General features: G+C 57.5%; 72 protein-coding genes and 1 pseudogene (1 of these 73 running past the window's edge). 45 read left to right on the forward strand and 28 right to left on the reverse strand.

All coding sequences use genetic code 11. The features are described 5' to 3' along the window. Together HDE80_RS20385 and apbC are read right to left on the reverse strand one after the other, a co-directional pair. Positions 1-198, reverse strand: partial view of an NADPH-dependent FMN reductase gene (locus HDE80_RS20385; protein WP_345776484.1) — the start only. 339 nt of this gene lie to the left of the window's left edge; the window shows 198 of its 537 coding nt (coding positions 1-198); its start codon is at positions 196-198; the stop codon falls past the left edge of the window. A gap of 2 nt (positions 199-200) precedes the next feature. After that, positions 201-1,289 (reverse strand): iron-sulfur cluster carrier protein ApbC, encoded by a 1,089-nt coding sequence (apbC, locus tag HDE80_RS20390; RefSeq protein WP_184673922.1) that lies wholly within the window; start codon positions 1,287-1,289, stop codon positions 201-203. A gap of 158 nt (positions 1,290-1,447) precedes the next feature. Here apbC and HDE80_RS20395 point away from each other — a divergent pair, with 158 nt between their 5' ends. Beyond that, entirely contained in the window at positions 1,448-1,915 is a 468-nt protein-coding gene (locus HDE80_RS20395) for a DUF2147 domain-containing protein (protein ID WP_184603304.1), read from the forward strand. A 106-nt stretch (positions 1,916-2,021) separates the two neighbouring features. Here HDE80_RS20395 and HDE80_RS20400 read toward each other — a convergent pair whose 3' ends face one another. The 3 genes from HDE80_RS20400 to HDE80_RS20410 are packed head-to-tail and all read right to left on the reverse strand — an operon-like array spanning position 2,022 to position 4,647. Further along, a complete protein-coding gene (locus HDE80_RS20400; protein WP_184673924.1) occupies positions 2,022-2,816 on the reverse strand; it encodes a DeoR/GlpR family DNA-binding transcription regulator in 795 nt (264 codons plus the stop codon). After that, positions 2,813-3,478, reverse strand: a complete 666-nt coding sequence (locus HDE80_RS20405) for an HAD family phosphatase (RefSeq protein WP_255484029.1) — start codon at positions 3,476-3,478, stop codon at positions 2,813-2,815. Before HDE80_RS20405 ends, HDE80_RS20400 begins: the two co-directional genes overlap by 4 nt. A gap of 29 nt (positions 3,479-3,507) precedes the next feature. Next, a complete protein-coding gene (locus HDE80_RS20410) occupies positions 3,508-4,647 on the reverse strand; it encodes an MFS transporter (protein WP_221437751.1) in 1,140 nt (379 codons plus the stop codon). Positions 4,648-4,848: 201 nt separating this feature from the next. On the opposite strand from HDE80_RS20410, the gene metG reads away from it, so the two are divergent. Next, positions 4,849-6,969 carry a methionine--tRNA ligase gene (gene metG / locus HDE80_RS20415; protein WP_184673926.1) on the forward strand — a complete coding sequence of 707 codons (2,121 nt, stop codon included), beginning with the start codon at positions 4,849-4,851 and terminating at the stop codon, positions 6,967-6,969. A 64-nt stretch (positions 6,970-7,033) separates the two neighbouring features. Here metG and HDE80_RS20420 read toward each other — a convergent pair whose 3' ends face one another. Then, positions 7,034-7,729, reverse strand: coding sequence for an NAD(P)-binding domain-containing protein (locus HDE80_RS20420; RefSeq protein ID WP_184673928.1), 696 nt, complete (start codon positions 7,727-7,729; stop codon positions 7,034-7,036). A 100-nt stretch (positions 7,730-7,829) separates the two neighbouring features. Between HDE80_RS20420 and HDE80_RS20425 the strand changes: the two genes are divergently transcribed. Together HDE80_RS20425 and nth are read left to right on the forward strand one after the other, a co-directional pair. Beyond that, positions 7,830-8,456: an RnfABCDGE type electron transport complex subunit B gene (locus tag HDE80_RS20425; protein ID WP_345776485.1), complete on the forward strand. Its 627-nt coding sequence runs from the start codon at positions 7,830-7,832 to the stop codon at positions 8,454-8,456. A gap of 10 nt (positions 8,457-8,466) precedes the next feature. Continuing rightward, a complete protein-coding gene (gene nth, locus HDE80_RS20430) occupies positions 8,467-9,102 on the forward strand; it encodes an endonuclease III (RefSeq protein WP_184673932.1) in 636 nt (211 codons plus the stop codon). A gap of 5 nt (positions 9,103-9,107) precedes the next feature. On the opposite strand, the gene HDE80_RS20435 is transcribed toward nth, so the two are convergent. Continuing rightward, positions 9,108-9,716, reverse strand: coding sequence for a class I SAM-dependent methyltransferase (locus HDE80_RS20435; protein WP_184673934.1), 609 nt, complete (start codon positions 9,714-9,716; stop codon positions 9,108-9,110). Between the two features lie 134 nt (positions 9,717-9,850). On the opposite strand from HDE80_RS20435, the gene HDE80_RS20440 reads away from it, so the two are divergent. The 4 genes from HDE80_RS20440 to HDE80_RS20455 all read left to right on the forward strand — a co-directional run bounded on the left by HDE80_RS20440 (position 9,851) and on the right by HDE80_RS20455 (position 14,836). Then, positions 9,851-10,138 (forward strand): hypothetical protein, encoded by a 288-nt coding sequence (locus tag HDE80_RS20440; protein WP_184673936.1) that lies wholly within the window; start codon positions 9,851-9,853, stop codon positions 10,136-10,138. 216 nt (positions 10,139-10,354) lie between these two features. Beyond that, positions 10,355-11,923, forward strand: a complete 1,569-nt coding sequence (locus tag HDE80_RS20445; protein ID WP_184673938.1) for a DUF1800 domain-containing protein — start codon at positions 10,355-10,357, stop codon at positions 11,921-11,923. 68 nt (positions 11,924-11,991) lie between these two features. After that, a complete protein-coding gene (locus tag HDE80_RS20450; protein WP_184673946.1) occupies positions 11,992-13,194 on the forward strand; it encodes a DUF1501 domain-containing protein in 1,203 nt (400 codons plus the stop codon). A 145-nt stretch (positions 13,195-13,339) separates the two neighbouring features. Further along, positions 13,340-14,836: a DUF1800 domain-containing protein gene (locus HDE80_RS20455; RefSeq protein WP_184674076.1), complete on the forward strand. Its 1,497-nt coding sequence runs from the start codon at positions 13,340-13,342 to the stop codon at positions 14,834-14,836. A 33-nt stretch (positions 14,837-14,869) separates the two neighbouring features. On the opposite strand, the gene HDE80_RS20460 is transcribed toward HDE80_RS20455, so the two are convergent. Beyond that, positions 14,870-15,811 carry a sensor domain-containing protein gene (locus HDE80_RS20460; protein ID WP_184673948.1) on the reverse strand — a complete coding sequence of 314 codons (942 nt, stop codon included), beginning with the start codon at positions 15,809-15,811 and terminating at the stop codon, positions 14,870-14,872. Then, positions 15,811-16,173, reverse strand: a complete 363-nt coding sequence (locus HDE80_RS20465; protein WP_184603332.1) for a PadR family transcriptional regulator — start codon at positions 16,171-16,173, stop codon at positions 15,811-15,813. The genes HDE80_RS20460 and HDE80_RS20465 overlap by 1 nt, the downstream gene beginning before the upstream one ends. A 661-nt stretch (positions 16,174-16,834) precedes the next feature. Between HDE80_RS20465 and HDE80_RS20470 the strand changes: the two genes are divergently transcribed. After that, the gene (locus HDE80_RS20470; RefSeq protein WP_184673951.1) at positions 16,835-18,745 is read left to right on the forward strand and encodes an AAA family ATPase; all 1,911 of its coding nucleotides are present in this window, start codon (positions 16,835-16,837) and stop codon (positions 18,743-18,745) included. Between the two features lie 226 nt (positions 18,746-18,971). Continuing rightward, the gene (locus HDE80_RS20475; protein ID WP_184673953.1) at positions 18,972-20,315 is read left to right on the forward strand and encodes an ATP-binding protein; all 1,344 of its coding nucleotides are present in this window, start codon (positions 18,972-18,974) and stop codon (positions 20,313-20,315) included. Between the two features lie 353 nt (positions 20,316-20,668). Here the strand turns inward: HDE80_RS20475 and HDE80_RS22300 are convergent, their stop codons facing one another. The 5 genes from HDE80_RS22300 to HDE80_RS20500 form a co-directional block, all read right to left on the reverse strand. Then, positions 20,669-21,136: a hypothetical protein gene (locus tag HDE80_RS22300; RefSeq protein WP_255484031.1), complete on the reverse strand. Its 468-nt coding sequence runs from the start codon at positions 21,134-21,136 to the stop codon at positions 20,669-20,671. A 927-nt stretch (positions 21,137-22,063) separates the two neighbouring features. Continuing rightward, the gene (locus tag HDE80_RS20485; RefSeq protein WP_184673957.1) at positions 22,064-23,056 is read right to left on the reverse strand and encodes a hypothetical protein; all 993 of its coding nucleotides are present in this window, start codon (positions 23,054-23,056) and stop codon (positions 22,064-22,066) included. Further along, positions 23,056-23,796, reverse strand: a complete 741-nt coding sequence (locus tag HDE80_RS20490) for a hypothetical protein (protein ID WP_184673959.1) — start codon at positions 23,794-23,796, stop codon at positions 23,056-23,058. Before HDE80_RS20490 ends, HDE80_RS20485 begins: the two co-directional genes overlap by 1 nt. After that, positions 23,793-25,451, reverse strand: a complete 1,659-nt coding sequence (locus HDE80_RS20495; protein ID WP_184673961.1) for a hypothetical protein — start codon at positions 25,449-25,451, stop codon at positions 23,793-23,795. Before HDE80_RS20495 ends, HDE80_RS20490 begins: the two co-directional genes overlap by 4 nt. A gap of 1,156 nt (positions 25,452-26,607) precedes the next feature. After that, entirely contained in the window at positions 26,608-27,162 is a 555-nt protein-coding gene (locus HDE80_RS20500; protein ID WP_184673963.1) for a hypothetical protein, read from the reverse strand. A 316-nt stretch (positions 27,163-27,478) separates the two neighbouring features. Between HDE80_RS20500 and HDE80_RS20505 the strand changes: the two genes are divergently transcribed. From HDE80_RS20505 to HDE80_RS20540, 7 genes are all read left to right on the forward strand, one after another. After that, positions 27,479-27,784: a hypothetical protein gene (locus tag HDE80_RS20505; protein ID WP_184673965.1), complete on the forward strand. Its 306-nt coding sequence runs from the start codon at positions 27,479-27,481 to the stop codon at positions 27,782-27,784. A 473-nt stretch (positions 27,785-28,257) separates the two neighbouring features. After that, on the forward strand, positions 28,258-29,451 hold the full coding sequence (locus HDE80_RS20515) for a hypothetical protein (RefSeq protein WP_184673969.1): 1,194 nt from the start codon (positions 28,258-28,260) through the stop codon (positions 29,449-29,451). 130 nt (positions 29,452-29,581) lie between these two features. Further along, positions 29,582-30,544: a DUF2971 domain-containing protein gene (locus HDE80_RS20520; protein ID WP_184673971.1), complete on the forward strand. Its 963-nt coding sequence runs from the start codon at positions 29,582-29,584 to the stop codon at positions 30,542-30,544. Positions 30,545-30,960: 416 nt separating this feature from the next. Beyond that, positions 30,961-31,722: a hypothetical protein gene (locus HDE80_RS20525; RefSeq protein ID WP_184673973.1), complete on the forward strand. Its 762-nt coding sequence runs from the start codon at positions 30,961-30,963 to the stop codon at positions 31,720-31,722. A 50-nt stretch (positions 31,723-31,772) separates the two neighbouring features. Further along, a complete protein-coding gene (locus tag HDE80_RS20530; protein WP_184673975.1) occupies positions 31,773-32,798 on the forward strand; it encodes a DUF4238 domain-containing protein in 1,026 nt (341 codons plus the stop codon). A gap of 55 nt (positions 32,799-32,853) precedes the next feature. Then, complete coding sequence (locus HDE80_RS20535; RefSeq protein WP_184673977.1) at positions 32,854-33,759, forward strand: DUF2971 domain-containing protein; 906 nt, start codon at positions 32,854-32,856, stop codon at positions 33,757-33,759. A 341-nt stretch (positions 33,760-34,100) separates the two neighbouring features. Next, the gene (locus HDE80_RS20540; RefSeq protein WP_184673979.1) at positions 34,101-35,345 is read left to right on the forward strand and encodes a hypothetical protein; all 1,245 of its coding nucleotides are present in this window, start codon (positions 34,101-34,103) and stop codon (positions 35,343-35,345) included. A 65-nt stretch (positions 35,346-35,410) separates the two neighbouring features. On the opposite strand, the gene HDE80_RS20545 is transcribed toward HDE80_RS20540, so the two are convergent. Continuing rightward, on the reverse strand, positions 35,411-38,275 hold the full coding sequence (locus HDE80_RS20545; RefSeq protein ID WP_184673981.1) for a hypothetical protein: 2,865 nt from the start codon (positions 38,273-38,275) through the stop codon (positions 35,411-35,413). Between the two features lie 661 nt (positions 38,276-38,936). Continuing rightward, positions 38,937-39,617 (reverse strand): TetR/AcrR family transcriptional regulator, encoded by a 681-nt coding sequence (locus HDE80_RS20550; RefSeq protein WP_184673983.1) that lies wholly within the window; start codon positions 39,615-39,617, stop codon positions 38,937-38,939. 105 nt (positions 39,618-39,722) lie between these two features. Here HDE80_RS20550 and HDE80_RS20555 point away from each other — a divergent pair, with 105 nt between their 5' ends. Then, positions 39,723-40,856, forward strand: coding sequence for an NAD(P)/FAD-dependent oxidoreductase (locus tag HDE80_RS20555; protein WP_184673991.1), 1,134 nt, complete (start codon positions 39,723-39,725; stop codon positions 40,854-40,856). A 604-nt stretch (positions 40,857-41,460) separates the two neighbouring features. Here HDE80_RS20555 and HDE80_RS20560 read toward each other — a convergent pair. Then, the gene (locus HDE80_RS20560; protein ID WP_184673993.1) at positions 41,461-42,459 is read right to left on the reverse strand and encodes an AraC family transcriptional regulator; all 999 of its coding nucleotides are present in this window, start codon (positions 42,457-42,459) and stop codon (positions 41,461-41,463) included. Between the two features lie 57 nt (positions 42,460-42,516). Between HDE80_RS20560 and HDE80_RS20565 the strand changes: the two genes are divergently transcribed. The 3 genes from HDE80_RS20565 to mgrA all read left to right on the forward strand — a co-directional run bounded on the left by HDE80_RS20565 (position 42,517) and on the right by mgrA (position 45,555). After that, positions 42,517-43,296 (forward strand): alpha/beta hydrolase, encoded by a 780-nt coding sequence (locus HDE80_RS20565; protein WP_184673994.1) that lies wholly within the window; start codon positions 42,517-42,519, stop codon positions 43,294-43,296. Between the two features lie 136 nt (positions 43,297-43,432). Beyond that, positions 43,433-43,957, forward strand: coding sequence for a DUF4142 domain-containing protein (locus tag HDE80_RS20570; RefSeq protein WP_184673996.1), 525 nt, complete (start codon positions 43,433-43,435; stop codon positions 43,955-43,957). 566 nt (positions 43,958-44,523) lie between these two features. After that, entirely contained in the window at positions 44,524-45,555 is a 1,032-nt protein-coding gene (gene mgrA / locus HDE80_RS20575) for an L-glyceraldehyde 3-phosphate reductase (RefSeq protein WP_184673998.1), read from the forward strand. Positions 45,556-45,617: 62 nt separating this feature from the next. On the opposite strand, the gene HDE80_RS20580 is transcribed toward mgrA, so the two are convergent. From HDE80_RS20580 to HDE80_RS20590, 3 genes are read right to left on the reverse strand one after another with little or no spacing between them, the layout of a single operon-like run. Beyond that, entirely contained in the window at positions 45,618-48,770 is a 3,153-nt protein-coding gene (locus tag HDE80_RS20580; protein ID WP_184674000.1) for a CusA/CzcA family heavy metal efflux RND transporter, read from the reverse strand. Continuing rightward, positions 48,767-50,056, reverse strand: coding sequence for an efflux RND transporter periplasmic adaptor subunit (locus HDE80_RS20585; protein WP_184674002.1), 1,290 nt, complete (start codon positions 50,054-50,056; stop codon positions 48,767-48,769). Before HDE80_RS20585 ends, HDE80_RS20580 begins: the two co-directional genes overlap by 4 nt. Next, complete coding sequence (locus tag HDE80_RS20590) at positions 50,053-51,285, reverse strand: TolC family protein (RefSeq protein ID WP_184674078.1); 1,233 nt, start codon at positions 51,283-51,285, stop codon at positions 50,053-50,055. The genes HDE80_RS20585 and HDE80_RS20590 overlap by 4 nt, the downstream gene beginning before the upstream one ends. A gap of 833 nt (positions 51,286-52,118) precedes the next feature. On the opposite strand from HDE80_RS20590, the gene HDE80_RS20595 reads away from it, so the two are divergent. From HDE80_RS20595 to HDE80_RS20610, 4 genes are all read left to right on the forward strand, one after another. Further along, on the forward strand, positions 52,119-53,069 hold the full coding sequence (locus HDE80_RS20595) for a peptidylprolyl isomerase (RefSeq protein ID WP_184674004.1): 951 nt from the start codon (positions 52,119-52,121) through the stop codon (positions 53,067-53,069). Positions 53,070-53,165: 96 nt separating this feature from the next. Further along, positions 53,166-53,759, forward strand: coding sequence for a phospholipid methyltransferase (locus HDE80_RS20600; protein WP_184674006.1), 594 nt, complete (start codon positions 53,166-53,168; stop codon positions 53,757-53,759). Between the two features lie 148 nt (positions 53,760-53,907). Further along, positions 53,908-56,076, forward strand: a complete 2,169-nt coding sequence (locus HDE80_RS20605) for an AsmA family protein (protein WP_184674008.1) — start codon at positions 53,908-53,910, stop codon at positions 56,074-56,076. 105 nt (positions 56,077-56,181) lie between these two features. Further along, positions 56,182-57,111 (forward strand): DMT family transporter, encoded by a 930-nt coding sequence (locus HDE80_RS20610; protein WP_184674010.1) that lies wholly within the window; start codon positions 56,182-56,184, stop codon positions 57,109-57,111. Between the two features lie 212 nt (positions 57,112-57,323). On the opposite strand, the pseudogene HDE80_RS20615 reads toward HDE80_RS20610, so the two are convergent. The 4 genes and pseudogenes from HDE80_RS20615 to HDE80_RS22305 form a co-directional block, all read right to left on the reverse strand. After that, positions 57,324-57,857, reverse strand: a pseudogene (locus tag HDE80_RS20615) (cytochrome c); the annotation flags it as partial. A 36-nt stretch (positions 57,858-57,893) separates the two neighbouring features. Continuing rightward, positions 57,894-59,093 carry a copper resistance protein B gene (locus tag HDE80_RS20620; protein WP_184674014.1) on the reverse strand — a complete coding sequence of 400 codons (1,200 nt, stop codon included), beginning with the start codon at positions 59,091-59,093 and terminating at the stop codon, positions 57,894-57,896. Then, positions 59,090-60,805 carry a copper resistance system multicopper oxidase gene (locus HDE80_RS20625; RefSeq protein ID WP_184674015.1) on the reverse strand — a complete coding sequence of 572 codons (1,716 nt, stop codon included), beginning with the start codon at positions 60,803-60,805 and terminating at the stop codon, positions 59,090-59,092. The genes HDE80_RS20620 and HDE80_RS20625 overlap by 4 nt, the downstream gene beginning before the upstream one ends. A 103-nt stretch (positions 60,806-60,908) precedes the next feature. Continuing rightward, positions 60,909-61,031 carry a hypothetical protein gene (locus HDE80_RS22305; protein WP_255484035.1) on the reverse strand — a complete coding sequence of 41 codons (123 nt, stop codon included), beginning with the start codon at positions 61,029-61,031 and terminating at the stop codon, positions 60,909-60,911. 408 nt (positions 61,032-61,439) lie between these two features. On the opposite strand from HDE80_RS22305, the gene rlmJ reads away from it, so the two are divergent. From rlmJ to HDE80_RS20665, 8 genes are all read left to right on the forward strand, one after another. Then, positions 61,440-62,387 carry a 23S rRNA (adenine(2030)-N(6))-methyltransferase RlmJ gene (gene rlmJ, locus HDE80_RS20630; RefSeq protein ID WP_184603665.1) on the forward strand — a complete coding sequence of 316 codons (948 nt, stop codon included), beginning with the start codon at positions 61,440-61,442 and terminating at the stop codon, positions 62,385-62,387. 130 nt (positions 62,388-62,517) lie between these two features. Continuing rightward, positions 62,518-63,030, forward strand: a complete 513-nt coding sequence (locus HDE80_RS20635) for a Slp family lipoprotein (protein WP_184674017.1) — start codon at positions 62,518-62,520, stop codon at positions 63,028-63,030. Positions 63,031-63,114: 84 nt separating this feature from the next. Beyond that, positions 63,115-64,023 carry a cation diffusion facilitator family transporter gene (locus HDE80_RS20640; RefSeq protein WP_184674019.1) on the forward strand — a complete coding sequence of 303 codons (909 nt, stop codon included), beginning with the start codon at positions 63,115-63,117 and terminating at the stop codon, positions 64,021-64,023. A 25-nt stretch (positions 64,024-64,048) separates the two neighbouring features. Then, a complete protein-coding gene (locus tag HDE80_RS20645) occupies positions 64,049-64,795 on the forward strand; it encodes an SGNH/GDSL hydrolase family protein (RefSeq protein WP_184674021.1) in 747 nt (248 codons plus the stop codon). Between the two features lie 153 nt (positions 64,796-64,948). Beyond that, positions 64,949-65,947: a sulfate ABC transporter substrate-binding protein gene (locus HDE80_RS20650; protein WP_184674023.1), complete on the forward strand. Its 999-nt coding sequence runs from the start codon at positions 64,949-64,951 to the stop codon at positions 65,945-65,947. 5 nt (positions 65,948-65,952) lie between these two features. Continuing rightward, positions 65,953-66,777 (forward strand): sulfate ABC transporter permease subunit CysT, encoded by an 825-nt coding sequence (gene cysT, locus HDE80_RS20655; RefSeq protein ID WP_184674025.1) that lies wholly within the window; start codon positions 65,953-65,955, stop codon positions 66,775-66,777. After that, complete coding sequence (gene cysW, locus HDE80_RS20660; protein WP_184674027.1) at positions 66,774-67,676, forward strand: sulfate ABC transporter permease subunit CysW; 903 nt, start codon at positions 66,774-66,776, stop codon at positions 67,674-67,676. The genes cysT and cysW overlap by 4 nt, the downstream gene beginning before the upstream one ends. A gap of 8 nt (positions 67,677-67,684) precedes the next feature. After that, entirely contained in the window at positions 67,685-68,806 is a 1,122-nt protein-coding gene (locus tag HDE80_RS20665; protein ID WP_184674029.1) for a TOBE-like domain-containing protein, read from the forward strand. Positions 68,807-68,831: 25 nt separating this feature from the next. Here the strand turns inward: HDE80_RS20665 and HDE80_RS20670 are convergent, their stop codons facing one another. Next, positions 68,832-69,224, reverse strand: coding sequence for a VOC family protein (locus tag HDE80_RS20670; protein WP_184674031.1), 393 nt, complete (start codon positions 69,222-69,224; stop codon positions 68,832-68,834). Beyond that, the gene (locus HDE80_RS20675) at positions 69,221-69,616 is read right to left on the reverse strand and encodes an MmcQ/YjbR family DNA-binding protein (RefSeq protein WP_255484038.1); all 396 of its coding nucleotides are present in this window, start codon (positions 69,614-69,616) and stop codon (positions 69,221-69,223) included. Before HDE80_RS20675 ends, HDE80_RS20670 begins: the two co-directional genes overlap by 4 nt. A 187-nt stretch (positions 69,617-69,803) precedes the next feature. On the opposite strand from HDE80_RS20675, the gene HDE80_RS20680 reads away from it, so the two are divergent. Then, the gene (locus tag HDE80_RS20680; protein ID WP_184674033.1) at positions 69,804-70,415 is read left to right on the forward strand and encodes a GNAT family N-acetyltransferase; all 612 of its coding nucleotides are present in this window, start codon (positions 69,804-69,806) and stop codon (positions 70,413-70,415) included. A 170-nt stretch (positions 70,416-70,585) separates the two neighbouring features. After that, the gene (gene mfd, locus HDE80_RS20685; protein WP_184674035.1) at positions 70,586-74,047 is read left to right on the forward strand and encodes a transcription-repair coupling factor; all 3,462 of its coding nucleotides are present in this window, start codon (positions 70,586-70,588) and stop codon (positions 74,045-74,047) included. Between the two features lie 3 nt (positions 74,048-74,050). Here mfd and HDE80_RS20690 read toward each other — a convergent pair whose 3' ends face one another. Further along, positions 74,051-75,022 (reverse strand): integron integrase, encoded by a 972-nt coding sequence (locus HDE80_RS20690; RefSeq protein WP_184674037.1) that lies wholly within the window; start codon positions 75,020-75,022, stop codon positions 74,051-74,053. A gap of 208 nt (positions 75,023-75,230) precedes the next feature. Between HDE80_RS20690 and HDE80_RS20695 the strand changes: the two genes are divergently transcribed. The 4 genes from HDE80_RS20695 (at position 75,231) to HDE80_RS20710 (ending at position 77,278) form a co-directional block, all read left to right on the forward strand. Next, on the forward strand, positions 75,231-75,617 hold the full coding sequence (locus HDE80_RS20695; protein ID WP_184674039.1) for a hypothetical protein: 387 nt from the start codon (positions 75,231-75,233) through the stop codon (positions 75,615-75,617). Positions 75,618-75,671: 54 nt separating this feature from the next. Beyond that, positions 75,672-76,013 carry a hypothetical protein gene (locus tag HDE80_RS20700; RefSeq protein WP_184674041.1) on the forward strand — a complete coding sequence of 114 codons (342 nt, stop codon included), beginning with the start codon at positions 75,672-75,674 and terminating at the stop codon, positions 76,011-76,013. A gap of 47 nt (positions 76,014-76,060) precedes the next feature. After that, a complete protein-coding gene (locus tag HDE80_RS20705; RefSeq protein WP_184674043.1) occupies positions 76,061-76,513 on the forward strand; it encodes a hypothetical protein in 453 nt (150 codons plus the stop codon). A gap of 441 nt (positions 76,514-76,954) precedes the next feature. Then, complete coding sequence (locus HDE80_RS20710; protein ID WP_184674045.1) at positions 76,955-77,278, forward strand: hypothetical protein; 324 nt, start codon at positions 76,955-76,957, stop codon at positions 77,276-77,278. Positions 77,279-77,817: 539 nt separating this feature from the next. Here the strand turns inward: HDE80_RS20710 and HDE80_RS20715 are convergent. Beyond that, positions 77,818-78,216 (reverse strand): hypothetical protein, encoded by a 399-nt coding sequence (locus HDE80_RS20715; protein ID WP_184674047.1) that lies wholly within the window; start codon positions 78,214-78,216, stop codon positions 77,818-77,820. Positions 78,217-78,347: 131 nt separating this feature from the next. Here HDE80_RS20715 and HDE80_RS20720 point away from each other — a divergent pair, with 131 nt between their 5' ends. The 6 genes from HDE80_RS20720 (at position 78,348) to HDE80_RS20745 (ending at position 82,403) form a co-directional block, all read left to right on the forward strand. After that, on the forward strand, positions 78,348-78,701 hold the full coding sequence (locus HDE80_RS20720; protein WP_184674049.1) for a transposase: 354 nt from the start codon (positions 78,348-78,350) through the stop codon (positions 78,699-78,701). Beyond that, complete coding sequence (locus HDE80_RS20725) at positions 78,674-79,507, forward strand: IS3 family transposase (protein WP_345776487.1); 834 nt, start codon at positions 78,674-78,676, stop codon at positions 79,505-79,507. Before HDE80_RS20720 ends, HDE80_RS20725 begins: the two co-directional genes overlap by 28 nt. A gap of 622 nt (positions 79,508-80,129) precedes the next feature. Beyond that, a complete protein-coding gene (locus tag HDE80_RS20730; protein WP_184674051.1) occupies positions 80,130-80,657 on the forward strand; it encodes a hypothetical protein in 528 nt (175 codons plus the stop codon). A 407-nt stretch (positions 80,658-81,064) separates the two neighbouring features. Continuing rightward, the gene (locus HDE80_RS20735) at positions 81,065-81,466 is read left to right on the forward strand and encodes a hypothetical protein (RefSeq protein ID WP_184674053.1); all 402 of its coding nucleotides are present in this window, start codon (positions 81,065-81,067) and stop codon (positions 81,464-81,466) included. 54 nt (positions 81,467-81,520) lie between these two features. Beyond that, positions 81,521-82,123: a hypothetical protein gene (locus HDE80_RS20740; protein ID WP_184674083.1), complete on the forward strand. Its 603-nt coding sequence runs from the start codon at positions 81,521-81,523 to the stop codon at positions 82,121-82,123. 10 nt (positions 82,124-82,133) lie between these two features. Beyond that, a complete protein-coding gene (locus HDE80_RS20745; RefSeq protein WP_345776486.1) occupies positions 82,134-82,403 on the forward strand; it encodes a transposase in 270 nt (89 codons plus the stop codon). The last annotated feature ends 2 nt before the right edge of the window (positions 82,404-82,405 follow it).

Here is an 82,405-nt window from a genome sequence, read left to right on the forward strand (position 1 = left end):
AGCGCGCAATGCCTGCACCGAGGCAGGCAAGGGATCGACTTCGTCATCGGGATTGAATAGCGGCAACTGAGCCAGGCCGTCATACATATCCAGCGCCAGTGTGTTGGGTGCAAGCTGCCGTGCTGCCAGCAGCAACGAGGTATTGCCGGATCTTCGCCGCAAACTGCCCGACAGGCACAGTACGCGCCACTCTGCCACGCTCAGGGAGCCCCCTGCACGACGATCTTGCCTAATCCCAACGACTTGTTGCGCGGTTGGCGCGACAGTCGGCCGGTCGCATTGCGGGCAATCTCGCGGTAGCGGGCGGTTAATTCGGAATCCGGTATCGCCACCACAGTCGGCGTGCCGCCATCGGACTGTTCGCGAATGCGGATATCCAGCGGCAGCGAGCCCAGATAAGGCACGGCATACTGCGCCGCCATACGTTCGCCACCGCCCTCGCCGAAGATGTGTTCCTCGTGGCCGCAATTCGAGCACACATGTGTCGCCATGTTCTCGACGATACCCAATACCGGCACGTCGACCTTCTCGAACATCTTCAGCGCCTTGCGCGCATCCAGCAGCGCGATGTCCTGTGGCGTAGTGACGATTACCGCGCCGGCCACCGGCACCTTCTGCGACAGCGTGAGCTGAATGTCACCCGTGCCAGGCGGCAGATCGACGATCAGGTAATCCAACTGCTCCCAGCGCGTGTCGGTGAGCAGCTGCATCATCGCCTGGGTCACCATCGGGCCACGCCAGATCATCGGTGTGTCCTCCTCGACCAGGAAGCCGATCGACATCACCGACAGGCCGTGTGCCTGCATCGGAATGATGGTCTTGCCATCCGGCGATTCCGGCTTGCCGCTGACACCGAGCATGCGAGGCTGGCTGGGGCCGTAAATATCGGCATCCAGCACGCCGACCTTCGCACCCTCGGCCTGCAGCGCCAGCGCCAGATTGGCCGAAACCGTGGACTTGCCCACGCCGCCCTTGCCCGATGCGACAACGATGATGTTTTTCACGTTCGGCAGCGGCGCCAGCGTGCCCTGCACCTTGTGTACATGGACGCGGTTGGTGACCGAGACAGTTGCCGACTCGATCGCCGAGTCGGCTTCCAGTGCCTGCCGTACTCGTACCGTCAGTTTCTCGATCGCTCCGGCAGCGGGATAACCCAACTGCAGGTCGACCGAAACGCGCCCGCCATCGACACCGATGGCCCTCACGGCGTCGACCAGCGGACCGCCAGTATGGGCATCAATCAGCTCAGCGAGAATGCGGCGAACTAGGGCTTCGCTGGGAAAATTCATTGAATATATGCAATTGGAAAGAGAGACAGCCAATTATGCCAGCCGGCGCTGCACAACCGTCACGGATGTGAACGATGGGTCTTTGCGCAGTGCAACTTGACCACCTCGTGGAGGCTGGTCAGTCTTGATCCATACGCTTTCGTACGGGAGGAAATACCATGAAGCAATTGTTCCGCATCGCATTCGCTACTGGCCTGTTACTAGCCGCCGGTGCGGCACTGGCCGCCAACGACTCACCAGTTGGCAAGTGGAAACAGATCGATGATGTTTCGGGCAAGCAAAAATCGGTCATCGAAATCACCGACAACGGCGGCGAACTGCAGGGCAAGGTCTTGCAGGTGATGAACCTGTCACCGGAAGAAATCAGCAAGGGCGGCGAACATCCGAAATGCGTGCTGTGCGAAGGCTCCCGCAAGGATCAGCCGGTCGAAGGCATGACCATCATGTATGGCGTCAAGAAAGATAGCGATGTATGGGACGGCGGCAAGATCATCGATCCGAAAACCGGCAAGGTCTACAAGGTCAAGCTCACGCTCGACAGCGGTGGCCAGAAGCTCGACGTGCGTGGCTATATCGGCTTCTCGCTGCTCGGCCGCTCGCAGACCTGGTTCCGTCTAGCGGAATGATCGTCTGGGCCTCCGGGTCCGTGTAAACAACCGGCTTCACGATAAACCCCATGCGAATTGTCGTATGGGGTTTTTATTGGTTCCTCTCGCGACATGCTATCGGTTCTTAGCTGCTGACAGCATCCGCCCTGTGCACCGCGACCCCGCGCGCGCTGAATACCAATCGGCTTGCGCGATCCACAGCATGTTCGATCACCAGATGTTGTATCTCCTCGATGTTGGCTATCTGGTGCGTTGCGGCCGAACCCAGTTTTTCCTGCGTGACTACCACTACCGTTTCGCCGCTGGCTTCGATCATTGCGCGCTTCAGCAACGCCTCTTCGCTGTCGAAGCTCCACAGCCCATGTAACGAATCGATGGCGCATGCACCGGGGAAACACAGGTCGGCGCGCACACGGCCAATTTCCTGAATCGCCTGTGCACCAACGGCAGCCCCGATGCTTGTATCGATGCGTCCACCAATCAGCAAGATCTCGAAGCCTTCGCGATCGATCAGTATCCGCGCGACATCGGGCGCATTAGTCACCACGGTCAGATCAAAACGCTCAGGCAAGGCAGCGGCAATCGCTGCATTCGTCGAGCCTGCATCAATCAACAACACCTGACCCTGTCGGACCAAGGTCACCGCCTTGCGCGCCAGTGCCAGTTTGCGGTTGCCGTGTTCGCTGCGGCGCTGCTTCAGTGGCGTCGATGCAGCCGATAGCGGCAACGCACCGCCGTAAACACGCTTGCACAGACCCTGCGCCGCCAGTTCACGCAGGTCGCGGCGGACTGAGTCCTCCGACACCTGAAACGTTTCTGCCAGTTCCACCGCGACCACGCGACCATGACTGCGCAGGCGATCCAGAATCCACTGCTGACGCTCCTGCGGCAGTGCTTCGTTCGGCATGGTTTTTATCATGACGTTTCCCCGGTCGTTATCGGTTCGAGCAAACCGAGCGACGAAAGCTCGCGGCGCAGCGTTGCAGCATCCCGGAACAGCAAAGCACGCATGCCGAGCGCTTTCGCCGCATCGACGTGGCGTGCAGTATCGTCGATGTAGACCGCGCGGGCCGGATCGATCCCGCCACGCGTCAACAACAGCTGAAAAATTGCCGGGTCGGGCTTGATCATGCCCTCGGCACCCGAAACCACGATGTCCTTGAACCAGTCCAGGAAGGCGTAACGCTGGCGGGCGATAGCAAAGGTATCGTGCGACCAGTTGGTCAGCGCGAATAGCCGTACACCACGTACACGGAGCGCATCGAGAACGGCCACGGTATCGTCCAATGGGCCGCCGAGCATTTCCTCCCAGCGCTCACGATAGGCGTGAATCAATGACGCCTGCGCGGGGAACTGCGCACATAACAGTGCGATCGCCTCATCCCATTCGCGGCCTGCGTCCTGCTGCTCGTTCCACTGCGGGCTGCAGATGTCAGTGAGGAACCGCTCCATCGCCGCCTCATCGGCGAACAACGGGCGGTAAAGATGGCGCGGATTCCAGTCGATCAACACGCCGCCGATATCGAAAATCACCGTATCCGGCATCGGCCGTTCTCGTCCGTTGGCAAATGAGTCATTCATGGCAATACCTCGAACAGGATAATTGGCGGTCAACGACGCACGACGGGGGCGGATGCCGCAACCAGCATCAGCAACGCCGCCACGGCGGCCAGCGCGACAGGGAGACTGGTGGCATGGGCGACAAATCCGATCAACGCAGGACCCAGCAGCAGACCGGCGTAACCCAAGGCGGTGACTACCGCAATCGACACCGCCGGCGCCACATCCGGCAAACGACCGGCCGCGCTGAACATCACCGGCACCACATTGGCCGCGCCCAAACCCACCAGCACAAAACCAAGCAAAGCGGTCGCGTGCCACGGCATCAACGCCGACATCAGGAACCCGGCAGCAGCGAGCATGGCGCCGGCACGTACCGTCCAAACCGGACCCAGCCACGCAATCAGGCGATCCCCGGTGAGCCGGCCCATCGCCATCGCCACTGAAAAACAGGCATAACCAATGCCGGCAGAGGCCGCGCTGTAGCCGCGAAAATCTCGCAGCAGCAACGCACTCCAATCCAGCATCGATCCCTCCGCAAGAAAGCTGACGAAGCAAAGCGCCCCCACCAGCAACAGCAATCCACGCGGCATCCGAAGGGCGAACGATTGCCTGACCGCACGGTTTGCCGTGCGCAACAGACTTGTCTGCTGGCTGATGACGATCAGCGCGAGCACGGCCGATACCGACAGCGCACAAGCAAATAAAGGCAAACCGCTGGCTAGCATCACGCTCATCCCCGCCGCACCTGCCAGACCACCCAGACTGAAAAGCCCGTGGAAGCCGGACATTACCGCGCGCCCCTCCAGCCGCTCCACCTCAACCGCATGCGCATTCATGGCAACGTCCACCGCACCGAGCATCGCGCCAAAATAAAACAGGCCGATGGCAAGCATCGCGATCGTCTGGACCAGAGCCAGTGCCGGCAGCGCCAGACACATCAAGGCACCAGCGATGCCAATCACCTTGTCATTGCCATAGCGACTGGCGAGCCAGCCAATCACTGGCATGGACAACATCGAGCCGCCGCCGAAGGCCAGCAGCACCAGGCCCAGACTCGCATCATCCAGACTCAGTCGTGCCTTCGCGTACGGCACCATCGGCGCCCAGCTGGCCATGGCCAATCCCGACATCAGAAAGATCATCCGCGTCGCCCGCGTCGCCTTTTGCAGGGTCGTACGGCCTTCCATCTTCAGCACTTTTATCTCCAATGTTTTCGCTTCAGTATGCGTAAACGTATATAAACACGCATAAACATGCATTGCAACTACTGTCCATTTATTCGGGCGCGCATCGCTCTTCACTCACACGCGCCGCCTGCAGCAGGAGTAGCACCTGCATGCCATAATTCAGGGCTATCCCGCTATCGAATCGCCATCATCAAAGCCGCCATGTCCCGTCGCCTGCTTGTTACCCATGCCCTGCCCTACGCCAACGGCCCGCTGCACCTGGGCCATATGCTGGGCTATATCCAGACCGACATCTGGGTGCGCGCGCAGCGCATGATGGGCAATGAAGTGCATTTCGTGGCGGCGGACGATGCACACGGCACGCCGATCATGCTGGCCGCCGAGAAAGCCGGCGTGTCGCCAGAGGTTTTCATCGCCGAGATTCGTGCGGGCCATGAAGCGGATTTTTCGGACTTCCATTTCAGCTTCGACCACTACCACACGACTCACTCGGAAGAGAATCGCGAGCTGGCTTCGCTGATCTACACCCGGCTGCGCGCGGGCGGCTTCATTGCCAATCGCACCATCCAGCAGCTGTTCGATCCGGAAAAGGACATGTTCCTGCCGGACCGTTACATCAAGGGCGTCTGCCCCAACTGCGGCACACCCGACCAGTACGGCGACAACTGCGAAAACTGTGGTGCCACCTACGCGCCCACCGATCTGATCAACCCGTATTCGGTGATGTCTGGTGCCACGCCGGTGCTGCGCGATTCGGAACATTACTTCTTCGAGCTGAGCAAGTTCGAGCCACTGCTGCGCGACTGGTTCGGCGGCAAGTTCACTGCCGGCAAGCCGGTAGCCAATAGCGGCGTGGTAGCCAAGTTGATGGAATGGCTGGACGGCGGCCTGAAGGACTGGGACATCTCACGCGACGCGCCCTATTTCGGCTTTCCGATACCCGATGCGCCGGGCAAGTTCTTTTACGTATGGCTGGACGCACCAGTCGGTTATCTCGCCAGTTTCAAGGCGCTGTGCCACCAGACCGGGCTGAAGTTCGACGATTTCCTCTCGCCCGACAGCACTGCCGAGATGCACCACTTCATCGGCAAGGACATCATCAATTTCCACGGCCTGTTCTGGCCAGCGATGCTGCACGGCGCGCAGTTGCGCACACCCACCGCGTTGCACGTCAACGGGTATCTCTCCATCAACGGCGCGAAAATGTCAAAGTCGCGCGGCACCTTCATCAAGGCGCGCACTTACCTCGATGCCGGCCTGCATCCGGAATTTCTGCGCTACTACTTCGCGACCATGCTCAGCGATGCGCCGGTCGATGTTGATCTCGACCTGAAAGCGTTCGAGGAGCGCGTCAATTCGCACCTGATCGGCAAATGGGTCAACATCGCCAGCCGTACTGCGGGCTTCGTACAAAAATATTTCGACGGCAGGCTGGCTGACCACTTTGACGCAGAGGAAGCCGAAATCTGGCGTTTCATAGAGTCACATTACGATGATGTCTCTAAGCTTTATGAAGACGGGGAGTTCGCTGAAGTCACTCGAAAGTTTGTTCTTATTGCTGACGTCATCAACGGTTACATCGCCGCCAAGGCACCGTGGCTGATGGCGAAGGACGATAGCCGCCGCGACGAACTGCAACAGGTCTGCACGCTGGCACTCAACGGCTTCCGTTTGCTTGCTGGCCTGCTCAAGCCGGTGCTGCCCGCCACGGTGGCTGCCGCTGAGCAGTTTCTCGCTGCGCCGATCAGCAACTTCGACGATGCGCGACGTACTCTTTTTGGCCAGACCATCCAGCCGTTCGAATCGCTGCTCAGCCGTATTGATCCCAAGCACGTCGAGGCGATGGTCGAGGCATCAAAGGAGTCGCTCGGCACATCCAGCGAACCTGTCGTCGCGCCAGTAAAGGCAGCGTCCGTCAAAAAGCCCAAGGAATCCAGCAAGCCCATGAGCGATAGCAAGCCAGCCATCAGCGATACCGCCGATGCGACGTCAACTATTTCCATCGATGACTTCGCCAAACTCGATCTGCGCATCGGCAAGGTCACCGCCTGCGAATTCGTGGACGGGTCAGACAAGCTGCTGCGCTTCGAACTGGACGCCGGCACGTTGGGGAAGCGGCAGATCTTCTCCGGCATTCGTGCCGCGTATGCCGAACCGGAAAAGCTGGTTGGCCGCAATGTGGTGTTCATCGCCAATCTTGCACCGCGCAAGATGCGCTTCGGCCTCTCGGAAGGGATGATTCTTTCGGCGGGTGATGGCGGCAGCGATCTGTTTTTGCTCGATGCCGACCAGGGCGCGGCGCCTGGTGCTGCCGTTCGCTGATCGCCTATTGACCTGAAAACCCGGCAGCTTCGGAAGCCGCCGGGTTTTTAGAGCCCGTACGAAATCAGGCTGGGGCAGCAAACGTACCCGGGCTTTTCTCGGTACCTGTCCACTGCGCCGTGCGCTGCCGACTGGCTTCCGCCAATGCCTTGTGGACACCATTGGCGTCGTAATCCTTGCAGTAGACGGGAGTGCCGGGCTGCTGGCGCCACGACTCGTCGAGCCCACCTGCATCGATGGCATCAAAACCCAATTGCTCAACCAGCTTCAGCGCGGTGGCCTTGCCAGCGGCTTGGTCACCAGCGACGGGCAGAGCGACTCGTCCAAGTGTGCCAGCCGGCGAACCTTTTTCAGCCAGACTCTTCGCATAAATATTGTTGAACGCCTTGATCACCGGGCGACCAAGCTGCTGCTCGACCCAGCGACTTTCCAGCAATCCACCCTCGATACCCTCGATGCGGCCATCGCGTTCCCGCGGATAGTAATTACCGGTATCTATCACCACGACATTGTCAGGTACACCTGCAAAAAGATCCTTCGGCAATTCCGGGATTCTGGCTTGCTGAATGGTCACCACTACAACGTCGCCCGCACGCGCTGCTTCGTGCGCAGTCACGGCGGTAGCGCCGGTCTTTGCTACCACGTCTGCCAGCGACTGGGGCCCGCGGGAGTTGGCAATAAATACCTGATGACCCAGCTCAGTAAAACGACGAGCCAGCGTTCCGCCGATTTGTCCCGCACCAATAATGCCTATTTTCATCATCATTCCTCGTATTGCGAAGGGTCTATGCAATACATGCGGCGATCGCTGTGCAATTCAACCGGCATCGAAGCAGAGCACACATCGCTACAATGCGACAGTGAACATCGATCCCTCTTCCAGTCCGCTCGCCGGCCGCATCGACGCGATCCTGCCGCAGACGCAATGCGAACAATGCGGGTATCACGGCTGCCGACCGTATGCCGAGGCGATAGCGCGTGGCGTGGCGCCAATCAATCAGTGCCCTCCCGGCGGGTCTGCCGGTATCGAAAAGCTTGCGGCGCTATTGAATCGACCGGTGTTACCGCTTAACCACGATCATGGTGTTGAAAAGCCGCGTACGCTGGCGCACATCGTCGAAGCCGACTGCATTGGCTGCACCAAGTGCATCCAGGTCTGCCCGGTCGATGCGATTGTGGGCGCGTCGAAACTGATGCATACCGTGATTGCCGACGACTGCACCGGCTGCGAGCTGTGCGTACCGGCCTGCCCTGTCGACTGCATCGTGCTGCTGCCGATGCCAGCTGCACAGATCGATACCCCCCATGCAGATGCGGCACGCGAACACTTCAACCGGCGTGAGGCTCGGTTGGAGCATCAGCGTCTGCAGCGTGATGCCGAACTTGCTGCGCATAAGGCTGCAGTGGCCGAGAATGCCGTGCAACGCAATCCCGTGCTGGAAGCGCTCGCCCGCGCCAAGGCCAAACAGCAGACACCCAAATCGTGAAATTCCCATCATGAAGCGTGCCGACGTCATCGAGCTGTTCACGCGCCTGCGCGAACTCAATCCACATCCAACCACCGAACTTGTATACACCACGCCATTCGAACTGCTGGTCGCCGTGGTGTTGTCGGCGCAAGCAACCGATGTGGGCGTCAACAAGGCCACGAAGAAACTCTACCCAGTGGCCAACACGCCGCAGGCGATTCTTGATTTAGGCGAAGACGGCCTCAAGCGATACATCAGCAGCATCGGCCTGTTCAATGCGAAAGCCAAAAACGTTATCGCGCTCTGCAGGCTGTTGATCGAACACCATGCTGGCGAAGTGCCACACAACCGTGAGGCGTTGGAAGCGCTGCCCGGCGTCGGCCGCAAGACGGCCAACGTCGTGCTCAACACGGCCTTCGGCGAACCGACCATGGCGGTCGATACGCATATCTTCCGCGTCTCCAACCGCACCGGATTGGCACCCGGCAAGGACGTGCGCGCAGTCGAGGACAAGCTGGTCAAGGTGATTCCTGACGAGTTCAAGATGGACGCTCACCACTGGCTGATCCTGCATGGCCGCTATGTGTGCAAGGCGCGCAAGCCGGACTGTCCGCAGTGCGCGATTCGGGATCTATGCCATTACAAGGACAAGACTACCGCTTGATGGCATCAGGCCGGCAGTTGCGCCCGTTCCAGCGCCGCAATATGGCGTTCCAGTCGCGGTCCCAGATAGCAATGCGAGCCGCACGCCAAGAGGCCAGCTTCGCCGAAATGACGCAGGTACCATGCCGGTGCGCGTGAGACGAAGCCATGATGATCGCCAGCCACATCGTCGCGATTGGTAAACACTTCCAGAAAAGCGATGCCTTCGAGCATCTCGCTGATGCCATGGAGGCCTGCCCGGATTTCCGCCGGCTTCAGATAATGCAACACGTCGGTGCAGACGATCAGATCGAAGCGTGTATCGAAGCGCAATTGTTCAAGCTGACCGAAGCGCGCGAGGCCGATATTGCGGCTACGGCCGTATCGCGCAACGGCATACTCGCTGGCATCGAGCCCGCGATATGCAATGCCGGGCCGCAATGCCCGTAGCGGCGCGCGCCAAGTCCCTTCGCCACAACCGACATCAAGCACGTTGCGCAGCGTTCGCCCAAGGTAGTACTCGGCATGTGCGACCACCATCGCGACCTTGCGCTTCAATTCGGCCGGTGAGCCCACTGCGTGTTTCGGATCGCGATACCACTTGTCGAAATAATCGCGGTCATAGGTCTTCGGCATAGCCAGCTCTTGAATAATGAAGGGCAAATAGCAGGGTTTGATTCAATCCCCATACTAGCGAATAGCGACGGCGTCACCTCGCGTATGCGCCTTGCTTGGGAGTATCGGCGTGAATAGTACTTGAGGAGTTTGTCATGCTCATGGTCCGTTTTCGTCTGATCGGCAACCGTGCCGACGCTGACTCGATCATTGCCGCACTGCACGGCATCAACAACGTCGAACACATTGAAGAAGTGGATGACTTGATGCCGATGATGCGCGACGACTCCAGCTCCAGCGAGTCGGTAAGCGACAGCGAAGGTCAGATCTATTGCATCGAAGTGGATACGCCAAATGACCAGGTCGCCGATACCGTACGCGGCAGCGCGGAAGCGGTTGCCTACGAATTGGAAGCCGGTATCGAGTTCGTCGACGAGTTCTGACACGCAGCCGACCCGCACGCAAGTTCTCACGAAAAGAGACCGCATCATTTCGCAGCTAGCTTCCAGGGATGAGCCGCGCCAAGGCGTTAGGTGAATCAAACCCAACGCGCCGCCCCCATGATTGATTCCCGCGTCAGCCTATCGCGACACCCATACGTTGATAACTGGACAAGTCGCCACCGGGCGGCTTCCCGAACGGCGCGTGGGAATCCAGCAATGCTCGCAAAAACTGTCATTCAACTGCAAAAATCGGCGCCCGCACTGATCATCGCTGTAACTTGCGCTTTGGCTGCAACGCCTGCGCTCGCAACCGATAAGCCACTTAGCCGTGACGATATCGCCTGGCTGCAGCGGGTAGGGTTTGGTATCGACTCCGTCGAATTGTCAGATTATCGAAAGCTTGGCCGCCTACGGTTTCTCGATGAGCAACTCGCTGACCATGCTGGCGACACGCTGCCGCCCGATATCGCCGCGATGATCAAGAGCTACGAGGCCATCAATATGCCGCTCACCGAGCTGGCCGCGCAGTTCCGCGACAGCCGGCAAAGCATTCAGGCGATGCCCGACGGTGACGCCAAGATCGCGGCAAAAAAAGCACTACGCGTGCATGGCCGTGAGTTGGCCATGGAGGCGCAGCAGACCGAATTGCTGCGTGCCATTTATGGAGCCGACCAGCTGAAGGAACAAATGGTATGGTTCTGGCTCAACCATTTCAGCGTGTATGCGGCCAAGGGTGGCGTGCACGTCGGCGCGGCGGATTACGAGGAAAATGTGATTCGCCCGCACGCGCTGGGCAAGTTCCGCGACCTTCTCCTGGCCACCCTGGAAAGCCCGGCCATGCTGCAGTTTCTCGACAACGCGAAAAACGTCAAAGGCAAGACCAACGAAAATTACGCACGCGAACTGATGGAACTGCACACACTGGGCGTCGGCTCGGGCTATTCGCAGCAGGACGTGCAGCAGCTGGCGCTGATCCTCACCGGTGCGGGATTGGCACTCGGCAAGGGGAATGGCATGGACGGAGGATTCTTTCACCACCAGCCGCCCGGCATGGTTCGCAACGGTCTGTTCGTCTTCAATCCCAACAAACACGATTTCAGCGACAAGGTTTTTCTTGGCCATAGCATCAAGGGCAGCGGCGCTGACGAAATCGCGCAGGCAGTCGACCTTATCGTGCAGCAACCCGCTTGCGCCACGTTCGTCTCGCAGCAGATCGCGCAGTACTTTGTCGCTGACAAGCCGCCCGCAGCCCTGGTGGATGCGATGGCAAAGACTTTCCGCCGCACCGATGGCGATATCGCCTCCGTGCTGCGCACGATGTTTCTATCCAACGAACTCACTGCCCGCGTCAGTTATTCGAACGAGCCGAAAAAGTTCAAGGACCCGACCCAGTTCCTGGTTTCCGCGATGCGATTTGCCTACGATGGTCAGCCGATTACCAATGCGCAGCCGCTAGTAAACTGGCTCAACCAGATGGGCGAGCCGGTATTCGGCCGCATCACACCCGATGGCTGGCCGCTGGACGGCAGTAGCTGGTCGAGCTCCGGCCAGATGGCCAAACGCTTTGATGTGGCGCGCATGATTGGTAGCGGCAAAAACAGGTTGTTTGCCAGCGGCGACGGGCCGCCGCTGCACGTCGATCCGCCGACGATGAACAATGCCATCTACCAGCAGACCATCGAACCTGACTTGTCATCGGCTGCTCGTACCGCGCTGAGCAAGGCAGCCTCACCGGCAGAATGGAATACGTTTTTGCTGTCGTCGCCGGACTTTAACTACCGATGACTCACATCCAATGAATCACATCAATAACTCTGCTTTCATCAGCAAAGACCAACTCAGTTGAGGTGTCTATGAACCGTCGCGAATTCCTGCTTGCCGCCGCCAGTGCTGCCGTGGCCGTCCCGACGCTGTCTTTTTCCGGCAAGCTGTTTGCCGCGCCAGCCAGCTCGCAGCGCTTTCTATTCGTTTTTCTGCGCGGCGGCTACGACTGCAACAATCTGCTGGTGCCTTACAGCAGCGATTTCTACTACGAGTCACGCCCGACCCTGGCAATCGCCCGCCCCGACGCCAACAACCCAAACAGCGCCATTGCGCTGGACTCGAACTGGGGCCTCAATCCCGTGTTGCGCGATTCGATCTACCCGCTGTGGCAACGCAAGCAGATTGCGTTCGTACCGTTTGCCGGCACCGATGATTTGTCGCGCAGCCATTTCGAGACACAGGACAACATCGAACGCGGTCAGGCCATGGGAGCGACCGGCAACTATCGTTCCGGCTTTCTCGCGCGTCTGTCCGGTCAGCTGCATAGCGTACCCACCATCGCCTTTACCAACGATCTACCGCTGAGCCTGCAGGGTTCGGACAAGGACGTGCCGAATATCTCGCTGCGGGGCAATACCAACTCGTCATTTGACGCGCGGCAGTCGGCGATTCTCACCGACATGTATCGCGGCACGCCGCTGGCATCTGCCACAGCCGATGGCCTGGAACTGCGCAAGACAGTATCAAAAGATCTGCAAGATGAAATGGCCAAGGCCAGCCGCGGCGCACCAAACGCGAGCAATTTCGCCAACGAGACACGGCGTATCGCCACCTTGATGCGTGATCAATACCGGCTTGGCTTCGTCGATGTTGGTGGCTGGGATACCCACGTCAATCAAGGCAGCGTCACCGGCGGACTGGCCAACAATCTGAAGAATCTTGGCGAGGGCCTGGCCGCTTACGCCGACGCCCTGGGCGACGAATGGAACAACACCACGGTGGTGGTCGTGTCTGAATTCGGCCGTACCTTCCGCGAGAACGGCGACAAGGGCACCGACCACGGCCACGGTACCGTGCACTGGGTGCTCGGCGGCAAGGTCAAAGGTGGCCGCATTGCCGGTGAACAAATCGCGGTGAACCAGCAGAACCTGCTGCAGAATCGCGACTACCAAGTGCTGAACAACTATCGTGACGTGCTGGCCGGCCTGCTGGGTCGCGTCTGGGGGCTGCAAGGCAATCGCATGCAAGCGGTATTTCCTCAGGCAAAGCCGCGCGATCTGCAGCTAGTCTGAGCGCATGATGGGGCAGCACATCGATATTGCCGGCTCGAGCTTAGTGGATTTCAAGGAAACGCCCTGCATGCGCCCTGTTCAATTTACTGTTTCGAAGAATCACCTACTGCGCGGCCTGCATCTCTTCGCTTGCGCCTCGCTGTTGATGACACCGCTATTGGTCAACGCACGAAGCAGCGCTCCGCTGAAACCCGATGACATCAACTGGCTGCGCCGCGATGGGTTCGGACTCGACACGGCTAGCGTGATGCGTTATCGCGAACTCGGTCGCGGCGGTCTGCTCGACGCACAACTCTCCGATCGCATCAACGATCCGCTACCGCCTGCCATCGCGTCGCTGATCAACGGTTATCAGGCGATCGCCACGCCGCCACAGCAGTTGCTGATGGAACTGGATGCGGCGCAGCAGCACATCAAGACGATACCGGATGGCCCCGATCAGGTTGCCGCGAAAAAAAGCCTGCAGGACCTGGTCAACCAGCTGCAACAGCAGGCCGAGCAAGCTGAAATGCTGCAAGCGGTGTACGGCCCGAATCAACTGAAAGAGCAGCTGGTGTGGTTCTGGCTGAATCACTTCAGCGTCTACGCGCCGAAGGGTCGTGTCCGCTGGGAGCTGGGCGACTATATGCAGAACGCGATTCGTCCACACGCGCTGGGCAAATTCCGTGATCTGGTGATGGCCACGCTGGAAAGTCCAGCCATGCTGGAATTTCTGGACAACAATCAAAATGCCAAAGGACACGTCAACGAGAACTATGCACGCGAGTTGATGGAGCTGCATACGCTAGGCGTGGGCTCGGGCTATTCGCAACAGGACGTGCAACAACTGGCGCTGATCCTCTCCGGCGTCGGCATTGCACCAACAAATGGCAAACCGGAAAAATTCAATCCGCAGTTCGCACCGCTGGTCGTGCGCAATGGCTTGTTCGAGTTCAATCCACAGCGCCACGATTTCAGCGACAAGGTTTTCCTCGGCCACACGATCAAGGGCAGCGGCTTTGACGAAGTCACTCAGGCAGTCGACATCATCGTGCAGCAGCCAGCCTGCGCCGAATTCATCTCACGCCAGCTGGCCGAATATTTCGTGGCCGACAACCCGCCACCGGCGCTGGTGAAGAAGATGGCGCATACCTTTCAGCGCAGCGGCGGTGATATCGCCAAGGTGATGCGCACGATGATCGAATCACGCGAATGGCTGGCCGGCAATCATCAGAAATTCGACAATCCGAAGTTCGATGACCCGATGCGTTTCGTCGTGTCATCAGTGCGGCTGGCCTTCGATGGCAAGCCTGTCGCCAACGCGTTGCCGCTGGTCAACTGGCTCAACCAGCTGGACGAACCACTATTCGGCCGCATCACGCCCGATGGCTGGCCACTCGATGGTGCCAGTTGGTCGAGCTCCGGCCAGATGGCCAAACGTTTCGACATCGCCCGTGCTATCGGCAACGGCAACAATCAGCTGTTCACCCCCATCGGCAGCACCACACGCAGCGGCGGCTTTCCGATGCTGACCACGCGCCTCTACTACGACACCATCGAGCCCTACCTGTCTCCAGCCACACACGACGCGCTCGCCAAGGCCACCTCGCAACAGGAGTGGAACAGCTTTCTTCTGGCATCGCCGGATTTGAACTACCGCTGATTCACCCTAGTCGCCTCGGACGAGGCGATCAGCTCAGTCGAAGGAACTCTGCACCAGCAGGTGTTTGGCGATCTGTCCGTGCAACTTGCCGAGCCCGCGCACCAGGTGCAGCGTGATGAATAGCAAGGCGATGCCGATCACGCATATGACGATCGCTTCGCTCCAGCCGGGTACGTGCTGGCCAAAGCCCCAGTCGACAGTCACTCGGTTGCCGATGAAAACGCTGTCCCCCCAGAGATACTGGAACGGCAGCGCCAACGGCACTAAGACGAAGGCGATCGACACGCTCAGCAGGGTCACCGAAAGGGTGAAATAAACAATACCCAGCGGCAACATCAAAAACATGTATAGCAGCGTAGTCCAGGTCCGCGCGTCAGTGAACATCGAGCCGATGCGCTTGAACAACGGCTGCCCCGGCTGCGCGGTATACGCCGGTCGCCGTGGCATGCGCACGCCCAGCATGGTTTCGACGATGCGCCCTTCCAGCAACGACAACCCACGCACGCTGCCGAAAAAAAGCACAACGAAGGGAATACCGATGATCAGTACCGAGAGACCGGCCGACATCGACACGCCGGTTACCGCCCAGGTGAAATAGAAGATGCCGGTGGCCAGCGACAGCAGCATGTAAAACAGTGCACCGTAGGTACGAGCATCAGCTGCGACACCGAAGAACCGGCCCATCAGCGAACGCCGCTGCGGCGCAGGTGGTGGCCGGATTGCACGCTGGATTTTTATTTCCTGATCGCGATAGATCTCGGCCACTTCATCCGGCGCGCCATAGCTGCCAACCACCTGTTCCAGCATGGCGGCCTCATCGCGACCGGGCTGATCCGCCAGCTCAGCGCGCAGATGCTCCTCGGCATCGTAGAGCGCATCCTGGATCAAGGCGGGGTCGGCACCGCGCAGCGCGGCACGAAGCTGATTGAGATATTCGACGATCGTGCGTGGCGTCGTTGGCGACGATGGTTTCATCACACCCCTCCTTGCAAAACGTTATCGACGGAATCGCGGGTGGCGTTCCACGCTGCTATCCATTCGCGCAGCGTGTCTCGCCCTGATTTGGTGATGCGGTAATAACGGCGTGGTGGCCCGCTAACCGACGGCTCGACCTCGCTCGACAGCAGGCTGGCCAATTCCAGATTGCGCAGCACCGGGTACAACGCGCTCTGTTTGCCGGCCAGCACGCCCTCACCGGTTTCCTCCAGTCGTTTGGCGATCTGGTAGCCGTACATCGGCTGGCGCGACTGGCTAAGCACAGCCAGCAGCACCAACGAGACAGTTCCGCTGGAAAGCTCCTTCTGGAATTTCTTCAACTGGCTGGCGGTGTCTTCCACAGGCTTACCTGCACGGCTACATAGTCGTGAGTAAACAGTAGTACTTACTTAGTAGTAGTACATGGGCCTGAAGTCATGCTCATCGCGAATCTTCTGGTGGGCATGACACCAATGTTTGTACAACGCGTACATACATTGGTGTCATGCGATATGTACGAACAATGGTGTCAGCCAGTTACGGGTAAAGCCCGAGCTAAGTGCGGGTAGTCGTAGTGACCGCACGCCGTTCCGGTCAAGCATGTACATGGCGCGAGTGCTGACCGCCTGCAGATTGCGTATTCCGGTCGAACCCGGCTATCCCAATGATCAAACTGGCCACCAGGAATGCTCCGAATCCGGCCGCCCCTAACGATCTGAAACCGCCCCCCGCCCCCCCGAGACCGCCTGAAAAACGCCGCCAAGATGAGGCACGCTTACCGATGACCACTTAACCAGGGAGAGCTGCGCACACCGAAACGCGTGCAACATGCGGCCGACCCGCGCTGACCAGGTCGTCGATCAGTATGATCAGCCACGGGCCGTTCGCAACCTGCGGAAACCCACCCAAAGCTGCCGACCAACTTGCTGAAGGACGATGACAAAAATGAAGCTTGATGTGGGACGATCCCGGTCGGGGATTGCATTCTGAAGCGGTCTTGGAAGGCGAACACAAGGAAGAAAAATGCCAAACATATCGAAGTTGGTGCGCATTGGTTTACGCAATATTGGCTGCATCGGAGCAGATGGTCTCACGATCGATTTGGACAACGTCGTTTGTCTTGTGGGCAAAAACAATTCTGGAAAATCGACGGTCCTGAGAGCCTATGCCTTAGCCCTTGGGGCTGAGACTTTTTCGTCAGAGCGCGATAGGTGTCAGCTTTCACCTGCTGAGGAAGCGTCGGAAGTTGAACTTGAAGTACACATCCCGGCAGGCATTGGAAATGTCGACGAGAAGTGGAAGCGTGCAGAAGGTGAGCTTCTCATTGTTAGGAGCAGATGGCAGTGGGCTGCACCAGATTTCAAGCCTGTGAGGTCAACTTGGGATCCGGAGGCTGGTGACTGGGCTGCCGATGGTAAGGCTGGCGGTGCAGACAATGTTTTTAAATCGCGGCTGCCGAAACCACTTAGGGTTGGTTCTCTCCAAGATGCTGAAGGGACGGAGAAGTCGCTGGTAACCCTCGCCCTGTCTCCGTTGATGACCGCCCTTGAGAACGAACGCCAGAAAACTGGATCTGCTTTAGCTGGCGCACTTGAAGAGGTCATCAAACAAGTGAATGCTCTTGGCACAGCTCACGAAAAGCATTTCAACCAGATAGCGGCCAAGGTCACCGAAGGTTTCAAGAGCGTTTTCCCGCGCCTCGATGTGCGTTTGAATGTCACGACTGGACCTTGGGCTCCAAAAATTGACAGTCTCGTCAGGGATGGGTCGGGATTGCGGGTAAAGGATGGCAAGTCAGACACTGCGCTCGTTCAGCAAGGTACCGGGGCAAGACGGGCGCTCTTCTGGGCCATGCTGCAGGTTCATAACGAACTGACCCGCGATAAAGATGCGCGAGAGAACTATCGAAAGTCAGTTGCGGCAGAGCTTAAAAAGGAACAGGCAGCGAAGAAAGCTGTGGACGCAGGCAAGGTAGATGAGCTCAAGACGCGTCTGGCTGCGATAGATGAAGGTGGGGCAATTCCTCTCGACGCGGACGACCCGGCTTTCCCAGGCTATCTCCTGCTGATTGATGAGCCTGAAAATGCCTTGCATCCAATGGCTGCGCGGGCCGCACAGCGTCACCTCTACAAGTTGGCAGAGAGTGCGGACTGGCAGGTGATGATGACCACGCATTCCCCATATTTCATCAACCCCCTCGAAGATCACACTACGATTGTTCGACTTGAACGAGGGGATGACGATGATGTCCCGATCTCTCCGAAGACCTATCGCTCGGACGACATCGTTTTTGAGGGAGACGACAAACTCAGGCTCCAGGCTCTTCAGCATGTGGATCCGAGCTTGGCAGAGATCTTTTTTGGTTCCTATCCAGTGTTGGTTGAAGGTGATACAGAGCACGCGGCTTTCATCGCATCGATCATTGAGAAGCAACATGATTTGATGGAAAAGGTAACTGTCGTCCGAGCTCGTGGAAAAGCAATACTTCCATCGCTCATTGCAATCATGGAACATTTCAAAATTGACTTCGGCATCGTTCATGATTGCGATCCGCCTTTTACCAAAGACGGCAACAACAATGGAATGTGGACGCAGAACAGCCGTATCCGGGATGCTGTATTGAAGGCGCGACAAGCTGGCATAACGGTCCGACACCGTGTCAGCATTCCTGATTTCGAGCGCTACCTTGGATATGATGATGAGTCGAAGGACAAGCCTTTGACTGCGTATCTGAGCATTACGAATGACGATGCACTGAGTGAAAAAGTACAAGGCCTCTTGACCGCACTTGTTTCGAGCGACCAGCATGAGCCTTTCCCCGATGTAGCGCTGAATGCTGGCCAAGATTACCTAAGCGTGTTGCGCGCGCCGCTAATGATTTGGGCGGCCGAAAAACAATTACAGGATAAGCCGCGTTTCAAGGGGAAAACTTGATACTGTCTTAGCTGCAAGCACTGGACGGATGTCACTCCTTTGGCAACGCGGTGATTTAGTGTTGGCCGAAACCGCATCCGTCCGAGCCGAACCGACATTGCGGTGCAAGGCAGCGTGATAGGCTTTCTCCAGGCCTGACAGTTTCCGATGGAGATGGGTAGATGTGCCCTGTTATCCAGTTCGACTTCGGTTCCGCGCACTCTCCCTCCACACTGAACTAGGTGCCATGGATCCAAGAAGTCTTGAAGAGCATGAGTTCGGTGCACGAATCCACCAAGTCCTCTTTCCTGCGACTCCTATTCAGTCGTCCGAGTTTTTGTTTGGTCGGGAAGCGCAACTCGACCGGATACGTCGTTCTCTTATGGCGCCAGGGCGACAAATCTTCATCTACGGCGAACGTGGTGTAGGAAAATCGTCTCTCGCGAACGCTGCCGCTGCGGAGTATCAGTCTAGCGACGCTCCACCTATCCATGTATCTTGCTCGAGCGATGGTACGTTCAACAGTGTTGTGTGGGCCCTCATTAAGGCAACGAACGCTGAGCCTAATGGGTCAGTCAGTGTTCGTACTGAAGGCCACGTTCAAGCGAAGTTTTTGGGGGCCTCACGTCAGCACGAGGAAACGACTCCGGTCTCCACTCAGCCGCTCAACATTGAGGAGGCCGCTGCTCGGTTGGATTCCGCCTTCGAGCGTTATTCGAAACAAAGCATCGCGGTGATTGACGAATTCGACCGCATCCCCGATTCCAAAGAGCGAAATCGCTTCGCAGAGCTACTCAAGGCGCTCGGTGATCGAAACTCAAGGGTCAAGCTCATCTTCACGGGCGTGGCCTCTGCGCTAAATGAACTTCTCGAGTCCCATGCGTCAGCCCATCGCCAACTCGATACGATTGAATTGGCGCGCCTGAATTTTCAGCCTCGAATCGATATCGTCAAGAAAGCACTGGCAGCCTTCGACACCGATGCCGATATGAGCGTAATTTATCGCATCGGCAATGTCAGTAATGGCTTTCCATATTATGTCCATTTGATGGCCGAGCAGTTGTTGTGGGTTTGGTACGAAGATCGAACAGCTGACACGATTGAGCTCAAGCACCTGCATAACGCATTCGCACGGGCAGCAGATGTCGTACATGCAGATTTACGTAGGCCTTACGATCAGGCGGCTCGGGGGCGTGATCATGCCGCCTACGTGTTATGGGCGGTGGCCGATGCCTACGACCTTGAGCGAGGCAACGATGCGATCTGGAGGTCCTATCAGCTGATCTGTGAAGCGCTTCCAACAGAGCCGCTTGAGCGAAGGAAGGTTACGGAACAACTTCGAAAACTACGAGATCAGTCACATGCTTCCATCTTGGCTGTAGATCCTGCCAGAAGACTCCATCGCTTCAATGAAGCGATGGTGCGTGGCTATGTCCGCATGGTCGCCGCGAGCCAGGGTATTGAGCTCGACGATCAAAATTTCGACGTACCGCCTCAGATCATGCATATCCCGCGCGCGTCCAACAGAAAACGTTGGTTCGATACGGACAAGTTTTTACCTCCGGTTGGAATGGGGAAAGCAAGGCGGTAGAAACAATGATCTCGGTTTGGCCGAAAGTAAGGCGCGAGCCACCATCCGGGGCTAGATAGAGGATTGGCCTGTGGATCGGAAGCAACGCGCGCCTAAAGGTTGCCAACGGCCGGAAATAGACGGCGAGTTCCAGCAGGCTTACGGGCTCCCGTTCAGCACCAGCGTCGTGTTCAGGTATGACCAAAATCGAGGGTCAGCCGAACCTGAATCCGCCGCTAAAAGCAAAGGTAGAGCGTAAGCAGTGGTAAAGCCGGCAACACACTGCATCTCACAGCGAAATGCATGCCGTGGACACGATGCCCCAATGAGTAACGTTTGCCACCCACCTGCCGGCTTAGCTCGATAGGTTAAACCTATTGATTTATCGACCACCGTGTCCAAATCCACTCGAGCACGAATCGATCGGGTAGACGAGCCTTATTTCCATGTTTAGGATTTGGCCGATGAAAGTGTCGAGCAAAAAAAGATGCGTCAAATACCTTACAGAGGTCGTTCAAACTGACATTGAAGTCATTGCCTATCTCCGCCAAGTCATCAGGCTCAAGCTCTCTAGCCCTCGCGCTATTTAGATCCATCGCCCATCGGTAAGCTTTCCCAAGTGAGTTAAGACGCTCTAAGGAATCCTGGGCGTAGTACAGAGATTGGTATTTGTCGTAAAGACCAGCACTTGCATCTCGCACTGCGATCTTAGCCACCAAGAACGGCTTCAACAAAAGCTCAACTGGATGCAGATGGCTGATATTTTCGCGAACAATAAATCGCTCAATTTGACAAACAGCCAGGTAGATTCGCTCTGCTTGTACGACCGGCGGAAGCGGCATGTACTCCGGACTCGACCACTCACTAAACAGAACTGGACTCGATGCCTGTCGCGGAGAATCTAAAAGCTCTCCGATTGAAATGCTTTGTATCGCACACAGGTTGAGCAACGTACGCAGCGACGGGCACCGAGATGTTTTCCGCGCCCTATAGTCGGCCTGGGCCAAAAGCATCCGCATCGGTCGTACCAGCGTTCCGCACCTCCCCGCGTTTCTCCTCAACTCAACTACAAAGCTAACGTAGTCGTCCCAGGAAAAGAAGTTCGCCCGGGGCGTACCACAGTACTCAGTCAGTTGACCGACTTGCTCATCTATCCAAGTGGTAATTTTTGGTCCTCCAACCCATCTTGGGTGAGCAGCTAGCGACATTCCACACCGGCCGCACATTCGGCGAATATTTAGATCGCTGACATTACGCTGATGACTGCCGCAACCGTGACACGCATGCTCCATGAGACAACTATGCTTCGGGCAATTGCGGAGGAGATCAATATTCCAAATGAGCGGCTCCCAGGATGAATCTTCATCCCATTCCTCATAGCATTTCGGACACCACCGTCTCTTGTAATCTCTATAGAGATTGAAATTGCGAGACACCACATCTGAAACGGCCCAAAGCGTCCCACATCGAAGATTTCCTTCACCAGTTAGACGCTGCAACACATCCAGGCGACGAATAGCCGCCTGATTCAAAATCGATGACTTTTCGAATGAATAGCAATACTTCTCTTTGACACCGGACTCCAATCCAACGTAGGCCCGAGTTTTCACCGCCGGAAGACCGGTGGTCCAAATCAGGCGACGAAAAAAATGCTGAACGGACTCAACGTCCGCCGTGCCAACGCCTCGCAGCCTGAGTGGGGGGAACTCGGTCCAACTCGAAGAGCGATCCCGCGCATGCGGTTCCACATTCAGTGTCATCGTGGTCAATCAACGAAGCATCTGACCAATAAATTTTGAGCTCGCCGGCTTTCTAAGCTCATCGAAGATCGCTGCCTCACGATGCAGGGTGTTTAAGACCTGCTCGGTGCTTACAGCCTTTTCCAAATGCGCTTTCGTAATAGCAAATTCGCCTTCGCTCGCTCGGATGTCATCGGCCCGTCTGTAGTACGCCAGCACTTCACCAAATACCCCTGCACTGCAGGCATATGCTAAGTCTAAAGCTCTCCCCACAAGCGCTTTATTCGCGAATCGATACTGACTAGCTGCGCTAACGGCTAAGCGCTCAAAATTTCTTCTGTCCTCTGAGATATCCAATCGATAACGATCCACCCACACAAACCGAGACCGTCTAAGAATCTCCGCGTTACCTTCCCACAGCGCAGCCATCTTCGGTACACCGAACAAAGCCAGCGATATCTTAATTTCTTCCGCCATGACCATATAGCTAACCATATGATCACAGGCGCTTTTACGTTCGAAGTTGTACGTTAGAGAGGCCGATTCTTCGACAAAAATCGAGCGAAGGTGTCTAGCGATAGCCGTTCGTTCGACAAAAGTCCGTATCTGGTGTTCGGGCTTTTTCATGTAAGCCGCCATCCAAAGCTGGCTTCTCAATCGCTCCTCGGCGAATGCATGCCCCCGATCAGGATCATCAACAGTGGATCTATCGCGGAGCCAATCGAGATTGGGCTCCGCCAACTCCAGATACATCCGTGAAATGAACTCTTTGGTATTGAAGTAGGAACGGTTCACGGGTGCGGCGCGTACGCTTATTACAGGAAGCTCGCCTGCCCCCCACATGGTTGGATCTCCCGCAAACGACCGCATATTCGCGTACCTGATTTCCGACTTGCCCGAGCCCGACAGACCGCAGATATAGATCAGCTGGCCATCGATCTGTGTTTGAAGTGCGCGCGCAAGGTCGTCGCGCGCGCGCACAAAAGCCGGATGAAGAACAATTTTTGATCTGTTAGCGGCCATCATTTTTCTTCCTCAGTCAGAAAGGGAGAAATACGTTCCTCTCGTGTGCTCCACCTAGCTACATTTTTTGATTTCTTAGGCTCGCTGCCTTTTTCGATCATATGGACGAGATGCTGAGTCGCCTTTGCCGCCAGGTTCGCTTCATCGGTCCTAAGCGCTCGTTCGATGCGTTTTTCACTCTTAATGCGGGCGTTTTCGGATCGAAACGTTGCGTCGGTCATCGACTCAAATAACTTGACGAAGTCTGATCGACCAGCCGACTTCAAGTTGTCTGCCGTTGTTGCCAAGACCCACTTACTCTTGAATCTCACATACATCCTGTACGGATCCACACAGTCCCTACGCTTATCAGTGGGCTTCTCCATTCGAATGCAGTGAAGAAGTTCAGCACTAACGTAGGTTCGTCCCAGATACCGCACGCCACGCCTTGGATCGATCTGAATGTCACGCTCGATAGGGACAGATGTCGCAATTAGAAAGTCATCCATATTCTGGATATTGACGACACCCGCGTTGCCGAAAAGTCCGGTAAGCCACTCCTCCTTTTCAGCGGCAGAGCTGCGCTGTAACCCGTGAGGAGTCGTAGGCATGTCTTCAAAGAGATATCGATCTAGGTGCTCGACGATGGTGGAGTAATGGTGGCAGGCCGTCGTATAACTCTTCTGCCGGCTGGTTACTGAGCGGCCCTGCTTATCAGGCTCGGTGCTCCCAAGGAAGCGATGGGCCAACTCCGAGTTCACGCGGCCCAACGCGTTTTCAGCATGTGAGTTCTTCCTAGGATTACGGGGGGCGGCTGTATTCGTGTGGCCCCTATCAAGGTACAAAAAGATTCAAACCACTCACCGGTATATTCAGAACCTCCGTCCACGATCCAGTAGCGTGGAAGCGATCCCTGACGATGTAGAACGTCCCGAATGAGTACTGCAAGCGAGTTACGACACGACGTACCGAAAAGGATGGCACGCCCCAGCGGCTTCCCGGTCGCCGAGTCAATTGCCAAATAGAGCGTTGGACAATCGAAGCCGAGCGTCGCCAAAAAATCCGGACTGCAACGTTCGTCGAATTTTGTCGAATCAACGTGAACCATGATGCCGGGCAAAAAGCATCGCAACGTTCGCGCGCCCGGGTCGGTGGCAAGCTCCACGGCATGAAATCCCCTGTGGCCACCTTCCGTATATGCGCGCTTCTCCAAAGAGAATTTTTTTAATCGTGCGTTGAAAGTTGCCCTACACGGTGTTCGTACACCTGCATTTCTGCAGAGAAGCGTGAGGTGGTCATGCGCCTGAACCTTTCCTCGTATCGTGGCATCCCGACGATATCGAAGGATACTTAGGTGCATTAATTCTTCTTGCGCTGAAGTCAATTGGGAAACGCGGCGCCCCGATTTATAGTATTCGGTGAGGCAGACTTCGAGCTCATTGCCGCCCCCGTCCCTGGCGTCGAGAACTTTCTTAACTAAATCTAGGTATCGGCGGGACCCAGAGTCTTCGCCAGCCAAAATGCGTTTTACCCTTTCTAACCGTTTTATTCCGTGCTCGTAATCAACCACGCTCGCAAGCAAGATAGGACTGCCGACTGTAGGCTGTAGCATTCCGCCTTGGAGCGCCGTGAAGGAAAGAGCATCGTTCGCCTCTGCTTGAGCTGAACTGGCGTACAGAGGGAAGCGGTCAACCTCGTCTAGCGGTATAGATTTTAACGGGCCAAATATTTGCTTCGAAGCGAGAGCCTTCAGGAGGTGGGTTCCGGAGAGGCTGGATATAGACGTCAACGCTTCAGCTACTACCAGAGGTTTTTCTTCTACCGTTTTTATCAATCGAGATATGCATGCCTCGATGGCCGGTGCGCCCCCGTCTACACATTGCTGGGCGTAGAGAATGAGCAAATTGGCTTGATAGATCCCATGTGGCTCGGGCGGGCACCAAATCATGTAGCGGAGCCCACGTTCGTTCGCCCACGCCTCCACTGGTGGCCTCGTCCATACGCCATCACGACAGACCCACTCGTCCGGCCTCTTTGCAGCCAAATGTTCGAGAGCAACCGTCGGCTTGCACTCCACCAGACATACACCCTCAGGCTCGAATACCATGAAGTCAGCGGTCGTCGAACTTACACGTCCGCTTCGGTCAATATTCTTCGGTCTCACCTGCACGTAGTACTCGTGACAGGGGCTAAATAACTCAAGCCACAAGCTATATAGGAACTCGACGGTATAACTCTCGAGCTTTCTTCGCTGACCGTTTTTCTGCGAATAGAAATCTACGAGGATATTCTTAAGGCCCTTTTGACTCAGCGGTCTAGCTGGACTCTCCGCTCGCATTTCTTCAATCTCGCGAATAACCACGGGATCCAAGCCAAGTCCCTGTAGATAAAAACTGCGCTGAACATCGTTAAACATTGTCCGCCTCCTTATTGGCGCGCACGGGGTCTTGGCGGGCACGTGGGCCACTGCCAGACATCGAACACAACGGGTCGTCTTCAATCGCGGAGCGATGAAAATGCTTGACGTAGCCGTGGAATAGGCGCTAAAACTGGAGACGAAGCACGTTCAATCGGAAAAAAGCTTCGCGTTTACATCAAACCCCACGTCTGAACACGTGGGGTTTGAACGTTATAGCGCCAATGAATGCGCTATCCGCTCATGGTTGATCCTCCTTTGACGATGTACTGATTACCGTGTCCCGAAACATAACTTTCTGAAGCCACGCGCGAACCGTCGGCGTCGCCGCGAACCATCCTCGCCGGCCGGGAACTTGAAACATCTCGATAGGGAGTCGCCCCGCCTGTCTAGCTTTCGCGAGCGCTCCAGTGGAGGGAAAGCCAAGTAGGCGCGCCGTATCTGCGGCTGATAGCAGGGGGACCCTGGGCAGGTAGCTGTCGATGTCAGCCTGAATGGTCAGTTTGCTTGTCATCGGATGCCTTTTGTCTACGAATTTCCCGCTTAATCGCGCTGTATCGTGCTCTGTCTTGCACAGCATTCCCTACGCCAAAATGCCGAGCGCAAAATAGAAAGAATGATGTGATTCGGGCATGTCATGGCCAGAACGTGCCACGATCAGAGCTTGGCTGCAAGTGCCATAAATTGACGTAAGTTACTGTTTGATATAAATATATCGCACTTAAAGCGACGCATTACATCTCGAAAGATGCTATGTTTTCTGATAAGGGATCGGCGCAAAAATGCTGATCCTCCGACCGATGACCGTCGAGGTGAGGCATGCACCCATACATAGAGTGGCTCAGCAAAGCCACGGTCAAGGAACTTGAAGAACCAGCAACGCGTGCGGTGCAGCGAGCGATTAGGGAAGCCCATGCTGCCGGCATTTCCACAGTTGGTAGCTCTAGTTCTGGGGAGCTGATCGAGACGCTTCCAGACGGCTCACAGCGGCCATTCGAGGCTGTGAGAAAGCAGCAATAACTAAGAAGATAAGTTCAAAGAGGAACCGCCCGAGGATTTTTCAAAGATTGGATCTGGTCGAATCTCAAACTTAATATCTTCGATATGACTTGATAGAACCAAGACGATTTATCGCTAGTCAATCGCTGCAAGAAAATTAACTTGCAACAGCCGCCTTGCGTTTCTCTGAAGCACGGCGTCCAAGAATAAATTGCACCATCCCCACAGACACAAATAGAACAATGCAACTTCCTAGGAAAGGTGCAATTTGCCACCAACATACAAAAACATCCGCAACAAAAATACCTAAACTTAGGTGTAAAGCCACTACCTTCGTTGCAACCGAAGCCTGCACGATGAGTGATCCAAAGCCACTTAGACTGAGTGCCGTGCGCGCGAGAGCATCCTGCGAATTTTCCATTTTTTCGGCCTCGTTTGGCACCTTCCCAAGCCGAAGCATGCTCCCCATTTTCCCCAGCGCCGCACCTAATTCAAGCAATAAGTAAACAGCAGCGGCGATGAGTAGCGAAGCGCTGCCGGTTCCAGCAGCAACTAAAAATAAGTGAGCTAAGTCTACGAACTGAAAATCCCCAGGATTCACTAAATATGAAACTACGACCGTTGGGCTGAACACGCTAACGGCGATCGACAGATACACAAGCCCTCGCGTTCCGTGCAGCGAGGGAAGCAAACTTATCAGCTTTTCGAACATGATCGTTTTCCATCCCTAGAAAATTGCAAACGCATTTACGACGCGATTCTACTTCTTTGGTCAATGGACTAGCCAAGACAGAAGTCAATCACCCCACGTCGACCAACAACGATATGGTCGACAAGGTGGTGCGACTTGCGGAAAAGATCAGACAGCCAATAGTTGAGTACAGCCACGTCTCCTAATTATGGGCGGAAGTGCTTACGCTCCGGAGGGCAATCCAGCATGCAACAGAGTACATGCGCCGAGAACGAACCGTCTCAGTGCATGAGACCTTATACGGGTATGGTGGTCTTGAGTGATTGAGGACCAGGCGATGTTGCATATAGATCGGAACGCGCTTCCCGGGCTGCCACGCCCCGTTTTTGAGATCAATGCGGAGAAGGTGGACAACGCGATCCGGCTGACCGTCATGGTATCGACTGGTCACGACATAACCTATATGGACATTGAGGCCATTGATGCAGATACGTTCGAGCGATCTGCAAAAAGTTGGCTCCTTGACCGACCATATTTCGACGGTGACGATCTGCCTTGGGCGATCGCGGTGGCCGACGCGACCAAACGTATTAGCATCTGGCTTAAAAAAACCTCTATGTATACTGCCACTACTCCCGCGTAGACCCCATGGACCCACTTATTGGCAAAGCGCTAGATGCTTTGAGTACCGTCTGTAACCTCACGACTGGGCTCGCTCATCCTCTCGATGAGTCCCGTGCCAAAGAATTATTTGTTGCACTGCATGCGCGCGGCATCCCCCTTCCACGCGATGACATCCAGGCTCATGCAGAGGCACGTGGTTGGACGAACCGTCATGCCAAGCAGCTTGCTGAGCTGGCCACACGTATCGGCGCAGGTCGTACGGTCCGTATCTGTCACTCCCGAGGATGGGGTCACTACAGATACCTCGCAGCCTGAAGGACCGCGTGCAGTTCATCGTGATCGAAAACTCGACGCCGGCTGTGGCGATCCGCGATCTTGCGAAGATTACGACGTCTACCCACACCGAGGGCAACGGGCGCTTCTACTTGCTCACGAGAAGCCCTGCATCCCAACTATCAACTTATTACTGGCGCCATCGGGAGGGTTAAAATTATGAAGGCTGTACTTCTTGGCGCTGGCGCATCTTACGAATGTGGCATGCCGCTTGTATGGGAATTCACAAACGTACTCAGAGCGAATGTGCTCAAGCGGTTAGATTCAAAATTGTTTGACTTCCGAGAAAGGCCGGAATTTCGGGTCCAATTCGAATCCATTTTGAAATGCTCCAATCTCCACTATGAACAAATGATTGGAGAGCTTGAATCAATATATTTGGCTCGCGGACCAAATTCAGCGGTGGCGTATAACGCAGCACTTCAGCTACTGGATTGTGTGCAAATTCTCTTGTTCGAGGATGAGCTAAGGACGGCTCCTATGCTGGCTGCCGCGATACCTGACTATAGGGGACTACAGAATCTGGTCGCAAGACATCCAGGCCTAGACATCTTTTCTTTAAATCATGACCAAATAATTGAAGAGGTCTGCGGGCACTTCGAAGTTCCATTCCGAGACGGATTCTATGAAGGCCAAGGAAGCAGATACGAACACATTACTAACTTCAAGACTCTAACTGAAGATCAAATCAATCATGCCAACTTCAATTTCTTTGGTCGCAAAGATTATGGCGTAAATCTAATTAAGCTCCATGGATCACTAGACTTGTTTGCGGTCGAGGACAAGCGACTGTATTTGAAATGTGCGCCGATCAGTGAAGAGGGCTTCGGTGGATGTTTACGCAGCCTTTTTCGAGTTGAATCTCATAGCGTAAGCGTATGCCATGAGCTTGGGACGAGATCCGTCCGCGAGTTGATTGTGCGCGACCGGGATGGGGAAATACAGTTCTTCAGGCGCTCTCTACTTTCGGGCGCACACAAATTCAAAGGCCATTTTGAGCAAGTTGCGCCGGTGGCGCTCTTCGAAGAATTCAAGAGAAGGTTGTCAGGAATAGTCGACCTTGACGTAATTGGTTATGGGTTTGGAGATGCCCACATAAATGACGTCTTGGCTAGTTGGCTCCAGAGACCTGAGTCGAGGATCAATATTTATGATCCGCATCGTGACCGCACCCCTGCGCCCTTGGAACCTTGGTCTGAACGTGTGGGAATTTTCAAATTCGGCCTAACGGGGTATCTAGAACCATATTCGGATCCATTGACGCGCGTGATCGACAGAGGTCGCAGGAAAGCTCTCAGGCACTCCAGGGACAAACTACGGGCAACTAGGCTGGCCCAATGGCCGACGACTTAGTGATTGGGTCGCACTGCTCGTTCACCACGCCTGCTTCAGCAAGTACGGCCTCACGAACCGCCAGAAAGACGTTGTGTAAAAAGTTACAGATCCAAATCGCAGAACGCTCTACACAGGACTCGAAAAACCAATGATCAAGCTAAATGAGGCAGAGAAGCTAGCTTTACATAAAAAATCCTTGGACGAAAAACTAGATATTATTTCGGGGCTTCCGGTTCTTCAAAGGCGAATAAAGTTGCGAACTGGCGCACAACCTTTGCCGCTCCATCTGTATAAGTACCGCAGCGTTCCACCGTTCATCGAGGCCTCGGCTATCAGCTGCAAAGCAGAAGAGGACCAATCGCGCGTAAGAGGCTTGTTTGAAAAGTTGATGCTGGGCAACGAGCTCTGGTTTGCAAATAGCAAGTCTTTTAATGATCCATTTGATTGCCGTATGCGCTTCGACACGAGTTCTTATTCTTCTGATCTAGCTGATAAATACATCCAATTTTTGGTTAAAAAGACAAATATCACCAAAATAGAAGCAACGATCCTTGTATCTAATGCCCAGAAAAAAGGCTCTTTTACGGCGCAGCATCTCGCGGATCTGCTTAATGAGCACAATCTAAATTTGCGGGACAAGTTTGGAATATTTTCCGCTAGCCTGGACCCTAGAAACCCTTTGATGTGGGCACATTATGCTCAAGAACATCATGGTGTTTGCCTACAGTTTGAGGCGGCTATGGATAAATTGTTTTGGCGCGGCATGCAAGTTAGCTACGAGGACAAATTTCCCATTCAAAGCGACCCCTTGGGGCATGACGATGAACTAGATAAAGAGTTCGCTTTGAGAATGATCTCACAAAAGTCTACAGATTGGCGTTATGAAAAGGAGCGGCGTTTGCTCCATTTTGGATCCTCTAATCTTCTCCTTCCCTATACCCCTAAGGCCCTCACGGGGGTGATTCTTGGATATCGCTGCGAAGATACAGTGCGTTCCGATGTGCTCAATTTGATTGAGAAGCGCGAGGAGAAATTTGGTTACAAGGTTCGCATATATCGAGCAACTATGTCAGATAGTCGTTACCATTTTTCCATCAGCCGAGAACGATAAGTTTCAGCACCTCCATTATTGGCCGATTACCGTTCGCGTGCGGGCATCCCTGCTTATGGCCAAGCTAACTGTCTGTGCCGATGGCTGGAAGGCTTTAAAGCCTCGTCGCACCAAAGCACTCAGAGAAGGAGGTTGCGGATGTTTCAGCTGCAGCGATCAGAAGCTGATTGAAGCAGTACGGGCCACGGATAGCGATGAAGTCGGTGTGGTTGGGCTGTACCTCGCCACCAAGTTCACACTGGAATCGTTCGAAACACCAGAACAACGCGCTTAACCCTTATTCTAGCCTTGCTGGGGCGGCGCACCTTTGCGGATCGTATCGAGCATCTGGTCAACTGACTTTTGGCCTGATCGGCCAACCAATCGCAGATGCTAGCTCGCCGTACCGGCGGTCATGTATTCACAAGGTGATAGTTTTGAAACTCGTCGACACTCAGCCGCTCGAAATGTACTTGGACACAGCTGATCGCCTACAAGCAGAGGTCAAGATTCGCCAGCCAGAATGGTTTGGCGTGCTCATAGAGCTCGATGCGATCTGGCGAACCGAACTTTTCGGTGAGGCGACGCACCTTGCTCCTGTACCGGCAAGCATCGTTGTTCAGAGCTTCTATTTTTGGCTTGCTGCCGTGCGAGTGGCGTTGTCCGGACATGCCACTGCGGTATATCCACTTCTCAGAACTGGGCTGGAGGCCGCTTGTTACGCCTACAAGCTGGTGAAAGATCCGACACTCACGTCGGTCTGGCTCGCGCGTGATAGAAATGCCGAGAGCCGCAAGAAGTGCAGGCAAGCATTCACCTCGGCCGTATCTGAAGTAGCTAAGTTGCCAGAAATTGATCCTCTTCTAGGTACCGCCATCCGCGAGATGTACGACGCGTGCATAGACTTTGGAGGGCATCCTAATCCACGCGCATTATTTGATCACCTCAACATGTCGGACAACACCGGCAGTGACGCGGTCATGATGAGTATCGTTGGCTTGAATGGTCCAACATCGGTGAATACTGTGCGTGCGCTGGCTGCTGCCGCTGAACACGGATTCTTCGCCATTATCATCTGCGCCAATGCAACTGGAGACCACCCTCGCGCGGACACCCTTCAGCAACGCCTGGATGCTGTGATAGTGAGGGTTCAAGCGCTGACCAAACCGTATCTCAACGAGACCCGCAAGACACCGTAGACGCTGCCAGGTCGGTTAGATTATTTGCTTAATTAAGTAGGGACACCTCGATGCAGCAGCTGCGCAAGGACAACCACTACGTACCGAGGCTTTACTTGAAGCAGTGGGCACGCAGCGGAAAGATACCGACTTACCGGCTACTCGTGCCCAGTGGCAACTGCCCTCTGTGGAAGGATCACTCCATCAAAGGCATCGCCTTTCACCAACACTTGTACACGTACGTTGCCGGCCAAGGAGAAACTGACGAGTTCGAACGCTGGCTAGACCGAGAATTCGAAAATCCAGCCGAGGAAGCAATCGACCGAGTTATCAATGATCAGCGACTTACCCCTCAACACTGGAGTCAACTGATCAGATTCCTCGCAGCCCAAGATGTGAGAACACCGGTGCGACTGAAGGAATTTCTTGCTCGTCAAAGCAAAACACTGCTACCTCTTATAAATGAAACTCTGACCAGTTCAGTCGCAGAGCTTGAAAAGGCTGCTCGAATTGGAGTCCATTTCTCCGCGCCCAAGAGAGATGTGAACGATCTATTTCCTTTTAAAGTCACCATCGCATCCGATGTTGACGGAGGAGGCATCATTCGAGCCGAAGCTGTTGCCGGCCGGCAACTCTGGCTCGCCTGTTCCCGACATATGCTGACAAGGACCATCTCGCATTTGATAGCACACCGATGGACCATCCTTCATGCCCCGGATGGCATCACTTGGCCAACTAGCGACAACCCAGTCATCCGCCTCAATTTCGCGGATGCTTACAACTACGATTTCTTGGGCGGCTGGGGGCGCCACAATGGCGAGATACTCCTTCCCCTGAGCTCCAAGCATCTCCTCTACACCAAAATCGGCAACAGCCGGCCTCTCCCTCGTGGCACTACCTTAAATGAGGATACGGCGAGCCTGGTGCGACGAATGATCATAGAGAACGCCGATCGCTTTGTTTTCGCCCAAGAGGAAGGTGACATTCACCGGATTCGCCCGCGCACAGTCTGTTCTGAGACCTTCAAGCGCGAAAAGCTCGCCTGGCAGAACTGGCATCAAGAGCAGAGCAAGGTAGAAGCCGACTTCTTACGTTGATTACCTCCCTGCCATTACCCCGCCACTGAGACAGCTACCTGAGGAGTCCGCGTCGATGGCTATCTCCGTTTCTAACTTGTGGAAACCAACGCCGCGAGACTTGCGTGAGATCGCCGAGAACATCAAGGCGGCATCAGCCATCTTGGCCATGCCACTTCTCAAGCGCCGAGCGCGCATGGTCGAGCTCGGCTATCGAAGGCATCTATATAAGTTCCGCGATATTCCGGACGACCGAGGGAAGCGCCAGCGACTAGAGCAGATGCTGTTGAATAACGAGCTGTTTGCCGCTACGTCGGATACTTTTAATGACCCGTTTGATGCCCAAGCGGATTACCGTATCGAGCAGCAACGGGATGCTCTGCGTGAGCTGGTTTATCGCTATTTGAGGTCCCAAGGTGCCCCCGACCACCTTGCTCGGAGCCTGGTAGCTGACGCATTGTTGGACGATTCCGCGGCACTCACTGCGTCCATAAAAGCGAGCCACCAACAACTCTTGCAGCAGCTAGGTGTGTGCTGCCTGTCGGAGACCGCTACCGATCCGCTGCTTTGGGCACACTACGCGCAAGATCATTGTGGCATTGCTGTTCAGTACCGACCGAGCCTAGACCCGATGAGCCTCCAGCCGCATCTGGTCCATTACAATGCTGTGTACCCCATCATCGAAAACTTCTTTGACCGGGAGAAGCGCGACATCTTCTCGCCTTTGCTTCGAAAATCTCCGTCTTGGGCGTATGAGCGAGAATGGCGCATCCTTCGCCCCAACGCGCCGAATCGCGCCTTTCAGGTACGTCCCGAAGCGCTGACCGCAGTGCTGCTTGGCATGCGTATTTCCGACGGCGACCGCGAATACATCCGAGGGTTAGTGGGCGAGCGGAACAAGCGCTACGAGCTTAAGACCCTAGTCTTCCAGGCAGAAGCTGCTGTGGGCGAATATCGAGTACGCATGCGGCGGCTCCGTTGAAGTCATGAGTCCGCCGGATTAGCGGCTTTCGGCCTGTTGATACACGCCTGAATTTGACAACGCTGCCAAAAAAGAGTCGCCAAGGTTGGCGCCATTCCACCGACTCCAAGCCGACGCGTCACTCAAAACCGGAGGTGCGTCGGGCAGTGAATACGTAAAGCGATTGCGTCAGCGCGAACGAGACGGAGCCAAGCAGATTCTTTGACATGGCCACCCGGCTTAATGAATTGGTCGAGCAAGCCGATATAGCTGTCAAGTATTGGTCGGCAGTCAGCTCAGACACATGAACCAGACCGACGAAAATTTACCTACATTCGCCGCCCCCTCGATCATTATCTTCCATGACTCAGCCACCCGTCGTTGACATCCTGTTTCGCGCCATCCTCAGCGGTGATCAAGCTGCACTCCGTGATCTTGAAACTTATCGAGCGGCGGAATGCGTCGGCCTTCGTTCCGTGATTAGCACCGATCATGCTGGTGCCGTAGCGTTAGATCTCGGACTCGGTGCGACCTCTAGCATCTATGTCACACCATTGTTTGAGGGGCCACGGGCATTTTTTATTTCACGTCATATTAGCGTGCAAGCGCGACTCACCAGCGGGAAAACAACGGTCCCGCTCGACTACTCCCTCAGCTTCGATTCCAACTTTGCGGAAAAAATGCGCGCCACGCTAAACGGGGAGAAAATTCAACAAGCCGACCACGATCGCGTGATCGAAGTCTTAATGCTCAAGGCAAAGAACTCTCGGGTGCAGTTCGATGTAGTGCCATTCCTCTACGAGAACGTTCGCTTGGTTCGGGACAATGAAAACAATATGAGGCCTTTGAATACCCTGATCGCCTTTCGCATGCTCGATCATCTGAACTGGGAGGCTTTCCGCAACGATCCAAGTAGGTTCGATTTCGGTGTTCCTGCAGACACTCTGAAAGCGTCACTTCGACCAGACGCGGAAGCCTTTCTTACAGACTTGTTTGCCAACCAGTCGATCGTACATCACGAAGCCAAGAGCCTCGGAATTCAAGCGTTACTGCTCCGATTTGCCACGCTGTGGCGAAATCAAAGCAAGCGCGACATCGGCCGTATCCTGCACGAACTACTCCAATTCTGCGTATCAGAACTTGGTTTCATTCCCACAACCGAATTGAGCCTGATCTGGAGTGGCATTCGCAACAAAGAAGTCGCCCCTTTTTTTGGACCGGTTATCAATCCTTCGGCCAAACTGTTCAAGGCAGCTCGCGGCATGGCTTGGGATATGACGCATCTCCGACTCATGGAACAAACCGCCCGCCTTACACAATTCGGTTCATTTTTCATTCCGCACTTCGTGTCTATTGACGAGCGCTGGCGAACGTTGCTGCGCTTGAACCCCGTGCGTTTCATGGTGGTGGACGATGCAAGGAACAGCATGCTACTGGCGCGAACCCACGAATTGACGTTTCAAGAGGCACTTCACGAGTGTGCTGGAGAAACCTTTCTTGGAGAGGTTAACGCTGAAAAAATCGAAGCCCGCCGCATGGCAGCACAAAGCATCGATGTAGCCACCATGCAGCAAAGGGTCGCCAAGGAGGAACAAGCCTGGCGCTAAGCGGTGGTTATGCAAAAGCGTCAATCGAGCAATCCGCTTCCAACAGTGCACAACATTGGCGGCAGCTAGCTCAGGCCAGAATGGGGGACCGGGTCCACGAATACCCGCTCAACACATGCCCAATAGGCGTGATGTAGCTTACTGCCAGAGTCAGTCTTGTCACGCAGATCCTTCAACGGCGGCGCCATCCGGATCAACGCTATGGCTTGCTCTAGCCACCCCCCTTTATCCGTCACTCCAGCGATTTGACTGATCGCGATATGCATGGCGACAAAAAGTCGGCCTGGCGGTGCGCCACGCTTCATAACGAATGCTCGCTCCATTCGCAGTCGCACGACCTCAAGCGCTGCAACGCGAAGCGCCTGAAACGATGGCTTTTGTCCAAATTCAGAAACAGCCCCAAGCAGCATGGAACCTATATCTCGGGTTTCAAGTTGCTCAAGCCAGTCCAGCAACTCCTTTGATGACAGTGAATTGATGTACGCATCGACAAGCTTGGCACTTGAAGCGTCGGCCATACAAACCATCACGAAGAACTCGTTCCCGGTCAGCGGCTCTTGGTTCTTGGCCATTTTTATTGCCGTAATCCTGTTTTTTATCAAACCCTGCGCCAGAGATTCGAATTCGCATCGCTTGATCTCCGGATCGGTCAGCAACAAATGAAGCACCGCGATACTCCGGCGACTAAGCCATTCAGCGCTCAAGAGAGGGGCACCTTCATCGGCAAGAAGCCGAAGCAACAGAGGCCGCCGCATCCAGGCTCGAATGTCAGATCGTTTGAAGGCATCCGCCATCGCAGTCCTGAAGGAGTCAAGTGCCGGTCCATTCCTGAGCAAGCGAATCAGCCGACCGTAAAGTTTGGGAACCAGCACATTGAGGTCGCGTAATACCTCCTCTGCCAGATCCGCCTTCAGTTTGCCAAACTTGTTCGCCATTGATGCAGCGATGCCCTCCGTGCTTATGGAATCAACAAGCCACGCCAGCTCCTTCGGACCCTGCTTGCTAGCCATCCGTATCAGATTGTGAAGCGTACCGACCGGCGCCAGGCGCGCAGCCATTTCCATACGCCCGGCTTTCGCAGCCTTCTGAAGCGCGACCCAAACTTGCGTCACTTCCTCTGTAAAGCCTTCTCGCTCAGCGAACGCCAGGAATGAAGGAAGCCCGATGAGAAAGCGCTCTTGGTTGGCGACGTAAGTAGAAATCTGCGAATTGAGCCTGACCCTGAAGTTCTTCTCCAGCCCGACCCTTCGAAAGAGACTGGCAATCGCGCCCGAGTAGCCTGGAGAAAAGCGATCCGAGAACGTCCATGCATCAACGCTCACGCGTTCCAACACGGAGCGTGCGCGGCTCAAGACCTCATCGGATACAACGCCCTCGCTGGAGTTGGGCAGCAACTGCTGAACGAGGTAGCAAGCTTGGAAGAAATCCTCTTTGATCGCACTCTCCCACGCGTCGTCCTCCTGCTTTTCTAAGGCTTTCAGGACGAGCGCGCCAATCATGGGATGGGCCAGCCCGTAGCGTAGCTCCTGGTTCTTAGCGCGTTGCTCGAAGACCCATCCAAGCTTCAGTGAAACTTTAGGAATACGGCCCTGGAGGCTCAATCTCGAAGCCGGAAACTCGAAGCGAGCGCAGTGAGCAATCACGGCGAGGACTTCACGCTCGTCCTGCGGTAGCTCATCAGTGTAGTGCGTGCGCAAATAGTCAATGGCATCGCGCTCACGCAGCTTGGGTACGACCCCCGACCGGAGGCTATCCTCTGCACCGGCCAGTGCGAGCGAAAAGCTCACCAGGTCTGCATACAGTCCAAGCCACGCCTTAAAATCGGCCGCTGAAGGCTCTGGCGCACCGTTAGGAAAATTGCGCCGCACCATCAACAGGTAGACAGCACGCAAGTCCTCAGCGCGCAGGCGGAGGAGCATCCGGGCCACGTTCAAATCCCAGCATAGGGTCGCGATGTCCGCATCATTCTGCTTCCGCGCCACTGCGAGAATGGCCGGGCGATTGTTTGCATCGACGTGTGCATTCAAGACTTGCTTGAGAAGCTCTGGCTTTATTCGATGGCAGTTGTCCAAGATGAACAGATGCTGGGCGTCTCCAAATATCTTGATCAGTTGGATCAGTTGAGGACAGATTGCCGCCGGATCTGGGTAGTCGCTCATGTCCATGTAGTAAGCGCCGCATCCAGGCTGCCTCTGCCACTGAAATCCGAATGCCGTTGCCAACGTCGTCTTGCCCAAACCGCTTCCACCTTCGATCAGCATCAACGGGCTAGACTTGAGGCATTCTTGTATTCGCTGAAGGAGATCCTCCGCAACGACAGTGCAGGAATTGAACTCCTCCTTGATAGGCCCTCTCGCATCGGAAAGAACGCGGAGATCTATGGAGTAAAAGGGAGTGATGTCGATGGGCAACCCGATATCGAACAGCACGCGAAGGTACGCAGGCTGTTGCAATTCCGCGACCAATTGGTCGAGGAAGATGAACCTAATTCTTGCCGACGGCACCCCAAGCGCCTCAATGTCTGACCTGTATTCTTCAATCGTCTTCTTCGGCTTGGCTACCCTCTTCCGATTCTGCCTGACCAGTATTTCCTTCTCAGTCATCGTGAAGAGTGTGAATTCTGCAACTCTATTTCCGTCTTTGATGATCTTATGGATGCCCAGAAGGTCCTCGGAGTCAAGATGAGTGCGCCAGTTACCAGTTGTCGTTTCGATCAAGTACAAGCCCTGCGCGTCGTCCTGCCCGTATGCGTCTGGATAGCCGATCGTGGTCTGGCTGCGAGTGTTGCGTCCCTGCGGCACGAGGTTTCTGTATGCGTCGCCACGCTGGATCCGCATGAAACTCTCGGCAAGCTCCTGGAACTTCCCAGGCGCTGGCTTGAGTCGCAAGATAGCTTCCTTGATGGCGGCCTCAGTCGGCATACCTGACATCGTCGGTCTCCAGTTTCTCGATAGATATTGTGTTAACAGGCATCGTAGCGTCGCGCGCGAGCGTCTTTCCTAGCGCTACGGCATTTCAGATTGCGAAGCCGCATTGCACTAGCACGTTACCCCTCACTTCGGCGCACCTCCCTGGATACTTTCAGCACATACTTTGGTTGTCAAAAGGCGCGCTGCGGCCTGCGCCACTGCAACCTAAGTGATTGTTTCAATTAGACGCACACCTACTTTGGTTGTCGTTGGACAGCAAAGTATGTGCACGGCAAACCCAAACTACACACACTTTGGTTTCCATAAGTGCTCACACATGGGTGTCATGCCCACTGGTTGGGCATGACAGCAATGTATGTGCCTAGTTGTACAAACAATTGGTACCCTATCTATCCGTTCCCGCTCATCGACCATTATCTCGTGCAAGGGCGATCCCGAGCTCGCGACAAGCTATGGACCGAGGTCGAGTCCCGTCAGGGAGCCCGCGACGATAGACTGGTTTGGCACATTCATGCTGCGCCCCGGTTTTCAAAAGCAGTACGGCGTACACAACAGCCAGTTATGCGTGATGCTGTCAGAAGGTCTTGGTCATTAATAAGAAGTGACCTCGAAGGGTCAGCTACTGATCTTCGCCCCGGCAACGGCCATACGACCCTTCAGATCAGCGGCCGCGTGGTGAGTCAATACCTCTGAGGATGAGATCGATCCCGGCGAGAAAATCCATGCGGTCGTCGTGAGCGCGCAACTGTCCGGCTACGCTGCGAGTGAACGGATACTCATTCGGATCGAGCTGAGACCACACGGTCGACACCTCGTCTAGAAAGTTGGATCTGTCGAGGCCTTGCTCCCGAGCGAAGTGCGTGTTCGCCGCGTTCTGTCCACCGACGCCAAGGATGTAGCTCAGCAACGCGGACACCGTCGCCCACTGTTCTTCGTCCGGCACGCCAAGAGCGCGCAACTGCTGGCCGATGCGTTCGAGGACGCGCACCAGCGGCAACTGCCCGGGAGCGCGTGTCAGCGCTGAACCAACCCATGGATGCGCGTCGATCGTGTCGAACATGGCCAGCGCGAGCGCGCGAATGGTTGCTTTCGGCGTCGCATCGGCCACAGGCGCGTTCATCGTGCAAGCGACGATGGCGTCACAGGCGGCGGTCAGCAATTCGCTCTTGTTGGCAATGTGCCAATAAATAGCACCAGGACCGGTGGCGAGCCGTTCGGACAAGGCGCGGAATGTCAGCCCGCTTTCTCCGCTGCTGTCCAGGAGCGCGATCGACGCCTCAATGATGCGATCCCGTGAGAGCGATTCTTCACGTCGTTGGCTGCTTCGTGCTTTTTTGACCATGCCTCATCTTGACATAGATGGAATGCCGTTCCAATATAATGGAATGATGTTCCATAGCTGCCTGCTGAGTTTGCGGCGGCGACCTCAAACAACGAAGGAATCAGGATGAATATTCCAATCGCGATCATCGGCGCCGGGCTCGGCGGCCTGACTCTTGCCCGAGTCCTCCACGTCCACGGCATTGCCGCGACGATCTACGAAGCGGAAGCCTCGGCGAACGCACGAGCGCAGGGGGGCATGCTCGATATCCACGAAAACAACGGGCAGCTCGCGCTTAAGGCAGCGGGACTCTTCGATCAATTCCTCGAGATCATCCACGCCGGCGGCCAGGCAACGCGAGTACTCGACAAGGACGGCAATGTCCTGTTTGAAGATTCCGACGACGGCATAGGCGGTCGACCTGAGGTACCCCGAGGAGAGCTTCGTCGGATTCTGCTTGAATCGCTTCCTGCCGACACGGTCCGCTGGGGACACAAGGTCACAGCGGTGTCTCCGCTCGGCAGCGGACGGCACATGTTGGCCTTTGCTGACGGCTCAACAGTGACTACCGGCCTTCTTGTGGGTGCCGATGGCGCTTGGTCGAGAGTTCGTCCCCTTCTTTCCGAGGCAATACCGGCTTACGTGGGCACGTCATTCATCGAGACGTACCTGTTTGACAGCGACGCCCGCCACAAGGCAAGCGCGGAAGCGGTTGGCGGTGGCGCACTGTTTGCGCTGACGCCGGGGAAAGGCATCGCCGCGCACCGTGAACCCAATGGCGTACTGCACACCTATGTGCAGTTGAGCAAGCCAAAGGACTGGATTGACGGCATCGACTTCTCCGACACGGAGGCTGCCTTGGCCAAGGTTGCCAAGGAGTTCGAGGGCTGGGCTCCGGAGCTGACAGCGCTCATCACCGACGGTGAGACTGATCCTGTGCCTCGCCCTATCTATGCGCTCCCGGTCGAGCACCGATGGGCCCGCGTGCCCGGGGTGACGTTGCTCGGTGATGCTGCGCACCTGATGATCCCGTCTGGCGAAGGGGCCAATCTCGCCATGTTCGACGGCGCTGAACTCGGGAAGGCCATCGCCACCAACCCCGGTGATGTTGAAGTCGCGCTCGTCACGTATGAAAAGGACCTCTTTCCCCGCAGCGCGTCCGAGGCGGCGGAGGCGGAAGTGATCCTCAAGCTGTGTCTCGGCTCCAACGCGCCTCATAGCCTGGTCGACATGTTCAGCAGCCACCAGCCCACAAAGTAATCGACTCATACACCAGCAGATCGTGCCTCTTGGCGAGCCGGAGGGCAACTCCCACACCGGCCATTTCGGAGGTAACATCCTATGACGTCAGAACCCCTTGGAGTTGGCATTATCGGCCTGCAGCCTGGCTGGAGCTGGGCAGCCGAAGCCCCTGCGCCTGGTGTTTGCCGGGGAAGGAAGTGAGACCGCTCGCGCGTGGCGATCTTTGTCGGCTTGAGCGCCCGGCCTGCATCCGTCGCCATCTAGATCTATCTGAACATCCAAAAGACATTCCCCCTCCTTCTTGGCTCCCAGACGATTGTCTTCGGCTGAGTCGATGGCGATTGGTAGGCGTTCGTTGGCGAAGTGCTGATGCAATAGCTGTTGAAGCTTCGCAGGAATTCTGTCGATACAGGGATCAGCCAGAACGATATTCGGTGCGGCAAAAAACGATATCGCATGGAGCAAAAATTTTATGCCTCACCCTTCTTGAGATGCCGACTTCGAAACAGTTCGCTGCGAGCTTTCATGTCTGCCGCCATCGATAGCAGTCATTGCCAGCTTGTCGAGCTGTCATCGCGTTCGCATGGACTCGAATCTACCGATCATGTGCTTTAGCTTCCGATCATTTAACGTTGTCATCCGCATCTGATTGGCGCCATTGCATGGGTGACATGCCGTGCTGGCTCTTGAACGCGCGACTGAACGCAGCTTGCGATGTATAGCCGACGCGGGCTCCAATGTCCGAGATCGACGCTCGACCATAGCGCATCAATTCGGCCGCGCGAGCCATCCGCCACCCGGTCAAATAGGCCAGCGGCGTCTGACCAACAACTCGTTGGAAACGCTCCGCGAAAGCCGAGCGGGACAGATGGGTAAGCTCGGCCAGCTCGGTGACACTCCAGGCATGGCCAGGCTCAGCATGCATGGCAACGATGGCGCCGCTTATACGCGAATCGATCGCGCCTGAAAGCCAGCCGTAACCCACCTCGCCACCGGCCGCCCACGTGCGTAGCAATTGCACGAAGATCACATCAAGCAGTCTGGAGATCATCGCTGCTGCGCCAGCGCGAGGATTGAGCGCTTCGTCAAGAATAAAGTGGCAACTTAGCTCCAGCCATTCAAACGGACGATCTCGCAGTCCCTTCAGAATAATCACCGGCGGAAGTATCGACAGTAGGCGCCGCGACAGCATGCCGTCGAAGCCAAAGTCACCGCATAGCCAGACCGTCTCCCCGCTGCCAAGCGCCAGCCGCGTTTCATCATAGTCCCGCTTCGCCAGATCATACAAACCGTCTGCCTCACGACCAGGCTGATCCGAGATCACGTGGCCGTGGCCATGCGTGAACAGGACCAAGTCACCTTGGGCCGCCCGATAGGTCTGTTCGATGCCCTCTGCAGCAATCGCGATACTTCCGCTACGCACGATGTGCAGTCGATGCTTTCCGGATGGATAACGGATGCCGAAAGGTGCCGAAGCTGCGCATGTAAACACCGTGTTGCCACGCACGCGCATCAATTCAAGTACGTCGGATAGGGCATCGCGTTTGAACGCAAACGGATCGTTTACCTGATCGTCCTGTCCAACCGGTGTTTGAGCATAAAATTCCGGCTTCTTCGTCATGCGTCAGCGTCCGTCCAACCCCTAGGATGAACATATCGTTTGCATGGAGGGGCTGCAATGTCAAAGACCATTATGCTGATCCACGGCGCGTGGGTGACCACCGCGAGCTGGACCCATTTTCGGTGTCTGTACGAAGAACAAGGTTATCGCGTGGTGGTGCCAGCATGGCCATACCTTGACCAATCGGTCGAATATCTTCGTCAACAACCGGATCCGCGCCTGGCCGATATCACCATTCGCGATCTGGTCGATTACTTCGAGCAGCAGATTCGTGCCCTGCCCGAACCGCCGATCCTGATGGGCCATTCGTTTGGTGGACTGATCGTGCAAATGCTGCTCGATCGAGGATTGGGTGCTGTGGGTGTGGCGATCGATGCCGGCCCGCCGCGTGGTGTGTTGCCTAGCTTCACGGCGATCAAGGCGGCGTTGCCTGTTTTGCTGGCGTGGTGCGGCTGGAGCCGCATCCTGACGATGTCATTCGACAGCTTCGCGAATACTTTCGCCAATACCTTGGCAACGGACGAGCAGCGTCGGACCTACGACAAGCAGATCGTCCCGGCGCCAGGGCGCATCTACTTTCAGGCAGCACTGGGTATCGGTAATGCCGTCCATTTCAATAACCCCAAGCGCCCCCCACTCCTGCTGATCGCAGCTGAGAAGGATCGCACCAGCACACCATCAATGGTGCGAGCCATGTATAGCAAGCACAGCCTTGCCCCCAGTCGCACGGACATCATGGAATTCCCGAATCGCAGCCATTGGTTGATCGCCGAGTCGGGTTGGGAAGAAGTTGCCAGCAAAACGCTCGCTTGGGCACAGACCAACGCGAAAAAGTAAATTCTCCATACTCCATCTAAAAACAGACTCTAGCGTGATTTGGCATATGCGCGCTTTGCCAAAGCGCGCATTACACAACGACACTACGTCGTCACGGTCTCACGCCCACGATCCTATCTCCCTTGAAGTTGGAGAGATGCTGGTGCAGATGACCAACAAGATATTTGGAACCCTTGCGACGGTCGGCGCTCTGGTGCTCAGCCCCTTGGCGATGGCGCAGACAGGTACAGATGCAGCCGCTCCGTCGAAGCAAGACACCATGTTTGTCGCCAAAGCATCGGCAGGCGGCATGACGGAAATCCAGGCAAGCAAATTGGCTGACTCCCATACGCAGTCCACCACAATCAAGAGCTTCGCCTCGACGATGGTGACCGATCACACAAAAGCTGGCGACATGCTGTCCTCCATCGCTCAGAAGGACGGATTCACGCCATCCGCTGCCCCGATGCCGATGCAACAAAAGGAGCTGTCGCAGCTCGGAAAGCTGAATGGCGCGGCGTTCGATAAAGCCTATACGGCGATGATGTTGAAGGATCATCGCGAGGCAATTGCGCTCTTCAAGAAAGAGTCCATGGCGGGTAAGAACCACGACCTGAAGTCATTTGCATCGCAGACATTGCCCGCACTCCAGCAGCATATGACAATGGCAAAAGAGCTCTGACTGCCCCAAGCCGTGATTGCGACAAGTGATTGGATCTGAGGGTAACAAGGCACCAAGCAGAAGTGCTTGGTGCTTTTCTATCGAGAAAATTCCTGTGGCGTTTCCCGTCTGTTACTGCATGGAGATAGCGCAATAGAGGAACCTCGGATGCTCTATTTGGCGGACGTCATCGTGCCCACGGCCGGCATCGCGCCAGTGACGTGTGCACGTCGCTTGCATGCCTGACAAGTAACCATCCGTCGACCTGGATAGGATCGCCAAAATGCTGCCAAAAATAGAGATCTACGAAGCGATCGAGATTCGATATGGTTACTCGATCCAGGATGACCTCTATCACGCTCACTTTGATCTTCCGGCTGATAGACACGTCCAGAAAAGTTTGCAGAGCGAAAGCCACTCCACGATGCCAGTGGCAAGTTCGATGCCTGGAAAATTTCATATACATGGGCCGGTCGAAGGTGAACTACTCGATCGCGCGCGAACACAGATCGATACTTTTCTTGGAAAATAGCCAGGCACGCATCAAACGCTAGATCGTCAGCGCCCCCACCTACTGGAGAATCTTTGTGACCTATCAAGCAGCACCGAATCGCTACGATGACCTTATGCCCTATCGCCGTTGCGGCAGGAGTGGCATCGACCTTCCGGCCATTTCGCTAGGACTGTGGCAGAACTTCGGCGGCGCGGACGTTTTCGAGACGGGTCGTGCCATCCTGCGACGCGCTTTCGATCGCGGCGTCACCCACTTTGATCTCGCGAACAACTACGGCCCGCCATACGGCTCGGCCGAGGAAAACTTCGGTCGCGTGATGGCCAGCGACTTCGCGGCGTATCGCGACGAGTTGATCATCTCCAGCAAGGCCGGCTGGGACATGTGGCCGGGTCCTTATGGTGGCATCGGCGGCAGCCGGAAGTACCTGATCGCGAGTCTCGACCAATCGCTCAAGCGCATGGGTCTTGACTACGTCGACATCTTCTATTCGCATCGCGTCGATCCGACCACGCCACTGGAAGAAACCATGGGCGCGCTCGCGCATCTGCATCGCCAGGGCAAAGCCCTTTACATCGGCATCTCCAGCTATTCACCCGAACTCACCCGCAAGGCGGCGGCGATCCTTGCCGAAGAACGCGTACCGCTCTTCATCCACCAGCCCAACTACTCCATGTTCAACCGCTGGATCGAAGACGGTCTGCTCGATACGCTCGAGGACCTTGGCACCGGCTGCATCGCATTTTCACCGCTCGCCCAGGGCCTGCTCACGTCGAAGTACCTCAAAGGGATCCCCGCTGATGCGCGCGCAACGCGCGAAGGCTCGTTAGGCAAGGACCAGCTGAGCGAGAAGAATCTTGAGCGTATCCGCGCACTCAACGCAATCGCCGAACGACGAGGCCAGACGCTGGCGCAGATGGCCATCGCGTGGGCGCTGCGTGATCCACGCGTAACTTCGGCACTTATAGGCGCGCGTACCATCGAGCAACTGGACAATTCACTGGACGCGGTCCATGCGCTCGACTTCACTGCTGAAGAACTGGCCGAAATTGAAAAGTACGCAACCGATGGCGGCACGGATCTTTGGAAAAAGTCGGCGGAACTTTGATATCCATGCCGCCCTTTGCCGCGCGCAGCAGCTCGGCAAAGGGCGGCCAGTCGGCCAGCAGATCAAAGAAAACGCATGTCGCTCGCCTTGCGCAATCGACGCAAGATCAGCAGATGGAAGGCTGCGGGGAGAACGAGCATGGATAGCAATGGCGCAGTGAGCATGCCGCCGATCATCGGGGCGGCAATGCGCTGCATCACTTCAGAGCCCGCGCCGTGGCCCAGAAGAATGGGAAAGAGGCCCGCGAGAATCACGGCGACGGTCATCGCCTTGGGCCGCACGCGCTGTACTGCGCCTTCGCGGATCGCTTCGTCGAGTGCAGCGGGTCCTGCCTGTGGATCGAGTGTCAGTTGTCGCTGCCATGCGTGGTCGAGATAGAGCAACATCACGACACCAAACTCGGCGGCAACACCGGCCAAGGCGATAAAGCCGATCATCGTGGCGACCGACACGGCGTGCCCTAGCAACCAGATCAACCACAATCCGCCCACGAGAGCGAGCGGCACACTCGCCATGATCAGGGCCGCTTCACTGGCACGGCGAAACACCGCATAGATCAGCCCAAAGATGATGACCAAGGCAATCGGCACGACAAGTTTGAGCCGCGCCATTGCACTGGCCAGATACTCGAATTGACCCGACCAAGCGACCGTGACACCGGGCGGCAACATCACCTGTTTTGCCACCGCTCGTTGCAGATCCGTCACAACAGTGCCGAGGTCACGTCCACTCGTGTCGATATAGACGTAAGTGGCTAACTGGCCGTTTTCGCTTTTCAGCATCGGAGGACCCATCGTCAACGTGACGTCGGCAATCTGGCCGAGAGTCAGTTGCGCACCGCTCGCCGCGAGGATCGGTAGCTGCCGTAACGCCGCGACCGAATCACGATCAACCCGTGGATAACGGACGACGATCGGATAGCGTTCTCTGCCCTCGACCGCTTGCCCGATCGGATCGCCACCCACAACCGTCGCGATCAGCTCCTGGACCTTCTGTTGCGTCAATCCATAGCGCGCTGCGTCTTCGCGACGAAGATGCACATCGACGTAGCGAGCGCCCTCGGCTCGCTCGGCAATGGCCGAACTCACTCCGGGTACGGTCTTGGCGACCGCTTCGACTTTGTCGGCCACTGTTTGCAACGTGGATGGATCGGGCCCAAGCACTTTGATGCCGATAGGACTCTTGATACCGGTTGCCAACATGTCGATGCGATTGCGAATCGGTGGCACGAAGAGGTTCGTCAGTCCGGGCACGTGCACCGCCTTGTCCAGTTCGACTTTGAGCTTCGCCATGGTCATACCGGGACGCCATTGGTCCTTTGGCTTGAAGGTGATGGTCGTTTCGAACATTTCCAACGGCGCCGGATCAGTGGCGCTTTCCGCACGTCCAGCCTTTCCGAAGACGTGATCGACCTCCGGCACCGTCTTGATCATGCGGTCAGTCAGCTGCAAGATCTGCGACGCTTTGCCAGCGGATAAACCCGGTAGCGCAGTCGGCATGTACAGCAACGTGCCCTCGTCCATGGGCGGCATAAACTCGCTGCCTAACTGGGTCAACGGAATGGCCGCACTGAGCAAAATAATCCCGGCCATGAGCAAGGTCATCTTGGGAAAGCGCAGCACGGCATTCAGAATCGGTCGATACAGAGCGATCAGGCCACGATTGAGCGGATTATGGTTTTCAGCGCGAATCCGTCCACGCACCAGATACCCCATCAGCACCGGCACCAGAGTGACCGCCAAACCAGCCGCGGCAGCCATGGCGTAGGTCTTGGTGAACGCGAGTGGCTTGAACAGCTTGCCTTCCTGGCCTTCGAGCGCGAATACGGGCACGAATGACAACGCGATGATCAGCAGGCTGACAAAGAGTGCTGGCCCGACCTCAGCCGCTGACTCGGCGATCATCGCCCAACGCGAGGCACCTTGGGGTTCTTTCCCATCGTTTGCATCGCGCCAATGTTCCAGATGCTTGTGCGTATTTTCGATCATCACCACGGCGGCATCGATCATGGCGCCTATGGCAATCGCGATACCGCCCAGAGACATCAGATTGGCCGACACACCTTGCAGATGCATCACCATGAAAGCGGTCAGCACACCCAACGGCAAGGTGATCACCGCGACCAGTGCCGAGCGCAAATGGCCAAGGAACAGCACGCACACCAACGCAACGACGAGAAATTCCTCCAGCAATTTGCCCCACAGGTTTTCAACGGCGGCATCAATCAGCTGTGAGCGATCGTAGGTGGGCACTATCTCAACGCCAGGGGGCAAGCTGCGTTTCAGCTCGTCGAGCTTGGCCTTCACGGCGGCGATCGCGGCTTTGGCGTTCTTGCCTGTGCGCAACACAATCACGCCACCGGCAACTTCGCCTTGGCCATCCAGTTCGGTGATGCCACGCCGAAAACTGGGGCCTCGCCTTACTGTCGCAACGTCGCGCAATAGCACCGGCACGCCGCTGGCGTTGATGGTGATTGGCACACGCTCAAAGTCCTCGCTGCTGCGAAGATAGCCTTCGCTGCGCACCATCAGTTCGGCTTCACCTTGTTCGATCACCGAGCCACCATTCGCACCGTTGGCCTCGCGGACTGCCTCGACCAATTGCGAAATGGTGACGTTGCGGGCGGCTAACTGATTCGGATCAGGCACGATCTGCCAGGCGCGTTCCATGCCGCCGAGACTTGCCACTTCGGCGACATCCGGAACGGTCTTGAGCTGAAAGCGCAAGAACCAATCCTGCAGTGCGCGAAGCTGGCCAATGTCATGTTTGCCCGTACGATCGACCAAGGCGTACTCGTAGATCCAACCCAGACCGGTTGCGTCCGGGCCCAGCGTCGGGGAGACGCCTGCCGGCAAACGATCGCGTACCTGACTGAGGTATTCGAGTACCCGTGAGCGGGCCCAATAGAGATCCGTGCTGTCATCGAACAGCACGTAGACATACGAATCCCCGAAGAATGAATATCCGCGTACCGTCTTGGCTCCCGGTACGGAGAGCATGGTGGTGACCAGCGGATAGGTAACCTGATCCTCGACTATCTGGGGTGATTGACCGGGCCAGTTCGTACGTACGATCACCTGGGTGTCGGACAGATCCGGCAGCGCATCAACCGGCGTGTGCAGGGCGGCGAACACGCCAGCAAGCGCCAACGCCAATGCGGCGAGCAGGACAAATACGCGATGCGCGATCGCTGCGCGAATAAGGGCGGCGATCATGGGTTTGTCCCCATCGTCATGCCCGGCATGGCAACGCTGGACGCGGGTGCCGGTGGGTCATCCAGGCGTTCCAATGCGCCGGACAAGCTGGCTTCCGAATCGATGAGGAATTGGCCGGACACCACTACCTTTTCGCCGCCAGCGAGCCCCTCGAGAATTTCGGTATAGCCCCCTGCCGCGCGTCCTGTGCGAACGGCAATGGCACGGAAATGGCCGCCGTCTTCGGCAACGATCACGCGCGTGTCGGCGCCCGACGCAATCAGTGCATCGTCGGGCACGACCGGCACAGCCTTGCCGGACGCCGGATCAAGCTGCACCGTCGCGAACATGCCCGGACTCAACACCCCGTCGGGATTGGCGAGGACGATGCGCATGTGCTGCGTTCGGGTTGTCATGTCGATGTCGGGTAGCAACGATTCGACGTGGCCATGAAATACCTGTCCTGGCAGCGCGTCGATACTCACGGTGACCGGTGTGTCGGCGCGCATCGTGCCGGCCACCGACTGCGGCAAAGCGGCGTCTACCCATACAGTGGAAATGCCGTTGATCGTCATCAACGTTTGACCCGCGTTGACACGTTGACCTTCACGCACGTCCAGTGTGCTGAGAACGCCGGCCTGCGGGGCTCGCAACGTAATCTGACCGTTGCTTCCCATCGAACGACTATCCGCCGGAGATAGACCGAGCACCCTCAGGCGTTGTTGCGCCGCGCCGCGCAAGGCCTTGGCCTCTGTTGATTGCACGTGCTGCAACGCTTGGGCTTCAGCCACGGCGCTGCTCCATTGAGGAGCCAACACGTCGGCGAGAGGCGCACCTGCCTTGACGCTCGCGTAAGGAGTGCGCACGTAGAGCTTGTTCACCACCGCGTCGACGCGAGCACTGACGACCACAGCCTGACTCAGGTCCCAACCGATTGTGCCGGGCACTTGTACCGTTGCCGACAGCATGCGGCGCTCAACCGGAGCGGTACGCACGCCGAGGTTTTGTACGGTCGCGGCATCAATGCTTACGGTGTTCGGGTCAGCGTCGGCGTTGGCGTATTTGGGCACCATCTGCATGCCCATCGACGATAGCCCCGGCTTGTCCGAATGCTGCGCGGGCACCATCGGGTCATACCAGTACAGCACTTTCGCGGTTGCGGTCTGCGCGGGCGATCCTGTGCCGACAGAATGATCGGCGGACGTTCCATCTTGAGCACCGTCGTGGTGGCGATCTATCAAATACGCGCCGACCGCAGTAACCAACAGCCCTGCGAGGATGGAAGAAATCAACAGTGCGCGTTTCATGGAGAATCCCCTTCAGGCAGTAAATAGGTCAGGGCTGCCCAGGCACGGCCGTAGTCGGTCAACATGCGGGCGTAGTCGGTGTGATGAGTAATTTCGGCACGACGCGCTTCGAGGAGAGGCTCGATGTCGCCGCCACCCCGATAGGTCGCCAAGGCCAGCGCGGCACGATCGTTGGCTTGCGGTAGAAGCTCGTTGACATGCCGACGCGTCTGTCGTCCCAGCGCATCCCATTGCGCCCAACCCGTCTGCACGGCTTCTGCTTGCTGACGCTTCGCGTCGTCGTGCTCTGCACGAACCGCATCCAGATCGGCCGAGCGGGCACTGATGCCGCGATCCTGTCGATTGCGCGTAAACAGCGGCAACGACACGCCCACCTGGAGCGACACCATGTCGGATAACCCTCGAACACGAGAGCCGTAAGTCAAACCAACGCTCCACTCCGGATGCTTCTCGGCCTCAGCCTCGGCCAGCGCAGCTTCGGCTTCCTGCTCGCGTGCAGGCCAGTCCAGGAGATTGCCTTGCCGATCAACACTGGTCAGCAACGAGGGCTCGTCATGGGGCAGCACAGAAAAATCGGGCGGATCAGCAAGCGGTTCGGTGACGGGATGGCCCAACCAGCGGCCTAAAGCTGCGCGAGCCTGGGTCTCGCGTGAGGTCACATCATCGATGCGATTCTCCAAGTCGAGGGCCTCCATCCGCATCGCGAGAACGTCAGCTGCTGATCCGGCACCCCCTCGCAATCTCGCTTGAGCGACCTCAACATCCACGGCCCACTCGCGTCGCATGGACTGCAGCATCTTCAATTCATGGTGGGCGCCCCAGGCATTTACCCAGGCATCCGCCACTTGTTGCTCGATCCCTAACCGAGTCATCACCGTGGTCGATGTGGCCTGCTCGACGTTGGCGTCGGCGAGGTCACGCTGGGCTTGGCGTTTAGCCCTTGATGGCAGCACCTGTGTAAGCCCCACCGTGCGCATCGTCATCGTGTCCCCACCGGCTGTAAATGCACCCGCTCCCTGGATAGCGAGATTGTCGATACCGACGGAAAGCTGCGGATCCGGCAAGGCGCCGGCACGCGCGGCCTCCTCATGGGCCGATTGCTGTTGGGCGTAGCGTGCCTCCAGCAATGGCGCTTGCGAGGCTGCTTGCCGTGTCGCGGTTTCCAGCGTTAGAGGTGACGCCGGATCGTCAGCCCAAGCAGGCGACACGAAGAAAATAGCGGCGGCCATCAATAGGCAACGCCGAACACGGACCGACAAGGTCCGCGTCAAGATTTGTTGGCAAAACATGGATAGCTCCGATGACAAGACCGTACGGGCCATGCACGCAGGCATGACCACCGAATGGCTAGCAATCGAGGGCTAAATCAGAAGGGTGCAGAACCGCAACATGGGCGGTGGATCAGAGCGATACTTCGAAATGCTTGGCAATGCTCTCAGCGCAGGCGCGCTGGCGCCCAGTAGAGCGGGCGACTGCGAAGGTAACAAGACAGGGGGCACCGTCAGGGCATGCGCGTCCTGAGAAGAAGTCACGTTGTTACTGCAGTGCTCAACGCACCGAAGATCCGACGTGACATGAACGTGAGCGAACGATACCTTCGAGCCTGTCCGCATCGCGGCACATTCACCCGTCAAGGCAGCATGCGCTGGTACCGTCGGGAGTGTGCAGACATAGCTAGCCATGGCCAGCTGCTGAAAAAACAGACAAAACAATACCGCCCATACCCAAAGGGCACGGCGACGGCGACTGAGGTAGTAAGGCCTGTTCATGCTCCCTAAAACGATAACACACGTTACAGCAGCGGCTAGCGCGCGCGGCTCCGCCTTCAGTAGTACCTGGCTTTAGAGGCTCGGCGGCATAATCGCCGGTTGTTTTGCATTGGCGGCGGTTGTCAGGCTGCCGGGGCTTTATATTCGCGTCGCCATGCTTCGACCGGGTGGCCTAGGGCCATGACGACTCTCGCACGTACTTTAGGCAGTCGAATCTATCTACGCTTTAGTGTCATGCCCACGCTGGCCTGCTAAGTTGTGCATTGTGCCGATTGTCAATTAAGGGGACTGCCATGATTCGCCGCTATCGCCTCGCCGCTGTGCTGGCATGTCTTGTGTTTGCGCTACCGGCGCTGGCTGAAAAGGAAAAGGCCAAGCCAACGCCAACCACGGCAGAGTTATTGGCGAAGTCCACACCGGCCGAGTGGCGCAGGCCCGACCCAGAGAATCTGCTGGTGATGCAACTGGCCAACGGTCGCGTGCTGATCGAGCTGGCGCCGGATTTCACACCACTGCATGCGGCCAACATCCGCACGCTGGTGCGCCAGCACTATTTCGACGGCCTGGCAATCGTGCGGGTGCAGGACAACTTCGTAGCCCAATGGGACGACCCCGCCGGCGATGACAACGGCGACAAATCCAGGATCCGATCGCTGGGCAAGGCCAAGGCTACCGTGCCGCCGGAATTCACTCGCCCGATCGACGCCAAGCTGCCGTGGACCAAACTGCCCGATGGCGATGTCTATGCACCGGAAGTCGGTTTCTCCGAAGGCTTTCCGGTAGCGCGAGATCCAGCCAGCGGACAGGAATGGCTTACACACTGCTATGGCATGGTCGGCGTAGGCCGCGACAACGGACCGGAAACCGGTAACGGTAGCGCCCTGTACGCGGTGATCGGTCAGTCGCCACGCCGGCTGGATCGCAACCTGGCAGTGATCGGCCGCGTGCTTGACGGCATGCCGCTGCTGTCCAGCCTGCCACGCGGTGCAGGGCCGATGGGCTTTTACGACAAGCCATCGCAGCAGATCAGCATCCAATCCGTGCAGTTGGCGGCCGATCTACCCGCCGCACAGCAGCCAGCGATTGAAGTGCTGCGTACCGACAGCAAAACCTTTTCGGCGTTGATCGACGCCAAGCGCAACCGCCGCGATGCGTTCTATACCGTACCAGCCGGAAAGGTCGATATCTGCAGTATCGATGTACCGATGCGCGAAGTCACTACCACGATAACCGGCAAGTATTGATCAGCGCCACAACATTATATTCAGCGTCATCAGCTAGTTTTGTGGACTTGCAGATTTGCGCGTATGCGTTACACCACGTACTGATCGGGAAACCGGATGTTGTTGAGCGATACCTTTAGCTTCTGGCGAGCATGGTTGCGGGCACCACGCAGCGTCGGTGCCGTGGTCCCGTCAGGGCCATCGCTGGCGCGACTGATGACGCGCCACGTGAATCATCGTCACGGTCCGGTGATCGAACTGGGACCGGGCACTGGCGTATTCACCCGCGCACTGTTGGCTGGCGGACTGCCAACCCATCGATTGGCGCTGGTGGAAGCCGATCCGGTCTTTGCCGATGCCTTGACCCAACGTTATCCCGAGGCACGCGTGCTACGCATGGATGCCGCACAGCTGGGAGAGACGCTTCCGCTGTTTGGTGACGAGCGTGCCAGTGCGGTGATCAGCGGGCTGCCGTTGCTGTCGATGCCGCCGGAACAGGTCGCCGCGATCATACGCGGTGTTTTCGAACAGCAGCTGCATGCCGATGGCGCGCTTTACCAGTTCACCTACGGAACGCGCTGCCCACTGCCGCGCCAGCTGCTCGATCAACTGGATCTCGAAGCCGTTCGCATCGGCAGTGTGCTGTTCAATCTGCCGCCAGCCACGGTCTATCGGATCGGTCGGCGCCAATGCAAACGCGTCGCGGCTTGAGCGTCAATCCATCGCACGATTGAGTCTGCACCAGGGATGAGCGGGCTCATTCATGGGCTTTCGCGTACTGCACACATAATCTTTCCATCTATTGCGCTATCAAACCCAACAAAGCCCGTGCTTGCAGAGCGGAAAAAGGGATCAGTGGATGAAACGCAGCCGCAAGGTGTTGAACTGGATCGCGGGACTATTCTTGGCGCTGATCATCGTATTGGTGATCGTGATTGCCACCTTCGACTGGAACCGCCTCAAGCCTTTCATCAACGATAACGTCAGCCAGGCCATTGGCCGTCCATTTGCCATCCAGGGTGACCTGAGTGTGGATTGGCGGCGCGAGCCGACCGAAAGCGGCTGGCGCGCATTGATGCCCTGGCCGGAATTCACCGCACGCGATATCCACATCGGCAATCCAGCATGGGCAGCGAAGCCGCAGTTCGCTCAACTGGAGGCGCTGCGCTTTCGGCTGTCGCCACTGCCGCTGATCGCTCACCAGATCGACGTGCCATCGCTGCAGCTGGTGCATCCCACTGTCGATCTGCAGCGCGACAAGCAAGGCCGCGCCACTTGGGATTTCACGCTACCGAAAGATAATGGCCCACCGTCGACATGGAATCTTCAGCTCGGTTCGATTGGCTTCGATCGCGGCGACGTATCGCTGGATGACGCGGCCAGCAAGATCAAGCTGCAGGTCGCCATCACGCCGCTGCAGCAGGCGATTCCGTACGACCAGCTGGTAGCACAGCAATCCGCTACAACCAACGCACAAACCGGCACCCATTCCAGAACCGAGAAAAAGGCTGCAGCAACCGACGCAGCAGATGGCCAGGCCGCAGCCGCGGCATCGAAAACCAGTTACCAGTTTGCCTGGCAAGTCGATGGCAGTTACCAGGGCGCGACCGTCAAAGGCAGCGGTAAAACCGGCGCCGTGCTGGCGCTGCAGGAGGCCAACCAGCCCTTCCCCGTGCAGGCCGATGTGCATATCGGCGATAACCATATCGCGCTGGTCGGCACGTTGACCGATCCCGTACATCTGGCGGCGCTGGATCTGAAATTATGGTTCTCCGGCTCCAGCATGGCCAAGCTGTATGCGATTACCGGCGTGACCTTGCCAAACACGCCGCCCTACGCCACCGAAGGTCGTTTGAAGGCCGAACTGCATCGCAACAACAGCCGCTTCAGCTACGAAAATTTCCATGGTCATATTGGTGGCACGGATACCGGCGGCAGCCTGCTCTATACCACCGGTGGCGAACGGCCAAAGCTGAGCGGCAACCTGTCTTCGCAGCTGCTGCAATTCGCCGACCTCGCGCCGCTGATCGGCGGCGGCTCCGATGCGGAAAAGAAACAGCGCGGTGATAAAACCGTGCAGCCGGCGGACAAGTTATTGCCGGTCGAGCCGTTCAGCACCGATCGCTGGAAAGCCATGGATGCCGACGTCACCTTCAACGCTGTACGCATCGTGCAGAACGACAAGCTGCCGATCAATTCGCTCAACACCCATCTGGTGATGGACAACGGCGTGCTGCAACTGGCACCCCTGAACTTCGGCCTTGCCGGCGGCACCATAGAAAGCACGATCCGGCTCGACGGCAGCAAGGCGCCGCTAGAGGGCACGATAAAAATCAGCGCACGACATCTCAAGCTCAAGCAACTGTTCCCAACCTTTACGCCAATGCAAACCGCGTTCGGCGAAATCAATGGCGACGTCAACCTCACCGCACATGGCAATTCTGTGGCGGCACTGCTGGGCAGCTCGAACGGTGAAATGAAGCTACTGATGAACGACGGTGCGATCAGCAAAACACTGCTGGAGACTGCTGGACTCAACGTCGGCAACATCATCATCGGCAAGTTGTTTGGCGATCGTACCGTGCAGATCAACTGCGCCGCCTCGGACATGACCGCCAAGGACGGCCTGTTCAACATGAACCTGTTCGTCTTCGATACTGACGATGCAGTGATCAAGGTCGATGGCGCGGTGAATTTTGCCAACGAGAAGCTGGATCTCAACATCCGCCCGCAGACCAAGGGATTTCGCATCTTCTCGCTGCGCACACCGCTGTATGCGCGCGGCACACTGAAGAATCCGGATGTCGGCGTGCAGAAAGTTCCGCTGATCATTCGTGGTGCCGGCGCCGTGACGCTAGGCGTGGTGGCAGCACCGGCAGCAGCGCTGCTTGCCCTGGTTTCGCCCAATCATGGTGACGACAGCAGCAACACCTGCCGCGACGTACTGCAGCAGCTGCGCAACTCCGGCAAGGCGATGCCGGCAACGGAAGCAGCAACGAAGAGCAAGCCTGCTAACAAGCCGAACTGACACGCTCACGTTGAACCGGGCTGGGCGCGTGCGCCTCATGCACCGCGCGCCCGGCTAGAATGTCAGCTCTCCGGCCGCCAGTTTCTTCACCAGGTTTAGTCCAGCATGCAAGCTGTCAGCAAGGCGCGCCTGCAGATCCACTTCTGCGTGGTGCTATGGGGATTCACTGCCATCCTCGGCAAACTGATCACCCTGCCCGCGCTGCCGCTGGTGTGGTGGCGGATGCTGCTGGTTTCCGGTGCGCTGCTGCTGATACCCAGGGTATGGCGTGGCCTGATCGCGATGCCGATACGACTGCGCTGGGCCTATGCCGGTATCGGTGTACTGGTATCGCTGCACTGGCTGAGTTTCTATGCGTCGATCAAACTTTCCAATGCGTCGGTCGGTGCTACCTGCATCGCGCTGGGACCAGTCTTCCTCGCCTTCATCGAGCCGTGGATTGCGCGACGCAAATTCGACCCGCGCGAATTGCTGATCGGCATTGCGGTGGTTCCCGGCGTTGCCATGGTAGTTGGCGGCGTGCCGCACGGCATGCGCCTGGGCATCTTGATCGGTGTGTTGTCCGCCTTGTTCGTGGCACTGTTCGGCTCGCTCAACAAGCGACTGGTGGAACACGGTGATCCGCTGACAGTGACCTGCATCGAACTAGGCACAGGCACACTTTTTCTCACCATGATGGCACCATTGTTCCCGCATACCGGCGCTGCTTTTGTATTGCCCAGCATGCACGACGCGTTGATGCTGGTGGCGCTTTCCTTCGGCTGCACGTTACTGCCCTTCGCGCTCGCACTGGTGGCCTTGCGCCACATCAGTGCCTTCGGCACGCAGATGATCACCAACCTCGAACCGGTCTACGCCATCGTGCTGGCTGTCGTGCTTCTGCACGAGCAACGCGAGCTGGACGGCTGGTTCTACACGGGCGTGGCGGTGATCCTCGCCGCCGTTTTCGTACACCCACTACTGAACCGCAAGCAGCTCGCAACAGAGCAGCCGGAGCTGCTGGGTACAGCTGAAAGCCACAGCATGGTGGAGTGACTCAAGCGAACCATTCGCGGTCTTCAGGTCGGGTGAGGGCCTCTATCGCACAGTGTCCTGGATGGCTATTCACCCAGGACCCATGTGGTCCCGAAAACTCAGCCGCCACGATGCTTCGGCTCATTCGCAGGTGGCGCGGCGCTCGTAGCCTTGGCCGGCATCGTCATACCAGGCATATCGTCAGCGTCCTTGGAATGATCGTCGCCGTTGTCCATGTCCATATCGTCATCCGGCGGTGCTTTGGCGACGATGTCCTTGTATTGCCTTGACGACAAGTCCGGCAGCTTTTGCAAAAAGGCGACCATGCTCCAGATCGTGGCGTCGTCATGACTGCTTCCCCATGCCGGCATCGCGCTCATCTTGATGCCGTGCTTGATTACCCAGAAAGCCTCTTTGGGATCCACCCGCAGCTTTGCCAGGTTGGGTGGTTGCGGATAAAGGCCCGGGCGAATCTCGGAATTTTTCATGCCCGGCGTGAGGTGGCACTGCGTGCACATTGCCGCGTACTGGCCAGCGCCCTTGAGGATCAAGGTGGCATCTTCGAGGTCAGGCACCTGGAGATTACGCGAATGCTCGGCAATCGAACGTTCGCGCAAAGTCTGCAGCAACGAGAACACCGGCCGGCTGTGGTGATCATCTGCACCGATGTTGTAAATGCCGGAATACACGAATGCCCCGGTGCCGGCGGCTGCGATCACCAAAAGGATGACCAAGGTAATGACGAATTGCGTGATGGTTTGCTTCATGAGAGTTTCCCACTGGATGTCTGTTGAGAGAAATTGTCAAAACCAGAAATGGATGCCCGCGACCCACTGTCGATCCGTCCGCGCTTGATTGAAACCGGCCTGCTGATCGTCTCGCGAAAAATCAGCCGTTCCACCGAATCGGTTCGTCCAGACCACACCGACGTATGGCGCAAACTGTCGGTTGATCTCGTAACGCAAACGCAGGCCCAGTTGGGCATCTGATAGCCCGCTGCCGATGCGATGCGCCGGATCGGACTGTCCATACAGGTTGACCTCGAATTCCGGTTGCAAGATCAGCCGCTGGGTAAACAGCACTTCGTACTCCGCCCGAAAACGTGCGGCTGTGCGGCCACCGTCACCGACATAGCCAGTGGCTTCCAGCTCAAACCAGTAAGGCGACAAACCCTGTACACCGAACGCGGCCCAGTGACGGTTCGGCCCCTCACCCAGATCCTGCCGCACGCCGAGCTGGCTGCTCCAATAGGTGGCGATGGTGTGATTCCACAACGCTTCAACATCGCCGTCATCGAGTCTTCCTTGACTACGCTCGCCCTCAGTGCGCAACCAGAGCTTGTTGTCATCGTTGCCATACCAACCCTCGACTTCCCACGTTTGTCCGTTGACATTCTTGCCGCTGAACGCTTCGAACTGATCGATCAGCAGCATGCTTTGCGGTGCGTTGTCCTGCATGTCCATGCCGCGCATGGCACCGTAGCCAATGCCGTCCGAATAATCGGCACTGCGCGCATTCGGCGGTGCGCTGCCGCCCTGCATCGGACCCATGCTCATGCCGGACATGTCAGCACTTTTGGCTGGAGCCATCGAACCATGATCCATGTCGGACATGGCATCAGGAGTGGCGGATTTCTTCGATGCCGGATTCGTCGCGGGCTCGGCCGCATGATCCATTCCCTGCATACCTTCCATACCGTCCATGTTCGGCATGTCGTCCTTGGACTTTGCCGGCTTCGCATCCATCGCCTTGCCATCGACTTTTTTGACCGTCGAAGGTTTTGCCGGAGCCGCAACACTCGTCGATGCCGACGGCTTGTCCATGCCTGGCATGCTGCCGTGATCCATTCCGGACATATCCATACCCGACATATCCGGCGACACCGCGCTGCTGGACGAGGCCGGCGCGCTCTGCGCCACCGCAGCCGATATGCCGGCAAACAGCAGCGCAGGCAGCAGCGAACGGCATAGCGTGGTCGAGGTGATGCCATGACGCGCAGTCATGACACCACCACTTCGCGGAACATGCCTGCTTCCATGTGATAAAGCATGTGGCAGTGGTAAGCCCAGCGCCCGGCGGCGTCGGCAGTGACGGCATAGGTGATGCGCTGCGCCGGCTGCACGTTGATGGTGTGCTTGCGTACCTGAAAATGGCCATCCGGATTTTCAAGCTCGCTCCACATGCCGTGCAAGTGGATCGGGTGATTCATCATGGTGTCGTTGACCAGCACGATACGCAGCCGTTCGCCTTGACGAAAATGCACCGGCGCGGCGTCGGAAAACTTTACGCCGTCGAACGACCACATATAGCGCTCCATGTTGCCGGTGAGGTGCAGCTCGATTTCCCGACCGGGTTCGCGTGCGTCGATCGAGCCACCGACAGTGTGCAGGTCGGCATAGGTGAGCACGCGTCGACCGTTGTTGCGCAGACCGTTGCCGGGATCATCGAGATTGCTGCGTGGCATATCGACATGCATATCGACGCCGGGGCCGTACTCGGTGTGCGCATGATGCACCGCCGGCACGTTACCCATGGCCATGCCATCGTGATCGCCGGAACCTGACATTGCCATCGCGCCCATCATGTCCGCCATGCCGAGCTGGACGATGCGATCGACTTTCGGCACCTCGGCCTGCATGCTCAGTCGTGGCGCCAACGTGCCACGAGCGTAACCAGTACGGTCGATCGACTGGGCGAACAGCGTGTACGCGCGATCCTCCTGCGGCTCGACGATAACGTCGTAGGTTTCCGCCACGGCAATGCGAAACTCGTCGATCGATACTGGCTCCACATCCTGGCCATCAGCAGCGACCACGGTCATTTTCAAACCGGGAATGCGCACGTCGAAGATGCTCATCGACGAACCATTGATAAAGCGCAGACGGATTTTTTCGCCGGGACGAAACAGGCCGGTCCAGTTGCCGGCCGGCGACGCGCCATTCATCAGATAGGTATAGGTGTAACCCGAGACGTCGCTGAGATCGGTCGGGTTCATGCGCATCTCGTTCCACATCCTGCGCGCGGCCAGTGCGTTGCTCAGGCCCTGCTCGCGCACGTCGCGTGCAAAGCCCGGCGCGGTCGGCATAGCGCGGTTGTAGTAGTCGCTCCGTTTCTTGAGCTTGGCGTAAATGTGCTCGGGATCTTCATCGGTCCAGTCGTTGAGCAACACCACATGATCACGATCAGACGCGTACCGATCCGGGCCTGCGGGATCAACGATCAGCGCACCGAATAAACCGGTCTGCTCCTGAAAACGCGAATGCGAGTGGTACCAGTACGTGCCTGACTGTCTAAGCGGAAACCGATAGACGAACGTCTCGCCCGGAGCGATGCCGTCAAAGCTGATGCCCGGCACGCCATCCATGCCGGACGGCAGCACAATGCCATGCCAGTGGATCGAGGTTGGAACGCGCAAGCGGTTGGTCACGCGCAAGGTCACCGTGCTGCCTTGTTTGCAGCGAAGGACAGGACCGGGCATCGCGCCATTGACGGTAGTCGCCAATCGCACCGCGCCGGTGATGTTGACCGGCGTCTCGGCAATATTCAGCGCGAAATCGGTGCCGCTGAATACGGTGGACTGACCGGGATTGGTCAACGCCCAGGCGTTGGAAGAACGCAGCAGGCCGAAACCGGCAGCAACACTGCCCATGGCGAGACCCTGGACGAAGCGCCGCCGCGACAAATCGGTCGCGGAAAGGGGAAAACGGTTTTTCATGAAACTCTCCGGGTAGGCATTCTGACGATGCCGGTCGTAGACGTCAGTCGCGCACGCGCTCATCGGCGCACGCGAAGCAAGCTCAACGTAACGAGAGAGAGAGTTAGACCGCTGGCGGCCGCAGCGGCGGACCGTGGGCAATATCCGGCGCGGTGGTTATGCGAAGCGTGGGATGCATATCACCGGGCAACACCGGCAGCAGCTCAATCATGCTTATGGCAGCCATGGCACTTCCGGCCGTCGCCGCACAATGGCAGCTGGCCGCCATTCCATGATTGCCATCGCCACCACGGCAGCAGTCCTCGACGTGCACTTGCACTTTGGCTTGCACAGCGTGCTGGCAATCATTGGATCTGGCGGCCTTAGCCATGGGCATGGACGACATCGCGCCCATGGCACGGCCGATCGCATGCATGCCGCTGTTCATGGCCAGCGACTCAGCGTGAACCGGAAGAGCCACCAGCAACAGCCACGCGAAACATGCCATAACCCGAAGGAACGGCGAGCGTTTGACATGGCGAAGTGATCGGTTCACCGCTACAGCTTAGGCGTTGCGCCGCCCGCGCTCAACTGCTTGAACGGGGATGCAGTGCCCAGCCATCTATACTGGAGCATCCCGCATGCCGTGATCGCCATGAATTATCGCCACGCCTATCACGCCGGCAACTTCGCCGATGTCCTGAAACACACCGTGCTGCTTGCCTTGATCGAGGCGATGCGCAGCAAGCCAACGCCGTTCTGCGTGATCGAGACGCATGCCGGTAGCGGCTGCTATGCGCTGGACAGTCGGGAGGCCGCCAAGACCGGCGAGTTCAAGGACGGCATTTCACGGCTGCTCTACCCCGATCTGCACGGTGGCAAGGCCGATGCCGCCAGCCTGCCACCGCTGCTGCGCCGCTGGTTGGACAGCGTGCTGGCCATTCCGGGCAACGAGGACGGCCTCAAGCTCTATCCTGGCTCGCCACTGCAGATCGCCCAGGCGATACGCGCCGAGGACAGCGCCCAGCTGTGCGAGCTGCACCCTGAAGAAGCCACCCGCCTAGCCGAGCTGTTCCATCGCGACGCGCGTATCCACACGCACCAGCGCAATGGCTACGAGGCGCTGAAGGCGTTGCTGCCGCCGAAGGAAAAGCGCGGCCTGGTGTTGATCGATCCGCCGTATGAAGCGCAGGAGGCCGAGTACAAGCAGCTCGAACAAGCAATCAAGTCCTGCATGCAGCGCTGGCCGACCGGCGTGTATGCCATCTGGTATCCGATCAAGCTGCGCAGCCAGGTGCAGCCGTTCCTGCGTTGGCTGCCGCGCAGCGGTGCCAAGCGCGTGCTGCGCGCCGAACTGATGGTACATCCGGACGATTCCCCGCTGCGCTTGAATGGCTCCGGCATGGTGATTCTGAACGCGCCGTGGAAACTCGACGATGTGCTGCGCGATTCACTACGGGCCATGGCGCGACTGCTATCCAAGGATCATCCCGCTGATTGGAAGCTGGATTGGCTGTTGCAGGAGGGCGATGAGCCGCCCGTCGCCAGTCCACTGCCCCGCTCCCGGCTTGCACCCGAGCCGCGAACGCGTCGGCCGCGCTAATCCGGCCGACGCGATAACGCTCGTTGACGATACACGCTGTTCCAACGCCACTTGTTGTAGCTTCAGCACCAGACTGGCTGATCCAGCCGGAACAGTCGGGTCTCTTCGCCATGTTTATTGGAGCTCGGTCATGCATAGCACTGCTCATTACGTCTGCCGGTTGTTCGGCCCGCTGGCCGCCGTGGTCCTTGTCGCCTGCGCGCCCGCACCAATTTACAAGGCCGCGCCCAGCGCCGTGATCGTCACGCCCATGCAGGTGTCGCAAACGCCAGAGCGCTATACCAGCGGCGACGTGATCTGGGGTGGACGCATCGTGCAGGTCACCAACCTGTCCGATCACAGCGAAGTCGAGGTGTTGGCCTATCCGCTGGACAACTCGCAGCGGCCGAAAGCAAATGACAGCGGCAACGGTCGCTTCATCGTGGTGATGCATGGCTATGTGGAGCCACTCGATTATCCGAGTGGCTCGCTGATCACAGTCAGCGGCAAGCTCAACGGCAGCCGTGCCGGCAAGGTCGGTGAAGCCGATTACGTGTTCCCGCTGGTCAACGTCGCTCAGTCGCATGTGTGGACGCAGAAAGAAATGCAGCAGGGCCGCAGCAATGTCAGCTTCGGCCTGGGTGTCGGCGTCGGCATTCATTGATCGCACCGCAGCCATCGACAGCGGTGCGCGCTGCCATGCGTCGCCGCTTGAACCACGTAGAACCCATCAGTCCAAGGGAATCGCATGTCCGGTAACGCCAACTCGCTAAGGGCCATCCTGCTCGCGCTCGGCGCGAACTTCGCGATCTTCGTAACCAAGCTGGCGGCAGCCTTCATCACCGGCTCTGGCGCCATGATGGCCGAGGCGGTGCACTCGCTCGCCGACTGCGGCAACCAGGGTTTGCTGCTGCTCGGCATGCGTCAGGCGAAACGGCCGGCGTCATCGGAATATCCGCTTGGCTGGGGCCGCGCGCTGTACTTCTGGTCGTTCCTGGTGGCGATCCTGCTGTTCTCGGTCGGCGGCATGTTTTCGGTGTATGAGGGCGTGCACAAGCTCACGAATCCGGAACCACTGAAGTGGCCTTGGCTGGCGCTGGGCGTGCTCGTATTCGGCATCGTTGCGGAAAGCATTTCAATGCGCGGCTGCCTGGTCGAAGTCAACAAGGCACGTGGCAGCCGCAGCCTGTGGCGTTGGTTTCGTGAGACGCGCTCCAGCGAACTGCTGGTGATCTTCGGAGAAGATCTGGCAGCCCTGCTCGGCCTGTGCTTCGCCGCCATCGCCATCGGCACGACCATGGCGACCGGCAACATCATTTACGACGCGGTAGGCACCATTGCCATCGGTGTGCTGCTGGTCGTCGTCGCCGTTCTGTTGGCCATCGAGGTAAAAGCCTTGCTTATCGGCCAGGGCGTCGAACCGCAGCGTCGCGCCGAACTGCTCACCTTCCTCGAAGCGCGCCCTGAGATATCCAAAGTACTCAACCTGATCACCCTGCAGATGGGTCCCGATGTAATGGTCGCCGTCAAGGCACTGATGGCGCCCACCACCGACTCGCGCGGCCTGATCGAAGCCATCAACACCGTCGAACGGGCGATGAAAACCGAGTTCGACGACGTGCGCTGGAGTTTCTTCGAACCCGATTTTACCGATTGAATTGCAACCGATGGACCTATTCGCCATGAGAAAACACATCACGATTCTCGCCGCAGTTTTTTATAGCGGATTGGCGATGGCGCAAGCCCCTGCACCGTCACCGCAAGCGATCGCAGAGAAAATTCAGGCCGATGAAAAATTGCTGGCCGACTGGCCGCAGCTTGCGCGCTACCGCAACGAAAACGCGGCACTGCCAAAACCCACAAAGGGCGAGCCGCGCGTGGTTTTTATGGGTGACTCCATTACCGATATCTGGGGCCGCCTGCAGGGTGTCTTTTTTCCGGGCAAGCCTTATGTAAACCGGGGTATTGGTGGTCAGGTTACCGCGCAGATGCTGGTTCGCTTTCGCCCCGACGTCATCGCGTTGGAGCCTCGCGTCGTCGTAATTCTGGGCGGCACCAACGATATTGCGAATAATGCCGGTCCGACCACACTCAAAATGGTCGAAGACAATCTCACATCCATGGCCGAACTCGCACGCGCCAACGGCATCAAGGTCGTGTTGGCATCGCTCACGCCAGTAAGTGATTACATTCAACCCAACCAGACGAAAGCTCGCCCACCCGAGGAAATCCTGGCGCTCAACGCATGGATAAAGTCCTACGCAGCGCGTGAACGCTTTATCTACCTCGACTACTACCCGGCCCTGCTCGATGCCAACAAGGCGCTGAAGAAAGATTTCACGATCGATGGCTTGCATCCGAATACCGCCGGTTACGCCGTCATGACACCGCTGGCGCAACAAGCGATCGATCAGGCGCTGGCGCACTAATCGAGACGATAAACACTAATGACGCATTCCGGAATAGCGCTTTCACCAGCCATCCCGCATAACGATCGGGTATAAACACATGGTGTTTGGCCATTTCGCGACGGGCCGCTCGTTGGTTACGCTGGCGAGTCGAGCTGCCAAAGGGAAACGACGATGAAAAAGTTCGGAACAATGCTAGCCCTGCTGGCGACACTGACAATAACATCGCTGCATGCGAAGGACGCGACGCTGCTCAACGTGTCCTACGATCCCACTCGCGAGTTGTACCGCGATATCAATGCCGCGTTCGCCACGCAGTGGAAAGCGCAGCATGGCGACAACGTAACGATCCAGATGTCGCATGGTGGCTCCGGCAAACAGGCGCGTTCGGTAGTTGAAGGCCTGTCGGCCGATATCGTGACACTGGCGCTGGCCTATGACATCGACGCGATATCCGATCGCGGGCTGCTCGCCAAGGATTGGCAGAAGCGTTTGCCCGACAACTCCTCGCCGTACACCTCGACCATCGTATTCCTGGTGCGCAAGGGCAATCCGAAGGGCATCAAGGATTGGGCAGATCTGATCAAGCCCGGCGTCCAGGTGATTACGCCGAATCCGAAAACCTCCGGCGGCGCGCGCTGGAATTTTCTCGCCGCATGGGGCTATGCGCTGAAGCAGCCTGGCGGCAACGAGGCCAAGGCCAAGGCCTATGTGCAGGCGCTGTACCAACACGTGCCAGTACTCGACACCGGTGCGCGCGGTTCCACCAATACGTTCGCGCAGCGCGGTGTGGGCGATGTGCTGGTCGCATGGGAAAGCGAGGCGTTGCTGGCACAACAGGAGATGGGCAAAGGCACCTTCGATATCGTGGTGCCGTCCATCAGCATCCTGGCCGAACCGCCGGTAGCAGTGGTTGATAGCAATGTCGACAAGCACGGCACGCGCGCCGTCGCCGAGGCGTACGTGAAGTTTCTCTATTCGTCCGAAGGCCAGACGATCGAGGCCAAGAGCTTCTACCGTCCGCGCCTGCCGGCGGTGTCCGCACAGTTCGCCGCGCAGTTCCCGAAGGTCAATACTTTCACTATCGACGACGAGTTCGGTGGCTGGCGTCAGGCCCAGACGAAGTTCTTTGCCGATGGTGCCATCTTCGACCAGATCGGCCCCGGGCACTGAGACGCATGCGTCGGCGCATCCTGCCCGGCTTCGGGCTCAGTCTGGGCTATGCGCTGGCGTATCTGGGCCTGATCGTGCTGCTGCCGCTGGCAGCGCTGGCATGGAAAGCATCGGGCATCGGTTTGCACGGTTTGATCCGCCTGTTGAGTTCGCCACGCACGTTTGCAGCGCTCAAGCTGAGCTTTGTCGGCGCCACCTTTGCGGCGGTCGTCAACGCTGTCGTCGGCCTGCTGGTCGCCTGGGTGTTGGTGCGCTACCGCTTCCCCGGACGGCGCTTTCTTGATGCGTTGGTCGACCTGCCTTTCGCGTTGCCAACAGCGGTTGCCGGTATCGCGCTGACGGCACTCTATGCGCCCAACGGCTGGCTCGGGCAATGGCTGGTACCGCACGGCATCCAGATTGCCTACGCGCCACCGGGCGTGATCCTGGCGATGGTCTTCGTCGGTTTTCCGTTCGTGGTGCGCACGCTGCAGCCGGTACTGGAATCACTGGATCGTGATGTGGAAGAAGCGGCCGAGAGTCTGGGTGCATCGCATCTGCAAACCTTCTTTCGGGTGATCCTGCCAATGCTGTTCCCGACCCTGCTGACCGGCTTTGCGCTGGCACTGGCCAGGGCCGTGGGCGAATACGGCTCGGTGATCTTTATCGCCGGCAATATCCCGATGCGCTCGGAAATTGCGCCATTGCTGATCGTGGAGAAGCTGGAGGAATTCAATTACGCCGGTGCTGCGGCCCTGGGTATGGTGATGCTGATTGCCTCGTTCGTGCTGCTGATCATCATTTCACTGCTGCAGCGATGGAGCCGGCGCTGGGCGGAGCAGACGCGATGACTGCATCTTTGACAACTGCAGCTTCGACAACTGCAGCGGCAACCAGCCTGCAAAAGCGCCAGCCGCACTGGCCGAGAAAGATCGGACGGGCGCTACTGATCCTCGTCGCCGTGAGCTTTCTCGCCGTGTTTCTGGTGCTGCCTCTGAGCGTGGTTTTCGTCGAAGCGTTTCGTCAGGGTATGCATGCCTATCTTTCGAGCATCAAGCAGCCGGAAGCGCTCTCCGCGATTCGCCTGACCTTGCTGGTGGCGGTGATCGCGGTGCCGTTGAATGTCGTTTTCGGCGTCGCGGCAGCCTGGGCTATGGCGCGTTTCGAGTTTCGCGGCAAGGCGCTGCTGGGCGCCTTCATCGATCTGCCGTTTTCGATATCACCGGTCATTTCCGGCCTGGTCTACGTGCTGCTGTTCGGCGCGCAGGGCTGGTTCGGACCGTGGTTGGATGCGCACAACGTCAAAATCATTTTTGCGGTACCTGGTCTGGTATTGGCGACCATCTTCATCACCCTGCCCTTTGTCGCGCGGGAACTGATTCCGCTGATGCAGGCGCAGGGCAGCGACGAGGAAGAAGCCGCGCGCGTGCTCGGCGCCGGCGGCTGGCAGATGTTTTTCCGGGTCACCCTACCCAACATCCGCTGGGCACTCCTCTATGGTGTGCTGTTGAGCAACGCCCGTGCAATGGGCGAGTTCGGCGCGGTATCGGTCGTCTCCGGGCATATCCGCGGACTCACCACCACCATGCCGCTGGAGGTGGAGATGCGCTACAACGAGTACGACTACGTCGGCGCTTTCGCTATTGCCTCGTTGCTGGCGCTGCTCGCACTGCTGACGCTCGCGATCAAGACGCTGCTGGAATGGCACTACGGCGATGAGATCGCTGCACATGCACCCGGCGGCCACTGAGACCATCGATGACCCTCGAACTTTCCCATCTGAGCCGCCGCTTCACCGACTTCGCCGCCCTGGACGATGTCAGCCTGTCGATTGCTCCAGGCGAATTCCTAGCCCTGCTCGGCCCCTCCGGCTCGGGCAAGACCACCCTGCTGCGCATACTTGCCGGGCTGGATTATCCCGACGCCGGCAGTGTGCATCTGGACGGCCATAACTTTCTGGTCGCGCAGGCACGCGAGCGCAAGATCGGGCTGGTGTTTCAGCACTACGCGCTGTTCCGCCACCTCACCGTGGCCGAGAACGTCGCCTTTGGCCTGCGCGTGCGCAAGCGCAAGCTTCGGCCGTCCAAAGCCGCCATTACCGAACGCGTAAATCAGCTGCTCAAGCGCGTGCAGCTGGATGGCTATGGCCATCGCTACCCCACCCAGCTGTCCGGCGGCCAGCGCCAACGCGTAGCCCTGGCGCGCGCGCTGGCAGTCGAGCCCGACCTGCTGCTACTCGACGAGCCCTTTGGCGCACTCGATGCCCAGGTCCGCCTGACCCTGCGCCGCTGGCTACGCGAACTGCACGAAGACCTGAAACTCACCACCATCTTCGTCACCCATGATCAGGAAGAAGCACTGGAACTCGCCGACCGTATTGCCGTGATGAATCGTGGCCGCATCGAACAAGTCGGCACGCCCGAGGCGATCTATCAGCAGCCAGCCACGCCATTCGTCTGCGAATTCATCGGCAAGGTCAACAAGCTGCCCGTAACCTGCACTGATGGCAAACTCGCTGCGGGTGAATGGGTGCTCGATAGCGACCCGTGGCACGGCCGACACGCACACGCCACCGCCTACGTGCGTCCCGAACATCTTGCGCTAGGCGTACCCGCAAACCAGCCCGCCTGGATCGCCCACCTGCGCCACATCTACCTGGCCGGCAGCGTGGTGCATCTGGAACTCTACGTTCCAGCAATCGACCAGACCCTGGAAGCTGACATCGCCGGCGAAGACGTTGCCAGGCTCGGTCTGCAAACCGGAGTCGATCTGCGCGTCGCACCGCGCAGCGCCGTAGTGTTCGCCATCGACAAACCCGGCGATGACGCAACCGTGCAAGATCGCTGGATGTGGCAAGCGCAAAGCACGATTTTCGCCTAGACCACAGAGCAGCGAACCGATCGCCCTACTTCTTCAGCTCCAGCAAATCCCAGCCATTGCCGTATAGATCATCGAATACCGCGACGGTGCCGTACGCCTCATGGCGCGGTTCTTCGCGAAAGTGCACGCCTTCGGCGCGCATGCGCTGCCAGTCACGTTCGAAGTCGTCGGTGTTCAGCAGCAGGAATACGCGGCCACCAGTCTGATTGCCGACGCGAGAGGCTTGTTCGTCACCCTTGGCCTTGGCCAGCAACAGGCGGGTTTCCTTCGAGCCCGGCGGGGCGAGCAGGACCCAGCGTTTGCCTTGGCCCATGTCGGTGTCTTCGATCAGCTCGAAACCCAGTGCACGGGTGTACCAGGCGATCGCCTCGTCATAGTCGGCGACCAGTAGCGCGAGTGCGCCAAGATGTTGCGTCATTTCTTGTTTACCTTGATGGTCGGCAGCGGACCGAGCTCCGCCTGCAATTTTTTGGTCAGCTTGGCCCGCACCAACGCATACGCGTCGCGGATAAAGCCCTCAAGCTCGGCACTGGCGAAGCGCCGTGGCTCGGTTATCGATATCCAGTGGGCACGCGCCAGATACGGGGCGGGCATGATACCCGGCTGATCCGTCAGTTCCAAAAACCGCGCGTCTTCCACCTTGCACCATAGCCGGCCGCCATCGCTACCGTCAGATGGCGTCATCGCAAACATCTTGCCACCCACGCTTAGCACCAGATTCGTCTCCCATTTGATATCGCGCGTCACGCCGGGCCAATGGCCACAAAACGCTTCCAGCTGCTGCGCCGTCATGCCCATGGTCTTGCCCATGCTTGCTCCCGCGCAAAGATTCGTCGAAGAGCCCATTGTGGCTGGCAAAGCCGTGGCCGCCCAGCGGTTTGAGACCGATTCAACTACCCGGCAAGCAGCCTGCACACGGCGCGCCTTAGCGGCTAACCCCCTTGTTTGAAAGGCTTTCATTCATGTTGCGTCGCACCAAATACGCTAGAGTATGGAAATGCTTTCCTTACCCGCCATCGATTTCTCCACGCCGCCGGATGAGGCCTCGCTGCGCCCGCCGGCGCGTGAGCGTTTTGCGCCGCGCCTGGTTCGAGCCATCTCGGGCGAGCTCGTCTCCATCCAGGACGGTCGCAAGCTGCACCTGCGCAGCATCGCGCCAAACGACATTGAATCCTTGCAGCGCTGTTTTCTGCGGCTTTCGCCGGAGGACGTCCGTCGCCGCTTTCTGCATGCCATGTCCGAACTGCCCACGCCAATGGCGCAGCGGTTATGCCAGATCGACTCAACCATCGAGACCGCGCTGGTGCTGGTGGACGAAACGGTGGTTCCGGGCGAGATCCGCGGCGTCGGCCGTATCTATGTGGACGAGGCCGCCGACAGCGCCGAGTTTTCGGTACTGGTGGAAAAGAACTGGACCCGCCTCGGCCTCGGCGCCTTGCTGATGCAGCGCCTGGTCGACGACTGCCGCCGCCGCGGCTTGGCGGAAATCTGGGGCTACGTGCTGCTGGAAAACCGGCCAATGCTGGATCTGTGCAAGACACTGGGTTTTGTCCGTCGCCGCATGGACAACGAACCGGGTGTCGCGCAGATCACGCTGCGCCTCGTCTAGAGAACCTGCTCTTCCGGCCATCCTGGCCTCGTAGCCCACTTCGCGCTGCTGAGCTGCGGCTTTTGCCCGCGCGATCTCCCTGCATGGTCAGCCGATTGCCATCGGCAAGCTACACTTGTCCGCTTACCCAGACGCGACCTGCCGGTCGCGTCCCGAAATAAGCGTTCTCTATGTCAGCCTTGATCCCGCATCCTCCCCTGCCCACCACGCCCAAACAGCGCCGTTACTGGACGCCGCCGCACGGCTCGGCGCGCGCGCTGCTGATCGCCGAATCGGCACGTTCGCATCAAGGCCTGCTGGTCGCCGTCACACGCGATACCCAGCGCGCACATGCGCTGGAAGCCGAATTGAAACTCTTTGCGGGCGGCCTGCCCGTGCTGCATTTTCCCGATTGGGAAACGCTGCCTTACGACGTCTTCAGCCCGCACCCCGAAGTGGTCTCGCAGCGCATCGCCACGCTCTACCAGCTGCCCAGCGTAAAGCGCGGCGTGCTGGTGGTACCGGTGGCCACGCTCATGCAGCGCATCGCGCCGCGCGCGCATATCACCGGCTCCGGGCTGGTACTGAGCAAAGGGCAGAAGCTCGACATCATCGCCGAGCAACGCCGGCTGGAAGCCTCGGGCTACCGCAACGTGCCACAGGTGGCCGAGCCCGGCGACTTTGCCGTGCGCGGTGCGCTGATCGACATCTTTCCGATGGGCACCAGCGAGCCGTACCGCATCGAGCTGTTCGACGATGAAGTGGAGTCGATCCGCAGCTTCGACCCGGAGACGCAGCGCTCGCAACAGCAGGTCGAAAAAATCGAACTGCTGCCCGCACGCGAGTTCCCATTGACCGAGGCCGCGGCCAAGGATTTCCGCGGCAACCTGCGCGAGCGTTTTCCAATCGACGTCCGCCGCTGCCCGCTCTACCAGGACATGAAGGAAGGCGTGACGCCCGGCGGCATCGAGTACTACCTGCCGCTGTTCTTCAAGCAGACCGCTACGTTGTTCGACTACCTCGCCGACGATGCGCTGTTCGTGCTGGGCGAAGGCGTGGCCGAAGCCTCCGAACAATTCTGGACACAGACCTCCGAACGCTACGACCAGCGCGCGCATGACATCGAGCGCCCGGTACTGCCGCCGGCGGAAATCTATCTGCCACCGGAAGCCCTGCGCGAACAGCTCAACAAGCGCTTGCGCGTGGAAGTGGTCGCAGGCGATCACGAGCATGCCATCAACACCGGCACGCAGCCGGCGCCAGACGTGCCACTCAACCGCAAGGGTGAGGAGCCCGGCACGTCACTGCAGCACTTCATGCAGAGCTACAAGGGCCGCGTGCTGATCGCTGCCGATTCAGCGGGCCGTCGCGAGGCGCTGATCGAGACGCTGGCGACGGCCGGCATGAAGCCCGCGAACACCGACAGCTGGTCGGCTTTCTTGAATGACGCGTCCGATGCACGTTTCGGCATCGTCATCGCCGGCATGGAACAGGGCTTTGCGCTGACCAAGCCGGCTATCACCGTGCTCACCGAGCGCGAGCTGTACGGCGAGCGCGTGCGCAGCGAACGCGATCGCAAACGCCGACGCGGCACCGCGCGCGATCCGGAAAGCATCATCCGCGATCTCACCGAGCTCACGATCGGCGCGCCGATCGTGCATGTCGATCACGGCGTCGGTCGCTACCAGGGCCTGGTGTCGATGGATGTCGGCGGCATGGATGGCGAGTTCCTCACCATCGAATACGCCAAGGGCGACAAGCTCTACGTGCCGGTGGCGCAGCTCGGCCTGGTCAGCCGCTACTCTGGCACCGCGCCAGAACTGGCACCACTGCATTCGCTGGGCGGCGATGCCTGGGAACGCGCACGCCGTAAGGCAGCCGAGAAAGTACGCGACGTCGCCGCCGAGCTGCTGGCGATCTACGCGCAGCGGCAGGCCCGCGGTGGCGAGTCGTTACCGATCGACCGGCAGATGGTCGAAGAATTCGGTAGCACCTTCCCGTTCGAGGAAACGCCCGATCAGGAAACCGCGATCGAGGCCGTGCTCAACGATCTGGCAGCGCCACGTGCGATGGATCGGGTGATCTGCGGCGACGTCGGCTTCGGCAAGACCGAGGTCGCGTTGCGCGCCGCGTTTGCGACAGCCACGGCCGGCAAACAGGTCGCCGTGCTGGTGCCAACCACCTTGCTGGCGCAACAGCATTACCGCAACTTTGCCGACCGCTTCGCCGACTGGCCGGTGCGCGTGGATGTGTTGTCGCGCTTCCGCTCGACCAAGGAAGTCAACGAGGCGCTGAAGCGTCTCGCCGATGGCCAGATCGACGTGATTGTCGGCACGCATAAGCTGCTGCAGCCAGACATCAAGTTCAAGAATCTCGGACTGGTGATCGTCGACGAAGAGCAGCGTTTTGGCGTGCGCCAGAAAGAGCAGCTGAAAAAGCTGCGTGCCGAAGTCGACCTACTCACCATGACCGCCACGCCGATACCGCGCACGCTCAACATGGCGATGGCTGGCCTGCGCGATCTCTCGCTGATTGCCACACCGCCAGCGCACCGCACAGCCGTGCGCACCTTCATTGCTGCGTGGGATCCCGCCACCATCCGCGAGGCGCTGCAGCGCGAGCTGTCGCGCGGCGGCCAGGTGTATTTTCTGCACAACGAAGTCGAGAGCATCGAGCGCACCGTGCGTGAACTCGAAGAACTTGTGCCCGAAGCGCGCATTCGCATCGCTCACGGCCAGATGCCCGAGCGCGAGCTGGAAGGCGTGATGGCGGATTTTCACCGCCAGCGTTTCAACGTGCTGGTGTGTACCACCATCATCGAAACCGGCATCGACATCCCGACCGCCAACACCATCATCATCAATCGCGCGGATCGCTTCGGACTGGCACAGCTGCACCAACTGCGCGGTCGCGTCGGCCGCTCACATCATCGTGCGTATGCCTATCTCGTGGTGCCCGACCGCAAGTCGATCACTGCCGATGCGCAGAAGCGCCTCGAAGCGCTGGCCTCGCTGGAAGAACTCGGCGCCGGCTTCACCCTGGCCACGCACGATCTGGAAATCCGCGGTGCGGGCGAACTACTCGGCGACGAGCAGTCCGGCCAGATCCAGGAAATCGGCTTCGGCCTCTATACCGAACTATTGGACCGCGCGGTGCGCGCGCTGAAGTCCGGCAAGATCCCGGACTTCGACCTCAGCAGCGAGCACGAAACCGAGGTCGAACTGCACCTGCCCGCACTGATCCCCGACGATTACCTGCCCGACGTGCACGCACGCCTGACCTTGTACAAGCGCATCGCCAGCGCACGCAGCGAAGACGAATTGCGCGACCTTCAGGTGGAGATGATCGACCGGTTCGGCCTGCTGCCCGATCCGACCAAGCAACTGTTCGCGGTCGCCACACTGAAACTGATGGCCACGCCGCTAGGCATCCGCAAACTCGACTTCGGCGCCAACGGCGGCCGCATCGTATTCCGCGAGAATCCCGAGATCGATCCGATGACCATCATCAAACTGATCCAGCGCCTGCCACGCGTCTACAAACTCGACGGCCAAGACAAACTGAAGATCACGCTGGATCTGCCCGGTGCCACCGAACGCATCCGCAGCGCACAGGAAGTACTGGTCGTGCTGGGTGCACGACGGCCGGGCTGAACTTCAACGATCCAGCGGACTCAGCACGCCCTGCCCGCCGCGGTTAAGTACATGCGTGTAGATCTGCGTGGTCGCGACGTCCTTGTGGCCAAGCAGTTCCTGCACAGTGCGAATGTCATACCCGATTTCCAGCAGATGCGTGGCGAACGAATGGCGCAGGGTATGCGCGCTCACTGATTTGGCAACGTCAGCAGCGCGACACGCCGTCTTCAATGCACGCGAGAGGATGGCGTCGTCGAAATGATGCCTGCGTTCGGTACCATCATGCGGATCACGGGACCGTTGCGCCGCGGGGAACACATACTGCCAGCCGATTTCGCGCGGGGCGTTCGGATATTTGCGCGCCAGCGCATGTGGCAGCCATGCCGCGCCGAACCCCGCAGCCAGATCGGCTTCATGCAGCAGGCGGGCGCGTTCGATTTCGCGGAGCAACGCTTCAGCCAATGACCGCGGCAGCATGGTGCGTCGGTCCTTGCCCCCTTTTCCATCGCGTATGGTGATTTCATTGCGACCGAAATCCACGTCCTTGATCCGCAGCCGCAGCGCTTCCATCAGGCGCATACCGGTGCCATACAGCAGGCTCGCCAGCAGCCAGGGGCGTCCGTCCATCCTTGCCAGCACGCGCGTGATCTCGTCACGTGAAAGCACGGTCGGCACACGCTGTGACCGCTTGGCCCGCACCACTCCCTCCATCCATGGCAGTTCGATACCCAGCACCTGCTTGTAGAGGAACAGCAGCGCCGCCAAGGCCTGATTTTGCGTGGTCGCCGCTACCTTGCCCTGAACCGCCAGTCCCGACAGGAACCCCTCGACCTCGGCTTCGCCCATGTCGCGCGGGTGCCGCTTGCCATTGGCCAGGATGAAGCGACGCACCCAGGCCACATAAACCGTCTCGGTGCGAATGCTGTAATGCTTCAACCGCAAGACACGCCGCACCTCATCCAGCAAACGCGGCGCAGATGGTCCACCGACCATACGGTTTATTCGTGCGTTTCCGGGGTCATAAGACATAGCGCCTCGATCCGTGAGATATGCGAAGGCCATCCTCGCTCCACCGTGCCGCAGCCGTCATCCGACAAACCCTTGTCTATCTGTAGGATTTTTCCGCTTGACGAGCAACGACCTAAAGCTGAACATCCAAATTCATATGCCCCGATGTGGGGTCTAATAAGCGTTAGAGCTCATGAATTTTCTCCGTCATATTTTCGGCAAACAAAAGCGCACCACCCCAGCCACGGCCGTACCTCGGGAAGCGTTCAACACTGTTACCTTCGACGACGAGCGCGTCACTCGCATTCTTGCGGATGGGAAAAGTGAGGTTGTTACATGGGCAGATCTGAAAACGATCACTATCGTAACGACCGACCAAGGGCCTTTCGTAGATGATGTTTTTTGGGTTCTTGCTGGCAGCGTAAGTGGCTGCGTACTCCCGAGTGAGGCGCAAGGCATGAAAGAACTATTATCAAGGCTGCAGGTGCTTCCCGGCTTCGACAACAAGGCGGTAATTTCTGCTATGTCTAGCGCACAAAATGCAAAATTTGTCTGTTGGAGTCGCGGCGGTGAGCTCTAACATCTCGTTCAAGGCGGACGGCTACGCCGCCGCTTAACTCCAGCGTTAGGCTGCATGAACAATCGTCGCGAACAACTTGAAACATTGCATGCTCATCTCGGCGAGTTAGTAGTGGTACTCGCGCAAGATCCGCTATGCCAATGGCGCAAGCACTTCATGGCATGCCAACAGCGAGCTGCGTCGCTACTCAGTATCGGCTTTACTCAAGGCGAGCTAAACGAGCTTTCTGGTTCGATTAACCACGTTTACGGCGGTGCTGGTAGCTTCAGCGACTATGCTCCAGCCCGCGCAAAAGCTGATGGCACTTTCGGCGCCATCGCAGGCATGGATCGCGAGCTCTCTGGCAACGTCTACACATCTGCTCTTGCACTCAGGGTTGTCGGCAATGCACCCTAACTACTCATTCGAGGCGGACGGCTTCGCCGCCGCTCAATTCCAGCGTTATGCCCCATCCATCCGACCGAATCAAATCAACAATTCGCGCAAATTCAGAAGAAGTCTCGCGACTTCACGCGCGGATCCACGAGACTTTCGCTGTTCGGGATCGCAACCCCGAAAAGCGACAGGAGTGGCAGCGTGCCTGTGAAATATTCCATTCCAGATACGATGAGCTTGCCTTTCCAGGAGGCTACAGCCGAGCGCTTGAGCGCATGCTTGCCGGTGATCCAGAAGCTATGGAAGCTGCAATCTGTTTCTTGGAACTGCGACCTTATTTCTTTCGCTCTGGCTACATGTTTGAGTCCATACTTCGCAAGGCGAAACGTGCCCCTTTGAGTTCAGAGCAAGCAGCTAGGTTGCAATATGTTATTGCAGCAGTGGCCGCTTGGCGTGCACACAAGGCTGCGGCAAATGGGCATAACAAATCGTTCAAGGCGGACGGCTCCGCCGCCGCTTAACTCAAGCGTTAGGGCCTATGAAAACTCCGTTGCTCTTCGTTCTCTCCGCTATGTTGTTGCCGTCCTGGTGCTTTGCCGCGCAACCCGCTCTTAGTTGCAAGCTCTCGATCTACGCTCTTGGCGCTAACCAATCTTCCCTCGGCAAGCAGATAGTAGGACCAGACCAGGTAGTTTCAGCTAGTTATGGCACATCCAAAATCGTTACTGGAGGCACCGTACTGCAGGTGCATTTGACTACCTCCGGCGCCGCAGCAAACAGAGAATTCTCTGCAAATAATATTGGCAAAAAGATTGCTATTCTGTGTAACGGCAAAGTTCTTGTGCAGCCCACCATTGCAGGCCAAAGTGGGGCAACGTTTGTGATCGAGGGCGTTAGGCGGCCCTAACCAGTCATCCAAGCGGACGGCTTCGCCGCCGCTTAACTCCAGCGTTAGGCGACACATGAAAGACTTTGTCCGAATCGACGTTGTGTCTGAACTTGGTCAAGACGCTATCTTCCAAATTCTGAAAGAGGCGCTGCCTTCTTTCCAATGGCGGCAGGGAGACAGTGATGCGCAAGGTCCTTATGTCAGTGGCATGCACAAAGACGGCGTAAAGATACAGGCATGGCTTGGAGAGCAGCCGGTAGCTGTATCCGCATCCTTCCGCGCCGCATGGCGTGAGGATCCAGCGCGAGAAGAAAAGAAAAACGCAGTGCTCGTGCCATTGCTAGAGCTGGCGTGCCCAGCGTTAGGCGCAGTTCAACTGATCCGCAGCGTCCCATGACTGCCAATCAGCTTGCGCGTGGTGGTGCCTAACAATTCATTCGAGGCGGACGGCTCCGCCGCCGCTCAATTCCAGCGTTAGGTGTCAAGGAAGAATGACGCGCATGCATGTCTCGATAAAGATCGGCGCATCGATATTCATCTTCTGCGGCGTTGGCATCATGGCCATCTTCGCCATAGCTGCGTTCCAAGGACACAAAGCAGAAAAGGTCATGGTCTGCGGTATAAGTCACCAATGGAGTTGCCCCACTCAAGGAATTTCGGCGCACTCTTTGGGTGCGGCCACATATAGCTTTAGTGGTTGTGGCCGTAGCGCAACCTATTATTGCAAGATGCCCGCAGAAGGTTGTCAGCTTGAGCGCAGCAAGGAAGTTCTCAATACGTCTATGTGTCGCCCATGAACCGTCTGACATCTAAACGCATTCAACGCCTTATTGAGTTGATCCGACATGGCACCTAACATCTCGTTCAAGGCGGACGCCTCCGGCGCCGCTTAACTACAGCGTTAGGCGGCATAAAGACCATGAACGCTGATCTCCGCTACGAAAGCAGATCGTCTATCGAGGCGAGGGTCAACAACTTCCCAGCTGCCCACATCAAATCAACATCGCGTGTCACTAGCGCGTCGGCTTGTAGCTTGGTCAATGCGAGGTATTCGGCCGCGAATGTATCTTTCCAGCCGAGTTCCTCAGCAAGCTTCCAGGCAACCTGTTGCAACGATCGGTCGCCCAGCAAGCGAATCTGCAAACCCCTCAGGTAGTCGAGGCGCTGGTTCGCCTCCTTGCGAGTCACCAAGCCATGCTGAACGTCCGCGAATAGTTGGGCGAGCACCTGCGAACGCAGTAGCGTCGGTGCGAGGAGACGGTGGTGCCCCGGAATCTTGGTCCTCTGCTCAGCCAGCACGAGAGCCACATCTAGCCCAATCACATATCGTGTCACGCCTTATCTCCACCGCGTTCATTGCTCAGGAGTACGCGCATGCTAGCAATGCCTAACTATTCGCTCAAGCGGACCGGAGACTTCCTCCGCTTTAGTGGACACCCTGAACTATCACTTCAGGAGTCCACACCATGCCTAAACCAGGCCCTCGCACCACCTACAAATACACCCAAGAATTCAAGGCAACCGCCGTGCGTTTGAGCAAGTTGCCTGGTGTTGCGGTGGGTGACGTTGCTCAGTCGCTTTACATCCATCCGTTCATGCTGTCTCGTTGGCGCAAACAAGCGCGCGAGGGTGTGATCGTGACTAAAGGTGTAGCTGTCGATAAAGAGGTTGCCGCAGAGCTCAAGGAGCTGCGTCGCGTGAAGAAGGCTTACGAGCAGTTGAAGATCGAACATGACCTTTTAAAAAAAGCGATCGCGTTCACTTCCAGTCCAAGGCCGATATCTTCGCCTTCATCCACCAGCAAACGCACCAGCCGGTGAGGCTGCTGTGCCGGCTCTACGCTGTCAGTGCCAGCGGTTATTACGCTTGGCGTGATCGTCCAGCGAGCGCGCGAGCGCAGGAGGATATGCGCTTGGTTGAGCGCATTCGCCAGGTGCACGACGAAGGTCGACAAACGTACGGCAGCCCACGAGTTCACGCCGGCCTGAAACGCGACGGCGAACCTGTCGGGCGGCGTCGGGTAGAGCGCCTGATGCGGGATAACGGCATCCGCGGCAGCTCCGCGGATTTGTATCGCCGTTGTCCCGGCGTCGATCGATTCTTCGCCAGCGTCGACAATCAGGTACACGAATTGACCGTGGATCGGACCAATCAGGTCTGGGTGACCGATGTGACATATCTGAAAGTCTCGGGAACGTGGAGGTATCTCGCCACGGTCATGGACCGCTACTCGCGACGGTTGCTGGGGTGGTCGCTGGGCGCAGATCGGACAGCCAGACTGACACGTCGAGCACTGGCGGCAGCACTGCGCGAGCGAAAGCCGCCGCCCGGTACGCTGCTGCACAGTGATCGCGGCATTGAGTTCCTCGCCGGCGACTTCAAGCGCGTGTTAGCCGGCGCGGGACTGGTGCAAAGCGTCAACCGCCCGCATCGCATGACCGACAACGCGCACATGGAATCGTGGAACAAGTCGATGAAATCGGACATGTACCACCGGCGGGATTTCGCCACCGAAGGCGCTATAAGAAGCGCCGTGCGCAGCTATATTGAGTTCTACAACACCAAGCGCTTGCACTCCGCGTTGGGGTATCGTTCTCCCATCGAGTTCGAGGCACAATGCGGCTAACCAGTCGGTGTCCACTTTTGCGTAGGAACTCTCCCGCTACGGAGTGGCTGCGGTAACATGCCATACATCGCGGCAGCGGCCGCTTAGCTTAAGCGTTAGATGTTCCGTGGCATGAGGCTAGAGAACTATGACGGCAACTCCAAAACTAAAACGGGCACTTTCCCTTACCTTGCAAGCGTTGTTGTTGGCTTTTGCAGCAGTCTGCATCTTCTATGGGCAACACAACTTTGCAATTCGATCAGTGGGCCTTCTGGCGATATTCGGGGTCCTTGTGCTAGTCCGAAATTCGCGTCGACCAAGTTCAGCTATTCGTATTTACGACCGGACCAAATTCTCCGTCAAGCGTCGGCAGTGGCTAGTTGGGCTTGCTCTTGTTGTAGCCTTGGCGGGTGCGCTCGCTTGGCTTTTCTACGATGCCGCAACTGGCTACAGGAGTGGCAACGCGCCAATTTATGTGTTCATCACCGCAGGGCTTTTCTGCAGCTTATGGTGGGGCACGATATTCATGCGTTGGTTTAATTGTTGGTTCCAATGAAGCTTTACTCACCATCTAACAATTCGTTCAAGGCGGACGGCTTCGCCGCCGCTTAACTCCAGCGTTAGACGTCTTTGGAGACTATCGGTGTTTGGACCGTTCAAGAAAAAAGAACCGCCGCAAGAGCCGCCGAAGAAGTTTCCACCAGTCCCGGCTTGGCGCCCCGCTATAACTCAGTCTCTTGATCAAATCATCGATCGGCTTAGCTTCTACACCAACGGTCAACGTGACATTGTTGCACTTACGCATGGTACGTGCGTCATGCTGCCAGATGGCCTATCCGACAACGACGCGGAAAGATTTGCTTTCGATGTTTTGTCAGAAATCTTCAACCATCACCCAGACATGAACCCCATGCCCATGAAAGACGGAAACGTTCTGGTGCAATACAACCACCCAGCGGTCAACCTGGTACTAGACAGTGTTGCAGCCGAGCATTGGGCAGAAATCAGCAGCAATCACCAGAGAGCTCTTGCAACTGATGAGGTTCTTATTACACCTCTCGGATCAAATGTGTTCAACGACGTTGGTAAGAAAGCACTTTTTGGCCGGTGTTTTATGTTCATGGACGCTCAAGATCCTCGCGTAATCCGTATTGCACGGAAAGTCGTCTAACTATTCGTTCAAGGCGGACAGCTTCGCTGCCGCTTAACTCCAGCGTTAGGGACAACGGGCATCTACGCAAGAATTACAAGCAAAGAGGTTGAAATGGAAATTCCAGAAAACATCGCTAGAGAACTCTGCGGCCAAATACTTCACTCTTCCGACCTTCTTTGCAGCACCGCTAACTTGGTGAGAGCAAACTGTAGTGCTGAGGTTTTTAATATATTTCAGCGTGAAGTAGCCAACATAGTTTCAGAAATCGGTGACCGCCTTTTGTCGCCAATATACATAGAGCATCAGCATTTGTGTCCGTGGCAAATCGAGAGTAAGTAGCATACGGTCAGTCCCTAACAACTCGTTCAAGGCGGACACCTTCGGTGCCGCTTAACTCCAGCGTTAGGTCTCAAGGGGAGAGCTATGTGATATTGGACATCACATGCAAAACCGACAAATTCAATCTGTCGGTGGTCGGCGAAGATTTCATAAACGACTGCTGCTTTGGTCAAGACTTTTCCAACTGGCTCGTCTCCAAGTTACGAGACGCCGGCATAGCCGCTGACGTACTTTGCATGGAGGACTTCGGTTGGGCAAATACAGCAAATTTCAGCGGTCTTTCCTATCTAATTTGTATAGGCGGCACGTCCGATCAGCTTCCAGACCAGCCCAACTTTGGTACTTGGCATATCATGATCGAGCCGCGTCGTACGCATATGCAAAGGTTGCGTGGTAAAGGCACAGTGTCTGCATCAGATCCAGTCATTTCAAAAATCGTCCAAATTATTACAGCAGCTGGGTTCTCTAGCGTCGCAGTTGAGCCCTAACATCTCGTTCAAGGCGGACGGCTTCGCCGCCGCTTAACTCAAGCGTTAGGGCTCATGAAGACCACCCTCGCATTCCTTGCAGCAATCCTGGTGCCGGTCGGTCTCATGACCGGCTGGTATCTGTGGGACCAATTCGCTACCTTCAAACCCAACGATCCATACATCTGGGTTCGTACCAGAAACTTTTTTTGTCTCTGTGCATTAATTTCGGCAGCCTATGTGCTTGTGCTTGGGATTCCGACCTACGTTTTGCTTCGTTGGCGCAACGCAGTTCGCTGGTGGTCAACTATCGCAAGTGGTTTCGCATTGGGTGCGTTCCCGGTTGCCGTGGTTTCTTGGCCGCTGCGTTTTTCACGGGGCGCATCTGCAACCATTGACGGTATCCCCACTTTGGTCAACGGCATACCTACTTTCGCGGGCGGGCTGCAATACCTAGAATTGGTAGCATTCATGGGTGCTTGCGGTGTCGCCTCGGCTGCGGCGTTTTGGCTTATCGCACGGCGCCCTAACAGTTCGTCCAAGCGCGACGGAGACTTCCTCCGCTTTAGTGGACACCCTGAACTATCACTTCAGGAGTGTTCTCATGCCCAGACCTGGTCCGCGCACGACGTACCGATATACCCAGGAATTCAAGGCGACAGCCGTCCGTTTAAGTGAGTTGCCTGGCGTGGCCGTGCAAGACGTGGCCGCATCGCTTTACATCCATCCGTTCATGCTGTCTCGTTGGCGCAAACAAGCGCGCGAGGGTGTGATCGTGACTAAAGGTGTAGCTATCGATAAAGAGGTTGCCGCAGAGCTCAAGGAGCTGCGTCGCGTGAAGAAGGCTTACGAGCAGTTGAAGATTGAACATGACCTTTTAAAAAAAGCGATCGCGTTCACTTCCAGTCCAAGGCCGATATCTTCGCCTTCATCCACCAGCAAACGCACCAGCCGGTGAGG

This window comes from Rhodanobacter sp. A1T4, from assembly GCF_014207185.1.
In the GTDB taxonomy this organism is placed as follows: Bacteria; Pseudomonadota; Gammaproteobacteria; order Xanthomonadales; family Rhodanobacteraceae; genus Rhodanobacter.

Bases quoted from the DNA above. Each gene is read 5' to 3' on its own strand.
- apbC (WP_184673922.1), bottom strand. From the start codon at position 1,289: ATGAATTTTCCCAGCGAAGCCCTAGTTCGCCGCATTCTCGCTGAGCTG.
- HDE80_RS20395 (WP_184603304.1), top strand. From the start codon at position 1,448: ATGAAGCAATTGTTCCGCATCGCATTCGCTACTGGCCTGTTACTAGCC.
- HDE80_RS20400 (WP_184673924.1), bottom strand. From the start codon at position 2,816: ATGATAAAAACCATGCCGAACGAAGCACTGCCGCAGGAGCGTCAGCAG.
- HDE80_RS20405 (WP_255484029.1), bottom strand. From the start codon at position 3,478: ATGAATGACTCATTTGCCAACGGACGAGAACGGCCGATGCCGGATACG.
- HDE80_RS20410 (WP_221437751.1), bottom strand. From the start codon at position 4,647: ATGGAAGGCCGTACGACCCTGCAAAAGGCGACGCGGGCGACGCGGATG.
- metG (WP_184673926.1), top strand. From the start codon at position 4,849: ATGTCCCGTCGCCTGCTTGTTACCCATGCCCTGCCCTACGCCAACGGC.
- HDE80_RS20420 (WP_184673928.1), bottom strand. From the start codon at position 7,729: ATGAAAATAGGCATTATTGGTGCGGGACAAATCGGCGGAACGCTGGCT.
- nth (WP_184673932.1), top strand. From the start codon at position 8,467: ATGAAGCGTGCCGACGTCATCGAGCTGTTCACGCGCCTGCGCGAACTC.
- HDE80_RS20435 (WP_184673934.1), bottom strand. From the start codon at position 9,716: ATGCCGAAGACCTATGACCGCGATTATTTCGACAAGTGGTATCGCGAT.
- HDE80_RS20440 (WP_184673936.1), top strand. From the start codon at position 9,851: ATGCTCATGGTCCGTTTTCGTCTGATCGGCAACCGTGCCGACGCTGAC.
- HDE80_RS20445 (WP_184673938.1), top strand. From the start codon at position 10,355: ATGCTCGCAAAAACTGTCATTCAACTGCAAAAATCGGCGCCCGCACTG.
- HDE80_RS20450 (WP_184673946.1), top strand. From the start codon at position 11,992: ATGAACCGTCGCGAATTCCTGCTTGCCGCCGCCAGTGCTGCCGTGGCC.
- HDE80_RS20455 (WP_184674076.1), top strand. From the start codon at position 13,340: ATGACACCGCTATTGGTCAACGCACGAAGCAGCGCTCCGCTGAAACCC.
- HDE80_RS20460 (WP_184673948.1), bottom strand. From the start codon at position 15,811: ATGAAACCATCGTCGCCAACGACGCCACGCACGATCGTCGAATATCTC.
- HDE80_RS20470 (WP_184673951.1), top strand. From the start codon at position 16,835: ATGCCAAACATATCGAAGTTGGTGCGCATTGGTTTACGCAATATTGGC.
- HDE80_RS20475 (WP_184673953.1), top strand. From the start codon at position 18,972: ATGGATCCAAGAAGTCTTGAAGAGCATGAGTTCGGTGCACGAATCCAC.
- HDE80_RS22300 (WP_255484031.1), bottom strand. From the start codon at position 21,136: ATGCCGCTTCCGCCGGTCGTACAAGCAGAGCGAATCTACCTGGCTGTT.
- HDE80_RS20485 (WP_184673957.1), bottom strand. From the start codon at position 23,056: ATGGCCGCTAACAGATCAAAAATTGTTCTTCATCCGGCTTTTGTGCGC.
- HDE80_RS20495 (WP_184673961.1), bottom strand. From the start codon at position 25,451: ATGTTTAACGATGTTCAGCGCAGTTTTTATCTACAGGGACTTGGCTTG.
- HDE80_RS20500 (WP_184673963.1), bottom strand. From the start codon at position 27,162: ATGTTCGAAAAGCTGATAAGTTTGCTTCCCTCGCTGCACGGAACGCGA.
- HDE80_RS20505 (WP_184673965.1), top strand. From the start codon at position 27,479: ATGTTGCATATAGATCGGAACGCGCTTCCCGGGCTGCCACGCCCCGTT.
- HDE80_RS20515 (WP_184673969.1), top strand. From the start codon at position 28,258: ATGAAGGCTGTACTTCTTGGCGCTGGCGCATCTTACGAATGTGGCATG.
- HDE80_RS20520 (WP_184673971.1), top strand. From the start codon at position 29,582: ATGATCAAGCTAAATGAGGCAGAGAAGCTAGCTTTACATAAAAAATCC.
- HDE80_RS20530 (WP_184673975.1), top strand. From the start codon at position 31,773: ATGCAGCAGCTGCGCAAGGACAACCACTACGTACCGAGGCTTTACTTG.
- HDE80_RS20535 (WP_184673977.1), top strand. From the start codon at position 32,854: ATGGCTATCTCCGTTTCTAACTTGTGGAAACCAACGCCGCGAGACTTG.
- HDE80_RS20540 (WP_184673979.1), top strand. From the start codon at position 34,101: ATGACTCAGCCACCCGTCGTTGACATCCTGTTTCGCGCCATCCTCAGC.
- HDE80_RS20545 (WP_184673981.1), bottom strand. From the start codon at position 38,275: ATGTCAGGTATGCCGACTGAGGCCGCCATCAAGGAAGCTATCTTGCGA.
- HDE80_RS20550 (WP_184673983.1), bottom strand. From the start codon at position 39,617: ATGGTCAAAAAAGCACGAAGCAGCCAACGACGTGAAGAATCGCTCTCA.
- HDE80_RS20555 (WP_184673991.1), top strand. From the start codon at position 39,723: ATGAATATTCCAATCGCGATCATCGGCGCCGGGCTCGGCGGCCTGACT.
- HDE80_RS20560 (WP_184673993.1), bottom strand. From the start codon at position 42,459: ATGACGAAGAAGCCGGAATTTTATGCTCAAACACCGGTTGGACAGGAC.
- HDE80_RS20565 (WP_184673994.1), top strand. From the start codon at position 42,517: ATGTCAAAGACCATTATGCTGATCCACGGCGCGTGGGTGACCACCGCG.
- HDE80_RS20570 (WP_184673996.1), top strand. From the start codon at position 43,433: ATGCTGGTGCAGATGACCAACAAGATATTTGGAACCCTTGCGACGGTC.
- HDE80_RS20580 (WP_184674000.1), bottom strand. From the start codon at position 48,770: ATGATCGCCGCCCTTATTCGCGCAGCGATCGCGCATCGCGTATTTGTC.
- HDE80_RS20585 (WP_184674002.1), bottom strand. From the start codon at position 50,056: ATGAAACGCGCACTGTTGATTTCTTCCATCCTCGCAGGGCTGTTGGTT.
- HDE80_RS20590 (WP_184674078.1), bottom strand. From the start codon at position 51,285: ATGGCCGCCGCTATTTTCTTCGTGTCGCCTGCTTGGGCTGACGATCCG.
- HDE80_RS20595 (WP_184674004.1), top strand. From the start codon at position 52,119: ATGATTCGCCGCTATCGCCTCGCCGCTGTGCTGGCATGTCTTGTGTTT.
- HDE80_RS20600 (WP_184674006.1), top strand. From the start codon at position 53,166: ATGTTGTTGAGCGATACCTTTAGCTTCTGGCGAGCATGGTTGCGGGCA.
- HDE80_RS20605 (WP_184674008.1), top strand. From the start codon at position 53,908: ATGAAACGCAGCCGCAAGGTGTTGAACTGGATCGCGGGACTATTCTTG.
- HDE80_RS20610 (WP_184674010.1), top strand. From the start codon at position 56,182: ATGCAAGCTGTCAGCAAGGCGCGCCTGCAGATCCACTTCTGCGTGGTG.
- HDE80_RS20620 (WP_184674014.1), bottom strand. From the start codon at position 59,093: ATGACTGCGCGTCATGGCATCACCTCGACCACGCTATGCCGTTCGCTG.
- HDE80_RS20625 (WP_184674015.1), bottom strand. From the start codon at position 60,805: ATGAAAAACCGTTTTCCCCTTTCCGCGACCGATTTGTCGCGGCGGCGC.
- HDE80_RS22305 (WP_255484035.1), bottom strand. From the start codon at position 61,031: ATGGCTGCCATAAGCATGATTGAGCTGCTGCCGGTGTTGCCCGGTGAT.
- rlmJ (WP_184603665.1), top strand. From the start codon at position 61,440: ATGAATTATCGCCACGCCTATCACGCCGGCAACTTCGCCGATGTCCTG.
- HDE80_RS20635 (WP_184674017.1), top strand. From the start codon at position 62,518: ATGCATAGCACTGCTCATTACGTCTGCCGGTTGTTCGGCCCGCTGGCC.
- HDE80_RS20640 (WP_184674019.1), top strand. From the start codon at position 63,115: ATGTCCGGTAACGCCAACTCGCTAAGGGCCATCCTGCTCGCGCTCGGC.
- HDE80_RS20645 (WP_184674021.1), top strand. From the start codon at position 64,049: ATGAGAAAACACATCACGATTCTCGCCGCAGTTTTTTATAGCGGATTG.
- HDE80_RS20650 (WP_184674023.1), top strand. From the start codon at position 64,949: ATGAAAAAGTTCGGAACAATGCTAGCCCTGCTGGCGACACTGACAATA.
- cysT (WP_184674025.1), top strand. From the start codon at position 65,953: ATGCGTCGGCGCATCCTGCCCGGCTTCGGGCTCAGTCTGGGCTATGCG.
- cysW (WP_184674027.1), top strand. From the start codon at position 66,774: ATGACTGCATCTTTGACAACTGCAGCTTCGACAACTGCAGCGGCAACC.
- HDE80_RS20665 (WP_184674029.1), top strand. From the start codon at position 67,685: ATGACCCTCGAACTTTCCCATCTGAGCCGCCGCTTCACCGACTTCGCC.
- HDE80_RS20670 (WP_184674031.1), bottom strand. From the start codon at position 69,224: ATGACGCAACATCTTGGCGCACTCGCGCTACTGGTCGCCGACTATGAC.
- HDE80_RS20675 (WP_255484038.1), bottom strand. From the start codon at position 69,616: ATGGGCAAGACCATGGGCATGACGGCGCAGCAGCTGGAAGCGTTTTGT.
- HDE80_RS20680 (WP_184674033.1), top strand. From the start codon at position 69,804: ATGCTTTCCTTACCCGCCATCGATTTCTCCACGCCGCCGGATGAGGCC.
- mfd (WP_184674035.1), top strand. From the start codon at position 70,586: ATGTCAGCCTTGATCCCGCATCCTCCCCTGCCCACCACGCCCAAACAG.
- HDE80_RS20690 (WP_184674037.1), bottom strand. From the start codon at position 75,022: ATGGTCGGTGGACCATCTGCGCCGCGTTTGCTGGATGAGGTGCGGCGT.
- HDE80_RS20695 (WP_184674039.1), top strand. From the start codon at position 75,231: ATGAATTTTCTCCGTCATATTTTCGGCAAACAAAAGCGCACCACCCCA.
- HDE80_RS20700 (WP_184674041.1), top strand. From the start codon at position 75,672: ATGAACAATCGTCGCGAACAACTTGAAACATTGCATGCTCATCTCGGC.
- HDE80_RS20705 (WP_184674043.1), top strand. From the start codon at position 76,061: ATGCCCCATCCATCCGACCGAATCAAATCAACAATTCGCGCAAATTCA.
- HDE80_RS20710 (WP_184674045.1), top strand. From the start codon at position 76,955: ATGAAAGACTTTGTCCGAATCGACGTTGTGTCTGAACTTGGTCAAGAC.
- HDE80_RS20720 (WP_184674049.1), top strand. From the start codon at position 78,348: ATGCCTAAACCAGGCCCTCGCACCACCTACAAATACACCCAAGAATTC.
- HDE80_RS20740 (WP_184674083.1), top strand. From the start codon at position 81,521: ATGAAGACCACCCTCGCATTCCTTGCAGCAATCCTGGTGCCGGTCGGT.